A 112532-nucleotide genomic window follows, 5' to 3' on the forward strand; every position below is an offset into this window, starting at 1 on the left:
TTGAAGGGCGGCTTGGCCAGCGACGCGTACCATTCACCCGGCAGCGTCGTGTAGCCGATCAGCAGGCCTCCCCCCAACACCACGATGAGAAAGAGCAGAAGCGACAGATATCTTTGCAAGGATTTCCCCATTGATGGGCGGCCGACGCCGCGCATCTGCAACTGGGGCGCTGTCGTCGCCCGTCAACGGCCGCGTCAGTTTGCCCGGCGCAATGCACAGAAATAAAACCCGTCGGTGCCGCTCAGCGCCGGCGACAGCGAGATGTCGCCTTTGGCGCCGATGCGGGCGGCTGCCTCATGGCCGGGAAAACGGCTGTCCCAGAGCTGGCGGTGGTCGATGGGAACAAACCCGCTGTGACGGTCTCGGAAGGCCGCGATCTGCTCGCCATTCTCCTCATCGAACACCGAGCAGGTGATGTAGATCAGCAGGCCGCCCGGTTTGACATAGGCTTTGGCCGCATCGAGGATCGCCGACTGTTCGCCCTTGCGGGCATCGAGCTGTCTCTGCGTCAGCCGCCATTTGGCATCGGGACGGCGGCGCCAGGTGCCGCTGCCGGTGCAAGGCGCATCGACCAGCACGATGTCCATGTGGTTGCCGAGCGGCGCGAGTTCGACCGGCTTGGTGACGATCTGGACATTGCGGTTTTCCGAACGACGGACGCGGTCGAAGATCGGCGCCAGCCGTGCTTTTTCGGCATCGTGGGCAAAGATCTGGCCACGATTTTCCATCGCGGCCGACAGTGCCAGCGTCTTGCCGCCGGCGCCGGCGCAGAAATCCAGCACCTGCATGCCGGCTTGCGCCCCGGCAAGGGCGGCCGCGATCTGCGAGCCTTCGTCCTGGACCTCGAACCAGCCCTTCTGGAAAGCCGGCTCGGCCTGCACGTTCGGGTGCCGGCCGTCGCCGTCGATCGGCGGGATGCGGATGCCGTGTGGCGCGATTGCCGAGGGTTTCGCGCCGGTTCCCGTCAGTTCGGCCAGCACCTTGTCGCGGTTGGCCTGCAAGGTGTTGACCCTGAGGTCGAGCGGCGGGCGCGTTGCCAGCGCCGCGCCCTCGTCGGCCCAGGTCGGGCCGAAGGCGCGCTCGAAAAGCGGCGCGCACCAGTCCGGAACATCCGCCCGCACCGCGTCCGGCGCGTCGGCGAGCCGATGGTCGGCGATGGCCTGAAGCTCGGCGGCGGTCAGCAGCGGCGGTGCGAACTTGTCGCCATCAAGCGCGTCGTTGAGCGACTGGGCCGTCTGGCCCCATTCGAGCAGCAGCGCGCCGAAGCCGATGGCGCGCGGTGTGTCCTGCCCCAGCAGCCAGCCGGCGGAACGCTTGTGGCGCAAGGCGTCATAGACGATGTTGCCGATCGCCGCACGGTCGCCGCCGCCGGCGAAGCGATGCGACAGGCCCCAATCCTTCAGCGCGTCCGCCACCGGCCGGTGGCGTCGGCCGATGTCTTCCAGCACTTCGATGGCCGCAGCCAGCCGTCCGCCCAGTCGCATGGTCTTGTTCCGTCACGCAGAAAATTATTCCGGCCCTGCTCTAGAGCGCGCAACCGGCGCGCACAAGCAGGTCGGCTGGCACAACCGCTCTGCTTTCCAACTTTTCTGGTTGCGAATACTCTTCCGGTTGTGATTCGCGGCGCGCAAAAGGTGGACCGGCGGATCGACACGAGGAGAGGGCAATGAAGACTTATCTGGCGGAAGTTCTAGGCACATTTCTATTGGTGTTCATCGGTACGGCTTCTGTGGTGACGGGCGGCTTCGGCGGCGCGCTGCCGCTCGGCCAGGAAGGCATCGGTCTGGCGTTCGGCATCGGCCTCATCGCGGCGGCCTATGCGATCGGCCCGATTTCGGGCGCGCATCTCAATCCGGCGGTGACGCTCGGCGTCTTCCTTGCCGGCCGGCTGCCGGCCAAGGACGTCATCCCCTACTGGATTGCGCAGATCATCGGCGGCGTCCTTGCTTCGCTGGCGTTGTGGATCATCGTTTCCGGCCAGGTTGGCGGACACACCACCGGCTTCGGCGCCAATGGCTGGGATGTGACGAAATGGGGCGTCAGCTCGGCATTCCTGTGGGAAGTGATCGGCACCTTCACCTTCGTCACCGTGATTCTTGGCGTCACGGCTGAAAAGCACTCGACGGCGTTCGCCGGACTGGTCATCGGCCTGACGCTGGCAGGATTGCACTTCGCCATCATCCCGGTGACCGGCACGTCGCTCAACCCGGCCCGCTCGATCGGCCCGGCGCTGTTTTCGGGAACGGCCGCGATCGGCCAGCTCTGGCTGTTCATCGTGGCACCGCTGATCGGCGGCGCCATTGCCGGTGTTGTCGCCAAGGCGCGCATCTTCGAGAAGGACTGAGCTTCGAAGGCAACATAGAAAGGCGCGGGCCAGGTCCGCGCCTTTTTCTTTGGTGGATCTTCTTACCGTCAAAGCACAGCCGGGCCGGCCGTCGCCAACACCCGGACCTTCAAAGGACGCAGCAGAAAATAGAATGCGGCGACGTGCGTGATCATCAGCAGCGGCACGTAGATGATCGGGATCGCGTAGGCGGCACCCATCTGCTCCGCATGTTCGGGCAGGCCGACCTGGATGGCGTGGTAATAGTCGACGACGAGCTCGACCGTGCCGACGAGATTGAAGGCGACGACGAACGGCCAGAACAGCCGAGGTAGCCTCACCGTGAGCAGCGCCAGCATGGCCAGCAGCCCTGTTGCAAAGTCACCATAGGCGGCGAACACAGCGAAACCGGCTGGGAGATCGGGGCTTACGACGCCCGGCAGGATGAAGACGAGCCCGAAGAAGCGGAAGCCGTGCAGAGTGGCGATGGCACGTTGCGCCGCGACCCGGTCCATTGAGCTCAGCCACGGCAGACCGTATGCGCCGAAGCAAAGCAGCCACGCGACGTAGCCTAGAACGAGATGGGTTTGGAACACCATTTCCGTGGACATTTGGCCTCCTGCCAGAAGCTGGTTCACCCGCCTCAGCTTCAGTCGGTTACCTCTAAGCCAGCTTCCATAGTTCGACTAGGCGGTGTAATCACAACAACCTATGAAGCAGAACTACACAGTTCGACATGGTGCGCTGGAAGGCATCGAGACGTTCCTGGCAGTCGCCAGGCGCCGCAACTTCCGCCGTGCCGCCGCCGATCTCGGCGTGACGCCGTCCGCTGTGAGCCAGGCGGTGCGCGCGCTGGAAGCCCGCATGGGCGCGGCGCTGTTCGTGCGCACGACGCGGAGCGTCGGGTTGACCGAGGCTGGCCAGCGGTTCCTCGACCGTGCCGGCCCTGCCTTCGAGGAACTCGTCGCGGCAGGCGAGGCCGCGCGTGATGTCGGCCAACGGCCGACCGGGCTGCTGCGCCTGTCTGTACCCCGCGCCGTCGTGCCGTTGATCCTGGAGCCGATGATCGCGTCGTTCTGCCGAACCTATCCCGAGATCGAACTGGAGATCGCCGCGAGCGACGAGATGGTCGATCTCGCCACCGGCGGGTTCGATGCCGGCATCCGCCTTGGCCAATTCATCGCGCCCCACATGGTCGCGGTGCGGCTGACGCCGTCATTCCCGTTCGTGGTCGTCGGCAGTCCGGACTATCTCGAGGCCCACGGCAGCCCCGAGCATGTGGAGGATCTGCGCCACCACGCCTGCCTGCGCCTGCGCCGCTCGAACGGCGCCATCGCGCCCTGGTCCTTCGCCGACGGCAACGGGGCGATCGAAGCGATGGTCTCCGGCCCGCTCATCGCGCACGACTATCCGACGTTGCTCGGGGCCGCGATGCAGGGCATCGGGCTGGCGCAGACGCCTCGACCCGTCGCCGAAGGTCCGATCGCCCAGGGAAAACTCAAGCCGGTGCTGGAGGGCCTCGCCGCCACGACGCCGGGCGTCTTCCTCTACCATCCCGGCAAACGCCAAATCCTGCCGAAGCTGCGCGCCTTCATCGATCACCTCAAATCCGCGGTCTGAGGTAACGAAGGCCCTTTGGCGCTTCGCTTGCACCAAGCTCTCATGGTATAAATATCAGAAATACATACGTAAAAAATACTACAAGATGGACCATTCCGGTCAAGAACGTCGTTCTTTCAGTGCTGAAGCTCACATTGCATATGAAGAGCGCTAGAACCAAAAGCACTGTGTCCGTCGCTGGAAGCCCGAGGGTTAACCCTCTGCCTGTCAGCAGGCTGGCGGCTGCGACCGCCGGTATTGTCAAACCAATTGTGGCGCAAGCCGAACCCATCGCGACATTCAAACCGCGTTGCAGCTCATTGTTGAGTGAAGCGCGCACCGCCGAAATGGCCTCCGGCATCAACACCAGCCCGGCGATCATTGCCCCCACAATGCTGTCTGCCTGGGTCACCTGGTAGGCAACGAGCGTATCTTCGACGCTTGCCGCGACCTGCTCGGCGAGCATGACAATTCCGATCAGGCCGGCTATCAGCAACAGAGCGCTGGCAGAGATGTTCTCGTGAGGGGCAGTCCGCAGCGAAACGCCCTGGGCCTTCCCTTCGATAAAGTCTTCCCGGTGGCGCACAGTCTGCGCGAACACGAAGCTTGCATAAAGCAGCACCGAGAGGACGCTGACGAAACCAAGTTGGGCTGCCGAAAACGTGCCGGGATCCGTGGTCTGGGTGTAGGTCGGCAAAATAAGCGTCATGACGGTAAGCGCGATCAGAACCGCCAGATAGGCGCTGGTCCCCTGCCGCACGATGGCCTGCTTGCGATGGCGCCAGCCGCCAAGCGCGAGACACATGCCGACAACGCCGGTGGATGTGATCATCACCGTTGAAAAGACGGACTCACGTGCAAGCGTCGGGTTGTTCTCTCCATGCAGCATCATGGAAACGATGATCGACACCTCGATTGCCGTCACGGCAAAAGTCAGCACCAATGTGCCGTAGGGCTCTCCTACACGCCGAGCCACTGCCTCGGCGTGGTCGAGCACCACGAAAATGGTGACGAACATGATAGCACTCGAAAGCGCCCCGACGAGTATCCTGACGCTCAGCGAACCTTCGTCCGCCGACAGCCCGCCGGCCCTGACGGCGACAGCCATCACCAACGCGGCCAGCGGCATCGCATATGAAGTCATCGAACGTCCGAAACCGCTCATGCAAGCCCCTGCGCGCTGCTGCGAACCGTGGCTGCATTCGCGCGCCGACAGATCGAAGCGTTCACCCGTTCACGCCGTCTTCTGCGCCACCAACCCCAGCTCCTCCACCATCGCCTCGCGCATCAGGAACTTCTGCGGCTTGCCGGTCACCGTCATCGGCAGTTCGGTGCGGAAGCGTATATGGCGGGGGATCTTGTAATGGGCGATCTGGCCGGCGCAGAAGTTCCTGACCTCCTGCTCGGTGGCGATCTGGCCGGGCTTGAGCACGATCCAGGCGCACAGCTCCTCGCCATATTTGGCGTCGGGAATGCCGAACACCTGCACCTCCCTGACCTTTGGATGGCGGTAGAGGAATTCCTCCACCTCCCTGGGATAGACGTTCTCGCCGCCGCGGATGACCATGTCCTTGACCCGGCCGACGATGTTGCAATAGCCCTCGGCGTCGATGGTGGCGAGGTCGCCGGTGTGCATCCAGCCGTCGCTGTCGATCGCCTCGCGGGTCTTGTCGTCGTCGTCCCAGTAACCTTTCATCACCGAATAGCCGCGCGTGCAAAGCTCACCCGGTACGCCGACCGCAACGGTAGCGCCATCGGCATCGACCGCCTTGACCTCGACATGGGGGTGGATGCGCCCGACGGTCGAGACGCGCTTTTCCAAGGGGTCGTCGACGCCGCTCTGGAACGACACCGGGCTGGTCTCGGTCATGCCGTAGGCGATGGTCACCTGTTCCATATGCATCAGCGACACCACTTTCTTCATCACCTCGATCGGACATGGCGAGCCGGCCATGATGCCGGTGCGCAGGCTGGAGAGATCGAAGGCGGAAAAATCCGGATGATCGAGCAGTGCGACAAACATGGTCGGCACGCCGTAGAGCCCGGTGCAGCGTTCCTGAGCCACCGCCTTCAGCGTGGCGCCGGCGTCGAACCCTTCTCCCGGGAAAACCATGGTGGCGCCTTTCGAGACGCAACCCATCGTGCCCATCGACATGCCGAAGCAGTGGTAGAGCGGCACCGGTATGCACAGGCGGTCGTCGACGGTCAGCTTGATCGCCGAAGTGACGAAATTGCCGTTGTTGACGATGTTGCCGTGGGTCAGCGTCGCGCCCTTGGGGGCTCCCGTGGTGCCTGAGGTGAACTGGATGTTGATGGCCTCGCCCGGCTTCAGCTTCTCCGAAATGCGGTCGAGGCTGTCATGCTCGTCACGCCCGGCCATGGCCAGCACATCACCGAAATTGAACATGCCGGGCGAATTCTCCTCGCCCATGCGGATGACAATTTTCAGCGCCGGCAGTTTCTGTGCCTTGAGCTTGCCCGGCGTGGCCTTGGCGATCTCGGGTGCCAGCGTCTCGATCATGCCGAGATAGTCCGAGGTCTTGAATTTGGCCGCGGTGACCAACGCCTTGCAGCCGACCTTGTTCAGCGCATAGTCGAGCTCGGTCAACCGATAGGCGGGGTTGATGTTGACCAGGATCAGGCCGATGCGGGCGGTGGCGAACTGCGTCACCAGCCATTCCCAGCGGTTGGGCGACCAGATGCCGACGCGATCGCCCTTCGCCAAGCCCAGCGCCAGGAAGCCGGCAGCCAGCGCATCCACCGTGTCCGAAAGTTCGCTCCAGGTAAAACGCTTGTCCTGGTCGACGAAGACGGCGGCGTCGAGCGTGCCATATTTGCTGACGGTGTCGGAAAACAGCGCGGGGATGGTCTTGTCGAGCAGCGGCACGCTGCGTTCGCCAGAGACATGCGCCCTGTTGTCGACGGGTGCGACGAAGACACCGCCAGCACGCGCGCCGCGTCCGCGCAGATTGCTGGCATTCTTCAGCTCGTCGAGATTGACCGGCATCGCTCTCTCCTCCCGGGACCTAAAGCGCGTCGCGCTGAAACGGAATCTTGCGACGCGCTTTAGGTCCTTGTTTTTGTGCATGTCGTCTCTCCAAACCAAGGTCGGGGCGACATGTATTAGCCGAGCCTATCAGCCTGAAGAGGTGGTGAAAATCCCGCCGATAGTCGTGGCAGGGCGACGATCCGGTCAACGATGCTTCGGAGCTTCGCGTTGGCTGACAAAGCGTCAAAACGAAAAAACCCGCCTGGGCGGCGGGTCACTGGCGCAAATCAGCACCATGGGCAAAAATGTAGCATAGCTGCCCTCACCAGTCAAGGAAATAATTCCTATCACCATAAAGACCTCGGCGCAAATGCTACCGACACCGCTGAGCCGCCGTCAGGGTTTTTAGGCTGGGCTCGGGTCCCTAGGGCAGTGGCCCCCGCCGCTATCCGGCCGCAGCCGCCATCTTCGCGACAATGTCGCGCAAGAGCGCCTCATCCGCCGCCGCCCGTGTCTTCTTCGACGCCACCAGACAGGCCTGCGAGCGCAGGACGAGGCCATCGCCCAGCACCTTGAGATGATTGGCGCGCAGCGTCGAACCGGTGGTTGTGATGTCGACGATGACATCGGCCAAACCGGCCGCCGGTGCGCCTTCGGTGGCTCCTAAGCTTTCGACGATGCGATAGACCTGGATGCCATGCTTCTGCGAGAAGAATTGCTGGGTCAGCCGCCAGTATTTGGTGGCAATGCGCAGCCGCCGGCCATGGCGTTGGCGAAAATCGGCCGCGACGTCGTCGAGATCGGCCATGGTGTCGACATCGAGCCAGATGTCGGGCACGGCAACCACGACATCGGCATTGCCGAAGCCGAGACGGGCGACGATTTCGGCGCGGCTTTCCCAATCGGCGAGGTTTTCACGCACCAGATCCTCGCCGGTGACGCCGAGATCGACGGCACCTTGGCCGATCTCGCCTGATATTTCGGAAGCCGATAGGAACACCACTTCGACATCGTCCAGGCCCTCGACACGGGCGTGGTATTTGCGCTCGTCACCAGGCAGGCTGACGGCGAGGCCGGCTTTGGCCAGCACGTCCAGCGCCTGTTCTTTCAGGCGGCCTTTCGACGGGATCGCCAGCGTGATCATGGCGCCGTCTCCCGCAATGCCTCGATGCGATCGAGCCAGACGGAAAAGCCGACGCCGGGGATAGGCGTCTTCGCACCAAGCAGGGTCAGCAGCCGGTCATAGCGGCCGCCGCCGACCAGCGGCCGGTCGCCATTGTCGGCCGCGATTTCGAAAACCAGGCCGGTGTAGTAATCGAGCGGGCGGCCGAAGGCGGCGTCATAGCGGATTTTATCGGCCGGCAAGCCATGCGCTTCGATCGCCTTGGCGCGGGCAGCGAACTTTTCCAGCGCGACATCGAGCGACAGACCGGCCCCGGTGGCGAAGGTCTCCAGTGCCTGGGCCGCACGATCAAGCGGCACGTCGATCGCCAGAAAATCCTTCAGAGCGGAAAAGGCCTCGCTCGACAGCCGAACGCTGCGCAATTCGGCTTTCTCGATCAGCCGCCGGGCAATGTCTGTGGGCGAGCGCCCGCCGGACGCCGACAGGCCCGCCTCCTCCATGCCGCTGGCGATATGGGCGGAAAGACCGTCCAGATCACCGTCGAGGACGAGAGCGGCGACCGGCCCGGAGAGCTGGCCGTTGCGCGGCGGGTTGGCGAGATCGGCGAGTGCCGCCTCAAGCATCGGCGCCGAGCCGAACGCACGGGCAAGGCGCATGCGCCAGCCGCGCGGCAGGCCAAGGGCAGCCAGCACCGCCTCGAAAATAGTCTGGTCGCCGAGCGTGATCGCCAATGCCTGGCCGGGCAACACCAGCGACAGCAGCGCGTGCGCGTCGGCCACCGAGCGGGCATCGGCTCCAGCGGTATCGCGGTCACCGAGGTCCTCTATGCCGGCCTGGAAGAACTCGTTGCCGCCTTCGCGGCGTTGGCGAAACACCTCGCCCAGATAGGAATAACGGCGCGGCGTGCCGGCCTGCGAGCTTATGTGGTCGAGGCAGACCGGAATGGTGAATTCCGGCCGCAGGCAGAGCGTCTGCCCGGTTTCGCTTTCGGTGAGGAAGATGCGGCGGCGCAGATCCTCGCCGGCCATGTCGAGGAAGGGGTCCGCCGGCTGCAATATGGCGACCTCGACGGCGTGCGTGTTGCGGGTGGCGAAAAGGTTGGTGATGTCGGTGGAGATGGCGGGGGTGTGGGAGGTCATGAAGCGCCACCTTTCCTTCTCCCCTTGTGGGAGAAGGTGTCGCCGAAGGCGACGGATGAGGGGTGTTCCAGCGGAGTGAGGCGTTGGCGTTCCCTGGAACACCCCTCATCCGTCTCGGCGCTCCGCGCCGATCCACCTTCTCCCACAAGGGGAGAAGGGAAGAACAGCGCGGCGCTCATCATTTCGCTCGTTCCTCAGCCTGCGCCGCCAAAATCTTCTTCACCTCGGAGACCAGTTCGCCCTCCGCCACCGTCACCTGCGCCGGGCGCGCTGCGCGCCATTCGGCGTTGTCGGTGATTTCGGCCGACATGCGCGCGCCTTCGATCAAATCCTTGATCTGCAGCTCGCCCTTGGCGCGCTCGTCACCACCCTGGATTATGGCGACCGGGCAGCCGCGCCGGTCGGCATATTTGAGCTGCGCCTTCATGCCGGCGCCGCCGAGATACATTTCGGAACGGATGCCGGCGGCGCGCAGCTCCGCCACCATCTTCTGGTAGCGGCCGAGGCTGTCGGTGTCCTTGTCCATCACCAGCACGACGACCGGCGCGATCACGTCCGAGGCGTCGAGCTTGCCGAGGTTCTTCAGCGCGGTCATCAACCTGGAGACGCCGATGGAAAAGCCGGTCGCCGGCACAGGCTCGCCACGAAAGCGCGACACCAGGCCATCATAGCGGCCGCCGCCACCGACCGAACCGAAGCGCACGATCTGGCCGTCTTCATTGGGGATTTCGGCCAGAAGCTCGGCTTCGAAGACAGGGCCGGTGTAGTATTCGAGGCCGCGCACGACCGAGCGGTCCATGGCAATACGGTCCTCGCCGTATCCTGCCGCCCTGACCAGCGCTTCAATCGTGGCGAGTTCGCCGACGCCTTCCTGGTAGATGGCGTTCGAACTGACCATGGAATCCTGGCCGGCCTGTATGGTCCTCGCGGTCGCGAGAAGAACCGCCTCGGCTTGCCCGTTGTTCAACCCGGCGCCCTTGGCGAAGTCGCCCTCGCCCTCCTTGCCGCCGTCCCAGCGGCCCGGGCCAAGCAGAAGCTTCACGCCTTCCGGCCCGAGCTTGTCCAGCTTGTCGATCGCGCGCAGGACCGTCAGCCGGCGGCCGCCATTCTCCTCACCGCCGAGGCCGATCGCCTCCAGCACGCCGTCCAGAACCTTGCGGTTGTTGACGCGGATGACGTAGTCGCCGCGCTTGATGCCGAGCGCTTCCATGACGTCGGCCATCATCATCGCCATCTCGGCGTCGGCGGCCACGCCCGGCGTGCCGATCGTGTCGGCGTCGAACTGCATGAACTGGCGGAAGCGGCCCGGACCAGGCTTCTCGTTGCGGAACACCCAGCCGGAGCGGTAGCTGCGGTAGGGTTTGGGCAGCCGCTCGTAATTCTCGGCGACGAAACGGGCCGTCGGCGCGGTCAGATCGTAGCGCAGCGACAGCCACTGGTCGTCGTCATCCTGGAAGGAGAACACGCCTTCGTTCGGCCGGTCCTGGTCGGGCAGGAATTTTCCAAGCGCATCGGTGTATTCGATCAGCGGCTGATCGGCCGGTTCGAAACCATAAAGCTCATAGACCGAGCGGATCGTCGCCATCATCTTTTCGACGGCGCGGATGTCCTCGGCGCTGCGGTCGGCAAAACCGCGCGGCAGCCGCGCTTTCGTCTTTTCCGATTTGTCGGCCATGAGCTGGGTCTTTTTGCTAAGTAATCGATGACATGTCGCGAGTGGGCGTGTCCTAACCGAAGCGGCTTGGTGCGGCAAGGCCGCCGAGGCCTGCCGTCTCCGCCCTCGCCCCGAGATGGATGCCGGCGCCCACCTTCGTTCCAACGTCTTCTGAAACAAAAACGCGCCGAGAATGAAACAATCCCGCCACGAGTGCGGCATCGTGCCGACACAATCACAACCGATAAAGCGCTCCGAAATGAGGGGTTCGCGGCCATGACCAGCACAGCAAGGTACCACGCCATCGACAGCGATGCCGAATTGCCCGCACGCCTGCGCCCGGCCGACATCGACGCCCCGAAAATGGTCAGCCAGGCTGCCGGCCCGTTCGAAGTGCCCGCCGAAACCGGCAAGGGCCCATCCATGCGCGACGCGTTGATGACCGGCCTGCTGGTGATCTATCCGACCGTGGCCACGGTGGTGGCGATCGTCGCCGGCCTGGTGCTGGCCAGCGCCAACGGCACCTGAGCCTACTTCGGCCGCTTAAAAGCCTTCCGCTGCTTTTCGACCTCTTTGCGGCAGACGCAGCCCTCGAGATGGTCGTTGACCAAGCCCATGGCCTGCATGAAGGCGTAGACCGTGGTCGGGCCGACAAAGCTCCAGCCGCGCTTCTTCAGCTCCTTCGAAATCCGCACCGAGACGGCCGTTGTCGGGTTGGCGCGCAGATGGGCGAGGTCGACGATTTGCGGCCGCTCGTCCTTGCCGGGTTCGAACTTCCAGAACCAGGTGGCCAGTGAGCCGAATTCGTCGGCCATTTCGCGGGCGCGCTTGGCGTTGTTGATGGTCGAGACGATCTTGCCGCGATGGCGGATGATGCCGGCATTGCCGAGCAGGCGCTCGACATCCTTGTCAGTGAAGCTTGCTACCTTGTCGAATTCGAAATTGGCGAAGGCTTCGCGAAAATTCTCCCGCTTGCGCAGAATGGTCAGCCACGACAGGCCAGACTGAAAGCCTTCGAGGCAGATCTTTTCGAACAGCCTGCGGTCGTCGGCTACAGGCCGGCCCCATTCATGATCGTGGTAGTGCAGATAGTCGGGCAGATTGCCGTGCCAGAAGCAGCGCGCGACACCATCAGGACCGGCGAGCAGGCCGGTGTTTTCCTTGTCCATAAGCCAAAATCCGTTCGTTAAAGCGCTTTTGCGCGGCATTTACTGCGGCTTTACCAGATTCCTGAACCCGGCGGTAACCACACCGAAAGGTTTACCGACAGTTCCGCATTTTACGCATTCCGATTCATGTTTCGGTTGCTGCTTGCGCGCCAATGATCGCCGAACCGGGAGGACGTTTCCACCCGTTTTGTATCAGACGATCAAGGTGCGTTACGATGAAGACAGTGTTGTTTCCCGTGCTCGGCGCCGTGGCTGTGTTTGCCGCCGGCGTCACACCCTCAACCGCCGGCGACCGCTATGCCGACAGGCCGCCGGTGATGGTGAGCCCCGACCTTTCAGCACCCTGGGTGCTGCAGCTTGGGCAGGCGCCCGGCATCGTGCGCCAGAACCGCCAGGTGGTGCAGCAGCAGCAACAGAGGCGCCTCCTGCGCCCCGCGCAGCCCGACCGGGTGCAGACTGCGGCGGTGCAGCCGCCGGCCAAGCGCATGCTCGCGCGTCCTCAGATCAATCCGATCTACCTGCCGCAGGAAGTTGACTATGACGGAGGCCAGAAGCCGGGCACGATCGTCATCGACACCACCCAGAACTTCCTCTACCTCGTCGAGAAGAACGGCAAGGCAAGGCGCTATGGCGTCGGCACCGGCAAGCCGGGCTTCGAATGGTCGGGTACGCACAAGATCACCAACAAGCGCGAGTGGCCGGACTGGCGCCCGCCGGCGCAGATGATCAAGCGCGAAGCCGCCAAGGGCCGCTATTTGCCGACCTATCTTGCCGGCGGCGCGGAGAACCCGCTTGGCGCCCGCGCGCTCTACCTCGGCACGACCGAATACCGCATCCACGGCACCAATCAGCCGTGGACGATCGGCGGCGCGGTGTCGTCAGGCTGCATCCGCATGCGCAACGAGGACGTCGTCGACCTTTATGAGCGGGTCAATGTCGGAACCACGGTCGAGGTGATATAATAATCCTTGCGAATCACCTGGCCAGCAAAGCAGTCCGCTTTTCGGGCCGGTTTAGGGACAACGGGGGACGGGCCGTATGGGGATGCGGCCGGTCAGGAAGGGCAGCACGGGAAACCGCGCTGCCCTTTCCGTTTTTGAGCAGAAATCGAGGGCAGAAGGTCGCCGACGCGTCGCGCAACGGGCATAGCGGTTCGCTTTCGTGCTGCCCTTTACCGCATTCTTTTGCTATCCCGGTGGCTAGTTCCACAAAAGAGTTCACCCATGCCCCTGTCCGAAGACAGCCGTTATCTCAAGGGCGGCCCGGTAGCCCAGCGCATCATCGCCGCCGTTGCCGAGGACGCAGCGATCGCCAAAGCTGAGGGTTTTCCGCCCAAGCTGATCTCGATCACCGTCGGCGACACCGATGCGGTGGATGTTTATGTGCGCAACCAGCGCGCCAAGGCTGAGCTCGCCGGCATCGATTTCGAGGAGCGGCGCTTTCCCGCCACCATCACGGCAGGCGAACTGGAAGCTGCGATCCACGGCCTGAATGCCGATCCGCGCGTCACCGGCATTATCATCCAGCGGCCGGTGCCCGCGCACATCCCGATCAGGACACTGCAGGCGGCGGTGCATCCGCTGAAGGACGTCGAAGGCATGCATCCGGCCTCGATCGGCAACATCGTCTACAACCAGCTCGATCTCGCGCCTTGCACGGCGGCCGCCTCGGTCGAACTGCTCAAGGAAACCGGCCTCGACCTCAAGGGACTGGAAGTCGTCATCGTCGGCCATTCGGAAATCGTCGGCAAGCCGATCGCCTTCCTGCTGATGAGCGAAGGCGCGACGGTGACCGTGTGCCATCACATGACGCGGTCGGTCGCCGCCCATGCGCGACGTGCCGATGCGCTGTTCGTCGCCGTCGGCAAGCCGCGGCTGATCAAGGCCGACATGGTCAAGCCGGGCGCTGCCGTCATCGACATCGGCATCAATTCCGAAATCGGCCCCGACGGCTCCAGCCGCATCGTCGGCGACGTCGACACCGAAAGCGTGCGCGAGGTCGCCTCCTGGATCACCCCGGTGCCGGGCGGCGTCGGCCCGATCACGGTCGCCATCCTGCTGCGCAACACGATGGTGGCGCTCAGCCGCCAGCGTGCGCTTTATGAGGCGACCTACGGTACGGCGGACAGGCTCGCGGCAGAGTAGCGCTGGGGCTGGCGCCCTACTCCGCGGCGATCAGGCTCTCTTCCCGAACGCCTTCCGGCTTTGGTCCACCATAGGCCCAGTCGAGCAGTTTTATCGTGTGCACCACCGGCAGCTTCGCGGCGGAGGCGATCTGGGTGATGCAGCCGATGTTGCCGGTGGCGACGATCGAAGCCCCCGTCGCCTCGATATTTTTCACCTTGCGGTCGCGCAGTTTGGCCGAGATCTCGGACTGCAGGATGTTGTAGGTGCCGGCCGAACCGCAGCAGAGATGTCCTTCACGCGGCTCTCGCACGATGAAGCCGGCCTTGGCCAGCAGTTCCTTCGGCTGGCGGGTGATCTTCTGGCCGTGCTGCATCGAGCAGGCCGAGTGATAGGCGACAACCGTGCCCGGCTTGCGAACCGGCTCGGGCAGATCGAGGGTCGAGAGATATTCGGTGATGTCCTTGGCCAGCGCCGAAACGCGCGCGGCCTTGTCGGCATAGGCCGGCTCGAGACGCAGCATGAAGCCGTAATCCTTGATCGTCGTGCCGCATCCGGAGGCAGTGATGACGATGGCATCGAGCCCGCCCTGGTCGAGGGCGCGCGTCCAGGCGTCGACATTCTGCCTCGCCGAGGCAAGTGCGGCCTGCTCCCGCCCCATATGATGAACCAGCGCACCACAACAGCCTTCGCCCGGCGGCACCACGACCTCGACGCCGAGCCGAGTCAGCAGCGAAATCGTCGTCTCGTTGATGGCCGGATCGAGCACCGATTGCGCGCAGCCGGTGAGGATGGCGACGCGACCTCTTTTGGCCCCCTGCCCGGCATGGATGCCTGGCGAAGCCATCGGCGAAGCTGTCGGGATCGATGCCGGCGCGAGCTTGAGCATCGCACTGAGCGGCTTCAGCGCCGGAACCTTGTCGAACAAGCCCATGAACGGCTTGCCCAGCTTCGCCAGCTTGAGCGCGGCGCGAAAACGCTGGGGATAGGGTAGCACGAAGGCCAGCATGGCGCGGGTCAGGCGGTCGAGCAGCGGCCGCTTGTAGGTCTCCTGGATATGGGCGCGGGCATGGTCGACCAGATGCATGTAGTTGACGCCCGACGGGCAGGTGGTCATGCAGGCGAGGCACGACAGGCACCGATCGATATGGGTGACGATCTCCTTGTCGGCGGGACGGCCGTTTTCCAGCATGTCCTTGATCAGGTAGATGCGCCCGCGCGGTGAATCGAGCTCGTTGCCGAGCGTCACATAGGTCGGGCACGTCGCGGTGCAGAAGCCGCAATGCACGCATTTGCGCAGGATCTTTTCCGATTCCGCGACATACGGATCGGCAAGCTGGGCAAGCGAAAAATTGGTCTGCATCGCGTTGGATCCTAAGCCATTCGGCCGGGATTGAGGATGTTTTTGGGGTCGAATTCCTGCTTCAGGCGCTGGCTGAGTGCGGCAAGTGCGGGCGGCTGCGGCTCGAACACCGGCAGAGCGGCGCGATGCGAAGGTGCGGCACGCACCAGCGTCGCATGGCCGCCGCCATGTTTCCTCAACAGCCCGCGCAGCAGGGCGGCTTCCGGATCGCCTTGTTCCATGCGCAGCCACACCAGCCCGCCCTGCCAGTCATAGAAGGCGCTGACGGCGGCCTGCATGCGCAGCGTCAGGACCATCTGGTGGCACTGTCCCGGCGTCATCGAGACACGCCAGACCGGTTTCTCGCTGTCGTCGGCGAAGGGCCTGCAATCGCGCACATCGCGCCAGATCAGCGATGAAGCCTCGCCGGCAATCTCCTGCAGCGGCCCAGCCTTGCCGAGCAGCGTTTTCAACGCGGCAATGCGGTAGGCAACGGAAGGACCGAAGCCTTCGACACGCAGCAGCGTGGCGGCCTCACTGCCGAGACTGCCGCTGGCGACACGCGCGGCGATCCGCTCCGGCAGGTGTGCGGCACTCGACACTTCAGCACTCGAGCCAAGCGCCAGGGCCATGGCGGTTGCTGCCGCATCGTCGAGCAGACCACGGATGGCGAGCGTGATTTCGGTTTCGGCGGCCGGCAGCACCTTGAAGGTGACGTCGGTGAAGACGGCCAGCGTGCCCCAGCTGTTGGCCATCAGCTTGGACATGTCATAACCGGTGACGTTCTTGACCACGCGGCCGCCCGACTTGAAGGCTTCGCCACGGCCGGACACCACATTGATGCCCAGAATATGATCGCGCGCCGCACCCGCCTTCAGCCGGCGCGGACCGGAAAGGTTCGCGGCGAGCACACCGCCGATTGTGCCTTTGCCAGCTTCGCCGCCGAGCAACGGGCCGTAATCCATCGGTTCGAAGGCAAGCTGCTGGCCATTTTCCGTCAGCAGCTTTTCGATCTCGGCCAGCGGCGTGCCTGCCTTGGCCGACAGCACCAGTTCAGCCGGTTCATAGAGCGTGACGCCAGAGAGTTTCGACAGGTCGAGCGTGTGTTCGGTTTGCAGCGGCCGGCCGATGCCGCGCTTGGAACCGTGGCCGAGGATTTCGAGCGGCGAGCCTTCCGCCGCTGCCCAGGCGACGGTGGAGAGGACTTCGGATGGGGTGGTCGGGGTGAAGGTGGTCATCGGCGCGATGCACCCGCGAATGCAGAGACGCCGCGATCCTTTACACCCCCCTCTGTCCTGCCGGACATCTCCCCCGCAAGGGGGGAGATCGGCAACTTCAACGTCGCATCTGTCTTCCTACGCTGGTAGTTGGCGAAAGCCGCGATGATAGGCAATCTCCCCCCTTGCGGGGGAGATGTCCGGCAGGACAGAGGGGGGTGTTCAAGCACCGACATGTCCACTCAAAACCTCGGAATGTCCGGAAACGGCAGCTTGCCGCCGGAAATGTGCATGCGGCCGAGTTCGGCGCATCGCCGCAGCTGCGGGAACACTTTTCCCGGGTTGAGCAGATGGTTGGGATCGAAGGCGCATTTGACCCGCATCTGCTGGTCGAGATCGATCTGGGTGAACATCTCCGGCATCAAATCACGTTTCTCCACGCCCACACCGTGTTCGCCGGTCAAGACGCCGCCGACCTTGACGCAGAGCCGCAAGATGTCGGCGCCGAAGCTTTCGGCCTTGTCGAGTTCGCCCGGTACATTGGCATCGTAGAGGATCAGCGGATGCAGATTGCCGTCGCCGGCATGAAAGACATTGGCCACGCCGAGACCGTATTTTTCCGAGAGCTCGCGCATGCCGGCGAGCACGCGCGGCAGCTCCTTGCGCGGGATGGTGCCGTCCATGCAGTAGTAGTCGGGCGAGATGCGGCCGACGGCCGGAAACGCCGCCTTGCGGCCGGCCCAGAAGCTCAGCCGTTCCTGTTCGGACTGCGAAATGCGGCAGGTGGTCGAGCCGTTCTTGTAGGCGATGGCCTCGACCAGACCGATCAGATGATCGACCTCGACGCCGGGGCCGTCGAGCTCGACGATCAGCAGCGCCTCGACATCGAGGGGATAGCCGGCATGGACGAAATCTTCCGCCGCATGGATCGCCGGCCGGTCCATCATCTCCATGCCGCCCGGGATGATGCCGGCGCCGATGATGTCGGCAACGCACTGGCCGCCCTGCTCGCTGGTCGGGAAGCCGATCAGCAGTGCACGTGCCGTCTCCGGCTTCTTCAGGATGCGCACGGTGACCTCGGTGACGACGCCGAGCAGCCCTTCGGAGCCGGTCATGACGCCGAGCAGGTCGTAGCCTTCCGCATCGAGGTGACTGCCGCCCAGCCGCACCACCTCGCCATTCATCAGCACCATCTCGATGCCGAGCACATTGTTGGCGGTGAGGCCGTATTTCAGGCAGTGCACGCCGCCGGAATTCTCCGCGACATTGCCGCCGATCGAGCAGGCGATCTGGGAGGATGGATCGGGGGCGTAGTAAAAGCCCTCCTGCTCGACGGCGGTGGTGATGCCGAGATTGGTGACGCCCGGCTGGGCAACGACGACGCGATTGGGAAAATCGATCCCGAGGATACGGTTGAAGCGGCTCATCACCAAAAGCACCGCGTCCTCGAGCGGCAGCGCGCCACCCGACAGCGAGGTGCCGGAGCCGCGCGGCACGACGCGGATGTTGCGGTCGTTGCAGTATTTCAGCACGCGCGAAACCTGCGCCACCGTTTGCGGCAGCACGACAACCAGCGGCAGCTGCCGATAGGCGGTCAGGCCGTCGCTCTCGAAGGCGCGCATGGAATTGGCGGCGTCGACGACGCCCTCACCCGGCACGATGATGCGCATGTCGGCGACGATCTCGTCGCGCCGGCGCATCGTGGCGTCGTCTGGTTTCGGCATGGCCAAGCCGGACATCAGCAGCCTCATTTCGCTTGACTGGTCAAAATCTTTTACCAGTGAAGCGCGCTGGGTGCAAATCCTGTGATAGCGGCGAATCCACTTCAAAGCAGAGACAGGCTTACGCAGCGGCAATCTGCCGCTGCTATTCGCCGGGCAGCTTGCCGGGTTCGGAGTGCGTCCGGCGCACCCGGCGCACGCCCCACCAGACCAGCAGGATGGCGACAGGCACCGAAGCAGCGGTAATGATCTCCGGCGCGAAGGCATGGCCGAAGATCGAGGCGCCCTTGGCGATATAGCCGACAAGGCCGACCACATAATAGGAGACGGCGGCGACCGACAGCCCCTCGACGGTCTGCTGCAGGCGCAGTTGCAGGCGGGCGCGGTTGTTCATCGAGGCAAGCAGGTCGCGGTTCTGCTTCTCGACCTCGACATCGACCCAGGTGCGCAGCAGCGTCGTGGCGCGGGTCAGTTTTCGCGATAGATTTTCCTGCCGCTCCTCGACCGAGCGGCAGGTGCGCATTGCGGGTGCCACCCGGCGCTGCAGGAACCCGCGCCATGTGTCATAACCGGGCACAGCCTCTTCCTCGAGCGCCTCCAGCCGTTCGCCGACGATGCCGTCATAGGCGCGGCTGGCGCCGAAACGGTAAAGGCTCGACGCCGCGTCCGCCTCCAGCTCCGCCGCAAGTTCGGTCAGATCGGCCAGCAAGGTCTGGCTGTCCCGTGTCTCGGCGACCTTCATCTCCAGCGTGGTCTGCGCCAGCCGGTCCTCGATGCGGCGGGCGCGGCCGGACAAGGTCAACGCAAGCGGCAGGCCGAGCATGGCCAGCGTCCGATAGGTTTCGATGTCGATAAGCCGCTGCGATAACGCGCCGGTACGCGCCGGGGTCAAGCCGCGATCGAGCAGCAGCATGCGCGTCAGGCCATCGCCATCCTGGCGAAAATCGGTGACGATGGCGGCGTTTCCGCGCTCGACCAGCGAGTAACACAGGCTGGTCGGATCGAAACCGGCTATCAGTTGCTCGCTTGCTTGCGTCCATTTGCGGATTTCGAGCCTGATGCCGGAGATGCAGGTTCCCGGCGGCGAAAACCCGTTGCCGAAGGGTGAGTCCTCCTGCGCCCTGCCGTTCTCGGAAAGCGGCCCTTCCCACAAATAGGTCGAGAATTCGGTGTGCCGCTCCCAGCGCAGCGAGCCCTTGCCCCATTTCATGGCATGATGGCGGGCCTGGCGGTCGGGCGCGGCGATGCCGAGGCGCCGCGACAGTTCGGAAAGCACCGCATGGTCGACGCCGGAGCCACCCTCCGTCATGAAGGCGAGTTGCATCAGGACGCGTGGCTTTTCGATCAGCGGATGCGGCCGGGCATGAACCTCGCCGAGTGCGCCGGGCCGGCCCTCATGCGCGGGAAAGCCCATGACGCTGCCCTTGGCGCGCGGCTGGAATTCGAGATCGGACGGGTCGTCTGACACGGCTTGTTCCCCGGGTTTCTTGAGCCCTCTTGCACTCGCGTCCCTCTAGTGCCAATGGCCTGATCACGCAAACAGCAAAGTTAGCCGAAGATGATGGGCATCGGGCGGAAAATTGGCCCGCTTTTGTCAATTGGATAAATAATTTGACCAGTTGGCGAGGCAGGCTCTATTCTGCGGCACCGGTTCACCTTCCAGGCATTCTGTTGAGCGACATTTTTTCCAGGATCGAGCATTCGCGCACCGCCGACGAGGTGGTGCAGCAGATCGAGAGCCTCATCCTCGAAGGCGTGCTGCGCACCGGCGACCGGCTGCCGGGCGAGCGCGAGCTTGCACGCCAGTTCGACGTATCCCGGCCGATCCTGCGTGATGCGCTGAAATCACTGGAAGGACGCGGCCTTTTAACGACAAGACCCGGCGGCGGCACGCATGTCGCCGATGTCATCGGCCAGCTCTTCACCAAGCCGGTGACGGACCTGATCTCGATGCACCGCAAGGCAGTGACCGATTATCTGGAATACCGCCGCGAGATCGAAGGGGTCGCGGCTGAATATGCCGCACGTCGCGCCACTCCGGAAGACATGGCGCTGCTCGACAAGATCATGGCACGCATGGACGATGCGCACCGGACCGGCGACTTCGACGACGAGGCCGAGATCGATGTCGAGTTCCACCACGCGATCTGCGAATGCGCGCACAACATCATCCTTTTGCACACGCTGCGCTCCTGCTACCGGCTGTTGTCGGAGGGCGTGTTCCAGAACCGGCTGCTGGTGTTCACCGTGCCCGGCGCGCGCGACGCCCTGCTGGCGCAGCACCGGGCGATCCATGCGGCGGTGAAGGCCGGCGACCCTGCCACCGCCCGGCAAGCGGCGATGGACCACATCACCTATGTCGAACGATCGATGGCGGAGGCCGAGCGCAGCGGCGACTGGCAGCGCGTCTCGCGACTGAGGCTGAAACAGCGCGTTGACGCCACCGATACCGAACCTGCACGCAAACGCTCCTAGCTATTAGCTATCGAAACGGGAAGCCCATGAGCCAGATCCTGACCATCGCCGACCTCAAGGACCTCGCACGCCGGCGCGTGCCGAAGATGTTCTTCGACTATGCCGATTCCGGTTCGTGGACCGAAAGCACGTATCGGGCCAACGAAGAGGATTTCCAGAAGATCAAGTTCCGCCAGCGTGTCCTCGTCGACATGGACAACCGTTCGCTGGCATCGACGATGATCGGCGAAAAAGTGTCGATGCCGGTGGCATTGGCGCCAACCGGCATGACCGGCATGCAGCACGCCAATGGCGAGATGCTGGCGGCGCAGGCGGCGGAGGAATTCGGCGTGCCGTTTACCTTGTCGACGATGAGCATCTGCTCGATCGAGGATGTCGCCTCGGTAACCACGAAGCCGTTCTGGTTTCAGCTCTATGTGCTGCGTGACAAGGATTTCGTGCTCAACCTGATCGACAGGGCAAAGGCCGCGAAATGCTCGGCGCTCGTGCTGACGCTCGACCTGCAGATTCTCGGTCAGCGCCACAAGGACATCCGCAACGGGCTTTCGGCGCCACCCAAGCTGACGCTGACGAACATCGTCGACATGGCCATCCGCCCGCGCTGGTGCGCCGCCATGGCCGGCACGAAGCGGCGGACCTTCCGCAACATTGTCGGCCACGCCAAGGGCGTCGGCAACATGGCCTCGCTGGCATCGTGGACGACGGAGCAGTTCGACCTGCATCTGTCGTGGAAGGACGTCGCCTGGATCAAGGAGCGCTGGGGCGGCAAGCTGATCCTGAAGGGCATTCTCGACAAGGAGGACGCGCTGATGGCGGCCAAGACCGGCGCCGACGCTATCATCGTTTCCAACCATGGCGGGCGCCAGCTCGATGGTGCGTCGTCGTCGATCGGCGTGCTGGAAGAGATTGCCGACGCGGTCGGCGACACGATCGAAGTGCATATGGATGGCGGCATCCGCTCCGGCCAGGATGTGCTGAAGGCGCTTTGCCTCGGTGCCAAGGGAACCTATATCGGCCGGCCATTTCTTTACGGCCTGGGCGCGCTTGGCAAGGAAGGGGTTACCAAGGCGTTGGAAATCATCCGCAAGGAGATGGACATCACGCTGGCGCTGTGCGGAAAGCGTCTTGTCACCGACATGGGCAAGGACCAGCTCCGGCGCTAAGCCCGTGACCGCGTGACCACGGAGACACCGAAAAATTGGCAGAACCCGGCATCCATTTTCTCGACGCGCATGGGCCGGAAGGTGTGCGTCTTTATGCGATCGGCGACGTCCACGGCCGGCTCGACCTGTTGGCCGCCATGCATGGGCGCATCAGGGCCGAGATCGAGCAGGAGGCGCCTGCCGACTGGCGCGTCATCCATCTTGGCGACTATGTCGACCGCGGGCCGGACTCAAAGGGCGTCATCGATTTCCTGATCGAAGCGCGAGGGCGCGACCCGCGAAATTTGATGCTGGCCGGCAACCACGACATCGGTTTTCTCGATTTTCTCAAGACCCCTGACCCGGAAGGGCTTTTCATCCGGTTCGGCGGTATCCAGACGGCACAGTCGTACGGCGTGGCGATCAGTGAAGGCACAAGCGTGTGGTTCGGCAAGGCCGAATCGGCTGTGCGCAAAGGACATCAGGCCCTGGTCGAGGCCGTGCCGCAAAGCCACATCGACTTCCTGCGATCGCTGCCGTTCTCCGTGACTTTCGGGGACTTCTTCTTCTGCCATGCCGGCATCAGGCCGGGTAATCCTCTGGAGAAGCAAAACCCGCAGGACCTGATCTGGATCCGCGACGTCTTCCACAACCACCCCGACCTCTATCCGAAGATCGTGGTGCACGGCCACACGCCGGTGCCGGAGGCGGAAGTGATGGCCAACCGCGTCAATGTCGACACGCTTGCCTGGCAATCAGGCATGCTGAGCGCGCTCGTCGTCGACGGCGCGGACAAACGCATCCTGACAATGACGATCAAGGAAGCTTGAGCGTCGCGCGTCGGAGAACGCGAAAGACGCATCCTGCCTTTAGCGCAGCGAGGCGGTGACGCCGTAACCGTCGACGGCGTTGTGGTTGTTGGCGGCGTCGGCGGCATAGATGCCGAGACCGCACAGCACGATGGCGGACAACATGGCAAAGGACAGAAGCGCTGCTTTCACGGAGGTCATCTCTTGTTGAGCTTTCTGCATCTGTGCACCAGGCGGTTACCAATGCGTTGAAACGGAGAATTCGCTTCAAAGTTTCGACGATTTTGCGCTTCTAGGCATGTTCTGTATCAACGGTGTGTCGCGCGGGTCACACAAAAGGTTCATAGCCGTTGCACAGAAGATGCAGAGCGCGCGCCTTCTAGGATGGCGGGCGGACACAAGCCAAGAATGAAACGGTTTTCCCCAGGCGGTTTCACCGCCGCGTGCCAATTATGTCACGCTGGAGGGCAACCGAGGGACGGATGCTCAGAGACTGTTTCGAAATTTGCTCTGGCGAGTCATATGGTGGGGGTTTCGAGAACCGTAGCGCAGCGGACATTTGGTCCGTGAGCAACGGAAGCGCAGAAAACGCCATCAGATGGCCGCCAGAGTAGAATTTCCAAACAGGCTCTCAGATGGTCGCTACCCAGGCACGAGCTATGGCCAGGCCAGCGGCATCCGCATCGGGCCCGTTGCGGGCCATTTCGCCATCAAGCTTGCCGGCCCAGTCGGGATGGCGAGCGGCGATGGTCGGGGCAAAGGATGTGCTCCAGTCCTTGACCATCGGCCGGTCGGCCTCGAAATGGAACTGGAAGCCGTAGACGGCGCGGCCGACGCGAAATGCCTGGTTCTCGGCGACATCGTTGCCGGCAAGCCGCACGGCGGCCTCGGGCAGCACGAAGGTGTCGTCATGCCACTGGAAGATCGGGAATTTCTCCGGCAGCGCGCCCAGCACAGGATCGCCCTTGGCGTCCGCCGTCAGCGACACGCCGTGCCAGCCGAACTCATTGGCGCCACCGATGCGGTTTTCGCCGCCGAAGGCACGGGCAACGAGCTGGCTGCCGAGGCAAATGCCGAGCACGGCGCGATCCTTGTCGGCAAAGTCGCGGGTCAGTTCGAGCAGTGCCGGGAAATAGGGGTACTCATCGTCGGCCAGCGCGTTCTGGCCCCCGCCGAGCACCACCATGGCATCATGCCCGGCCGCGTCATCCGGCAGGGGATCGCCTTTGTAAGGGAGACGCAGGTCGAGATCGGCACCCGCTTCCGCAAGTGCTGCGCCTACCTGGCCGAGGCCGGTATTGTCGTAGTTCTGGACCACCAGCACCCGCATCACAAAATCCTGCTGACATGAAAAAGATGCGACGAGCGATATCATGCCGCTCGCATTGCAGCCAAGATGCGTGTCTGGAGAGAAAACTATGCCACTGCAGAACCGGGTCGATCCGTTCGGGACCATCCACGCCGTGCCCGATCGCGGCCTCTTCACCGGCAATCGCGGCATCATCCACGACCCCGAGACGAAGACGCTCAAGAAAAAGCGCTGGGCGCTTCAAGCCTGGATCATCTGCGTCTGCCAATTCCGAAATGTGCGGCGCGAACCGATGGGCCGCAACCGGAAGGGCGGCAAAGCGGGCTGGACCGAGCTGTTCTTCCTCGACGAGGTGACCGCATTGGCGGCCGGGCATCGCCCCTGCTTCTTTTGCCAGCGCGAACGGGCCAGGGATTTCGTCGGCCGCTTCGGCGAAGCGTTCGGCATTGCCGAGCCGCGCGCGCCGATGGTCGACAGGCGGCTGCACAAGGAGCGGCAGGCCTCGGGCGGCAAGCCGCCAGGGGTTGCGGTTGAAGACCTTGCCGGCCTGCCTGACGGCGCCATGGTCGCGGATGGCGCCACCCTTTATGCTCTGCGCCGGGGCGAGACACTGCGCTGGTCGTTTGCCGGATATGGGCATCCCGGCGATTTCGGCCTGCTCAAAGGCAAGACACTCTCGCTGCCGACGCCGGCCACAACGCTCTGCGTGCTGCGGCATGGCTTTCGGCCGGTGTGGCATCCGACCGCCGAGGCTTGACGCCGGCGGCAGGCTCGCTCATTCCTCGGCGATGCGCGCCAATTACAAGATGCAACGTCTGTTCGTGCCCGACGATCTCGCGCCGGATGTCGAGTTCGACGCCGGCCAACAGCAGAGCCACTATCTCCTGCATGTGCTGCGGCTTGCCGAAGGCGCCGAAATCCTGGTGTTCAATGGCCGCGACGGCGAGTGGTCGGCAGCCATATCAGCGAAGACGAAAAGGGCGGTGCGGCTGAAGGTGTCGGCGCTGCAGCGGCCGCAGCCGCCGCTGCCCGATCTCGTCTACTGCTTCGCGCCGCTGAAGCAGGGCAGGCTCGACTATCTCGTGCAGAAGGCGGTCGAGATGGGCGCCGGCATCCTGCAACCGGTCATCACCCAGCACACGCAAGTGGCCAAGCCGTCGATCGATCGCCTGCGCGCCAATGTCGTCGAAGCCGCCGAACAATGCGGCATCCTGGCCGTGCCTCAGGTGCACGAAGCCGAAAAATTCGACCGTTTGCTGACCGGCTGGGACACTCAGCGACGGCTGATCTTCTGCGATGAGGATGCTTCGACCAACAATCCGCTGGCCGCGCTGCAGGCGGTCAAGGAAAAGAAGCTTGCGCTGCTGGTCGGGCCGGAGGGCGGCTTTTCCGACGACGAGCGCAAGATGCTGCGCGCCCTGCCCTTCGTCACCGCCATTCCGCTCGGCCCGCGCATCCTGCGCGCCGACACGGCGGCGGTGGCCGCGCTCGCGGTGATGCAGGCAACTGTCGGAGACTGGTGAGACGTCATCCCTTGCAAGGGACGCAGAGTTCCAGCAACGTTCAATTCCTGTTGACCTGTGGCTCAGGATTTTTCGCTTGATCGTCTGCTGACATTTCGTCCATTTACCGCCGGCGGTCATCCGGCCGCCTCTGAGGGTACCATCATGGCGCGCGATACGACCGATTTCCGCCCGATCGAAGGTGTCGACGAACTCGTCGAGCACCTGGCCGAAGGCAACAAGCCGCGCGACAAATGGCGCATCGGCACCGAGCACGAGAAATTCCCCTTCTATGTCGACGGCAATGCACCGGTCCCCTATGGCGGCGAGCGTGGCATCCGCGCCATTCTCGAAGGCATGCAGTCAAAGCTCGGCTGGGATCCGATCGTCGATGACGGCCGCATCATCGGCCTGGTCGAACCGACCGGCCAAGGTGCGATTTCGCTGGAGCCCGGCGGCCAATTCGAGCTTTCCGGCGCACCGCTGGAGACGATCCACCAGACCTGCCGCGAGGGCAACGCCCATCTGGCGCAGGTGCGCGAGATCGCCGAGCCGATGGGCATCCGCTTCCTCGGCCTCGGCGGCAGCCCGAAATGGTCGCTGGCCGAGACGCCGAAAATGCCGAAATCGCGCTACGAGATCATGACGCGCTACATGCCCAAGGTCGGCACCAAGGGCCTCGACATGATGTACCGCACCTGCACGATCCAGGTGAATCTCGACTTCGAGAGCGAGGCCGACATGCGCCGCAAGATGCAGGTGTCGCTGAAGCTGCAGCCGCTGTCGACGGCATTGTTCGCCAATTCGCCTTTCACCGAGAGCCACCCGAACGGCTTGCAGAGCTGGCGCGGCGACATCTGGCGCGACACCGACAACCAGCGCTCGGGCCTGCTCGAATTCTGCTTCTCGCCCGATTTCGGTTTCGCCGACTATGTCGAATGGGCGCTCGACGTGCCTATGTACTTCGTCATCCGCGACGGCCGCTACCACGACATGACGCACATCACCTTCCGCCAGTTCATGGCCGGGGCCGCGCGCAATGAGGTGCCGGACGGGCTGCCGACAATGGGCGACTGGGCGAACCATCTGTCGACGCTGTTCCCGGACGTGCGGCTGAAGCGCTTCCTCGAGATGCGCGGTGCCGATGGCGGGCCATGGCGGCGCATCTGCGCGCTGCCGGCCTTTTGGGTCGGGCTGCTCTATGATGAAGCCGCGCTCGATGCCGCCGAGGCGCTGACCGCGAGCTGGACGTATGAAGAAACGCTGGCGATGCGCAACGCCGTGCCGGAACAAGGCATTTCCGCGCCGTTCCGCAACACCACGCTGCGCGAGATCGCGCGTGACGTGATGGTCATTTCGCGCATGGGGCTGAAGAACCGTGGCAAGAAGAACCGCGACGGCTACGACGAGACCTCGTTCCTCAACACGCTCGACGAAGTCGTTGCGCGCGGCACAACCAGCGCCGAGGAGATGCTGTCTGCCTATCACACGCGCTGGGGCGGTTCGATCGAGCCGGTGTTCATGGAATACGCCTATTAACCCTCGGATTTGGCAAAGCTGACCGGCCGGCAAAAGCCGCTTCAATCGGAAGTGGAAACAAACTAGGCTTCTTCGGCGAGGATTTCCGGAGGAGAGACCAATGCCTTCCTTGTTCGACATGCTGACACAGGCCCAGAACGGCAACGGCATGCAGGCGCTTGCCCAGCAATACGGGCTTTCGATGCAGCAGACGCAAGCCGCGGTCGCCGCATTGCTGCCCGCCTTTTCGCAGGGGCTGCAGCGTAACACCGCCGACCCTTACGGGCTCGGCGCCTTCATGACGGCGATGGCCAGCGGCCAGCACGCCAAGTATTTCGAGGACGCAACCCGGGCCTTCTCGCCGCAAGGCGTGGATGAGGGCAACGGCATTCTCGGGCACCTGTTCGGTTCGAAGGACCTGTCTCGCGCCGTGGCCAGCCAGGCGGCGCAAGCCAGCGGCGTCAATCAACAGATCCTGCAGCAGATGCTGCCGACGATCGCCTCGATGGTCATGGGCGGGCTGTTCAAGCAGACGACAAACCAGATGCAGGCCGCCGGCGGTTTTGGCGGCGTCGGCAACAATCCGCTCGGCGAGATCATCGAGCAGATGATGCGGCAAGGCGGCGGCATGCAGGCCCCGGCACCGCAACCGCGCCAAGCGCCGCCACCCCAGAACCCGATGGACAACCCGCTGGGCAAGGTGTTGCAGGACATGTTCGGCGGCGGCGCGGCTCAGCCACAGCCGCAAAGCCAACCGCAGCCGGCGCCCAGTCCCTACGGCGACAATCCGCTCGGCAAGGTGCTGCAGGACATGTTCGGCGGTGGCGCGCCGCAGCCGCAAGGGCGGGCGCAGCCGCAGCCTCAGCAGACACAGAGCCCCTACGGAGACAATCCGCTGGGGAAAATCTTCGAGGAGATGCTGCGGCAAGGTGGCGGTGGCTTAGGCGGCATCCCCGGCGGACAGCCGGCGCCGCAACAGCCTCAAGCGCCCCCACAGCAGCGTCAGGCACCGCAGCCACAGGCCAATCCGAGCGGCAGGCCGAAAAACCCGTTCGACGACCTGTTCGGCAAGATGTTCGAGACCGGCGCCCAACAGCGTGACGACTACCAGAAGGGCGTGGAGACGATCTTCGACCAGTTCAAGCGGGATATGGATCGACGGTAGGCGGTCTTCGCTGAGGTAGAAAGAGAAAAGCCCGGTCCTGGGAGGACCGGGCAGAGTGCAGGCGGGCCGGGGGGATCCGGCAGGGAGTGGGAGCCTGCATACTCGTCAGTCGCATCGAACCCCGAAAAGGTTCACGGCAACCTGAACAACAAGCAACAGATCAGGCCACCTTGCGGGCGATGTCCTCGATCGTTTCGACGCGATCGCTGGCGATTTCGCGCAGCATCGCCGTCGGGTCGCGGCCAAACGGCACGTCGATGGCGACGTGCAGGTCGCCGCGCGTCAGGCCGATATCGGCGAGTTCGGCGTCCGACATCTCGCCAAGACGGTAGAAGGCACGGCGGTTTTTCCAGGCGCGATAGAAATTGGAGACGGTGTTGGACACGCGAGTCGCAACGGCCGGACGCGAGGTGATGCGCGAGGTCTCGGTGGCGAAATCAAACGTGGTCATTGTCGGTCTCCTTCAGACTGCCGCATGACCCCGAACCGGAGGTTCGGAAAAGGATCATGCGCAAATCAAAGTTGCTACAGCGTCCTTTGCGCGTCCAAAGGACGCGCGGCGCTGTAGGGCGGGCGAGACCAAGCAATCGGCGCTGGCGACAGCGGCCGTTCCGATCCCAATTCACATGCCTTCATGTGGACAATGCCAATTTGCCATCGGCCGATTGATTAATCCAACGAATGTTTCTAATCTTTACCATCAACCCCAGTGATGGATCATATCGATGAAATCGCCGCTCGATCTCGATCAATTGCAGACCTTCATCTCGATTGCCGACACCGGCAGCTTCACCAGGGCGGCCGAAGAGGTGCACCGGACCCAGTCGGCGGTGTCGATGCAGATGCGCCGACTGGAGGAGCGGCTCGGCAAGCCGCTGTTCGAAAAGGATGGGCGCACCAACAGGCTGACCGAGGAGGGCGACAAGCTGCTCTCCTATGCGCGGCGGCTGCTCTACCTCAACCGCGAGACCCTGGCGGCCTTCGATGACCGGCGGCTCGAAGGCACGATCCGCATCGGCACGCCCGACGACTATGCCGACCGTTTCCTGCCCGAGATCATGGCGCGGTTCACGCGCTCCAATCCGCGCGTCGAACTGACCGTCATCTGCGAGCCGACGCCGGGGCTGGTCGAGCATATCAAGCGCGGCAATCTCGACCTCGCGCTGGTGACTCACAACGACGTACGCGGCCAGTCGGAGGTGGTGCGGCGCGAACCGCTGCTATGGGTCACCTCGGCCAACCATGCGACGCATGAGCAGGAAACGCTGCCGATGGCCTTTGGCCGGCCGAACTGCATCTGGCGGCGCGCCGCCGTCGATGTGCTCGACCAGCAGAACCGCGACTATCGTATCCTGTTCACCAGTTTCTCGGCCACCGTCATCACCGCCGCGGTGCTTTCGGGCCTGGCGATCTCGGTGCTGCCGGAATGCGCGCTCAGGCCTGGCATGCGGGTGCTGAGCGAAGCCGACGGCTTCGGCGCCCTGCCCGATTGCCGCATCGGCATCATGCGCGGCCAGACGTCGCGGCCGGAGATCGTCGATGCGCTCGCCCGCCATATTTCGGAAAGCCTGGACAATATCTCCGTGCCGGTCGGCGAAGACCCCGGGACATTCGATTTCGCGGCACTGGCCTTCACCAAGCTGCGGCGAACCAAGCCGAACCAGATCCTGCCCGGCTGGTAGGCAGGCTCAGGTATGCGGGTTATGAACGGCTGGCCCGACGCAACCGCCTTGACGCGGGCGCCCAACCGTTCCCCAATCGGCCGATGAGCGACGCAGCATCCGAATCACGCACCAACGCCGCCGAATATACGGTGAGCGAGATTTCCGGCGCGCTGAAGCGCACGGTCGAGGACGTTTTCGGCAATGTGCGGGTGCGTGGCGAAATATCAGGCTATCGCGGGCCGCATTCGTCCGGTCATGCCTATTTCGCACTGAAGGACGACCGTGCCCGCCTCGACGCCGTGGTGTGGAAAGGCACGATGAGCCGGCTGAAATTCCGCCCCGAGGAGGGGATGGAGGTGATCGCCACCGGCAAGCTCACCACCTATCCCGGCAAGTCCAACTACCAGATCGTCATCGACAATCTGGAGCCTGCCGGCGCCGGCGCCCTGATGGCGCTGCTGGAAGAGCGCAAGCGGCGGCTTCAGGCCGAGGGGCTGTTCGATACCGGTCGCAAGCGGTTGCTGCCGTTCATGCCGCGCGTCATCGGCGTCGTCACCTCGCCGACAGGGTCCGTCATCCGCGACATCATCCACCGCATCAAGGACCGCTTCCCGCTGCACATCCTGGTCTGGCCGGTGCGTGTTCAAGGCGAGACGTCAGGCGCGGAAGTGACTGCCGCGGTCAACGGCTTCAATGCGCTGGCCTGGGACGGCGCCATTCAGCGTCCCGATCTGCTGATCGTGGCGCGTGGCGGCGGCAGCCTCGAAGACCTCTGGGGCTTCAACGACGAGGCCCTCGCCCGCGCGGTTGCCGCTTCCGGCATTCCGGTGATCTCGGCCGTTGGCCACGAGACCGACTGGACGCTGATCGACCTCGTTGCCGATGTGCGGGCCCCGACGCCGACGGGTGCGGCCGAAATCGCCGTGCCGGTGAAGGCCGACCTCGAAGCGACGCTTGCCAGCCTCGGTGCGCGGCTGAAAGCGGCGGTCCTGCGCAATTTCGAACGCAAGCGGCAGGCCGCCCGTGCCGCCGCCCGGGCTCTGCCCTCGCCCGATCAATTGCTGGCGCTGCCGCGGCGACGCCTCGACGAGGCGACATCCAGGCTCGGCCGGGGCCTGTTGGTCTCCACCGAACGCAAGCGTGCAAGGTTTTTTGCCGTAAAACTGACACCGGCAATGCTGTCGCAGCGCATTGCCGAGGCGCGGCGCACCAACGAACGCAATCTTTTGCGAGCACAAGGAGCACTGCGCTCCCTGGCAAGAGCCCGGCGTGCGGAGCTTAACCGAGCGGCGGATCAATTGCCAAAATGTGCCAGGGCATCGCTGCAGCGGCACAAGCAGCAACTGGCCATGCTGCAGGGCCGCATCACGATCGAGCCGACGGCCCGGCGGCAACGCGTGCAGAGGGATTTGCTGACAGCTTTGACAAGACGCGGCACGCAAGCGGTGGTGCTCAGGCTGGAGCGCCTGCGTGGCCGCGTCGTCCAGGCCGACAGGTTGATGGCGTCGCTGTCGCACAAGGCCGTCCTGGCGCGCGGCTTTGCCTTGGTGAAGGACGCCGACGGGGTGGTGATCAAGCAGGCTGCCGAGGTGGCGTCGGGAATGGCGCTTTCGCTCGAGTTCGCCGATGGCACCGCCGATGCGGTGGCAATCAGCGGCACTGCAAAACCGAAAGCCGTGGCCAAGCCGGCGGCCAAGGCCAAAGAGCCTGGCAATCAGGGATCCCTATTCTGACGCCATGACCGACAATCCGCATCATCTGACAACGCCCTCAGGCAAACCGCGCGCGCGAAATTTCGGCATCAGCTTCGACGGGCGGCCCGGACCGTTTAACGCGATCACCGATGTGCCCGGCGTCGCGGTCGGCTATGCGACGCTGATCTCGGGCGATGGCGCGCTTGTCGTCGGCGAGGGACCGGTGCGCACCGGCGTGACCGCGATCCTGCCCAGGCCGCTTGCCGACCTCGCCACCCCGGTCTTCGCCGGCATTTTCAGCCAGAACGGAAACGGCGAACTGACCGGCTCGCACATCGTCGAGGAAACAGGCGCTTTCAACTTCCCGATCACCGTCACCAACACGCATTCCTGCGGTGTTTCCCGCGACGGCACGCTGCGCTGGATGCAAAGCGTGCTGCCGGCCGCACTCGACAGCGGCTGGGGGTTGCCGGTGGCGGCGGAGACCTATGACGGCTTCCTCAACGACATCAACGGCCACCATTTGACGTCGGAGCATGTTGCGCGGGCCCTCGACAGTGCCGCCGGCGGACCGATCGAGGAAGGCAGCGTCGGCGGCGGTACCGGCATGATCACCTTCGGCTTCAAGGCCGGCTCCTGCACGGCGTCGCGCATCGTCGAATGGCACGGCCGTGCCTATACGGTCGGCGCCTTCGTGCAGTCCAACTTTGGCAAACGGCGCAATATTGCCATTCGCGGCCTGCGCGCCGGGCCGGAACTCGTCGAACCGGCTGTCCGCGAAGGCACACCGCGTGCCGAAAAAGGCTCGATCATCGCCGTCATCGCCACCGACGCACCGTTCCTGCCGCACCAGATGAAGCGGCTGGCCCGACGGGTGCCGCTTGGCGTCGCCTTGACCGGCGGCTTCGGCTATCACAGTTCAGGCGACATTTTTATCGCCTTCTCGACCGCCAATGCGAGCGCGGCGCTGGCGCCCTCCGGCCGCATCGCCAGTGCCGATTTTATTCCCGACACCGACATCGATCCGTTTTTCGATGCGGTGATCCAGAGCGTGGAGGAAGCAATCCTCAACGCGCTGGTTGCCAATGACGATATGACCGGACGCGACGGGAATTTCGTGCCGGCGCTGCCGAAGGCGTGGCTGAAGGAGAAGTTTGGCTGAAGACAAAAAGGCGGGCCACAAGCCCGCGCTGAAACAACGTCGCCGCTATGCGATCATTCCGCGGCTTTGATCATTCCGCGGCTTTTTTGGGGGCCTGCTGGCTTTCCTCGGCCTCGGCGGCTTCCTCAAGCCGGGATGCGATAAGTTCCTGGATATCGCCGACTTCTTCCTGGATATCCTCCAGCGGAATGCCGACCTCGGCCGCCTCGGCGGCGCACTCCTTGGCCAAAGTTTCGGCCTGCTTGTCGATCCTTGCCTGGGAGGATTGGCAATGGACCTTTTCGCCGATCCATCCCCGCAAGAATTCGATGGCGTGTTCACTCATACTGCTGTTCCCTGGCGGCAAAGCCGGTTGGTAATCATAAACGTCGACATCCCGCAAAGGATGCATGTCCCCATTCCAGCCGAGTCGCGGTCAGCCGGCAAGCCAATGCCGTCCAAGGTCCACAGAGCCATAGGAAATCGAGGGGTCAAGAGCATTTTCTGATTCTGGAGGGGTCGGTACCGTTGGCTGGGTCACACCCAGCGCTGCGCGACTGTTTCTATTTGCTTTTTTCCGGTTTCCGAGCCGATTTCCGTCACAATAGATGGCGCAACACACTACACATTCACAGTTGCTTCGAGGTGCTGCCCTCGGGCGCGCAGGTCGAAGCCGCCGCTATATAGTGACATCCTCCTGCAATGTCGACTCCGCTCGCCATGCTGCTTCTTTCCGCCGCGCCGAAGGCTCCGCAACGGACCAAGAGCAAGTGACGATGGACCCGAACCGGGCGGAGCAAGCCTCGGCGGAACCGCTCAGACGTGCACAGCCACCACCGCCGCGCAGTCACCGGCCTTGACCAGCCCGGGGAAATGCCGCGCCGCCAGCATGCCCGACATTTTTGCCCGGATTTCCTGGGGGGCGATGCCGGTGCCGCCGGTGGAATGAATGCGCGCCAGCACCGCGTCCTTCTCGACCGGCTCGCCGAGATCGACCATGGTTTCGATCATGCCGTCATCTTCGGCGAACAAGAAACAATCGCCCGATGGCATGTCCAACCACCGGGTTTTGCTCTTTTCGACCGCTCCGGCAACGATGCCGGCATGACGCAGCACATTGAGGATACCACGCCGCGCGATCCGCACCGTTTGCGCCCGCGACGTGCCGCCGCCGCCAAGCTCGGTGCTGACGAAGACCTTGCCCATCTCCTCGGCTGCCGTGTCGTACATGCCTACGGCGTCGATCTCGATCATGCGCATCGAGAACGGAGCGGCAAAGGCCGCGACCGCGTCGAAGGCTTTCTGTTCCAGCGCCTTGTCGGGCAAAGTATGCGCGGCGCAGAACGGCACGAAGTCCAGCGTCTTGCCGCCAGAATGGAAGTCGAACACGATGTCGGCGCGCGGAAGCAGCTCACGCTGGAAATAGTCGGCGATCTTCTCGGTCACCGTTCCGTCCGGCCGGCCGGGAAAGCTGCGGTTCATGTTGCCCTTGTCGATCGGCGAGGTGCGCGTGCCAGCGCGGAAGGCCGGATAGTTCATTGCCGGCACGATGATCACCGTGCCGCTGACGTGCTTGGGATCGAGGGTCCTGGCGAGATCGTAGAGGGCCAGCGGTCCCTCATACTCGTCGCCATGGTTGCCGCCGGAAAGCAGAGCTGCCGGCCCGTTGCCGTTGCGGATGACGCAGATCGGGATCATCACCGAGCCCCACGCCGAATCGTCGCGGCTGTAGGGCAAGCGCAGGAAACCATGCTGCACGCCATCGCGGTCGAAATCGACGGTCGGCGCGATCGGCGATGGGCGTAGATTCGACATCGGGCTCAATCCTTCACCACCAGCTTGCGCGGCACATTGGCCAGGCACTCTACACCGGTTTCGGTGATCAGGATGGACTCGGTGATTTCCAGCCCCATCGTCTCCAGCCACAGGCCGGTCATGAAATGGAAGGTCATGCCGGGCCTGAGCTCGGTGCGGTCGCCGGGGCGCAGGCTCATCGTGCGTTCGCCCCAGTCCGGCGGATAGGACAGGCCGATCGAATAGCCGGTGCGGTTGTCCTTGACGATGCCGTATCGCTTGAGGACACCGAAGAAGGCGTTGGCGATGTCCTCGCAGGCGTTGCCCGGTTTTGCCGCGGCCAGCCCCGCTTCCATCCCTTCCAGCGTCGCCTTCTCGGCATCGAGGAATTCCTGCGTCGGCTTGCCGAGAAAGACGGTGCGCGACAGCGGGCAGTGATACCGGGCATAGCAGCCGGCGATCTCGAAGAAAGTGCCCTCGTCGCGCTTCATCGGCCTGTCGTCCCAGGTCAGATGCGGCGCCGAGGCGTCGGCGCCCGATGGCAGCAGCGGCACAATCGCCGGATAGTCGCCGCCAATGCCGTCGACGCCGCGCGTGCCGGCATCATAGATTTCAGCGACAAGATCGCATTTGCGCATACCGACCTCTATTTTGTCGACGATGCGCTGGTGCATCGCCTCGACGATGCGGGCCGCCTTGCGCATATAGTCGATCTCGGTCGGGCTCTTGATCGCGCGCTGCCAGTTGACGAGCGCGGTAGCATCGACAAAGCGGGCGTTGGGCAGATGTTTCTGCAGCGATGCGAAGGCGGCCGCCGAGAACCAGTAATTGTCCATTTCGACGCCGACTGTCAGCTTGCCCCAGCCGCGATCCGCAAGCACGCTGGCCAAAAAATCCATCGGGTGGCGCTCGGTCGACTGCACATAGTGATCGGCGTAGCCGACGATGTTGTCATGCGCGAGATAGGCAGTGCGCTTGGCGCCGTTGGCGTCCTGGCCGCGCCCGTACCAGACTGGTTCGCCCGATGGCGGCACGATGACAGCCTGATGCACATAGAACGACCAGCCGTCGTAGCCGGTCAGCCAGGCCATGTTGGAAGGATCGCTGATAACAAGAAGATCGACGCCCTTCACCTCCATGGCTTTGCGCGTCTTGGCGAGGCGATCCGCAAATTCGCCACGCGAGAATTTCAGATTCGGTTGCATTGTTCTTGGTCCTCGTTTGTTGGGCCTCTCGGCCGGTATCAGCTTTCGAAAATGGTCCCAGAATTGGCCGCCCGCGCCCGGTCGCGGGCGAGCGTGGCGATCGCCGTGTCCTGGACGCCGGTGCCGGTGAGATCGGCGATGGTGATGTCGCTGGCCGAGCGCCGGCCATGTTTTGCGCCGGCGATGATCTGGCCGAGTTCGGTCACCTCTGCATCTCCAGCCATCACACCGGCCGCAATGGCATGATGCAGCTCGCCCAGCCGCCTTGTCTGGCCGGCGCTGTCGGCGACGTAGAGATCGGCCATGCGCAGGATTGCCGGTGCGATCTCGTTCTTGTGCTCAGCGTCGGAGCCCATCGCGGTGATGTGCTGGCCGGCGGAAACGAACCCCGCCTTGATCAGCGGCTCGGTGGAGGGCGTGGTGGTGACGATGATGTCGGCGCCGGCAACCGCCTCTGCCGCGTCAGGCTCGGCGCGCACGGCAATGCCGAGCTTTTCGCGCAAGGCAGCGGCGGTCGCCTCGGCCTTTGCCGCATCGCGCGCCCAGATGCGCGCCTCGGCGATCGGCCGTACCAGCATTAGGGCTTCCAATTGCAACCCGGCCTGGACACCGGCGCCGAAGATCGCGGCAACGGACGAGTCCTGCCGCGACAGATGTTTGGCGGCGACGGCGCCGGCAGCAGCCGTGCGGACATCGGTGAGATAGCCATTGTCGAGCAGCAGCGCCTCGACCAGACCGGTCTTGGCTGACAGCAGCACCATCATGCCGTTGACACTGGGCAGGCCGAGCTTCGGGTTGTCGAAGAAGCCGGGGCTGATCTTGATGGCAAAACCGTCGATATCAGGCACATAGGCGGTCTTCACGTCGACCTCGCCGCGATGCTCGGGAATGTCGAGCCGCAGGATCGGTGGCATCGCCACCGGCAAGGTGGCGAGCGCGCGGAAGGCGTTCTCGACGCAGGCGACGGCATCGAGATCGAGCGTCACGATCGTGCGCAATTCGGCTTCCGTGAGGATCGTCATCCGGCTCATGCGGCGCGCTCCTTAAGCGACGGCGCCTCGCCGCAGACGATTGTGCGGTGCGCGTTCATATCGATGTTGCGGCCGGAGAGAAGCACGACCGCCGGCCCGTCCGCCCTGACCTTGCCGGCCAGCAGCGCGGCGATGCCGACCGCGCCGGCGCCCTCGACGATTTCGCGCTCCTGCGCATAGGCGTGGCGGATGCCGGCGGCGATCTCGTCTTCACTGAGCAGGATGACATCGTCGAGCAGGTCGCGGCACATGGCGAAGGTCAACCGATTGTCGAGGCCGACGCCGCCGCCGAGCGAATCCGCCAGCGTCGGCAATTCTTCCACCAGCACCGGGTGGCCTGCATCGAGGCTGGCCTTCATCGCCGCGCCACGCGCCATCGAGACACCGATGACTTTTATCCGGGGGCTGACGCCTTTGATCGCCGCGGCAACGCCTGAGGCGAGCCCGCCACCCGACAACTGCACCAGAACGAGGGCAGCATCCGGGACCTGTTCGATCATCTCAAGCCCGAGCGTGCCTTGCCCGGCGATAATGTCGGGATGGTCGAAGGGCGGCAGCATGACCAGCCCCTCTTGCGCCACCAGCCGATCTACCTCCTGCTGGGCATCGTCCTGGCTGTCGCCGACGATGCGGACTTCCGCGCCCAGCCGGCGGATCTCGTCGAGCTTGTTTTCAGGCACCAGCCGCGACATGCAGATCACCGCGCGCATGCCCTCAAGCTTCGCCGCATGCGCCAGCGCGCGGCCATGATTGCCGGTCGAGGCCGCGACCACGCCACGCGTCTTCTCTGCGGTGCTGAGCGAAGCGACGGCATTCGAGGCGCCGCGCAGCTTGAAGCTGCCGGTGGTCTGCCGGTGTTCGAGCTTGAGGTGAACCTGTACGCCCAGCTCTTCGGAAAGACTTTGGGATAGCACGGTCGGCGTGCGCTCGACTTTACCGGCAATGCGCTCACGCGCGGCGCGAATGTGCTCAAGAGTGACCTGTGTCATGATCATCAATCAGACGGCCAATGGCTGCGTCATCAGACGGCCGAATTCGGGATGCGGCGTGTCATCTCCGCAAAGCCGCAGACAATTCCAGGCGGTCGCCTGATTGCTGGTCACCACGGGACGTCCAATAGAATTTTCCATGCCGGTGACCGCGAGGGCGCTACGCAGCGCCGTGCAGGACACGAACAGCGCATCGGCGCTGGCGTCGGTCGCTTCCCGCGCCAGGTCGACAAGCGTTGCCGGTGCGATGCGTGCCATCTCGCGATCGTCCTCGAAGCCGAGGCAGGTGAAGCTGACGATCTCGAAGCCGCGCGCCGCGAAATAGGCGGCCATCGGCCTGGATGTCTCGACCGTGTAGGGAGTGAGGATGCTGATCTTGCTCGCGCCCAGCGCACGCAGCCCGCGCACGCCCGCCATGGGCGGTGTGACCACCGGCACGCCGGGCTTTGCGACCTGGATCGCCGCCTCGATCTCGGCATCGCCGATCACCACCGAGGCCGAAGTGCAGGAATAGCAGATGGCATCGAGCTTCTCGTCCGGCAGGATCAGGGCCGCGCCCGCCGTCAGCGCCGGCTGCATCTTGCGCAAATTTTCTGGCGTCGTCGGGTTGGCGTAGGGAATGCGCGCGACATAGACGCCGACCCGCTCGCTCGCCACCATGCGGCGGAAATCCGGTTCGCTGGTGTGGTCGGTGGCCAGGATGATCAGGCCGATGCGCATGTCGAGCGGGCGTGCATCCAGCGCCGGCCGTTTCGGGTAGACCTTGATCTCGGGCAAGGGTTTCATCGGCTACCTCTCGATCTTGCCGTAGCGGCGTTCCAGCCAGCGCAGCAGCACGACCGAAAACAGACTGATGACCAGGAAGAAAGCACCGACCAGGGTGATCGGCTCGATATAGCGATAGTAGGTGTTGGCGACGCTTTTGGCCTGATTCATCAGTTCCAGAACGGTGATCGCCGACAGCAGCGGCGTTTCCTTGAACATGGCGATAAAGTAATTGGCGAGCGCCGGAATCATCGGTGGGATGGCCTGCGGAATGATGATGTGGGTCCAGGTCTGCCTGGCGCTGAGATTGCAGGCCTTGGCGGCCTCCCATTGGCCGCGCGGCACATTGTCGATGCCGGCACGATAGACCTCGGCCGTGTAGGTGCCGTAATGCAGCCCGAGCCCGATGACACCGGCGACCAGCGGCGGCAGCAGGATGCCGATGTCGGGCAGCACGTAGAAGATGAAATAGAGCTGCACCAGCAGCGGCGTGCCACGGATGAATTCAGCCGCCCAGCCGACCGTGCGCGACAACCCCTTGTTGGGCGAGCGGCGCGCAAGCGCAATGCCAAGCCCGACGATCGCCGCCAGCACCGAGCCGAGCAGTGTCGCCAGGATGGTGATCTTCACCCCCTGGATCAGCGTCGGCATGATTTCCCAGACGAAATTCCAATCCCACTCCATCAGGCACGCACCCCATCAAGGCCGCGCGCCATGCGGCGTTCCAGCGAGCGCACGCCCCACGAGATGAGCAGGGCGAGGATGAAATAGATGATCAGGATGGTGGTGAACGGCACCAGGGTGTTGCCGGTCTGGGCGCGCACCACCTGCGCCTGGAAGGTCAGGTCGGTGAGCGAGATCAGCGACACCACGGCGGTGGCCTTGAGCAATTCGATGGCGTTGTTGCCGAAAGTCGGCAGCATCACCAGCAGCGCCTGCGGCAGGATGATGTGGCGCATGCCTTGCCAGCGGCCGAGATTGAGCGCGATGCAGGCCTCATACTGTTCGCGGCCGATCGACTGGATGGCGCCGCGCACGACTTCGGCGGCGTAGGCGCCGACATTGAGGCCGAGCGCCAGCACGCCGGCCTGCAACGGGGTCAGCGAAATGCCGATGAAGGGCAGCACGAAATAGGCCCAGAACAGTTGCACGAAGATCGAGGTGCCGCGGAAGAATTCGATGTAGGCGGTGGCCAACCAACGCAGCGCAAAGAAGCGCGACACGCGCCCCATTCCGGCGAGGAAGGCCATGATCAGCGCGAGCACCGACCCCATCAGCGTCAGCTCGATGGTGACAAGCGCTCCCTGCAATATCAGGCCGAAATAGCCGGACCACTGGGTCATTTAATGTACTGTTCCACCTGGACGTTTGGTCGAAGCCCCCTCACCCGGCCTCCGCTACGCTCGGCCGACCTCTCCCCGGCGGGGAGAGGAGACCACCAGCGTCGGCGCCAGCCTCTTCTCCCCAGCGGGGAGAAGGTGGCCCGAAGGGCCGGATGAGGGGGTCTTCCTTCCTTACTTCACTTGGCCGCGCAGAGCTTGTCGCGGCTGGTCGACATCGCGGCTGCGGCCGAGAAGCCGTAGGGCTCGATGATCTTGGCGAACTCACCCGATTTCTTCATCTTGGCCAGTTCGACGTCGAAGGCATCGCGCAATGCCTCGTCGCCCTTCTTGAAGGCGGCGCCGTCGCAATAGACCGGTGCGCCCTGCACCGGAGCGATGACTTCGAGGTTCGTATCGTTGGCCTTCTTGACCAGATCATTGATCGACAGGACGGGCAGCGAATAAGCGTCGATGCGGCCATCCTGAAGCATCTTCACGCCGCTCTGGCCATCCGGCACGACGATGACGCGATCGCGCGGCACGCCGGCATTGAGCGCGAGCTTCTCCTCGGTGCCGCCGCCCGGCGCACCGATGGTCGCAGTCGTATCCTTGGCGACATCCTCATAGCTCTTGAAGCCCTTCGGATTGCCCTTCTTCACCAACATCGCCTCGGCATCGCAAAGCACCGGCTCGGAATAGACGACGGCGGCGCAGCGTTCCGGCTTCATGAACAGGCCGGCGGTGACGACATCGAAGCGACCGGCCTGCAGGCCGGGGATCATGGCACCATATTCGGAGATCGAAGCGGCGACGTCGGCGACGCCGAGCCGCTTGAATATCTCGCGGGCCACATCGGGCGCGGCACCCGAAACCTTACCGTCGGCGGCGACCGCCGTATAGGGCGGCTCGTTGGCGATGGCGAGGCGGGCGAAACCTTGCGCCTTGAGCTGTTCGAGCTTGCTGTCGTCGGCCGAACCGGGGATCGAGGCGGCCAGCACCGCCGTCAGTGCAAGACCGGCAACGCCAGCCAGAATGCCAAGTTTCTTCTTCATTGTTCCCAACTCCTTGTTTCTTGTCTTGCTTTGTTACGAGGCGGCTCTCGTCACCTCGGGACGACTTCGTCGCCCTGGGCATTGCGGTCAGACGCGATGTCCGGCCGCGATGATCTTCTTCAGGAAGCCTTGCGTACGCTCCTGCTTGGGATTGCGGAAAATCTCGTCCGGCTTGCCCTCCTCGACGATCCTGCCACGATCGAAGAACAGTACCCGGTCGGCGAAATCGTGGGCGAAACCCATCTCGTGGGTGACAAGCAGCATGGTCATGTCGGTCTCGGCGGCGAGTTTGCGCATGACGTTCATCACCTCCTCGACCAGCTCCGGATCGAGCGCCGACGTCACCTCGTCGAAAAGCATGATCTTCGGCGACAGCGCGAGCGCCCGGGCGATTGCCACGCGTTGCTTCTGGCCACCGGACAGCTGCGCCGGCATGGACTTGGCCTTGTCGGCCATGCCGACCATTTCGAGCAGTTCCATCGCCCGCTTTTCGGCGGCGGCCCGTGGCGTGCCCTTGGTCAGCATCGGCGCCAGCGTGACATTGTCCATGACGCATTTGTGCGGAAACAGGTTGAACAGCTGGAAGACCATGCCGATCTTTTGGCGCATCCTTGTCAGATGCCGCTCATCGGCAGCCAGCAGCTGGCCATTGCGCTCCATGTGGTAGAGCTGCTCGCCGTCGATCTGGATATGACCGCCATCGATGCGCTCAAGCGTCATCAGGATGCGCAGGATCGTCGTCTTGCCCGAGCCCGACGGGCCGATCAGCGCCAGCTTCTCGCCGGGCATGACCTGCATCGACAGGCCGTCCAGCACCTTGAAGCTGCCGAAGCTCTTCGAGATGTCGTCGATCTTGATGATGGGCGCTGATGCGGACAAATAAATTCCCCGTGCTGGAGAAGCCTGTGCCCCTTAACGATGCGGAACGCGCCAAATCATGTCAATTGGGAAAATAATATCATGACAATTATTCTGATTCCGCACAATTTCCGAGCAAACCGGGCCTAGATGGCGAGCAGCAGATGCTCCGGATCGCCGAGCAAAAGCTTGGTGACAACGCCGAGGCCGGCGCGCAGTTCCCCCTCGGTGGTCGAACCCAGCGAGATACGTACCGCCGGATGCCAGGGCGCGCCCGAAATACGGAAGGATGTTCCGGGTGCGATCGCTACGCCCTGCAGGCGAGCCTGGGCGACAAAGCTTTCCTCGGCCCGGTCGGCCGGCAGTTGCAGCCAGACATGCAACCCGTCGCGCCGGGCGCGATAGTCGACCCCCGCCAGCACTTGCGCTGCAATATCCTGCCGGCGCCGCAAAGCCCCGCGCTGCCAGTGGACAAGCTCCATCGCCGTGCCGTCGGTTACCCACTTTGTGGCGATCTCGGCCACCAGCGGCGTCGCCATCCAGTTCGAAACCAGATGCCGGTTGGCGACGGCGGCGACGTAGCGGTCGGGCGCGGCGAGATAGCCGATGCGGAGGCCGGGCACGGTGATCTTGGTGAAGGAGGTGACGTAGAGCGTGCGCTCCGGCGCGAACGCGGCAACCGGCGGTGGCCGGTCTTCGACCAGCGGACCCAGCACATCGTTCTCGATGATGGCGATGTCGTGCTTGCGCGCGACCGCGGCGATTTCTTCGCGCCGCCGCGCATCCATCAGCGTCGCCGTCGGATTGATGACCGAGGGCTGCACGAAGACCGCGCGGATGTCGGAAAGCCGGCAGGCCTCGTCCAGCGCCTCCGGGATCAAGCCGTTGTCGTCGATCGGCAGCCCTTCCAGGTTGAAGCCGAGATAGCGCGCCAGCGGCACCAGCGTGTGATGGCCGATCGCCTCCGTGGCGACCGTCGAGCCCGGCGGCGCAACGCTCATCAGCGCCACCGTCATGCCGGCGGTGGCGCCGTTGGTCAGGCTGATGTTCTGCGCGGAGGTGTCGAGCCCGCACAGTCTCAACCATTCGACCGCCACCCCGCGGTGGCGGGGGAACACCATGTTGGGCCGGAACGAAAGTGCTGAACTCGATGGCAGGTTTTCCGCCAGCCAGCCCAGCGCCTGCTTCAGCCGCTCCAGATGCATCGGCTCGCAGACCGGCTTCAGAATAGACAGATCGATGACTTCGCCCAGTCGCTCCGGCAGATACGGCGGCTCCGGCTCGCGGCGCTGCGTCTGGACGAAGCTGCCGCGGCCGATCTCGCCCGAAATCAGGCCGCGCCGGATCAGTTCCTCATAGGCGCGGCTGACCGTCTGCACCGAAAGTTTCAGATCGTCGGCCAGCCGGCGATGGGTCGGCAGACGCGCGCCATTGGCAAGGCGCCCGTCATGGATGGCGCGCGCGAACTGGTCGGCCAGCGATTGATAGGCCGGGCGCCGGATGAGCGCGGGATCGGGTTGCCACAATGTCATGACTTATTAGAGATCGAAATCAGTGCAATTGACAATCGAAATAATGCGCCGTCATGGTACTCGGACGAAAAGTGAGCCCTGATGACATCAGCGAAACTCGACCCGATCGACCTGAAAATCCTCGACGCCATCCAGCGCGACGGACGCATCACCAAGCTGGCACTGGCCGAACAGGTCGGACTGTCGCCGACGCCGTGCTGGATGCGGCTGCGCAAGCTGGAGAAGGCCGGCATCGTCTCGGGCTACCACGCCAGGATCGCCATGCGCGTCGTGGCACCCGTTGCCACCGTGCTGATGGAGGTGACCCTGGCAAACCACCGCCAGGCCGATTTCGACCGTTTCGAGCGCGTTATCCGCGATGTTCCCGAGATCGTCGCCTGCTGGTCTGTCGGCGGCGGCGTCGACTATCTGTTGAAGGTAATGGCGCGCGATATCGACGCCTATCAGCGGCTGGTCGATGGCTTGCTGGAACGCGAGATCGGCATCGATCGCTACTTCACCTACATCGTCATCAAGACCGTAAAGGACGAGGTGGCGCTGCCCCTCGCAGAGCTTTTGCCGGCGTCTTCATAGGAGCAGAGAGATCCTCTCGCCGGGCAACCCGATAGAGAGAGTCTCTCTACGTCAGGACTTCCAAACAGCCTCTCTATCTGCATCGGGCGGATAGTCTTCCCACATCAGTCCGAACCGGGAGGCTTTGACCATGTCCGCGCATTTCGCCCGCTCGCATCGCCATGAAGCGCTCGATCGCCTCGCCGACCGCCGGCTGCTGCGTGAACTCGCCTATGTCGATGGCCACTGGACCGCAAGCGAGGCCGCCGAAAGCTTCGAGGTCAACGATCCGGCCACCGGCACCACAGTCGCTTTCGTCTCCGCGCTCGATGGCCGGCAGACGACAAAGGCGATTGATGCCGCCGCGCGTGCCTTCCCGGCCTGGCGGGCGCTATTGCCGCAGGAGCGTTCCAAAATTCTGCGAAAATGGTTCGAGCTGATCATCGCTGCAAAGCAAGACCTCGCTCTGCTGATGACGCTGGAACAGGGCAAGCCGCTGCAGGAGTCGCTGGGCGAAATCGACTATGCCGCTTCCTTCGTCGAATGGTATGCCGAAGAAGCAAAACGCCTCAACGCCGAGAGCGTTACCAGCCATCTGCCGGGCGCTGAAATGATGGTTCGGCGCGAGCCGCTCGGTGTCGTCGGCGTCGTCACGCCGTGGAATTTTCCGTCGGCGATGCTGACCCGCAAGGCTGCGGCAGCCCTTGCCGCCGGCTGCACCATCGTTGCGCATCCGTCCTCGGAAACGCCGCTGTCGGCGCTGGCGCTGGCCGAGCTCGGCGAACGAGCCGGCCTGCCCGCCGGCGTCTTCAACATCATCACCGGCAAGGCTTCGACCATCGTCGGGCGGATGTGCGAAGACCCGCGCGTCCGCGCCATGAGTTTCACCGGCTCGACCGAGATCGGCCGGCTGATCGCCGCGCAGAGTGCTGCGACCATGAAGCGGCTGGTGATGGAGCTTGGCGGCCATGCCCCACTGATCGTCTTTGCCGATGCCGATCTGGACAAAGCGGTGAGCATTGCCATCGACGCCAAATTCGCCACGTCGGGCCAGGACTGCCTCGCCGCCAACCGCATCTACGTCCAGCGTCCGATCTACGATCGCTTCTGCGCAGCTTTCACCGCTCGCATCGAGGCGCTGCGGACCGGCAATGGCCTTGCAGATGACACCGACATCGGCCCGCTGATGCACGAGCGCGCCGTCAAGAAGGTCGAGGAACAGGTCGCCGATGCCGTCGCTCACGGCGCGCGCTGCCTCACCGGCGGCAAGCGACATCAGGCTGGCCCCCTGTTCTACCAGCCGACACTGCTGGCCGATGTCACCGACGAAGCACTGATCATGCGCGAGGAGACCTTTGGCCCGGTTGCCGCCGTGACGCCTTTCGACAGCGAGGACGAAGTGATCACCCGCGCCAACGCCACCGAATATGGCCTCGTCGCCTATGTCGTGACCGAGAATGGCGGCCGGCAGCAGCGCATGGGCCGCGCGCTCGACTACGGCATGGTCGCCATCAACCGCGTCAAGATCACCGGCGCGCCGATCCCGTTCGGCGGCGTCAAGCAATCGGGCATCGGGCGCGAAGGCTCGCGCCACGGGCTCGAAGTCTTTACTGACATCAAGTATCTCTGCCTGGACGTGGCTTAGACCCACCCGGACCTTTCAAGGAGTCAAAGAATGCTCGACCAGTCCAACGAACTCGCCGCCTGGGATCGCGACCACTTCTTCCATCCCTCCACGCATATGGGCACGCATGCGCGGGGCGAGAGCCCGACGCGCATCATGGCCGGCGGCGAAGGCGTCACCGTCTGGGACAACAATGGCAGGAAGAGCCTCGATGCCTTCGCCGGCCTCTACTGCGTCAATGTCGGCTACGGCCGTCAGAAGATCGCCGACGCCATCGCCAACCAGGCGAAGAACCTCGCTTACTACCACGCCTATGTCGGCCACGGCACCGAGGCCTCGATCACGCTTTCCAAGATGATCATCGACCGCGCGCCGCAAGGCATGTCGCGGGTCTATTTCGGCCTCTCCGGTTCGGATGCCAACGAAACCAACATCAAGCTGATATGGTACTACAACAACGTGCTGGGCCGGCCGGAGAAAAAGAAGATCATCTCGCGCTGGCGCGGCTATCACGGCTCGGGCGTGATGACCGGTTCGCTGACCGGGCTCGACCTGTTCCACAACGCCTTCGACCTGCCGCGCGCGCCGATCCTGCACACCGAGGCGCCCTATTATTTCCGTCGCGCCGACCGCTCGATGAGCGAAGAGCAGTTTTCACAGCATTGCGCCGACAAGCTCGAGGAGATGATCCTGGCTGAGGGTCCGGAAACCGTCGCGGCCTTCATCGGCGAGCCTATTCTCGGCACTGGCGGCATCGTGCCGCCGCCGGCCTTCTACTGGGAGAAAATCCAGGCGGTGCTGAAGAAGTACGACGTGCTGCTGGTCGCCGACGAGGTGGTGACGGGCTTCGGCCGGCTGGGCACCATGTTCGGCTCCGACCATTACGGCATCAAGCCGGACCTGATCACCATCGCCAAGGGCCTGACCTCGGCCTATGCGCCGCTGTCGGGCGTCATCGTCGCCGACAAGATGTGGCAGGTGCTGGTAGAGGGTTCCGACAAGCTCGGTTCGCTCGGTCATGGCTGGACCTATGCGGCGCATCCGATCTGCGTTGCCGCGGGTGTCGCCAATCTCGAACTGATCGACGAGATGGATTTGGTGACGAATGCCAAGGAGACCGGCGCCTATTTCCGCGCCGAACTGGCCAAGGCTGTCGGCGGCCACCGGAATGTCGGTGACGTGCGCGGCGACGGCATGCTGGCGGCGGTCGAGTTCGTTGCCGACAGAGACGACCGGGTGTTCTTCGACGCTTCGCAAAAGATCGGCCCGCAGGTGGCGACGGCACTTGCCGCAAGCGGCGTCATCGGCCGCGCCATGCCGCAGGGCGACATTCTTGGATTTGCGCCGCCGCTGTGCCTGACCCGCGAGGAAGCCGACATCGTCGTTTCGAAGACCGCCGATGCGGTCAAGAGCGTGTTTGCCAATCTCTGAGATCGACTATGAATGCCGTGACCATAACTCTCCCCGCCACCATGGCCGCCGTGCTGCTCACCGGGCACGGCGGACCGGAAAAACTCATCTACCGCAGCGATGTGAAAGTGCCCGCGCCTGCGCCAGGTGAAGTGCTGGTCAAGGTCAGCGCTTGCGGCATGAACAACACCGATGTCTGGGTGCGCCAGGGCGCCTATGGCACGGAGGAGGATGCCGCGGCTGTGTCGACCTGGCGGCGCCAGGGCAACACATTGAGCTTCCCGCGCATCCAGGGCACCGACACTGTCGGTGTCATCGCCGCCGTCGGCGAAGGTGTGTCGCCCGACCGTATCGGCGAACGGGTGATGGTCGATTTCTCGATCTACAACCGCGACGACGATTCACTCGCCGACATCGACTATATGGGCCATGGCCGCGACGGCGGCTACGCCGAGTACCAGGCCGTGCCGGCCGAGAATGCGCATGTGGTCGACACCGACATGAGCGATATCGAACTCGCCACCTTCTGCTGCGCCTATCTGACGGGCGAGCAGATGCTGGAGCGCGCCGGCTTGAAGGCCGGCGAGCGCGTTCTGGTCACCGGCGCCTCGGGCGGCGTCGGTTCCGGCATCGTGCAGCTGGCGCGGGCGCGCGGTGCCATTCCCTATGCGGTCGTCGGCAAGGGCAAGGAACAGGCGGTGCGCGACATCGGTGCCGAGGCCGTCATCACCCGTGGCGTCGCCGACCTGCCGCAAGCCGTGAACGAGGCGACCGGCGGCCAGCCGATCGATGTGGTCGCCGACCTCGTCGGCGGCGCCATCTTCAACGACTTGCTTCGCATCCTGCGACCCGAGGGCCGTTACACTACCGCAGGCGCGATTGCCGGCCCGGTGGTGCAGCTCGATCTCAGGACCATGTACCTGAAGCAATTGCAGCTGCATGGCTCAAGCCAGGGCACCCGCGCGGATTTCCGTCGCATCGTTGGGTACATCGAGGCGAGAAAAATCCGACCGCTGGTCGGCGGCGTCTACAAGCTCTCCGATTTCCACCATGCGCAGGCGGATTTCATCGCCAAGGATTTCGTCGGCAAGCTGGTGGTGGTGCCGGATGCCATGTGGGGCCTGGCTGGCTGAACAACGCTCATCTCAACCATGCTGGGCCGCTCTCAGCAACATGCCGAACAGGTCGCGCGGCTCGTCGGGGTCGGCCAGCATGTCGAGTTCCTGGTAGAGGCCGGTCGAGCGCAGCTGATCCCTGACATAGCGCAGTGCCGAAAAATCCTCGATGGCGAAGCCGACCGAATCGAACAGCGTGATCTGGCCGGCATCGCGCCGACCTTGCACGGCGCCTGACATCACCTGCCACAGCTCGGTCACCTCATGATCCGGTGCAAGCTGCTGGATCTCGCCCTCGATGCGCGTCTGCGGCGGATATTCGACGAAGATGTCGGAGCGCAGCAGGATGTCGCGGTGCAGCTCGGTCTTGCCCGGACAGTCGCCGCCGACCGCGTTGATGTGCACGCCGGAGCCGACCATATTGTCGGTGAGGATGGTGGCGTACTGCTTGTCGGCGGTGACGGTGGTGATGATATCAGCCCCTTCGACCGCCTCCTGCGCGGTGCCGCAGGCGATCATGTCGAAGCCGAGACCGGCGAGATTACGGATGCATTTTTCGGTGGCAGTGCGGTCGATATCGTAAAGCCTCAGCCTGTCGACGCCGAGCAGCGCCTTGAAGGCCACCGCCTGGAATTCGGCCTGGGCGCCATTGCCGATCAGCGCCATGCAGCTGGAGCCGGCCGGCGCCAGGTATTTGGCGGCCAGAGCCGACATCGCCGCCGTGCGCAGTGCGGTCAGGATCGTCATTTCGGATAGCAAGACAGGATAGCCATTGTGGACATCGGCGAGCATGCCGAAAGCCGTCACCGTCTGGCGGCCCTCGCGCATGTTCTTGGGGTGGCCGTTGACATATTTGAAGCCGTAGACCTCGCCGTCGCTGGTCGGCATCAACTCGATGACGCCCTCGGCGCTGTGCGAGGCGACGCGCGGCGTCTTGTCGAACAGCTCCCAGCGGCGGAAATCATCCTCGATGTAGCCAGCGAGTTCGACGAGGAAGCGCTCGACGCCGATCTTCAGCACCAGCTTCATCATATGATCGACGCTGACGAAGGGAACGATGTTGAGATTGGGGATCATTTTTTCTTATCCTTGCCGCATGCAGGCGGTCAGTCCTGGCGATGCGCGTTGTGCGCCTTCATCATCGCCGCCAGCGCCGGATCGTTTTGTTCCAGCGCCCCGATAGCCCCGCCTGTGTCATAGAGGCGCTCATCCTGTCCCATCTTGAACTTGGCTTCGAGCCGCCCGATCGGCAGGTCGAACCCGATGATACCAGGTATGCGTCGTTCCATGCCGCCTGGTCCCAGCTCGCGCATGCGCCAGCGATCGTCGCGATCTTTTTCCAGCACGTCGACAAGCTGCAGGAGATGCCGGGCGGTGGCGTGATCGTCGAGCGGAACCGGATGCCCATGGCAATGCACCACGGCAAAGTTCCAGGTCGGCGCGCTGTCGCGCACCGGATTGCGCGGATACCAGGACGGCGAGATATAGCCGTGCGGGCCGTGGAAGATGGCGACGGTCTCCCTGCCTTCGCTGATCAAGGTGCTGTGCGGATTGGCCCTGGCGAGATGCGAGACCAGAGTTCCGTTTTCACCCCGCGCGCGATCGAGCACGAAGGGAAGATGCGAGACGGCAAGGCCCTGCGGTCCCGCTGTCACCGCCGTGGCGAAGGCCGCGGCCTCGATCAGGCCGAACACCTCGTCGCGCGACAGTGGCGCGAACTCGGGCTTGGTGTACATCAGGTCAGCTTCGCTGGGCGCGGACCGCCGGGATCAGGCCTTGCGGGCGAACCAGCAGCACGGCGATGACACCCGACAGCACGATGGCGTCGCGATAGGGCGCGATCGCTCCCGGCAATGTCGCCTGCAGCAACACCTCGATGATGCCGAGCAGGAAGCCGCCAGCGACCGCACCGGGCAAGCTGCCCAGCCCGCCGACGACGGCTGCGATGAACGCCTTCAGCACCGGCGTGAAGCCCATCAGGGGGTCGACCGAGGCACGCTGCGCCACCCACAGCATGGCCGCCAGCCCGGCCAGCAGGCCGGAGAGCAGGAAGGCGGTGGCGATGATGCGGCTGGCCGGAATGCCCATCAGGCGAACGACGTCGAAATCTTCCGCCGCGGCGCGCATCGCCGTGCCGGTCACCGAGCGGCGCAGGAAGACTTCGAGCGCAATCAGCGCCAGTGCGGAGACGACGATGGAGATGCTGGGACCGACGCCGATGGTGAAGTCGCCGAAGGAGAAGGCGCCGGTCATCCAGCCGGGCATGGCGACAGCCTGCGGCCGCGCCGAAATGCCGTTCTGGAAGACGACTTTCAACAGGCTGGAGACGGCAAAGCTGGTCAACAGCAGACTGGTGACGCTGGCGCCGCGCATCGGCCTGAACGCGATACGCTCCATGGCGACAGCGGCGAGCGCGCCGCAGGACACGGCGACAAGCACCGCCACCGGGAAGGGAAAGCCGAGCACCAGCGAGGCCAGAAGCGCATAGCCCGACAGGGTCATCAGCTCGCCATGGGCGAAGTTGATGAGGCCGACGATGGAAAAGACGATCGCCAGCCCGAGCGCTAGCAGCGCATAGACGCCGCCGAGGCTCACCGCATTGATGATCTGCTGCGCGATCATGCTTCTTAAGCTCCTAGATAGGCTTGGCGGACGAGGTCCGAGGAGGCGAGTTCTTTTGCCGTGCCCGACAGCACCACCTCGCCATTGGCGAGCACCACGGCGCGGTCGGCGATTTCGAGCGCCAGCGCCACATTCTGTTCGACCAGAAGGATGGTCAGGCCCTTGCGGCGCAGTTCGGCGATCAGGTCGAAGACGGTGTCGATCAGTTGCGGGGCAAGCCCGAGCGAGGGCTCGTCGAGCAGGATCATGCGCGGCTTGCCCATCAGCGCGCGGGCGATGGCCAGCATCTGCTGCTCGCCGCCCGACAGATTGCCGCCCTTGACGCGGTGGTAGCGGCGCAGGATCGGGAACAGCTCCAGCATCTCCTCTTCGCGCAACCGCGCCTCGGCCGCCGGCTGATGCACCGCGCCGCCGAGACGCAGATTGTCGGCCACCGTCAGGCTGGCGAAGATACGGCGGCCTTCCGGCACCAGCGCGACGCCCTTGCGGGCTATCGCCTCCGGCGCCAGGCCGGTGATGTCGACACCGTCGAAGACGACCTTGCCGGACGCCGCCGGCACCAGCCCGGCGACGGCGCCGAGCGTCGAGCTCTTGCCGGCGCCGTTGGCGCCGACCAGAGCGATGATCTCGCCGCTGCCGACGGTGAGGTCGACGCGGCGCACCGCCTCGACCTCGCCGTACCGGATTTTCAGGGCTTCGACGCTCAGCATGACATCACGGCGCCGGAACGTCGGCGGCGTCGGGGATCAGGGTCTCGACATGCTTGCCCTCGCCGCCCTCGTAGCGCATCAGCGCCACTGGCCGCAGCGGCATTCGGTCGGTGCCGGCATAGGTGATCTTGCCGGTAATGCCTTCGAAATCCTTGAGGCCGGCGATGGCGTCGCGGATCGCCCTCGGGTCGTCGGAGCCCGCCGTCTTGACCGCCTGGTCGAGGATCAGGCCTATCTCGTAGCCATTGACCTCATAGGTGGATTCCGGTGCGTGGCCGGCATATTTGGTGAAGGCGGTATTGAAGGCCTCGAGCTTGCTGCCCGGCTCGGCATAGCCGGCCGCGGTGTAGACGACGCCATCGACCAGTTTGCCGAGCGCCTTGATGGTCGGCGTGCCGATGGCATCGGCGCCATAGACCGGGATGGTGATGCCGGCGCCACGCAATTGCTGGATGAAGGCCGGGAAATCCGGCTCGTAGGCCGCCGTCATGATCAGGTCGGGTTTGTCGGCCAGGCCCTTGATGTTGGTGATCTCGGCGGAAAAGTCGGGCTGGCCCATGCTGAAGGTGCCGCGGCCGACAATGGCGCCGCCCTTCTTCTCGAACACCTTGCCGAAATATTCCGGCAGATTGGCGGTGTAGGTGGAGTCCGGCGAGGTCAGCAGGAACACCTTCTTCTTGCCTTCGGAGACGGCGAAGTCGGCGACCGCCGTCGCCTGCACATTGTCGGCCGGATAGGTGCCGAACATGACGTCGCCTACCGCGCCGGTGAGCACCGGGGCGGAGCCGCACAGCGTCAAGGTCGGAATGCCGAGCGGCTGGGTCAATTGGCCCGCGGAAATCGAGGGATCGGCATCGCACGGAGTGATCATGATCTTGGCGCCGGCGTCGATCAGTTCCTGGGCGACGGTGGCGGTCTGCGCGGTGTCGGAGCGGGTGTCCTTGATCAAAAGCTTGACGGTGTATTTGCCAGCGAGGCCACCCTTGGCGTTGAGCTCGTCGAGCGACATGCGCAGGCCGGCAAGTGCCGGCTGGTCGTAGGGAGCGAGGCCACCTGTCTGCGCGGTCGCGGCACCGATGATGATTTCCTCGGCGCTGGCCGTCGAAATGGCGGCGATGCCGAACACGGCCGCGCACAGGGCGGCGCGATGGAGGCGATAGAGGCTTGGCATGTCGGTTCTCCTTCTGGATTTTTATCGTTGGTCGTTGCGGTCTATGCGGTCTGGTTTTCAGGCTTTGCGGTCTTGGCCCGCGCCGTACGGCTGCCGAGATAGGCGGCGATAACGGCAGGGTTCTTCTGGACGTCGCCCGGCGTGCCGTCGGCGATGACGCGGCCATGATCGATGACGACGATGCGCTCGCACAGGTTCATCACCAGCCGCATGTCATGCTCGATCAGGACGACGCCGATGCGGCGCTCGGCGCGAACCGTCGACAGGATCGAGACCAGTTCAGCGGTCTCGACGGCGTTCATGCCGGCGGCCGGTTCGTCGAGCAGCAGGAAGCGCGGCTTCAACGCCAGGGCGCGCGCCACTTCGAGCCGGCGGCGCTGGCCGTAGGCGAGCCTGGCGGCCGGCTGATCGGCAAATTTCTCCAGCCCCATGCGCGCGAGCTCACTCATGGCCGCCGCCTCGGCATGGCCAAGATCCGGCTCCACCTGGCGTGCAGCGACGACGACATTTTCGAGCACGGTCATGTGCGGGAAGACGCGGATGTTCTGGAAGGTGCGGGCAACGCCGGAGCGGGCGAAGCGGAAGGCAGAAGCCTGCCGCACCGCGCCACCCACCGACACGGTACCGGCACTTGGCTTAACATCACCGGCAAGCATGTTGAGCAGCGTCGTCTTGCCAGCGCCATTGGGGCCGATGATGCCGGTGATGCTGTCCGTTTCGAAACTCAGGCTGACGTCGTCGACGGCAACGACGCCGGCATAGCGGCGCGACAGATGCTCAGCGGAGAGCCGGTCACTCTCGACATGCCGCGGTGGCGCCGTTGAAGCCGTCACGGCCTGGCGTCCGGGTCGGCGCAGCAGGTTCAGTTCACGCTCGCCGAACAGACCGGTCGGGCGCCGCCAGATGACCAGGATCATGGCAATGGCCAGCACGCCCTGGGTCAAGCCGAACAGGACAGGCAGATGCAGGCCGAGCACTTCGCCACCGCCTTCGAAGCGGCGCACTACTTCGACCAAAACGATGGTGACGATGACGCCGGCGAAAGCGCCGAGCGACGAGGTCATGCCGCCGACGATCAGCATGGCAAGCATGGTGAAGCCTAGGTCGAAATAGAAATCGCGCGGCGAGAACGCACCCAGAAACTGCGCCATCATGGCGCCGGCGGCCATGGCAGCGACGACACCAGCCACCCAAGCGGCCAGCCGCGCCGTGCGCTGGTCGACCCCGACCGCGGCGGCACCGCGCTCGTCATTGGCGGCGGCTCGGCTGGCAAGGCCGAAGGAGGTTTCGCGAAACAGCCTCGCCGCCACCAGCGCCACCGAAGCGATCGCGGCGGCGGTCCACAGCCCGACCTCGCGCGGCACGCCATAGAATGGCTGACTGCCGCGCGTGATCTCGCGCCCGGCCACCAGCAGCGTGTAAACGATGATCAGCATGGCAAGCGTTGCGATCGAAGCGCTCGATCCGGAAAGCCTGAGCAGCGGCGTGCCGGTCAACAGGCCGACGATGACCGCGAGAGCCAGGACGACGGCCAGCGCCGCGAAGAAGGAGAGTTGATGGCCGGCGAGGAATTGCGGCAGGTCGCGCAGCGCCGTTCGCTGCAGTGCAGTCGGCATGGTGAGAATGCCGGTGGCGTAGGCGCCGAGGCCGACAAAGGCCGCCTGGCCGAACGAGACGATGCCGCTGTTGCCGGAGAATATCTGCAGGCCAAGCACCGCCGTCAGCATGATCGCGGCATAGGTGACGACGCGTTGCATGGCGGCGCCGCCGAAGATGAAGGCGGCAAGCGCGACCAGCAGCAACACCGCCACCATGCACAGGGCATCGGCGGTGGCGTTGCGGAACGCGGCCGGCATGAAGCCGCTGGGCTTGCTCTCGCTCATCGTCACCGACGCCATCACGTGGCCCTGAAGCGGCTGGGCGAAAATGGCGCCAGGATCGGTTGCGCGCCCTCGGTGACCAGCCTGGCCACGGCCTCGCCGACAGCTGGACCGGTCTTGAAGCCGTGGCCGGAGGACCCCGCCGAAACGACCAGCCCTTCGACACCGGGCATGGCGCCGATGACCGGCAGATCGTCGGGGCTCATGTCGTAGAGGCCGGCATAGCCCGGCCGGATGCCGAGTTCGGCCATGGCCGGGACTCTGTCAGCGAAGGTCTCCAGGATCTCGACCGATTCCTGCTCCTCGACACCTTCCATGTAGTCATCGGGATTTTCGACGAAGCGCGGACGGCCCGCATGTTCGTGCCGCAGACCGGTGCCGCCGCCGGCCCAGGTGCCGGCCAGGATGACGCCGTCATTGTCGGGCCGCGCATAGTTGCAGGAAATGTCGTCGCACCAGGCGAAAGGCATGACCTGCCTTGCCTTGCCGGCAGCGTCGAGGACGGCCATCGGATGGCGCTCGACATGCAGCGGCAGATCGAGGCCGACCGTCGCCAGCAGGCGGCGCGTCCACGGCCCGGCAGCCAGGACGACAGTATCGGCTTCCAGCACGGTTCCATCGGTCAGTGTGACACCCGTGATGCGGTCGCCCTGCCGCTGAAGGCTCTCGACCAGCGTGTTCTGCATGACCTTGGCACCGTTGGCACGAGCGGCTCGGGCGATGGCGTTGGTGGCGCCGAAGGCATCGGCATACCCATATTCCGGCTCCCACAGCGCCATTGCGACATTGTCCAGGGCAAAGCCGGGTGCCGCGTCGGCGAAGGCCTGCGGCGACAATGTCTCGATGCGTGCGCCCTCGCCGCGGATGCGTTCGGCCGCCGACGTCCAACTCGCCTTGTTGTCGTTGCCGCAGACCCACATCATGCCGATTTCGGTGACGAAAGAGCCTTCGCCGGCGATTTCCGGCAGCGACACCAGGATCTCGCGGCCACGTATGGAAAGCTGCGACAATTCCGGCATCAGGTAGAAGGCGTGCAGCAGCGCCGACGATTTGCCCGACGGGCCGCCGGCGGGGTGGGTCTGCTCGACCAACGTGACCTTCACACCGGCTTTGGCCAGATGATAGGCGGCGCTCGATCCGACAATACCCGCACCTACGACAATGACGTCGCTTCCGTTTCGCATGGCTGTTCCCCACAGTCTCTTGGCTGCTTTCCGACAAGGTAGGGCCAGCGATTGCACAATGTCAACATCTCTTCATTGTTGACCGAGATTTAAATCTCTGTAATAAACTCGACAAAACAAGAGAACACGGATTTCGGGGAGGCCCATGGCGATACGCGATGTTCTGATGCGCGGGGATCTTGCGCTGACCCCGTCGGAAGAGAAGATCGTCCGGCTGCTGTTGACGGACTATCCGACCTCCGGCCTCGGCACCGCTTCATCGCTCGCCCGGCGCGCCGGTGTCAGCGACCCGACCGTGGTGCGGCTGGTGATGAAGCTCGGCTATGAGGGGTTTCCGGATTTCCAGGCAAAGCTTCTGGCCGAGGTCGAGGCAAGGCTGCATTCGCCGCTGCTGATGATGGAGGCCAAGCGGCAGAGCGGCTCCAACGACAGCGCCGTGCTGGCCTATCTCGACAGCGTCACCACGGCCTTGCAGAAAGCCACCGCCGCGACACCCGTCCAGACATACGAGCGGGCGGCCCGCCTGCTGATGGAGGCCAAGGGCGAGGTCGTGCTGGTCGGCGGCCGGTTCAGCCGTCACATCGCCGGCATGCTGGCCGGCTATCTCGTGCAGTTTCGCTCCGGGGTTCGCGATCTCGGCGTGCTTTCTCCGCAGACCTTCGACACGCTCGCCGACCTCGACCGGCGCGACGTGCTCGTCGTCTTCGACTACCGCCGCTACCAGCTCGATGTGATGGCCTATGCAAAACAGGCGGCGGCGCTCGATGTGCGCATCGTCCTGTTCACCGACCAATGGCTGTCGCCGATATCAGATCTCGCCGAAGTCACCATCGTCAGCCCGCTCGAAGTCGCCTCGCCCTACGACACTCTGGCGCCGGCGATCGCACAGATGGAGGCGCTGGTCGCCCATATCGTTTCGACGCTGGGCGACGACGCTCGCGCCCGCATCGAGCGACTCGAAAAGGTGCGGCATGCCAATGCCGTGACACTCGACAGCGACCCGCAAGAGAACGGCGCGCGCAAGATACCCGGACCTCGCAAGACGCCGGGACCCAAATCAGCAAAGCAGGACGACAAAGCATGACCCAGGCCCTACCCAAACGAGACGAAGCCTTCCGTGCCGGCGAAACGGCCCTGCTGCTCGTCGACATGCAGCGCATCTGGCTGGAGCCGGGCGCCGATCCGTCGCATCCGGAGCGTGGCCCCGATCATTATTTCTACCGGCAGACATCCTCGCAGACGATCCCCAATCAGGAGCGCCTGCTGGCCGCTGCGCGGGCCAATGGCGTCGAGGTGCTGCACACCATCATCCAGAGCCTGACCGAAGACGGCCGTGACCGCTCGCTCGACCACAAGCTGACACCGATCCATGTTGCGCCCAACCTCCCCGAAGGACTGCCGGTGGCATCGCTGGCACCGGTTGGCGACGAAATCATGCTGCCGAAGACGTCGTCGGGCATCTTCAATTCGACCAATGTCGACTATCTCCTCAAGAACCTCGGCATCCGCTACCTCGTCGTGGTCGGCGTGCTGACCGATCAATGCGTCGACATGGCGGTGCGCGACGGCGCCGACCGCGGCTATCTCGTCACTTGCGTATCGGATGCCTGCGCCACCATTACCCAGGAACGCCACGACATCGCGCTCAAGGCCTTCGGCGGCTACTGCTGGGTGGCCGACACCGACACGGTCGTCAGCCGCTTCAACGCTTTGGGAAAAACGGCATGACATCGACTGTCGAGCCTCTGGTTGCCGTCGTTACCACGGATCTCTCCGCCGTTACGCGGGGCCGCTTCGTTGCAGAAAGCAAGTTGCAGAAGACCGCCACGACCGGCGTCGGCTGGCTGCAGGCCAATCTGTCGCTGACGCCGTTCAACTCGATCGTTGACCCCAACCCCTGGGGCTCGTCGGGTGACCTGCGGCTGATCCCGGATCTCAAGGCGCGCTTTCGCACGACACGCACCGGATCGGCGACTCCGTTCGACATGGTCGCCGGCGACATCGTCGAGCTCGATGGCAGCCCATGGCTCGGCTGCACCCGCACGATGCTCAAAGACGCGTTGGCCGATTTGAAAGCCGCAACCGGCCTGTCGGTCATCGCCGCCTTCGAGCATGAATTCAATGTCGCCGACGGCGGCTTCGCGCCGGCGCATTCGATGTCTTTCGCCGCACTGCGCCGCGCCGACCCTTTCGCGCCCAACCTGATGGCGGCGCTCGAGGAAGCCAGCGTCGCGCCCGAAGTGGTCATCGCCGAATTCGGCGACGAGCAGTTCGAGGTGACGCACGAGCCGGCGGACGCGCTGACGGCGGCGGACCGCGCCGTCGCCATCCGCGAAATCACGCGCGAATTGGCGCGCAATGCCGGCTGGCGTGCGAGCTTCGCGCCCAAGGCAGCGCCAAACGCCGTTGGCAACGGCGTCCACATCCATTTCAGCTTCGTCGATGAAGCCGGCAAGCCGGTGACTTACGATTCGGCGCAGCCCGGAGGGCTTTCCGCAAAAGCCGGCGCCTTCTGTGCCGGCGTGCTGCGCCATCTGCCTGGCATCACCGCCATGACGGCGTCGAGCGTGTCGTCTTACTACCGGCTGAAGCCGCACAGCTGGAGCTCGTCCTACACCTGGCTTGCCGACCGCGACCGCGAGGCGTCGCTGCGCATCTGCCCGACTGTGACGATGGGCGGACGCGATCCGGCGCGGCAATACAACATCGAATACCGGGCGGCGGACGCCACCGGCAATCCCTATCTGTCGCTGGCGGCGATCATCCGCGCCGGGCTGGAAGGGCTGAAGGCGGGCCTGCCGTCGCCACCTTTGGTCACCGGCGACCCGACACTGATGAGCGAGGCGGAGCGGGCAAGTCTCGGTCTGGTGCGCCTGCCCGAAACCCTGCCCGCGGCACTGGACGCGTTGCTGGCCGACGGCACCGTGACGGGATGGTTCGCGCCTGTCTTCATCGAAACCTTCGTCGGCCTCAAGCGACATGAAGCCGAGCGTCTTGCCGGTCTCGATCCGGCCTCCATCTGCGATCTCTACCGGACGCTCTATTAATGACCGCACAGACCGGAAAAGATTGGCCCGAGGCCGTCGAGGTCCTCAACGAGCACGGCCGTTCCGATATCGTGCTGTTGTGCGAGCATGCGTCCAACCACATGCCGGCCGAGTATCGGCAGCTCGGCCTCGATGCCCACCATCTGCAGCGCCACATCGCCTGGGATATCGGCGCCGCCGAAGTGACCCGTCTGCTGTCGTCGAAGCTCGATGCTCCGGCCTTCCTCAGCGGCTATTCGCGGCTGCTGATCGACCTCAACCGGCCACTGGGCACGCCAGGCAGCATTCCGGTGCTGTCGGAAGACACCGACATTCCCGGCAATGTCGGCATCGATGCGACGGAGCGGAGCCGGCGCGCCGAGATCATCTTTTCGCCGTTCCATGACCGGGTGACCGCCCATCTCGATGGCCGGGCACAGGCAGGCCGGCAGACACGGATCGTGACGATCCATTCCTTCACGCCGGTCTTCCTCGGTGTCAGCAGGCCCTGGCATGCCGGCGTGCTGCATGACCATGCCAGCGGTCTCGCCGAAGCAATCCTTTCCGGCTTGCGCACCGACGCGGCGCTCAATGTCGCGGCCAACGTGCCCTATGTGATCAGCCGCGACGCCGACTACGCCGTGCCCATCCATGGCGACGATCGCGGCATCGCCGCCGTCCTCGTCGAGATCCGGCAGGACCTTTTGTCGACACGGCGCGGCATCGAGGAATGGGCGGACCGGCTGGCAGCGGCACTGCCGGCACTCGAGACGGAAACCGTGTCGTGAGCAATCTCAGCCTGCGCGAACGTGATGCCGCGGTCATCGCCCAGATCGGCAAGCTGCGTTTCTCGCCGCTCAGCGTCGTCGGCGGCCGGGGCAACCGGCTGATCGAGGAAGGCGGCCGCTCCCTGCTCGACCTGTCGGGATCGGCCGGTCCGGCGGTGCTCGGCTACGGCCATCCGGCCATCGTCGAAGCGGTCGAGACGTCGATCCGCGACATGGCCGGCGCCAGCCTGCTGCTTTACCCGAACGAGCCCGCCGTATCGCTGGCGGAGCGGCTGCTGGCAATCACGCCCGGAGAAGGCGAACGGCGTGTCTGGTTCGGCCATTCCGGGTCCGACGCCAACGACTGCGCGGTGCGCGTGCTGCAGGCGGCCACCGGCCGTTCGCGCTTCATCTCGTTCATCGGTTCCTATCACGGCAATCTCTCCGGCTCGATGGGCATCAGCGGCCATACCGCCATGACCCACACGCTGCCTCGGCCGGGCGTGCTTCTGCTGCCCTATCCCGATCCGTTCCGACCGAATTTCAGCAGCGAGGACGTGCTTGCGCTGCTCGACTACCAGTTCGAGACCACCTGCCCGCCGCATCAGGTCGCGGCGGTGTTCATCGAGCCGTTGATGTCGGATGGCGGACTGATCGTGCCGCCGCCCGGCTTTCTCAAGGCATTGCAGGAGCGTTGCCGCAAGCACGGAATCAAGATTGTCGTCGACGAGGTCAAGGTCGGGCTCGCCCGCAGCGGCATGATGCACTGCTTCCAGCATGAAGGACTGACGCCGGACCTCGTCGTCTTCGGCAAAGGCATCGGCGGCGGCTTGCCGTTGTCGGCCGTGATCGGCCCCAAGGAGATCATGGACCATGCGCCGGCCTTCGCTCTGCAGACGACCGCAGGCAACCCGGTGGCGACATCGGCCGGTAACGCGGTGCTGAAGACGATCGAGATGGAGGGCCTAGTCGAGCGCTCGGCGCGGATCGGCACGTTGTTCTCCAATGCGCTGCGAGCCCTTGCCGCCAGGCATGAGATCATCGGTGATGTGCGCGGGCGCGGCCTTGCCATCGGCGTCGACCTGGTCAAGGACCGCACGACACGTGAGCCGGTCGCGGCGGCGACCACGGCCAAGATCATCTATCGCGGCTATGAGCTGGGTGCGGCCTTCACCTATGTCGGGTTGAAGGCCAATGTGCTGGAGTTCATGCCACCGCTGACGCTGACGGAAGACGAGATGACCGAGGGCGTCGCGATCGTCGACCAGGCAATCGCTGACGTGAATGCCGGCAAGGTCTCGGATGCGGACGTCGCCTCCTTCATGATGTGGTGAACAAAAAAGGCGTCGCGCCGGGCTGCGACAGCGATTGTCTCGGCAGCCCCGACTGATCGTTGCGCAACAATTATTCCGCGATACGCACTATCAGCTTACCGAAATTCCTGCCTTCGAGAAGGCCGAGAAAGGCCTGAGGCGCATTTTCGATGCTATCCACGATATCTTCCCTGTAGCGGACGCGGCCGGACGATATCCAGTCGGCCATCTCACGATAGAAGGCCGGGCGCTGGTCGACAAATTCGCGCTGGATGAAACCCCTGATCGTCAGGCTGCGGTGCAGCACTTGCTGCATCAATGTCGGCAACCGGTCGGCGCCGGCATCCGCGATGACGTTGTACTGCGCGATCAGCCCGCAGACCGGCACACGCGCAAACTCGTTCAGCAGCGGAAACACCGCGTCCCAGACAGGACCGCCGACATTCTCGAAATAGATGTCGATGCCGCCGGGGCAAGCTGCCTTCAACTGCTCGGCAAAATCGTCGGCCCGGTGATCGACGACCGCGTCAAAGCCGAGTTCTTCTCGCACGAAAGCACATTTAGCGGCGCCGCCGGCGATGCCAACGGCACGCGCTCCCTTGATGCGCGCGATCTGGCCGACGGCCGACCCGACCGCGCCGCTGGCGGCCGCCACGACGACCGTTTCGCCAGGCTTCGGCTGTCCGATGGTGAGCAGACCGGCATAGGCCGTGAAGCCCGGCATGCCGAGCACACCCAGTGCGGTCGTGATGGGCGCCGCCGCGGGATCGAGCTTGCGCAGCCCGACACCGTCGGACAATGCAAAACTCTGCCATCCGGAGTGGGACAGGACGATGTCGCCTTCAGCAAATTCCGGATGGCGAGACATCATCACGCGCGCGACGGTGCCGCCTTCCATCACGCCGTCGACATCGACCGGCTTGGCATAGGATTTCGTGGCGTTCATACGACCGCGCATATAGGGATCGAGCGACAGATAAAGGATCTGCAACAGCAGTTCGCCCTCTCCCGGCTGGTCAAGGTCAACCGTCTCGATGCGGAAATCATCCGGCTTCGGCCGGCCTTGCGGTCGCGCCGCGAGCACGATGCGGGTGTTCGACTGGATTGACATGGAGACCTCTCCGCGAAGGGCGTTCTATTCGAAAAACTGGTTGGAGGGCCGCTTCAAGCCGAGATTCTCGCGCAGTGTCGACCCCTCATATTGCCGCCTGAAGATGCCTCGCCGTTGCAATTCCGGCACCACTTTCTCGGCAAAATCATCGAGCCCGGCGGGCAGGTAGGGAAACATGATGTTGAACCCGTCGGAGCCCTCGGCAACCAGCCATTCCTCCATCTCGTCGGCGATTGTTTCAGGCGTGCCGACAAAAGCAAGGCCGGAATAGCCGCCCAGCCTTTGCGCGAGTTGTCTGACCGTCAGGTTCTCCTCGCGCGCCAGTTCGATGACGCGCTCGCGGCCACTCTTCGAGGCATTGGTCTCGGGGATTTCGGGCAAGGGCGCGTCGGGATCAAAACCGGACGCATCATGTCCGATCGCGATCGACAGCGAGGCGATGCCGCTCTCGTAGTAGACGAGACTGTCAAGCTTCGCCCGTTTGGCCTTCGCATCCTCGACGCTGTCGCCGACAACGACAAAGGCGCCAGGCAGGATCTTGATGTCGTCACGCGAGCGGCCGAGTTTCTCCGCACGGGCTTTGACGTCGGCAAAGAAACGCTGTCCCGCCGCGAGATCGGCATGGGCGGCGAAAATGACCTCCGCTGTCTCCGCAGCCAGTTGGCGTCCTGCCTCCGACGCACCGGCCTGGACGACGACCGGCCAACCCTGGATTGGCCGGGCGATGTTGAGCGGCCCACGCACCGAGAGATGTTCGCCCTTGTGGTCGAGCACATGCAGCCTGGCCGGGTCGAAATAGAACCCGCTTTCAGCGTCGCGGATGAAGGCATCCTCGGCAAAGCTGTCCCACAGGCCGGTGACGACATCGTAGAATTCCCGCGCCCGCCGGTAACGCTCATCATGCTCGACATGCTCGTCGAGGCCGAAGTTCAGCGCCGCGTCAGGGTTGGACGTGGTGACAATGTTCCAGCCGGCGCGTCCACCGCTGATATGGTCCAGCGAGGCGAAGCGGCGGGCAACATGATAGGGCGCGTCGAACGTCGTCGATGCGGTGGCGACCAGCCCGATATGGTCAGTGACGGCGGCGAGCGCCGACAAAAGCGTGAACGGCTCGAACGAGGTGACCGTGTGGCTGCGCCGCAACGCCTCGATCGGCATGTTGAGAACGGCCAGATGGTCGGCCATGAAGAAGGCGTCGAACTTTGCCGCTTCCAGCGTCTGGGCGAAGCGTTTCAGATGCGCGAAATTGAAATTGGCGTCGGCATAGGCGACCGGATAGCGCCAGGCGCCGGTGTGCAGGCTGACGGGGCGCATGAAGGCGCCGAGGCGCAATTGTTTGCGTGTCATGAAAGATGTTCCGGCCGATCGATACAGTCGAGCACAGTGCTCGAATCCTGGCTCAGGATCGGACGGTCAGCCCAACTCGGGAAGGTATTCTGTTCCGCTGCGCCGGGCTTTTGCAGTATTTCAGTTTTGCGCCTGATACCCCAGGACAAAAAAATGGCCGGGCTCGAATACGGCCCGGCCAAAAAGAAGGTCAAAACCTTCAGAGGGGAACACCGTCCAGCGGAATGGGAGGAAACCGCTAAACGATTTTACCTTTTTGGGCCTATCTTGAAGCCTTGGCGACGAATGACATTCCAAAAAATAAATGAAACGGCAAAAATTCGTGCGCCGCTAACCTCACGAACCCGCCGTTCCGGCCTCGAGAAGATCGGCATAGTGGCGGCGTGCCACGTCGGGATGGGAACGCAGCCGGCTTTTGAGCACATTGGTGCCGACATCGCGGAACAAGGGGTTGTCGGGATCGCTTGCCGGTCCGCGCGCCTGCGCCGCCAGTTCCTCGGAAAGGCCGAGAAGCGGGATCGTCGCATCGAGCCGCGCGCTGAAGAAGAAGGGAACGGAAATCCGCTCGACGCCGGCAGGCGGCGTCACGACGCGGTGCACGGTGGCCCGCAGATATCCATTCGATGCGAGTTCGAGCAGTTCGCCGATGTTGACGACCAGCGTTCCAGGCAGCGGATCCACATTCACCCAGCTTCCGTCATATTCGACCTGCAGCCCCTTGTTGTCGTCCTGCAGCAGCAGGGTCAGGAAGCCGCCATCCTTGTGCGCGCCGACGCCCTGGTCGCCTTCGGCCGCGTCACGGCCGGGATAACGGACGATCTTCATGCGATGATTGGGCGAGGCCCGGTAGATCGCGTCGAAGGCGTCCTCGGGCTGATCGAGCGATAGCGCGAAGGCTTTCAACAGCCGAATCGCCACCGCGGTCGCCTTGGCCTGCCATGCAAGCAGTGCCGGCTTGAGCTCCGGCAATGCCGACGGCCATTGGTTGGGTCCTTGCAACCTTGTCCACGGTGCAATTCCAGGTCCCTGCGCTATGGGCTGGCGCTCGACGCCGATGTCGAGTTGCTCACGCCAATCGGCCGCGCCCTTGGTCAGTTCGCCACCGGCGCGGGTGTAGCCGCGGAACTGCTGGGATTTGACCATTTCGATCGCCAGCTTGTCGGCCTCCGACAGCGCGAAGAACCGGCGCGAGGCATCGAGCACGTCGTCGATCTCCGAGGCGGAAATTCCGTGGCCGCTGAGGTAGAGGAAGCCAACGTCCCGCGCCGCCGTGCGCAGGTCCAGGAGAAAGGTACGATGCTCGGACGCACCTTGTTCGAGACGGCTCAGATCGAGCACCGGCACAATTCTGGGCATGGTCAGGTTCCTTCTTTTCTCTGCCTTGGCTTAGGAGAAGTAGAAGCGACCACCGGCAAGAGCTTCGAGAATGAATGCATCTCAAAGTGACACGCAAGGCGTGCCGATCAAAGCAACAAGAAGTCCAATCTGGCCCGAATGGAAGAACGTCAGCGCTGCATATTGTGAACTGCCGGCAAATAATTTCCCGACACGTGCTTTACCCGCCATGCCTCTCGTGGGCCGCACTTTCCAGTGCGACATCGTATAAGTCACAGCGGAAGCGCAACCGCGCGTGATCGCCTGTAAATCCGCCAGCCGAACTGACGGTACCGCTCAAGCCAGCTCGAACCGCTCGATGGCGCGCATGATGCCACGCAGCTCGGCGAGGCCTTTCAGCCGGCCGATCAGCGAATAGCCGGGATTGATCCTGGTCTTGCCGATGTCGTCGGCGAGCAGATGGCCATGGTCGGGCCGCATCGGAATACGCCAATCGGCGCGGCCTTCCCGGCGGCGGCGTGCCTCTTCCTGCATCAGAGCGAGGATGACATGCGCCATGTCCGTGCCGCCCTCGAGATGCTCGGCCTCATAGAAGGAGCCGTCATCCTCGATGGTGATGTTGCGCAGATGGGCGAAATGGATGCGGTCCGCGAACTCCTTGACCATGGCGACGATGTCGTTGTCGGCGCGCGTGCCATAGGAGCCAGTGCAGAACGTCAGGCCGTTGGCGGGGCTGTCGACGGCGTCGAGGATGAAACGCGCATCCTCGGCGGTCGAAACGATGCGTGGCAGGCCATAGAGCGAGAAGGGCGGGTCGTCGGGATGGATGCACATGCGCACCCCCTCCTCTTCGGCCACCGGAATGATCTCGCGCAGGAACCAGGCAAGGTTGTCGCGCAGCTCCTTCGGTCCGATCGCATCATAGTCCGCCAGGGCCTCGCGAAAACTGTCCCTGTCATAGCTGCGCTCGGTCGCAGGCAGGCCGGCGATCAGGTTGCGCTCGATCCTGTCGATCGCTTCGCTGCTCAATTCCTTCAGCCGCGCTTCCGCCTCGGCAATGCGGGCGGGGGTATAGCCGGCCTCGGCATTGACGCGCTTCAGCACAAACAAATCGTAGGCCGCGAAATCGATGGCGTCGAAACGCAGCGCATAGCCCGTCGTCGAAAGCCTATAGGCGAGATCCGTACGGGTCCAGTCGACCACCGGCATGAAATTGTAGCAGACCGTCGCAATGCCGGCCTTGGCGAGCGCGCGAATTGAGTCGCGATAGTAGCCGGCATAGCGCTCGCGTTCCGGCGCGCCGATCTTGAAGGAGTTGTGGACCGGAATGCTCTCGACCACCGACCATGTCAGGCCGGCGGCCTCGATGACACGCTTGCGCTCCAGAATGCTCTCGAGCGGCCAGGCGCGACCGTCATAGATATCGTGCAAGGCGCTCACCACGCCGGTCGCACCGGCCTGCCTGACATGATCGAGCGTTACCGGGTCGTTCGGTCCATACCAGCGCCAGCACTGTTCCATTGCCGCTTCCTTCTGCGAGAGAACGGCAACCTATTGTTGGACCACAATGGGTGTCAAACTAGGAACCGGTTTCGGACAGCGAATGAAGGAGTTTTCCCAATGAAGGATTTCGACGGCAAGGTGGCTTTGGTGACGGGGACGACCGGGATTGGCCTCGCAACCGCCAGACGCCTCGCTGCGGGAGGTGCTGCGATCGTCGCCTGCGGCATCGACCGCACGGCCAACGCTGCGCTGCAAGCGGAACTGGGAAGCTCCGCAGCCGGGGCGCTGGTCATAGGCGCCGACGTCTCCGTGCCCGATCAGGTTCGCGACGCGGTCGCGGCCGGCGTGGAGCGGTTCGGCGGCCTTGATATCATCGTCAATTCGGCGGCGGTGCATCCGTACGGAACCGCTGTCAACACCGATTTCGAGACCTGGAACAAGGCGATGTCGGTCAATGTCGGGTCGATCTATCTGACAGCGCATTTCGGTATTCCGGAAATGGTCCGCAGGGGCGGCGGCGCCATCGTCAACGTCGCATCGGTGCAGGGCTTTTCCTGCCAGCAGAACGTCGCCGCCTATGCCACCACAAAGGGCGCCATCCACACGCTGACGCGTGCCCTGGCGCTCGACCATGCGCGCTCCGGCATCCGCGTCAATTCCGTCAGCCCCGGCTCGATCCGCACCCCGATCCTGGAGAAGGCCGCCCGCGGCGAGAACGGCACGGATGCCGATGTCGAGGCCGCCTACAAGCGCTTCGGCGAAGCGCACCCCATCGGGCGCATCGGCGAGCCGGAGGAAGTGGCTGAACTCATCGCTTTCCTGTGTTCGTCGAAGGCCGGCTTCTGCACTGGCGCGGACTACAAGATCGATGGCGGCCTGACCGCCGGCATCGGCGTGAAGTAGATCGCGAAGATTGGGGCTTGTCCGTTACCGGGACCAGCCGGCATCCGACAATCGGTTTGCCGATCTTCTTGCAGATCAATGCCCAGGCAAATCGAACACCGCACGGGCCACGCCGAACACGAAAGGGGGGCGGGGCGATCGATGAAATAATAGGCATTCTTGCCGATTGACAAAAACATCAACAGGCGACCAAGATCATATGACCATCAACGATATTGGTCCCGAGGTTGCCCCTCGGCATTGGCGTAAAGGAGAGCCAGATGCCCCTTCAGCAGAGAGTGACCCATCGTCCGAAACAACGTTCCGCCGCTCCCATCCTTGCCACCGCACTGCTAGGCCTCGGCCTGATCACAGTGCCCGGCATCGGCCACGCCGAAGGGATCACGCTCAAGATCTTCGGCGGCTCGGCGCTCGACGAACTCGCGCCGCGCCAACCGCCGGACGAGCAGAAGAAAATCCAGCAGCAGGTTATCGACGGCTTCCTCAAGGCCAACCCCGACGTCGCCGCGGTCGAGTGGGATGCCCAGGGGCCGCAAACCGATTCCATCCAGCGCGTGATGACCGCAAAACTTGCAAACCAGGAAATGGATCTGATCGCCTGCCCGGCCTTCTACACCAATGGCGCCTATGTCAGGCGAAAACTGGTGATGCCGATTACCAACAAGATCAAGCCGTTCCAGGACAGGATCGACGCCGCTGCACTTGGCGCCTTCACGGTCAACGGCCAAGTCTACGGCGTGCCGATCTCGACGCTGTCGACATCGACGATCTTCTACAATGTCGATCTCTTTCAGAAGCTCGCCATTCCTGTCCCGCCAACCTATGACGACCTGAAGGCAGCCGTGCCGAAGTTCAAGACCGCGGGCGTGATCCCTCTGCTGCATCAGGGCTCGAACACCGTGATGTGGCCGATGTGGTACTTCGAGACCTTTTCGCAGGCATCGGGCGACCCGGTCGGCAAGACGCAGAAGAACCTCGAGGGCACGGCGAAGTTCACCGACGCGCCCGATGTCGAGGGGTTCAAGCTGATCAAGCAATGGGTCGATGATGGCATCCTTTCCAAGGATTCGCTTTCCGTCGACCAGGACGGCATGCGTGCGGCGTTCGCCGCCGGCAAGAGCGCCATGTATTATGGCGGCACCTGGGAAATCCCGTCGCTGCAGTCGAGCGTCAAGGACTTCAAATGGGGCGTTTTCGCCTTTCCGAAAATGGCCGGAACGCCGGGCGCGCCTGGCCATGGCGGCGGTGCCGACAACGGCATGTGCGTCGCCTCCTCGATCCCGCCCGAGAAGCTCGATGCCGCGATCAAGTTCATCGAATATCTGACAAGGCCCGAGGTCGCGACGCTCTACCTCGCGCCGGAACAGCCGATCGCGGCCTCGATCAAGGGCGTGCCGCAGGTCGACGATGCCTATGCCGTCGAACTGCGCAAGCAAGCCTTCCCGAACACGATCAAGTTCCTCGACTGGATCTGGCCCTCGGAGGTCGCGAGCGCCACGTCTTCGGCAATCGCCGGCATCGTCGGCGGCACGACGACGCCCGAAGACGCCGCCGCATCGATCCAGACCATCTTCGACGACCTCAAGGCCCAGGGCAGCTGGCCGCCCAAATGAGGCCCTGAAGTAGCGACTGCAAGCGAGCGCCCATCCAGCCGGGCTGCGCCAGCCAAGAAAAACAGAGGCTGCCTGCTTCGGGCAGCCTCGCCATCGGAGAGAACACATGACGACACATCGCGCCGAACGGCAGCGCTTCTCGATCGGCTATCATCTCAACAGCTGGGACCTGACCGGCCTTCCGCTCAGGCCGGCCATCAAGTTTCTCGCCGACCAGGGCTTCGGATGGTTCGAGATCCTCGCCTTCACCAGCCTGTCGGACCAGTACGCCCGCAAATACATGCAGCTCGGCAACCAGGCGCCGATGGGAGTGACCACCGACACCGACATCTTGCGGCGCTATGCGCTGCTGTCGGAAGGCCAGAGCGAGTATGGCATCAAGCTCTCCTCCTTCTACGTCAATGCGATCTTCACCAACCCTGTCGCCTGGCCCTATGAACGCGACGTGCTCGTCGCGCTGACCAGGCTGCTGAAGGGATTCGGCTCACCTGTGCTGGTTCTCGGCGGCGGTCCCTCGGAGGCCGCTGCCGGTCCCCACACAGCCGACGACTACCGCGCCTTCTGCCGGGCGCTCGAAGATATCGGCAGGCGGACCAAGGACCTCGGCATCGAGACGGTCTATCACCCGCATCTCGACACCTTCATCGAGCGTCGCGACCAGCTCGACCGCATGATGGATGAGCTGGATACCAACCTGGCCGGCCTGTGCATCGACCCGGCGCACCTTGCCCACACCAATTCCGATCCGGTCGACGCGGTAAAGACCTACATTTCGGCCGTGCGCTACATGCATTTCAAGGACACCAGGGTCGATCCGGCGCTGAAGGGCTATGACCGCTATGGCGCCTTTTGCGAGCTCGGCGCCGGGGTCGTCGATCTCGCCGGCATCGTCGACGTCCTGCTGGATGCAAACTACGATGGGCTCGCCATCATCGAGCTGGATGCGTCCAAGAAAACGGCAGAGCAAAGCACGCTCGAGAGCATCGCCTATGTCAGGGACACACTCGGGCTGGTGCTGACCCCGCAAAGTGCGAAGGCCGCGTGAGCACGCGACCGCAAGAGGCGGCTCCTGTTTCGAGCCGATCCGGCACCTGGCGTTTCGATGCCGGGGACGGGGCTACGGCCTTCGTCATGATCCTGCCCGCCGCGATCCTCTTCGGTCTTTTCTACCTCTGGCCGTTCGTCAACGGCTTCTGGCTCAGCCTGCACAATTGGGACGGGTTTTCCGACCCGACCTGGGCAGGCTTTTCCAACTACATGCGCCTGGCGCACGATCGCATCTTCCTCGGCGCGCTGCGCAACAATCTGATTTTCGTCGTTGCCGTCGTCGTCCTGAAGAACGTGCTCGGCCTCGGGCTGGCGCTGCTTCTGAACCGGGCGCTGCTCGGCCGCGCCTTCTTTCGCGCCGCCGCCTTCATCCCGGTGACGATGTCCTTCGTCGCCGTCGGCCTGCTCTGGTCCTGGATCTACAATCCCGTCTTCGGCCTGCTCAACAGCGGGCTCGATCTCATTGGCCTCGCCGGGCTGAAACGATCATGGCTCGGCGACGCCGACATCGCGCTCTACTCGATCATCGTCGTCGATGTCTGGAAATGGCTCGGCTTCCATGCCGTCATCTATCTGGCCGGGCTGCAGACGATCCCCTCGGAGCTTTATGAATCGGCGAAGATGGACGGCGCCGGCCCCTTGCAGCGCTTCCGGCACGTCACCGTTCCGATGATGATGCCGATCATCTTCATCAACACCATCCTCGGCCTTTCCGGCGCCTTCGTGCGCAACTTCGACATCGTCTATGTCTTGACCAAGGGTGGTCCGAACCACGCCACCGAAGTGGTGCTCACCTACATGATGAGCAAGGCCTTCCAGGACGGCGCCATGAGCTACGCCGCGGCGATCGGCTATGTGCTGTTCATGATCGTCGGGCTGGCCAGCGTCGGCCTGCTGGCCTTGATGCGCAGGCAAAGGCTCGACGTCTGATGAGAGCAGTCGCCAACCTTTCGCTGAACGATGGCGCCGCCGGCTCTCGCCGTCGCGGGCTCATGCAGCGCCTCGGCATGCGCGGCATCCTCGAACTTGGCGGCATCTATGCCGCGCTCGTCCTCGTGCTCTTCGAGACCCTTTATCCGCTGCTTTGGGTGCTGTTCGGTTCGCTCAAGACCAAACAGGAAATGCTCAGCAATGTCTGGGGTCCGCCATCGAGCCTGGTGCTGCAGAACTATGCCGATGCCTGGCGGATCGCCGGCATGGGATCGCGCATCGTCAACAGCATCTTCGTCACCGGCTCGGCATTGATCATCCTGGTGGCCGTCGCGACGCCGTGCGCCTATGCGGTGGCGCGTCTTCGTTCCCCGGACGCGGTCTTGTGGTCGCAGTCGCGGTTGCGGCCATGCTGGTGCCGCCGCAGGTGATGGCCATTCCGCTGTTCCTGGTGGCGCGCGATCTCGGCCTGATAAACAGCCGGCTCGGCATTGCCTTCATCTATGCCGCGACGTCGCTGCCGCTTTCGGTCTTCATCCTGCGCAGCTTCTTCATCACATTGCCGGCCGACCTCGAAGATGCCGCTCGCATCGATGGCGCCAGCCGGCTCGAGATCCTGATCCACATCATGCTGCCCCTGGTGCGGCCGGGCGTGGCGCTGATCCTCATCTTCGGCTTCATCGAGATCTGGAACGATTTCTTCCTGGCCTTCCTGCTGTTGCGCGACCCTTTGGTGCAGACCATCCCGCTTGGGCTGGTCAGCTTCTTCCAGCAATACGACTCGCTCTGGACGCTCTATTTCGCCGCGTTGACGATCACGACACTGCCGGTGATCGTCGTCTTTGTCGCCATGCAACGGCAGTTCATCGCCGGCCTGACAGCCGGCGCCGTGAAGGGTTGACATGCAGGATCGCGTTATTGGCGTTGGCGTCATCGGCTGCGGCGAGATCGCCCAGCTGATGCACTTGCCTTATCTCATGGAATTGCCGGCGTTTCGCATCGCCGCCTTGTGCGACATCTCTCCCGGCACGGTCGACAAGGTCGCGGAACATTATGGCGTCACTGCCAGATATACCGACCATCGCGCGCTGCTTGCCGACCCGAATGTCGATGCGGTCGTGATCTGCACCTACGATCATGGCGAGATGGTCACCGATGCAATCCGAGCCGGCAAGCACCTGATCGTCGAGAAGCCGCTTGCCTTCACGCCCGAGGAGGCGCGCCCGCTGGTCGAGCAGGCAGAGCGGAGCGGTCTTGTCGCCCTTGTCGGCTACATGAAATTCTATGATCCCGGCTATGAGATCGGGCTGGAGCGCATCGCCGCGATCGGCCGTCCGAAGTCGATCCATATTCATGATTTCGCCGGCCGCTTCGACCGCTATGGCCAGCTCTACACCCAGACCCGCATCACCGACGTGCCGGCAGATATGCTCGCTGCGGGACGCGATGCCGTCGCCCGGCGCGTCGAAGCGGCCCTCGGTGCCGATCATGCCGGCTATCGCGACCTCTATCTTTTGCTGCTGGGCCTCAGCAGCCACGATCTTGCCGTCATGCGCGGCGCTTTCGGCACGCCGGACCGCGTCGTCCATGCACAGCAGACCGGTCCAAACCAGTTGCTGGCCGTGCTCGACTATGGCGGCGTCCCTTGCCTCTTCGACATGGCGCTTGCCCAGTATGAATGGTGGGACGAGTGGATCCACGTGCATGGCGAGCGCGACGAGGTGCGGATCGAATTCCAGAACCCCTATTTCCGCAATGCCTCGGCGACCGTCCGGCTGCGCGAAGCGGCAGGTCAAACCGCATCCGAACGTGTCATACCCGGCGTTCCGGATACGTCGTTCCGCCGCGAATGGCTGCATTTCGCCGATTGCATCCATGCCGGCGCGAAGCCGCGCACGCCGCTTTCGGGCGGTCTCGCCGATCTCGATCTTGCCGTCCGGATCATCCAGGCAATGCCGCCCAAGAAACTTTAGACCAGCGCAATCGAGACCTTAGCGAAACTTCGGAAACGCACCGCCATCAGGGGCGTTGGCCCAGCTCTGCAAGGTCTGGCCGCCGTCGATCAGCCAATCCACGCCCGTGACGTGCCTCGCCTCGTCGGAGGCCAGGAAAGCCACGGCGGCCGCGACATCGTCCGGCTGGCCGATGCGGCGCAACGGAATGCGGTCGGCGAAATGCTGGACGCTGCTCTTGAATTCGCCGTCGCCGGAAACCGGCACGCCAAGCGTCGTCTCGATCACGCCGGGGCAGATGGCGTTGACGCGTATGCCGTAGGGCGCGGCATCGAGCGCCGCGACCCGCGTCAGGCCGACCACGCCGTGTTTGGAAGCGACATAGCCAGCACCACCCGAAAGGACGTCCCAACCGGCCATGGACGAGCCCATGTTGACGATCGAGCCACCGGTCCCGGCCTCGATCATCGCCCTCAGCGAAGCCTGCAGCACGAGGAAGATGCCGCGCAGATTGATGCGGATGATCGTATCCCAGTCCTCGACCGGCAGGTCGTGAACGGGAGCGACGACGCCGGAAATGCCGGCATTGTTGAACACCACGTCGAGGCCGCCGAACGTCTCGACGGTCGTTGCAACGGCGCGCCGCACATCCGCTTCATCGGTGACGTCAGCCTCGATCGCCAGGGCGTCGTCGCCGAGGGAGCTGGCCAATTGCCGCGCCGCCGCGCCATTGCGGTCGACAATGGCGACCCGCGCGCCTTCGTCAAGGAAACGCCGCACCGCTGCGCTGCCGATCGCGCCGGCGCCGCCGGTGACGAGGACCTTTTTCTGGTCGAACCGTTTCATCCCTGGGTCTCCGGCTTTGGATAGGAACGCCATGAATACTGTGGTTCGAAGCCGATCGTTTCGCGCGCATGGATCGTGTCCAGCACGGCGCCGAAGCCGGCGATCGGCCGGGACAGAGCTACATCAGGATAGACCCGGCGCACGAGCGCTTCGGTCTCCTCTTCCATGAATGTGTCGGCGGCGCTCAGGAGGACGCGCAGATGGCCGTCGCCTTGCCATTCAAGCGCCCGCAGGAAGCCCTGCCCGGCGTCGCGCGCATCCAGATAGGCCCACAGGTCGCGGGCACTGTCGGCAGTGGCGCGGCGCGGCCCGACGCCCTCGAAAAAAGAACCCGGCGTCTGGATCCACGGCATGCGGATACTGACCGCCGAAAAGGCGCCGCGGCGCACCGCAGCGTCGACGACTTCCTCGCCCAGCCATTTCGACAGGCCGTACGGGTCCTGCGCGCAGATCGGGTGGTTCAGGTCGACCGGCAGATAGGGCGGTCGAACAGGTTTCTCGAAAAAGGGATAGCCGAAAACGCTGAAGGACGAGGCATAGACGAAGCGCCTGGCGCCGGCCATGGCAGCTGCCTCGACCACATTGTAGGCGGTCGCGATGTTGGTCTTGAACACCTCGCCGCCGGCCCGGCCGGTCGGCCGCGGAATGGCCGCGACATGCACAACGGCCTCGCAGTCGCGCACCAGCTGCAGCGTCGATCCCAGATCGGTCAAATCGGCGGTTGCGTGGCGCCATGCGACCTCACCCGGCACCACGGTATCGACACCAAGCACATCGTGGCCGGCCGCAACCAGAGCCTCGGCCACATGGCGGCCAAGCAGGCCACTGGCTCCGGTGACGATGGTTTTCATATCTCGGCCTCGGCTCCGCAATTAGCGGCTTGAATATTGTTGATGGTCATACAAATCGAGCACATGCCTGACAAGCGTTGTCAAGGCCATTTCGCGATGGACAAATAGCGCATACGCTTGTCGGAGCGCGGTGCGCAAGGCCGACCAGCACGCTTTGCGTCGAACGGGATTGACTTGGCATCCGCTAGGGTTTTTTGTATGAGCATCAACGATCGGTCAAAGGAGCTCGCCATGTCCGTGGACAGTTTTTCCTCACATCGGCACGATGATGCGGTGCGCCTCGATCCACGCCGTGCAGCCGTTATCGTCATCGATATGGTCAATGAGTTCTGCAAGCCCGGCGGGGCCATGGTCCTGCCTGGGTACGAGACGCTGGTCGCGCCGCAGCTGGCCGTGATCGAGGCCGCGCGCGCCGCCGGCGTGCCGGTGATCTGGGTCCATGACAGCCACCGGCCGGGCATGCGACGCGAGCGCGAATGGCTGAAGCGCACACCGCATTGCCTGGATGGAAGCTGGGGGCCGGAGATCATCGAGGATCTCGGCGCCCGCGACGATGAGATCCATGTGATCAAGCGGCGCTACTCGGCCTTCTTTCAAACCGACCTCGACCTGACGCTGAAAGACATGCAGACCGATCAGTTGATCATCTTCGGCGTGGTCACCAATATCTGTGTGCGCTCGACGGTCCATGATGCCTTTTTCGAGGGCTATGAGGTGGTGGTGCCAAGCGATTGCTGCGCGGCGACGGGACCACGCGAGCAGGAAAGCTCGCTCTACGACATAGCGACCCATTTCGGCGTGGTCAGCGATTCGGCTGATGTCGTCGCAGCCCTCCGCGACGGGACGTCGCTTCAACCAGCGGAGGTCGCGGCTTGAGCTTTTTCCGAACCGGCGACATCCAAGACAGCGGCGATAGGAGTCCGGTGTGACGACTGAATCCGAAAAAGACGCGACGCCGAAAACGCCGAGCGGCGATGCACCCCCGAGCCGCGAGCAGGTGCTGCAGCAATACGCCGAGACCGGCTATGAACTGGACCGCCACCCGGCGCACGTTATCCGCCGGGCGCATCAGCGCGCGACGTTGCGCTTCCAGCAGGTCATGGCCGGCGAAGACCTTTCGCCAACGCAATTCGCGGCGCTCGCCACGATCCTCAAGCATGGCGAAGTCTCGCAGAACCATCTCGGCCGGCTGACGGCGATGGACCCGTCGACCATCAGCATCGTCATGCGCAAACTGCTCAAACACGGGCTGATCACGCGCAGCGCCTCCGAAACCGACCAACGCCTGACGATGATCGCGCTGACCGGCAAAGGGACCGACTACACGCTGGAGCGGCTCGAACGCAGCGTCGAGGTCGGGCGGCGGTTCCTGTCGCCGCTCTCACCGGCCGAGCAGGCGACGCTGCTTCGCCTGCTCCAGCGCATCAACGACGACGACCCAACGAATGGCGACAGCGGCAAATAAGCCGCGTCCAGTCCTTTTTTCCATAACAGCAAAAGTGAGAACCGATGTCGTCCGACCTCCAGTCGTCTGCCAACACGCTCGTCGTCCGCAATATCGGTCTCATGCTGAGTGGCGATCTCGCACAACCGATCATCGACGCCGACACCATCGTCGTGAGCGACGGACGCATATCAGGCATTGGCAAGGCAGGCGACATTGATGGCGGCAGCGCGGCGACGATCATTGATGCGATGGGCTGCGCGGTCGCGCCGGGTCTTATCGACAACCACGCCCATCCGGTGGCCGGCGACTGGACGCCCCGGCAGAACCAGATCGGCTGGATGGATTCGACCGTGCATGGCGGCGTCACCACCATGATCTCGGCGGGGGAAGTCCACACGCCGGGCCGACCGCGCGACCTTGTCGGGCTGAAGGCGCTGGCGATTGCTGCCCAACGCACCTTCTCCAACTTCCGTCCGAACGGCATGAAGATCCTGGCCGGGGCACCGATCCTGGAACCCGGCCTCACCGAGGAAGACTTCCGCAGTCTCGCCGAGGCCGGCGTGACGCTTGTCGGCGAGGTCGGGCTTGGCGGCGTCAAGGACGGTCCGACCGGCCGGCAGATGATCGCTTGGGCGCGCAAATACGGCATGACCTCGATGACCCACACGGGCGGTCCATCCCTGCCCGGCTCCGGCCGCATCGGCGCGGATGTCGTGCTTGAGGTCGACGCCGACATCGTCGCCCACGTCAATGGCGGGCCAACCGCCCTGCCCGACGCGGAAATACGGCAGATCTGCGAGAAGGGCTCGAGGGCGCTTGAAATCGTCCATAACGGCAATTTGCGCACCGGACTGTTCGTGCTCGACCTGGCAAGGCAGCGCGGCGAACTTGCCCGCGTCATCCTTGGCACCGACAGCCCGGCCGGATCCGGCGTGCAGCCGCTCGGCATCCTGCGGATCCTGACCATGCTGGCTTCGCTGGGGGGTATCGCGCCGGAAGTGGCGTTCTGTCTTGCCAGCGGCAACACGGCGCGCGTGCGCGGACTGGACGATCGCGGCATCATCGAGGTCGGTCGCGCCGCCGACCTGATCTTCATGGATCAGGCGATCGGCGGCGCCGGCGACGGGCTGCTCGACAGCGTGGCGCTCGGCAATCTTCCAGGCATTGGAATGGTCGTCATCGACGGCGTGGTGCGGACCGGCCGGAGCCGCAACACCCCGCCGGCGATGCGGGTGCCGGAAGTCCTGGCGGCCTGACCGTCAGCCGACGCCGTCAATCCCGACAATCTTGTCCTTGGTCAGCCCGCCGACGCGCGGGTGCGGCCTGCCGGAATCGGTGACGGCGATAGCGACGACGATCTCGTCGGCACGCGGTGCGTCGGGAACGCGAACTTCCATGCCATCGAAATGGCTGCGCACCCGCGCCGCATCCTTGTGACCGAGCGGAATATCGAGCGGCACGCCAAGGCCGCCGCGCTTCTTCGATGAAGGAATGAGCGCGGCGCCCTTGCCGAGCACATCGCGGAACGGGGCGCCGAGCTTTGGATGAAGGATGGCGGCGGCATGTTCGAGTTCGCCATCGGCGCCGACGGCGGCGGCCTTGCCGAAGCTCTCGACCCGGTCGCCGGCAATGCCCAGAGCAGCGACGGCGCGCTTGGGCAGGATATCGCCCAAGGCTTCACCGATGGCGCTCAGTGCCGACAGGTCCTCGACGTAGGTACCCGCATAGGGGTTGCGGATCACCGCGATGGCTGCGGCACGCCGCGTCGGCGGATCGACGGGCCGCCCGCCTTCGATCCGGGTTTCCTCGACGATGGTGATGATACGGCGGATTTCCGGGTTCATCGCAAGCCGTCCTCGCCCTTGATGTCGGCGGCGGCAAGGCCGCCGACCCGTGCATGAACGCGTGCGCCGGTGGTCATCGCCAAGATGACGGCCATTTCGTCGCCGCGCGGCGCATCGGCAATGCCGATCTCGATCGCATCAAAATGGCTGCGCACATAGGAGGCGTTTATGTGCGTGATCGGGATGTCGATGCGCGTTCCGGGGCCACCGACCTTCTTGGTCGAAGGCACGATCGCCTTGGCGTTGCCGAGCAGTTCGCGCATCGCATAGCCGCCCGGATTGTGCCAGAGCGCGCCATGTTCAAGCTCGCCGGCGGCGCCGACTATGGCACCCTTGCCATAGCCTTCGATGGCCTGGCCGCCTTCACCAATGGCGTCGATCAGGCGCTGGGCCATATCGAGACCGAGCGGCTTCAGGTCTTCCATGAAGCCGGTGATCTCTTCGACATAACGTCCGGCAAAAGGGTTGGCGATGACCGCGACGACCGCGCCCCGCTTGAGCGGGCGTGCCGCGTGGGGTCCGCCCTCATGGAATATCTCTTCGACCTGAACCAGAAATTTCCTGACCACCACAGCCGGCATTGTTCGCTTCCTTCATCCCGTCGTTCATAAAAACTCGTTAGAGTATCAACAATTATGCCCATCGACATTTGTCAAGCGCAGACGTCGAGCAAGTGGGCGAAGGGCCGAGAAAACTGCATCGGATGACGATTGACAGCCTGTTAAGCCGCTCCTAAACTCATATGACCATCAACGAACTCGCCGTTGTCCCGGCGATATGTGGGGGATGGTCAAAGCGTGGCTTCAAAAGCTGAAAAAAGCTGAAGGGGAATGACATGAAAAGGGCGATCAAGAGTTTATTTCTGGCCGGCACGATGCTTGCCATTTCGTTCGGACCGGCCGCAGCACAGGCCAAGGTTTCCGTGGCCGCCATCTCGGGATATTTCGCACAGGGTTTTGGCGTTTCGATCGTCAACGGCCTCAACAAGGCCAAGACCGATTTCGGCATCGACCTCAAGCTGGTCGACACCGGCAATCGCGCGCTCGACTACCAGCAGCAGTTCGAGAATCTTGCCAAGGGCAAGCAGTACGACCTCATCTTCGTGATGGGCTGGGAGCTGGTGGACTCGCTGCAAAAGGTCAGCGCCGAATATCCTGACCAGCGCTTCGTGTTCATCGATGGCGTCCTCGACAACCCCAAGATGATCTACGCCAATTTCGCCGAGGAGCAGGGATCCTTCGTGGCCGGCGCGCTTGCCGGCATGATCGAAGCCAAGGGCACCGCCTTCGACAAGATCGGCGACGGCAAGGCGATCGGCTTTGTCGGCGGCCGCGATATTCCGGTGATCCGCAACTTCCTGGGCGGCTACGAGCAAGGCGCCAAATATGCCGCGCCCGACGTCAAGGTAAACTCCGTCTTCGCCGGAACCTTCGACGACCCGGCCAAGGGAAGCGAACTTGCCCAGGCGCTTTACGGCCAGGGCTCCGACATTGTCTACAACGTCGCCGGCCCGACGGGTGAAGGCGTGATGCAGGCAAGTGCCGCGGTCGACAAATATTCGATCGGCGTCGACATCGACATGTGCGGCTCGGCGCCGGGAAATGTGCTTGCCAGCATGCTGAAGCGCGGCGACATCGCCGTCTACACGCTGATCAAGGACGAGGTCGAGGGCCGCAAGATTACCGCCGGCACCCGCACTTTCGACCTCGCCTCGGGCGGTGTCGAGGTCAAGGTCTGCGATGATATTGCCCCAAAGATCCCCGCTGACGTGACCGCCAAGCTGGACGAGATCAAAAAGGGCATCATCGACGGCAAGATCGTGATCGCCAAGGCAAAGTAAGCCAACAACAGCGCCTCCCTCCCAAGAAAGCGCTACACTGATCCGCCGCGGCTTGCCGCGGCGGATCAGTGTCCAATCTGCGAGAGCCACGTTGTCGAACACGCCGGGGTCGCCGACCCTCCACAGCAATGCCGCGATGGCCGTCGAGTTGACTGGCATCACCAAGCGTTTTGGCGCATTCGTCGCCAATGACGGCATCGACCTTGCGGTCCGCCGCGGCGAGATCCACGCCATCATCGGCGAGAACGGTGCCGGCAAGACGACGCTGATGAACATCCTGTTCGGCCTCTTGCAGCCGGACGAAGGCTCGATCCGGCTGAACGGTGAAGCGATCGTGATCGCCGATCCGTCCGTGGCGATAAAGGCCGGCCTCGGCATGGTTCACCAGCATTTCAAGCTGGTTCCCTCGCTCTCGGTCGCCGACAACGTCTTTCTCGGTATGGAAATCCGTCGCCATGGGCTGATCGACCACGCCGCACAAATTGCGCGCACGCGCGACCTGTCGAAGCGCTTCGGCCTGCAGGTCGATCCGACCGAGCGCGTCGGGCTGCTCTCGGTCGGCATAGAACAGCGCATCGAAATCCTGAAGGTCCTGGTGCGCGGCGCGCGCACCATCATCCTCGATGAACCGACCGCCGTGCTGACGCCGCAGGAAAGCCGTGAATTGTTCCAGACACTGCGCAGCTTCGTGGCCGAGGGCATGACGGTGATCTTCATTTCGCACCACCTGGAAGAGGTGATGGAAGTGTCCGACACGGTGACGGTGCTGCGCAACGGCAGGAAGGTGGCGACCCGGCCGACGGCCGAGCTCAGCAAGGACGAGTTGGTGCATATGATGGTCGGCCGCGAGGTGAGCTTCGACCGCCGGCCGCGCGCTTCGCTGCACGGCGACGTGGTGCTCGAAGTCAAGGATCTGTGGGCGCGCGACGATCGCCTGCTGCCGGCTCTTCGCGATGCCAGTTTCACCGTCCGCTCCGGCGAGGTGGTGGGGATCGCGGGGGTGGCCGGCAATGGACAGACGGAGCTGGCGGAAGTGCTTTCGGGCTTGCGACCGGCAAGCCATGGCGGGGCGTGGCTGAAGGGCCGGAATCTCACCGCGCTCTCCCCCGCCGCGATCCGCCAGGCAGGCCTCGCCCATGTTCCAGGCGACCGCATGGTGCGTGGGGTCGATCGCAACGCTTCGATAGCTGCCAACACCCTGATGGGTCGCCAGCATCGCGCACCATGGAGCCGCGCCGGCATGCTCAACTGGAATGCCATAAATCAAAACGCCGAAACGCTGATCAAGAGCTTCGATATTCGCGCGCGCGGACCGGGCGATGCGGTCAAGCGGCTTTCGGGCGGAAACATCCAGAAGGTCGTCCTGGCACGCGAATTCACCAATGGCGCCAATTTCCTGCTGATCGACCAGCCGACGCGCGGCGTCGACATCGGCGCCCAGGAGGCCATTCATGACGAGATCATGCGCCAACGCGCCGCCGGCCGGGCGATCCTGCTGATTTCCGTGCAGCTCGACGAACTGGCCGCCCTTGCCGACCGCATCCTGGTGATGTTCAACGGGCGGATCATGGGTGAGGTCGCCGGCGATGATGCCGACGAGGAGCGCATCGGCATGATGATGGCAGGCGTGGCCGCGCCGGAATTCGCCGCGGAGACCGCATCATGAGAGACCATTTGCGTGCCGCTTCCGGCCAGGTCATTGCCATCGGCGTGGCGCTGCTGATGGGCGCGATCATCATCCTCATGGTTGGCGAAAGCCCGCTGCATGTGTTCATGACGCTGTTGCGCGGCGCCTTCGGTGACCAGGAGAAGATCGCCGGGACCTTGCTGCAGACGACGCCGATCCTGATCTGCGGTGTCGCCGCCTGCATCGGCTTGCGCGGCGGCATGTTCAACGTCGGCATCGAGGGCCAGCTGTTCCTCGGCGGTTTCGCCGCCGCGTGGGTCGGCTTTGCCATGCCCCTGCCCGCGGGCATTCACACGCTGGCAGCACTGGCGCTCGCGGTCGTGGCAGGCGCGGCCTGGGTCGCCATCCCCGCCTACTTCCGCGCCCGCTACAACACCAACGAAGTCGTCTCGACGATCCTGTCGAATTACGTGGCGGTGCTGCTCACGTCCTATTTCACCATCTTCCTGTTCAAGCGACCGGGTGGCTGGTCGGAGACGCCGCCGATCCTGGCGACATCCTATCTGCCGGAGATCTTCACCTTCTCGCGGTTGAACTGGGGCCTGGTCATTGGCCTGGTGCTGGCGGTCGGCGCAGCCCTTGTCTTCCGCTACACCAAATGGGGTTACGGCGTCACGATGGTCGGTTCGGCGCCGAAATTCGCCGAATATGGCGGCGTCAACGTGAAACGGCAGGGTTTCCTGGTCCTGCTGCTTTCGGGGGCCGTCGGTGGGCTGGCCGGCGGCGTCGAGACGCTCGGCGTCCATCACCGCTTCATGGAAGGATTTGCTCCCGGTTTCGGCTTCGACGGGCTGATCGCCGCCCTGCTCGCCAATGGCTCGCCGGTCGCCACCATCTTCACCGCACTGTTCTTCGGCGCGCTGCGCAACGGATCGCTGCTGCTCGAGGTCGATACCAGCGCGTCGCGCGAGATCATCACCGTGATCCAGGCGCTGATCATCCTCAGCGTGTCGGCCCAGGTGCTGGTGAGAAAGCGTGGCGACAGCCAGGCAGGGGAGCGGCGATGGAAATTCTAGACAAGCTCATCAACGTCGCGCTGATCGCAGCGACGCTTCGCACCACCGCGCCCATCCTTCTGGTCGCGCTTGGCGGCTCGTTCACCACCAAGGCCGGCATCTTCAACATCGGCCTCGAGGGGCAGATGCTGGTCGGCGCCTTCTTCGCCGTCCTTGGTTCGATCTGGACCGGTTCGGCGCTGGCGGGCGTCGCCTGCGGCGTCGCGGCGGCGCTCGTCTTCGCCCTGGTTTTTGCCGTCCTGGTGGTGAGCTTCAAGGCCAATGAAGTGGTCGTCGGGCTGGCGCTCAACATCCTGGCCGGCGGCATGACGATCTCGCTGATGAAAGCGATCTTCGGCACGCGTGGCTCGATCGTCGGTCACGGCATCGTCGGCCTGCCGAAAGTCCAGCTGCCCGGCGCACGCGACCTTCTCGGCTCGTGGGCGCCGCTGATCTCCGGCTTCACGCCACTCGTCTATGCCGCCTTCATCGCCGTGCCGCTGCTGGTCGTCTGCTACAACCGGACGCGGCTCGGCCTCTATATCCGCGTCGTCGGCGAGAAGCCGGAAGCCGCCGAGGCGCTCGGCATCTCGATCACCCGGGTCCGCTACATCGCATCGCTGCTGTGCGGATTGCTGGCGGGCCTCGCCGGCGCGCATCTGTCACTCGGCTACATCACCATGTTCACCGAAAACATGTCGTCGGGCCGTGGTTTCATGGCGGTGGCGATCCTGATCTTTTCCAACGGCGATCCGCTGAAGGTGCTGGCCGGCTGCCTGCTGTTCGGCTTCGCCGATGCTTTTTCGTTGCGCCTGCAGACGTTCGGCTATCCGTCCTACCTGGTTCTCACCGTCCCCTATGTCGTCGCGCTGATCGCATTGTTCGCGCTGTCCTACCGGGCGCGCCCGAGGATCATCGCGGAGACGCTGGAATCGATGCGCAAGCTGCTGTCAGTCGACAAGAACACTGAAGCCGGCGGCAAAAATCCCCAGTGAAGGAAGCCTTTATGGAACGCATAATCCTCGACGTGGATTCGGCCGGCGACGATATTCTCGCCGTGCTGTTTGCGGCGATCAATCCCAGGCTCCGGCTCGAGGGCGTGACCACCGTGACCGGTGCGGCCGGCCCGATCGAGCAGGTCACCAACGTCGTCCTCAACACGCTGACGCTCGCCGGGCGTGACGATATCCCGGTTCACGCCGGCGCGTGGCGGCCGATCGTCGGCAACGCCAAGGCCGACATGGAGGCGCCGGTGCATTTCGAAAAACGGCTCGTTGCCCGTTTCGGCGATCGCCTGAAGAAGTTCAACCCGCCGGCGCCGACGCCGGTGCGGCAAGCGACATCAGGACATGCGGTCGATTTCATCATCGGCACGGTCATGGCCAATCCGGGCGAGATCACGCTGGTGACGACCGGCCCGCTGACCAACGCGGCGATGGCGCTGTTGCAGGAGCCGGGATTGACCGGTGCACTCAAGCGGCTGATCGTGCTCGGCGGCAATTTCCAGACGCCGGGCAACATCACGCCTTTGTCGGAGTACAACATCTGGGCCGATCCGGAGGCTTCGCGCATCGTGCTCAACGCCGATGTCGAGAAGATCCTCGTGCCGCTCGACATCTGCGAAGACAACCGCGTCGCCGATTCGATGCTGACACGCGACGACATCGCCGACATGCAGGCCGTCGCCAGGGACAATCCCGTCCTTGAGATGATCGCCGACAGCTTCCCGATCTACATCGACATCTGGCGCGAATTCTTCGACCTCGTCGGGTTCCCGATGGATGACGTGATCACCGTGGCGCTGGCTTTCGATCCCGGCCTGGCGACGATGACCGAGCCGCTGTTCGCCGACGTCGTGCTCGACGGCAGGCTGGCGCGCGGCCAGACCGTCGCTTATCGCGGCCGGCAATTGCTGCCCGGCGGCGGGCCCAAGACCACCCGCATCTGCACCGGTCTGGACGGTCGGCGTTTCCTCGACGGCTTCAAGAAAACCATAGCGCGCTACGAGCGGGCGGCGTGAAAGACGAGATGATGACCAAGCCAACTCCTATCCTGTTCGACTGCGACCCCGGCCACGACGACGCCATTGCGCTGGTCATGGCGCATCGCTCGCCGGCCATCGAACTCATCGGCGTCACCACGACCTGCGGCAATGCGGAGGTCGAGAAGACGACCGCCAATGCCTTGCGCATCCTGGAGTATATCGGCGCCGGCGACGTGCCTGTCGCGCAGGGCTGCCACCGTCCGTTGGCGCGCCCGCTGGTGCTCGGCACCGCCGATGGCCCGAGCGGCCTCGAGGGCTCGCCCTACCTGCCGCAGGCGACGATCAAGCCGGTCGACCAGCATGCCGTCGATTTCCTGGCCGACAGACTGCGCGCCGCGCCCGAACCGATCCTGGTCGTGGCCACCGGCCCGCTCAGCAATATCGGCCTGATGATCCTCAAGCATCGCGACGTGCTGCCCAAGATCAAGGAACTGATCTGGATGGGCGGCGTGTTCTACCGCAAGAGCGAGATCATCACGCCGACCGAGTTCAACGCGTTCTGCGACCCCGAAGCGCTGAAGATCGTTCTGGACAGCGGCGTGCCGATCCTGATGGTCGGCCTCGACGTCACCATGCAGGTGCTGATCGAGGCGCCGCAATATGCCGAACTCGCCACCATCGACACACCGCTCGGACGGCTCGTCAACGACTGGCTGCTGTTCTACGAGAAGCTGCACCGCAACTCGATGGGCGTCGGCGGCGCCATGCACGATCCGCTGGCGCTGGCGCTGGCCATCGACCCGACCTTGGTGCGCACGCGCCCTGCCCATATCGGCGTCGACCTGTCCGGCACCTACGCCTTCGGCGCGACCATCGCCGATTACTGGGGCGAGCGCGGTGAGAAGGATAATGCCCGCATCGCTTATGAGGTCGACGCGGACCGCTTCTTCAAGCTGATGTTCGATCTGCTGCGGGACTGAACGGAACGCAAGCTGCGCTTGGCAGCGCTTCACGATAGGAATTTTTTCTTGACTCGCTGCACTCAGCTATGGTACATTTTTGCCTATGGTGCAGATTTGCGCCGTGACCCGCCGCACAGGCGGGTTTTTCGTTTGATGCGTCAGATCTCCCCCACAACAAATTCAGCCGCGCGAGATGTCAGGGTCAGTTGAGCTGGTTGAGGATTCCAGAGCTGCTCGCGACCGTCAAACTCCTGTAGATCAGGAACGCCAGCGTACAGATCGCGGCGAGTGAGATCGGCACGCCGAATGGCACCACGCCCTTGCGGTCCAGATGCTGGACGATGAGCCGAAAAGCGCCCGCGGGCAGCATGAAGGGTCTTTTCACGATCACCGCGGTTGCGAGGGCGAGAACCAGGAGCAGCACTGAAAACATTGCGAGGTCGCGGCCGCCGATCAGGAAGGGCACGACAGCCATCAGCTTGACGTCGCCGGCACCGATCTTGCGCAGAACCCAGAACGGAAGCAGCGCGATGAATAACACAAGTCCGGCCAGAGCGCTCAGTCCCATGTCCCACCACGATCCGGACTGGAGCGAAAGCAGCAACAAGCCCCCGGCGCCCAGGCAGAGCAGCAGCAGCACGTCGCGATTGGAAATCTTCTGGGTGGTGAAATCGACCCAGGCAATCCTTGCCAGCAGAGGGATGGCGAGCACCTTCAGCAGCAGGGCTTCGACGAGCAGCATACTAGCGCTCGACGTTCTGCACGCTTGACGACAAAAGCTTCAGATTGTTGGCGACGGTCGGGTCGTTGGGCGCCAGTTCGTAAGCCTTGAGGAAGTTCGAGCGTGCGTCCTGCAGCTTGCCGCGCAGCAGGTAGGAATAGCCGACATTGTTGTAATATTCGGGCGTCGCGCCGACCAGCTTGAAGGCCTTGGCATAGGCTTTGTCGGAGAGGTCGAAGCGGTGGATACGGTCGGTGCAGGCGGCCAGCCCCATCCAGGCGTTACCATCATTGGGCGCCAGTTGCGTCGCCTTGAAGAACAGCGCGCCGGCATTGCCGTAATTCTCGGCGCGGAACTGGTTCTTGGCTTCGGCAACGGCCTGGTCCGAGGCATAGTATTCGACGTCGCTGACCGTTTTCAGCCCGTCGAAAGCATCGCCAAAAGACGTTACGTCGCCTTTCGACGGCTCGTTGGTGCGAACGACACCGTCGGTGGCGTCCGTCTGGCAGCCGGCAAGCACCGCCATGAGCAGACAGGCCGCGGCCGCGATAACCCTCTTCATAAATGTGTCCCCTTGGGATCCCCGACTCACATTAGGACCGAATGATATACCAAACTAGAAGAAAATGCCCTTCATGCGAATAATGACCGGCAACATGATGACCATCAGCACGACCGGAAAGATGCACAGGCCCAGCGGGATCATCATTTTCACGGGCAGTGCGTTGGCTTTCTCTTCTGCTGTCAGAATTCTCTGTCCTCGCATTTCTTCGCTGTAGACGCGCAACGCATCCGTCAAGCTGGTGCCCAACTCTTCGGATTGGCGGAACAGTACGGCCAGGGAGCGCGCCTCTTCAAGCCCAATGCGGTCCGCAAGTTCACGCAGCCCCTCCCGCAACGGCTTGCCCGCGCGCAGTTGCAGGTTCATGATGGCAAGCTGAATGCCAAGCCATTTGTGCGTGGCGGCCAACTCGGAGCCGACCCGTTCGACCGCCGCCTCCAGGCTCATGCCGGCGTCAGCACAGGTGATCATCATGTCCATGAAGTCTGGAAACCCACGGCGATAGGTTTCCTTCTGGGAATTCTCGAAGCGATCGAGCAGAATGCTGGGAATCACTATGCATCCCAACCCTAGCAGGGCTGAGCCGGCAAAGGCGAAAAAACCGGGCAGATGCGGCGGCAACACGCGCGGCAGAAATGCGTAGGCAGCCAGAAATCCGATACACACCACGCCGAGGCGCGACAGCGTATAGATCAACGGAGCGCTCGCCTGATAGAAGCCGGCACGAAAGAGCTTGGCTTCCAGCGCGCTCGGCTCCTGCCGTTCCTTCTCCATAGTTCTGAAGTACGCGTCGACCGGCCGCTGCGCCGCGGTCTTGGCCAACTGTTCCTGACCCGCGAGCGAGCGAGGGTCGGCAGCGCCTTCGCCTATGAGGCTTTGCGCGACCAGCTTTCGCGTCTGAAAAGCCGGCAAGAAGACAAGCGCGCCAAACAGGAAAAGGGCCACCGCTGCCACGAACACGGCAGTGGAAACCAGGAAGCTTAGGTCGTTGGTAATAGAGAGCAGGTTGATGGCACGCTCCTCAAAAATCGAAAGTGACCATTCGGTACATGATGAAGTCACCCAGCAGGGCCCATATGCCGAAGCCCAAAAACACGGGCAAAATCAGCGGATCGTGCCATATCTTGCCATAGTATGACGGGGCAGCGAGTTGAAGGATCAGGAACATCACTATGGGAAACAGCGAGATAATCCAGGCTGAGATGCGCCCCTCGGACGAAAGCGCTCTGATCTTCAGCCGCAACTTCTGCCGCTCACGCAGAACCGAGGAAAGATTGGCCAGAATTTCGGTAAGATTGCCGCCGGTCTTGGACTGAATGGAGAGCGATATCGAAAGCAGATGAAGGCCTTCGAATCCCACTCGCTGAGACAGTTTTCGCACGGCTTGTTCAATGCTTAGGCCAAAGGTGATCTCGTCGGAGACGATGCCGAATTCCGTTCCCAGGGGATCGGGCATCTCGCGCGCTACAAGGCCAACCGCCACCGAGGCTGGATGTCCGGCGCGCAGCGAGCGCACGATCATGTCGAGTGCATTCGGGAGTTGCTTCGCGAATTTCTGGATTCGCTTGTTGCGGGCGCGGCGAAGCACGAGAAGGGGCAACGCGAACGCGACAACCAGAAAGACAATGAGCGCCGGCACAGCCGAGAAGCCCAGGACGAATGACAGCAGCAGCGCCAATGCCAGCCCGGCGCAGACAAAGATACCGGCGAATGTCAGGGGGTTTCCGGTGATGCCGGATTGGGTATAGAGCCTGTTCAGTCCGATCAGCCCAAAAAGAAAGTCCCCGGATTCCGTCAAACCCCGCTCGCGCAGCAGGTTTTGCAAAGTCCGTTCAGCCGGAACTTCATCGGACAGTCGCTTCAACCGACGATTGATGGCGCCGGTGGCCGCTCGGCGGCCGGCGAAGGAAAGATAGAGGGCCTCGCCGGCAAGGACGACCGACGCTGCCGCGAGTACATAGATAAAATATAGCAATGCCTGGGCGGACGGCATCAGAGCGCAACCTGCGGATTGAACGCATCTTTTGCGAAATGATGCCCAAGCGTTGCCGCTTCCGCCGCGAATCTGGGCCTGACACCGGTGGCGCGAAATTCGCCTACGATCTTGCCGTCGGCGGCGACATCACGCCGGACGAAATGATAGATCTCCTGCAGTTGCACCACATTGCCCTCCATGCCGGTGATTTCCGAGATCGATGTCACGCGCCTGCCGCCGTCGGACAGTCTTTGCGTCTGCACGATGATGTCGATGGCCGAGGCGATTTGCGCCCGAATGGATTCGTGCGTCATCGGCAGGCCGGCCATGCCCACCATCTGCTCCAGCCGCGAGATCGCATCGCGCGGCGTGTTGGCGTGGATGGTGGTCATCGAGCCCTCATGGCCGGTGTTCATCGCCTGCAGCATGTCGAAGGCTTCCTCGCCACGCACTTCGCCGACGATGATGCGGTCCGGCCGCATGCGCAGCGCGTTCTTGACCAACTCGCGCTGGCGAACCTCGCCTTTCCCTTCGACACTGGGCGGGCGCGTCTCCAGCCGGCCGACATGCGGTTGCTGCAGTTGCAGTTCCGCCGCATCCTCGATGGTAATCAGGCGTTCCCTGGACGGGATGTAACTCGACAGCGCATTGAGCAAGGTGGTCTTGCCGCTGCCGGTGCCGCCGGAAACCAGGATCGACTTGCGCGCCTGCACGGCTATGCGCAGCATGTCGATCATCGGCTGCTTGATCGAGTTGAACGCCATCAGACGCTCGAGCGAAAAGGGGTTCTTGGAGAACTTGCGGATCGACACCAGGGGACCATCCACCGAAATCGGGCGCACCGCTATGTTGACGCGCGAGCCATCTTCCAGCCGCGCATCGACCATGGGCGCCGATTCATCGACACGCCGGCCGATGGCCGAGACGATCTTGTTGATGATGCGCAGCAGATGCGCCTCGTCGCGAAAGCGGATTGCCGTTTCCTCGATCACACCACGGCGCTCGATGAAGACGCGCTTGTGCGTGTTGATCATGATATCAGCGATGGAATCGTCCTTGAGCAGCGGCTCTATCGGCCCGAGACCCAGCATCTCGTCGGCAGTGTCGCTGGTCAGTTGATCCAGCTCGCGTGCGTTCAGCGGCACGTTTCGATTGCGAACGAACTCTCGAACGATCGGACGGATCTCATTCAGGATCTCATCCTTGGAGGCGCTTTCAAGTGCGGTCAGATTGAATCGATCTATGAGGTGGCGATGAAGTTCGACCTTGAGCGTCAGAAAATCGTCGCCATGCGATTCAATATCAGCGGCCGGCGGCAGGGCTGGAGCAACAGGCAGCACCGCCAGTGGCTCGACCTTTGTCACTGCCTGATGTTCGCTTGGCCCCTTGATGAACCGCCCCAGCATAATTGCTTATACTCCCCTTGGACACGCATTAGCGGAAACTAAACGTTAACCAACGAGCGCACAAGCGCCTGGATGCCCGGCGCACAGCCATTACTTTCGACATAGTTAAGATTAAAGCCCACAAATCCCTTGTTTATTTGATGCAGAGGGCATCCAGGATTCTCCAAAGTTATCTGGGGATCTCGGACTCATCCGGCCGTGCCGCAAAAATGAGCAAAACTGCCGCTAAGCCCATAGATATAAAGGAATATGCACTATAGCTAATGCTTCCATGGTTTTGCCACATGCGCGGCCAAATTGTGAACGAATGGTTAAGGGGAGCGAAAAATGAAAAGAATCAATCCCTTGATAAGATTTGACTTTGCCATCTTCTTGCCGAATCACGTATATGAAAGTTAAGGAACCCTTAATCTCGTTTGACTCTGCGTTTTCTCGCGACCTAGGATCGAGATGACGGGGGATGCTTGGGTATGGATTTCATCCTTTGCTCTGTCTCGTCGGGTTCAAACCTCCAAAGGGAGAAATTGACATGAAGAAGCTCATGACGATGACCCGGCAGTTCCGCGACGATGAAAACGGCGCTGCCATGGTCGAATATTCCATCCTGGTCGGCATCATCGCTGCGGCATCGCTGGTAGCGGTGCTGGCGATCGGCGGCTGGGTCGGTGATCAGTTCACCGGTCTCTGCGCAAATCTTAACGGCAAGGGCGTTGATGAAACAGGGCTCGCCGCCGGAACTTGCTGATCATAACTTGAACTCCTGGATCGGGGTCGTTCGATCTCGATCCAGCTCTTTGCATTATGAAGTGACTAGCATTCGCCCTTGGGGGCGATTTGGGGTGGGAAGATGCGCGCCAATACTCTCATCATGATTGTCCTCGCCGGCGTGTTCGGGGTGATGGCGGTGGTGCTTGCCAACATCTGGCTCGCCGACCAGCGCAGTGCGATGGCGCAGTCGAATGGCGCCCAGCGCGACACGGTCGTGGTGGCGGCAATGCCGCTGAAGTTCGGCGATACGCTAAGCGCCGACAAACTGCGGGAAATTCCCTGGCCGGCGGGCGCGTTACCGGCAGGCGCTTTCAAGACGACAAAGGATGCCCTGGCCGGCGAAGGCACAAGGCAGGCGCTTCAGGCGATCAGTGTAAATGAACCGATCCTTACCGCCAAGATCACAGGCCCTGGCCAACGCGCCACGCTTTCGGCAGTGCTCGGCGACGGCATGAAAGCTGTTTCCATCCGGGTCAATGATGTTCTCGGCGTTGCCGGCTTCGTCTTCCCCGGCGACCGGGTCGACATACTTCTAACGCGTACCGCGCGCGGCGACGATGGGGCGGACAGGAGTTTTGTCGATGTGCTGCTGCAGAGCATGAAGGTGCTCGCCATCGACCAGGTGGCCGATGTGAGCAAGGACAGCCCCACTGTCGTCAAATCAGTGACGCTCGAAGCCAGCACCAAGGATGCGCAGAAGCTGACACTGGCGGCAGGCGCCGGGCAATTGTCGCTGGCGCTGCGCCAGGCCGCCGCCAGCAAGGGCGAGACGACCGAACGCGTGACACTTTCCGACCTGACCAGCGAAACGCCGGCCGATGTCGCCGCCAGGCAGGCGGAGCTCGACAAGAAGGCTGCGGCCGAAGCAGAGGCTGCCGCCGAGCGCAAGCGCGCCGAGGACAAGATTGCCGGGCTGACCCAGGCCGTGGAAAAAGTGGGAAGCCGCCTCGACGAGCTGGGCAAGGTAAAGCCCGCTCCCGCAGCGGTGACCGCACCGCAGCCGGTCGTCAAGGAAGAAGTCAAATACGTGCCCCCCACGCCACCGGCGCGGGCAACGATCGGCGTTTTTCGGGGTGTGAAGCTCGAGACATATGACGTGCCGCGACAACCATGATAAGGTGCGGCTAATAAAACGGGGCTGCCACCGGCAGTAACTGGGGAGACGGGGATGCAGGGGTCTTGGTTGAGGATGGCGGTGGCGGCCGCGTTGCCTTGTCTGGCAGCGCTGTTGCTATCGAGCCTGGCGGCCGGCGCGGCCGACCGTTTCATCGACGTGTCGACCCCCAGCGTCCATCGCGTTTTCCTGCCGATGTCGCAATCGGTGACAATCCAGGTGAGTGCAAATCTGGGCGATATCGTCGTCGGCGACGAGAAGATCGCCGATGCACAGCCAATGACCGACCGTACGCTCTATGTCATCGGCAAGGGCGCCGGCACCACCACTGTCAATCTGTTTTCCACGGACAAGCGTTCGCTTGGCGCCCTCCAGATCGAGGTCGGCGTCGATGTCAGCGACATGGCGCAGGCGATCCGCCAGGTGGCGCCGAAGTCGCGCATCGAAATCGGCTCGGTCAATGGCAAGGTCAGGCTTGGAGGCCATGTCAAGGACGGCGCCACACTGGCGGCTATCATGGCGGTTGCGCAGCAATATGGCCCCGACGCCGTCATCAACTCCGTCATCGTCGACGACAGCCAGCAGGTCAATCTGGAAGTCCGCGTGCTGGAAGCTAAGCGGAATGCCGGCCGCGATCTCGGCGTGTCGATCAGGAGCACCAACGGCAATGGCACAACCCGTACCGGTACCGGGGTTGCTGCCGCTGACGAGGACAATGTCGTGCTCGGACCGGGGGGGCTGCTTAGCGGCCTGCTGTCGAACACCAATCCTTTCGCAGCGCTGATCACTCGCGTCATCGACAGCAACATCAAGGTCGACCTGATCATCGAAGCGCTGGAAGCCAAGGGCGTTGTGCGCACCCTGGCGAACCCAAATCTCACGACCTTGTCCGGGGAGCCGGCCAGCTTCAACGCCGGCGGCGAAGTGCCCATCCGTGTCGTCGGCAATGATGGTCAGGTAACCGTCACGTACAAGCAATTCGGCGTCAATCTGCTGTTCACGCCGGTCGTGCTCGACGACGGGAAGATCCATATGAAGCTGGCGCCGGAGGTCAGCGACCTGACCGGCTTCACCACCGCGGGCGACCCGATCTTCACCAACCGCAAACTGGACACCGTGGTCGAGTTGCGCGACGGCCAGAGCTTCGCTGTCGGCGGGCTTCTGTCCAGCAAGACCACCAAGCTGCAGGAGCAGGTCCCGTGGCTCGGCCAGGTGCCGGTCATCGGCACGCTGTTCCGGAATTCGAGCAACCAGAAGGAAGAGACCGAGCTGGTCGTCATCGTCACGCCGCACATCGTGCGGCCGGTGAAGCCCGGCGAGCAGCTGGCGACGCCGTTCGACAAGACGCGGCCCGCCAACGATCCGGAATTCTTCGTGCTCGGCCAGCTTGAAGTGACCAAGGACATGGTCCGCAAATATGAACTGGGCGAAGGCGTCACCGGCCCCTATGGCCACATGCTCGACTTCAAATCGAAGGACAAGATGCTCTATGTCAAGAAATAGCGCCTTGATCCTCCTTCTGTGCGCCAGCGCGCTATCGGGCTGCGCCGCGGACTATCTGAACCATTACGATTCGGTGACCCTGGCCGCCGGCGACACGCAGAAATACAATTCGATGCTGCAGACGGTCGACCCGCTCAATCCGGCGTCCCGAAACACACATATCGAAGGCGACGGCGCACGCGCCGCTGCCGTTGCCCAGGCCTACAAATATCCACCACCACCACCACCACCACCGGCGATCACGGTCAATGTCGGCGGTGCAAAAACGCAGTGAACTGAACGGAAGGATGCGGAGGGCGCCGGGCATGCGAGGGGCCCTGGCGCAGGAAAGCAGAGAGTAAGGTCATGTTGGGGACCATTCGTGCCTTCTGGAACGATCAACGCGGCATAGCGATGATCCTCGTGGCTATCATGTTGCCCGTGCTTATCGGCTTCGCCGTGCTGGCAATCGATATGAGCCGGGCCAACGGACTGCATAACGATCTGCAGAAAGGTGTCGATGCGCTTGCGCTTGCGACCGCTGCGGAACTGGATGGTAGAGCAGATTCGATCACGCGAGCCAATCTGGCGAAGGCCACCCTACTCACCAACAAAACCAAGTTTTCGACATCTGACGATCCTACCTCTCACGACCACACGCTCGCCGTGGCTGATGTGACGGTCACATATCTGACCGGAATACCTGCCGACGACAGCATCACTTTGAGTGCCGCTGGTGTCGACGCCAATGGCGTCAACTGGGCAAGCACCGACCCCAAAGCGGTGACATTCTCCCTGGTGACAGTGAACGCTTCTGGCTTGGCGGACGGTGCCGGTGCTTTTGCGACAATCTTTCCGGCTAGCTTTATCGGCAGCAACGACACTATCGACATCCAGCCGCAGGCCGTGGCCGGCTTTGTCCAGTCGATCTGCGAAACGGTGCCAATCTTCATGTGCAATCCGTTCGAGACCAACGACCCGTTGACCAGCAAGACGATCCAGCAAGCGTTCGCTTCGGGCGACACCTATAGCCGAGAATTCCGTATCCTAAAGGTCGACAGCAACCCCGGTCCCGGCAACTTTGGCCTGCTGGAAAACGGTCTGACCTCGATACAGGAGGGAATGGCCAAGGGGACCGCCGGCACCTGCTACAGCCGCACTTCGCTGACCACGAAAACGGGTGTCACCTTGGGTCAGGTCAATACTGGTCTCAATGTCCGGTTCGATCTCTATCAGGGCAATCTGAAAAACAACAAAGACCTCGGCTACCGCCCGGCGAGCAATGTCCGCAAGGGGGCCAGCAAGAACAGCAATTGCAACAAGTTCGATGTCGCGACGGATGGTTCCGCGTTGCCTCTCCCGGATGGCACCGGCTATGACTCCGCTAAGGGCATGACGCTGCCGATCGCCGCGAATTCCTTCTGGACCGCCTACTGGGCCGCCAATCACAAGAACGCAGCGTATCCGAACCTCCCGGCGAAGACCGACCCTCTCAAGCGTAACGTCCCCGCCTCCAGGTATGACGTCTACAACTATGAAATCGCGGCCGGAATCGTGGGCGACAAATCGAAAGGGCCTTCGAACGAAGTTGGAACGCCTTCCTGCTACAAGGGGGACCTCACCAAGGCGGATCCGAGCCGCCGGCTGATGAACATGGCCATTATCGATTGCCAAGCAAACCAGGCGAAGCTGAACGGCCACACCGCAGTCCGGCCGGATGGCTATGCAAGCGTCTTCATAAACAACCCCATCCAGAAGGTGAATCCCAACGACGAGGACAATCCGGACGGTACAGGCGCCGAGAAGGCGATCAGCCTTGAGATCGTCGATGTCGATGGCGGATTTGCAAATAACACCCTTGTAGACAAAGCATTCCGCAACGAAGCCCAATTGTATCGGTAGAGTCGACATGACGAGATTGGGCAGAATCATCCAGCGGTTCCAGAGCGACCAAGGTGGCGCCGCCTTGGTAGAAGTCGCCATCACAGTTCCCTTGGTGCTGCTGCTGTCGGCGGGAGTCTTTGAGTTCTCAAACATCTTGAATACGCGGCTATTGCTGGCGGCGGGTGTGGAAGATGCGGCGCGCTATATGGCGCGCTGCAGCGACAGCACCTGGAACAATTGTGTCGCGTTGGGAAAGAACCTCGCAGTGAATGGCGCCGTCACCGGCGGCAGCGCCAGGGTCACCGGATGGACCACGGCAGAAATCACTGTGGGCAAGACCTCTACGGCGGCGGTCGACGGCAGTGGGACACAGCTTTACCTGAGCAGCACCGGCACGGTTGATGTCGTTCAAGTCAGCACTGCGCTGCCTTACAGCGGCGTCGTTTTTTGGGATTTCCTAGGTTTTGGAACGATCGACATCACCGCATCGCATCAGGAGCGTGTCGTCGGATGGTGATGGCAAGGAAATTCGGCTCGGACCTGTCTGGGACAACAATGGTCGAAATGGCCATTGCAATGCCACTGCTATTAACGCTTCTGCTCGGGTTCGTCGATTTCGGCTACGCCTTCTATCAGTGGAACGCTGGAAACAAGGCGGTGCAAGCCGGCGCAAGACTTGCGCAGATTTCTACTCCTGTCGCCATCGGGCTTCCCTCTGAGGCACTCACGCAGAGCGATTTAACTAAAGTGGGGACTGCGGTGCCGGCCGGCACGTATGATTATGTATGCACGGCAAGTGCAGCAGGCGTTGCTTGCTGCAGTATCGGTGGAGGCCTGTGCAAGCCCGAGAACGCGAACCAGGCCTCGTTCGATGCGATCTATGACGGCACCGCCAACCGTGCCGGAATGCATGACTTTCTGCCGATGCTTGAGAAATCGCAGGTGCAGATTGAATACGCCGCTTCCGGCCTCGGCTACTGGACGCGGCCCAGCGGGCCGGTGCCGACCATCACCGTCAGCATTGCCAATCATCCCTTCCAATTCTTCTTTCTGGCCGGGTTTCTCGGTTTCGGAACCATCACCATGCCCTCCATGCTGAGCACGGTCACGGGCGAAGATTTAAAGAGCACCTTCCCATGAATGCCATCAACACCAAGGTTACGCCGACCAAGCGCAAGCAGGTGGCGCTGTTTTCGTCGGATCCGAATTTCAAGCGCGATGTGGCGACGCGGCTCGATGCGCTGGCGATCTATGACGTCAGGGTTTCCGAGACGAGCGATTTTCTCAAGGGGCCGCCGGCCGACACGCGGCCGGGCATCGTCATCCTCGATCTCGGCAATGGCGAGCTGCTCGGCAGGCCCGGCATCGTCGAGGCGCGCGCGCTTTGGGCCAGCGTGCCGCTGATCGCGGTTTCCGACGAGCTGAGCTCGGAGCAGACGCGCGTTTTGGTGCGCATGAACGCCTCGGACTGGCTGCACAAGCCGCTCGACGGCAAGGAGCTGCTCAATGCGGTGACCTTCCACGACACCGGCAACCAGGGAACGAAGAGCCGGATCATCACCTTCATCAGTGCCAGCGGCGGCGCCGGCGCCACGACGCTGGCGCTGTCGGCGGCCGAATTCCTGGCGTCGAAATCAGCCGAGCGCGCGGCATCCACCTGTCTCGTCGACCTGGATTTCCAGAGCGCCAATTGCGGCGCCTATCTCAATCTGTTCAACCAGTTCGACCTTGCCGGCATCATCGGCCAGCCGGAGCGGCTCGATGTCGAGCTGATGGACGTCATCAAGCTGTCGCGCCCGTCCGGCCTCACCCTTTACGCGTTCGAGCGGCCGCAACTGCCGTTCGAGCCACATGGCAGCGATTTCGTCTTCCGGCTGCTCGATCTCGTCGCCTACCGCTTCGACGACATCGTCATCGACCTGCCCAATCTGGAAACGCCCTGGCACAATTCCGTGCTGTCGACGAGCGACGAGATCTTCATCGTCTTCGAACTCAATGTCGCTTCGCTGCGGCAAGGCAAGCGGCTCTACAAGAAGATCCGCGAGCTGCGTGGCAATGCGGTCAGCATCACGCTGGTCGCCAACAAGCACAAGCGCAAATGGTTCGGGAACCATTTTTCGCGCAGCGAGCTCGAAAAGATCTTCAAGGCGCCGCACATCAAGTCGGTGGCGCTGGACAACGCGCTCCTGACCGATGCGCTGAACAGGGCCATCCCGCCTTCCGAAGTGGATGGGCGGGCGCGCTTCAACAAGGATCTGAAGCGGATGTTCAAAGAGCGGCTCGATGATGCTGCCCGATAGATATCGGATCGCCCCGAAGCTCGCCGGCGCCTGCGTGCTCGGCGTGGCGCTGGCGCTGTCCGTCCACGACTTCGCCGAGGCGCGATCAGCGCTTTCGGAGCGGCCGCCGCTGCCGGCGATGGGACCCAGCCTGCGCAAGGCCGTTGCCTTCGCAACCGCCGAGCAGCCGGGAACGATCATCATCCGCAAGGACGAGAAGGCGCTTTACCTGGTGACCCGCCAGGGCCAGGCGCTGCGCTACCAGATCAGCGTCGGGCGCGACGGGTTCGGCTGGACCGGCACCGTCAAGGTCGGGGCGAAGACCGAATGGCCGGAGTGGCGCCCGCCGCAGGAAATGCGCGCCCGCCAGCCGGAGCTGCCGAAAATGGTGCCCGCCGGCCCCTACAATCCGCTCGGCGCAAGGGCGCTCTACCTGTCGCGGGACGGGCGCGACACGCTCTACCGCATACACGGCACCAACGACCCGTCGGGTGTCGGCTTCGATGGGACATCGGGCTGTTTTCGTCTCACCAACACGGATGTGATCGATCTTTTCAAACGCGTCGCGGTCGGCGCAAAGGTGGTGGTCCAATGACGATGATCAGCGAACCGGACATGCCGGCGATCGATATCGGAAACCAGGAACAGCGCGAACCGGTTGCCACCGAGAAATTCAGCAAGGCAAAGACGATCGGCGTCATCGTCGCCGGTGGCGCGCTTCTGATCACCGCAATCAACATGGCGGCCGCGGTCTATCTCTATCGGGGCATGAGCGACCTGCGTTTCGTCGAGGCGCGGCTGGAGCAGCTCGGCGCGTTCGAGCAGCGGATCGCGGCACGGCTCGACACGGTCAACAATGGTTTTCAGAGCCGGTTCGAGAAACTGGACAGCCAGTTGCAAGGCAGCTTCAACGAGATCGATGCCGGCATTGCCCGGCTGGGGCAGACTATGCCGGTCGCCGGCGGCGAGGCCATGCCGGGTGCGCAAGAACCGTCCGAGATCGCCACCAGCACGCTGGCGCAAGCGCCCGAAGCCCTCGACGGCGAGAGCGCGAGCGAGCCCAGCGTCATCGAGGCGCCCGCACCCAGGAGGAGAATCGCATCGGCGTCGCCCCCTGCCCCAAGCTCCAACTACCAGCGCATCCAGCAGCCCGACGGCAAGGTCTATTACCGCCGGATCAACTAGACGCGATATATGCTCTAGAGATCGCGCTGCAGCGCCAGGATGCGGATGGCCCGGACGGACCGCTCCCGCGCCTCGGTGAGGAAGGCGATGTGGCAGTAGGCACAGGCCACGATGCCAAAAAGCAGCACCAAGCTGTTCTTCAAGGTGAAATCGACCGCAAGCGAAAACTGAAGGCCGCGGGGCGAGGTGAATGCGGCAATCGTGCTCGCCGTTTCCGAATGGCTGCCGACGGCGATCATCAGCCCGGCGAAAATCAGGGCGACATGGTTGGCGAGAAAGACGAAAGCTGACCGCTTGGCGTGGCACGCTATCCAGCAGACGATCGATGCGGCGGCGAGGATGGCGGCGTCGAGAGCCATGGAGCTGCCCAGATAGACATCCACCTGCTGCCAGAACATAGCCGACAAAGGGCGCAGTTCAAGCCATAGCCACCATGCGGTGGGGCTGGCTGGATAGGCGCCCAGCAACAAGGTCGCCATGCGCTCCCCTGCCAGGACAGCCAGAATGAGAAACGGAAAGGCGAAAAGCAGAAGCGGCTGGCGTTTCATGTTCCCTCGACAATCTGCAAGCCAGGATAGGCCGTATAGATTGCTCAAGGCTTAACAACCCTACTTCCGGCCCTCACCCGATTGCGAGCGTTCGAGAACGGCGAAGAAGATCACGGTGAGCAGAAGGACGATCAGCAGCAGCACGAACGCGGCCGCCGCGCCTTCGTTGAGCGAAAGGCCGAGAAAGGCGCGGCGGTAGGCAAAGAAGCTCAGCACTTCGGTCGCATTGCCCGGCCCGCCCTTGGTCAGGACATAGGGCAGATCGTAGGTTCGGAACTCGTTGATCAGCTGGATGATGATGGTGATCGCCGCGACCGGCCGAAGCATCGGCAGGGTGATGTAGACGAATTGCTGCCAGCCGCGCGCGCCGTCCACTTCAGCCGCCTCATAGGGATCGCGCGGCAAAGCGGCGAGCCCTGCGGCGAGGATCAGCACAACGAAGGACATTTGCTGCCAGATGTCGATCGCCGCCATCGTCCAGAGCGCCATGCCTGGCGTGCCTAGCCAGTCGAGGCGCGGCAGGCCGAATGTTTCCATAAGATGATTGGCGATGCCGAGATTGGGCTGGAGCAGCATGCGCCAGATCAGGGCGACGCTGATCGGCGACATCGCCATGGGAATGGTCAGAACCGCGAAATAGACCGGCTTCATCCGGACCGTCCGGTTGAGCATCAGGGCGATGCCGAGCCCAATCACGAATTCGCCGACCACCGTCACCGCCGAATAGCGCACGGTGAGCCAGAGTGCGTTCCAGAACAGCTCATCGCCGATCATCGAGGCGAAATTCTTGAACCCGACAAGCGGCAGAAGCTGCGGCTTGATCAAGGTCATCGAGGAGATCGAGAGGATGCAGGCATAGGCCAGCGGAAAGCCCATCACGATCGCCAGCAGCAGCAGGCCGGGCAAGGCAAAGGCCCAGCCGGTCCGCCACTCGCGGCCACGGGCAGCCCATCCTTTTTTGATCGCATTGTGCATCGTAGCCGAGCCTTGGTCGGGGTGGCGTTGCTGGGTCTGGTCAAGATCCGGCGCGGCGGCTGACACCGCCGCGCCGGATCTCCTTGCCGAGCCGGACCGCTATTTGTCGAGGAGCCCCTGCAGGCCGTCGGAAGCCGCCTTCAGCGCCGCCTCCGAAGTCGCCTGGCCGCCAGCCGCCAGCGAGAGCTGGGTACCGAGCAGATCCTCATATTGCGCCGAATAGGTGAAGATCGGGAACGACTTGCCGGTCGCCACCACATCCTCGGCGGTCTTGTAGAAGGGATATTTCGCCAGCACCGCCGCATCGGCATAGACATCGCTGCGCACGGGCGCGTGGCCCTCGAGCGCACGCTTCACCGAAACCTCCTTGCTCTGCACCCACTGGATGAAGGTCCAGGCGGCTTCCTGCTCTTCCGGCGACGTGTTCTTGGGAATGCCCCAACCCCAGCCGCCGCTTTCGCCATGGCCCCCCGGCATCACCGACAGGCCAACCTTGCCGGCGACCGTCGGACACTTCACGGCATCGTCCATCTGCGGCAGCATCCACCAATAGGTGACCATGCTGAAGGCCGAACCGCTGCACATCAGGCGCATGGTGTCGTCGAGCGTCGCCGACACGGCACCCTGCTGGGCGCCATGCTGGATGTTGTCGACATAGAGATCGAGCGCCTTCTTGGCCTCTGCCGTGTCGAGGCTCGCCTTGCCGTCGGCATTGAGATAGCTGCCGCCGGCGGAGAACAGGTAATTGGAGAATTCCATGCTGTTGGGATCGCCGCGCTGGCCCTGCATCGCGGCCCCGGCGACGCCGGCATTGGCTTTCATGAATTTGGAAATCGCCACATAGTCTTCGAGCGTCGTCGGCAAAGCGAGTTCCTTGCCGGTTGCCGTCTTGTAGGCGGCCTTGAGCTTCTCGTCGCCGATCAGGTCCGTGCGGTAGAGGAGGCCCATCGAGTAGTTGTACATGGGCACCAGAAACAGCTGGTCCTTGGTTCGGCCGAGCAGGTCAAGCGTCGAGGGAATGAAGGGGCTCAGATCGTATTTGGATTTCTCGACGAAGGGTTTCAGGTCGGCCAGCCAGCCGGCCGCCGGAAATTCGCCGGCCCACAGGAAGTCGACCTCGAGCACATTGTAGTAGCTCTGCGACGCGGTCAGCTGCGACACCAGCTTGTCGTGCATGTCGGGATAGCCGATCTTCTCGAACTCGACCTTGATGCCGGTCTGCTTCTCGAATTCGGGCAACAGCGCTTCAATGATCTTGGTTTCCGGCACGTCCTCCATCAAGGCGTGCAAGGTGATGGGCTCAGCCGCCCTGGCCGGAAGCGATGCGCCGACAACAGCTGCCCCGCTCACGGCCGTCATCAGCATTTTGATCAAGGTCTGCTTGTTCCAAGTCATAACTCTCTACTCCTCTTTCCCTCTGGACGCGGCGGTGATCCCGCCACGATTTCATAACCGGCTAGCGAGCCATGTCGGCTCTCGGAGCGGCCGGCCTATTTCACGCTGCCGAACGTCAAGCCCTGGACGATGAAACGCTGGATGAAGCGGGAAGCCACGACCAGCGGCAGGATGGCAAGGACGACGCCGGCAGAAACCTTGGCGATCTGGACGCCGTTCGAGGTCTGCAACGCGGCGAGCGCAACCGGTATGGTCGCCGTCTTCGGCCCGCTCAAAACCAGGGCAAACAAAAACTCGTTCCACGCCAGGATGAAGCCGAGGACGCCGGCGGCCGCGATACCGGGCATCGACACCGGCAGCACAATGCGCCAGAAGGCGCCCCAGGCGGTCGCGCCGTCGGTCATGGCCGCCCACTCCAGATCGACTGGAATGCCTTCGAAGAAGCCCATCAGGATCCAGGTCAGGAAAGGCAGGTTGAGCGCGGCATAGACGATGATCAGCCCGGTCAGCGAATTGCTGAGCTCCAGGCTTCTGAACAGCGTGAAGGTCGGCAGCACCAGCGCCACGGGCGGCAGCATTTGCGTCGCCAGAACGGCAAAACGCGCCCACCGACCGCCCGTACGGAAGCGGGCGAAGGCATAACCGGTGGTGGCGGCAAAAGGCAATGCGAGCAGAACCGAGCCGAGCGCGACGATCAGGCTGTTGAGGTAGGACTGACCGAAGCGGCTCGACAGCAGCGCCGAATAATTGTCCGTCGTAAAGGCCGGCATCAGCTCGTTGCTGTAGGATAGCTGCTCGGGGACGAAGCTTGTCCGCAGCACCCAGAGCGGTGGCAGCAGCACGATGGCGCAAACGACAATCAGCCCGAAATGCAAGCCGAAGCGGCGACGAAAGGCCGGCCGTTCGTTTCTGTCCATGCTGGTCATCGCGTGGCCCGCATGAGGCTCGGCCGCGCGATGACCAGTTCGGTTTCGGGATCAAAGAGGTGCATCGGCAGCGGGTCGATGTAGAGTTCGACGATCGAGCCGACGGGCGCCGTGAAATAACGGCTGAGGCGGGCGGCGATCTCCAACGGCTTGTCGCCTCCGGCGGGGTGGGCATCATCCCTGCCGGTGGCCTGACCGGCAATCTGGCCGATCAGGACGTTCTCGGCGCCGAGAGCCTCGACGGTCACGACCCGTACGGCAATCTTCTGCCAGTCCGGCTTGTCGGGGCTTTCGTGGAAATCCTCGGCCCGCACGCCCAGAATGACGCGGCGCCCGACACATTCGCCATAGGCGTTGTGGTGGCGGACGGGGACGGCAAGCACGGCACCACTGTCGGTCAGGACGGAGAGCCCTTCGCCAGGTGCGGGCTGAAGCGTGGCCGGAATGAGGTTCATAGGCGGCGTCGCCAGGAAGCGCGCGACGAAGGTGTTGACCGGGTCGGCATAGACTTCGAGCGGCCGGCCTGCCTGGACCAGACGACCATCGCGCATGATGCATATGCGGTCACCCATGGTCATGGCCTCGACCTGGTCGTGCGTGACATGGACGATGGTGCGGCCGAGGCGCCGGTGCAGCTTGACGAGTTCGAGCCGCATTTCGGCACGCAGCTGCGCGTCGAGGTTGGACAGCGGCTCGTCAAGCAGGAAGGCCGCCGGTTCGCGAACGATCGCCCGACCGAGCGCGACGCGCTGCCGCTGGCCGCCCGAAAGCGCCGCCGGCTTGCGGCCGAGAAGGTTCTGCAGCCCGAGCAGGTTAGCGGCGTCCGCAATCTTGGCATCGATGACCGCTGCGTCGACGCCGCGCATCGTCAGCCCGAAGGCCATGTTCTGCCGCACCGACATATGCGGATAGAGCGCGTAGCTCTGGAACACCACGGCGACGTTGCGGTCGCGCGGCGCGACATTGGCGACGCTCTTGCCACCGATGCGGAGATCGCCGGAAGAGATACTCTCCAGGCCGGCAATCATCCGCAGCGTCGTGGACTTGCCGCATCCCGACGGGCCGAGAAAGATCACGAATTCACCGTCAGGAATGGTGAGATCGACCTCATGCACCCCGTAATTGCCATTGCCGTAGAGCTTGGAAACGCGATCGAGCTCGATAGACGCCATAGACTTTCCTCATGAACCCGTCTCGCCCGGCTGAACGCCGAAGGCCGAAGTCGAGCGAACGGTCATCTTAGAGAACAAAATATAACATTAAAAGCCTGCCTTCTGATCATATGTGTTCACTTTTTTGGATGGCGCGTGCCAGCATCAGGATCCGGCTGCAGCGGCCAAAAGCCGTCAGGTCATGTAGACGCCGCCGGTCACGTTGACCCCCTGGCCGGTCATGAAGCGGGCTTGATCCGAACAGAGGAACACGACGACGTCGGCGACATCCTCCGGCAGCTCGAGCCGGCCGAGCGGCGTCTGCGCTATATAGTCGGCGACCACCCGTTCGGGCGTGACTTGCCGCAGATGCGCCTCCCACTCGACTTCTCGCGATTGCATGCCGGTCTTGACGAACCCCGGGCAGACGGCATTGACGCGTATCCCTTTGGGCGCGAGCTCGCGAGCAAAGGCTTGCGTCCAGCCGAGCACGGCGAACTTGGATGCCGAATAGTGCGCCAGGAGCGGCGCACCGACCTTCGCCGCAAGCGAGGCGGTGTTGACGATGCAGCCCCTGCCCTGCTTGACAAAATGCCGTCCAGCGATCTGATTTGCCAGGAACACCCCGCGCGCATTGACCGAGAAGTTGAAGTCCCACTCCTCGTCGGTCAAATCCAGCGCATGCTGCATAGTGGACACGCCGGCATTGGCGATCAGGATGTCACAGCCGCCTAGCGCTTCCAGCACAGTTGCAAAGGCCGCCTCGACGGAATCGCGACGGCGAACATCGACCGTGACGGCGGCGGCACCGCCGCCAATCTCCTCGGCCGCCTTGCGCGCCGCGTCGGGATCCAGATCGCCGATCGCCACGGCGACACCCTGCCGCGTCAGGGCGGTCGCGATCGCGCGACCGATCCCCGCGCCGCCACCCGTCACAAAGGCACGCTTGCCCGCGAGTTCGGCAAGCACTGGAGGAATGACGGAGGCAGCCGGCATGGTCGTATTCTCTCTGCTTGGTGGCGGAATGCGTTCTGTTGATATGGAGATGCATACCAATAAATTCGAACACTGCAAACATATTTTTGTTTAAAAATGTTCGATCATACGGTAGAGTCGAAGTTGCAGACCGCTTCGTCAGCGGCTTACCCACCGGATACATCGATGGCCGACGACACCACCTCTCCCCTATCGTCCACGCATGGCGCACCGCGTGATGCCGACCGTCAGCGCCTTCTCGCGCACGATCGACAGGCACGCATCCTGGCTTTCCTGCGCCGCACGGGGTCGCTCACCGTCGCTGCGGCAGCGGCCGAACTCGCCGTTTCCGACATGACGATCCGCCGCGATCTCGTCGAACTGGAACGCGAGGGCAGGCTGGTGCGAATCCATGGCGGCGCGATCGAGGCCGAGAACCCGCCGCTGGTCGCCATGGACAGTGAGGAGCCGAGTTTCGATTCGCGCTTGCGCCAGCGCCGTGACCCGAAGGCCGCGATTGCCGCGGCCGCGGCCGCCTTGGTTTCGGGATACCGCACCATCGCGATGGATGTCGGCACCACCACCTATCTGATGGCCGAGCACCTCAGGGACCTTCCGCACGCCAAGGTGTTCACCAACAGCCTCAGGATCGCGGCGCTGCTGAACGGCGGCGCGCCCGAGGTCTATGTTGCCGGCGGCCGCGTACGGGCCGACGAGATGTCGACCGGCGGGCCTTCGGCCATCGCCCAGTTCGAGGCGCTGTGGTTCGACGTCGCCGTGATCGGCGTCTCCGGCATCACGGCGGACGGCCTCTTCGACTATTCCTTCGATGATACCGATATGAAGCGCGCCTATCTGAGACGGTCGGGCACCAAGATCGTGCTGTGCGATTCCGCCAAATTCCTGCGCATGTCGCTGGTGCGGATAGCGCCACTGTCGGACATCGATATCCTCATCACCGATGCCGAGCCGCCGGCCAAGATCGCCGCGGCGCTCGCCGCGGCCAAGGTCGACCTGCGCATCGCGCCGCCACTGACGCGCGACTGAGGCGCAACATTTTCACTTTATCCCCAAGGAGACGACTCGATGGTTTTTGAATTTTTCGGCGACAAGAAGAAGGCTGTCATCTCGATGGCACATATCGGTGCCCTGCCGGGAACGCCCCTCTATGATGCCGATGGCGGCCTCGACAAGCTGATCGATGGCGTGCTCTCCGACATCCGCAAGCTGCAGAGCGGCGGCGTCGATGCCATCATGTTCGGCAACGAGAACGATCGCCCCTATGTCTTCAAGGCGCCGCCGGAAGGCATCGCCGCCATGACCGCGATCGTCCAGGCGGTGAAGCCCGAGCTGAAAGTGCCGTTTGGCGTCAATTATCTCTGGGACCCGACCGCCAGCGTCGCGATCGGGGCGGCCACCGGAGCCCGTTTCGTGCGCGAGATCTTCACCGGCCTGTTCGCTTCCGACATGGGCTTGTGGGAGCCCGATTGCGCCGCCGCCTCGCGCCTGCGGCACAATCTTGGTCGCGACGACATGAAGCTTCTCTTCAACATCAATGCCGAGTTCGCACACTCGCTCGACCAGCGCCCGATTGAATTGCGCGCCAAGAGCGCGGTGTTCTCGTCGATGGCAGACGCGATCCTCGTTTCCGGTCCGATCACCGGCCAGCCGGCCGACCAGTCCCACCTGCGCAGCGTCTGCGAGACGATCAAGGACGTGCCGGTCTTCGCCAACACCGGCGTGAACATCGACAATGTCCGCGATGTCCTTTCGCTGGCGAGCGGCGTCGTGATCGGGACCCATTTCAAGATCGATGGCAACACCTGGAACGCCGTCGACGGCGATCGGGTCAAGCGCTTCATGGACGTTGTCGCCACCTTGCGCTGAGGACGGCTTCCACGGCGATGCCGGCCACCGCCGGCTCGCGGTGATCATATCGATCGTTGCGGGCCGGCGTCCGGAATGATCGACTGGTATCGAGCAGTGGAACACAACGAGGCAGACAGGTTCGCCCGCCTGCCCTTCCCGGCATTTCAATGGATTCGACATGGCGTTCGTTCTCGGTCTCGATATCGGCACCACCTCGACGATCGGCATCCTGATCCGGCTTCCCGATCAGGTGAGGGGCCTCGCCTCGCGCCCCGTCACGCTGCATTCCGAGCATGCGGGCTGGGCCGAGGAAGATCCAGCGCAATGGTGGGCCAATGTCCGCGACATCGTGCAGGAGTTGCTCAGGACCAGCGGCATCAAGGCCGAAGAGATCGTGGCGGTCGGCACCACCGGCATGCTGCCGGCGGTCGTTCTTGTGGACGACCAGGGCGAGGTGCTGCGGCCGAGCATCCAGCAGAGCGACGGCCGCTGTGGCGCCGAAGTGGCCGAACTGCGGACCGAATGCAATGAGGCGGCTTTCATCGCCAAGGCCGGCAACGGCATCAACCAACAGCTCGTCACCGCAAAGCTGCGCTGGATAGAGCGTCACGAGCCGGAGGTGTTCAGCCGCATCGCCACCGTTTTCGGCTCCTATGACTATATCAACTGGCGCCTCACCGGCGAACGTGCGGTCGAGCAGAACTGGGCGCTGGAGGCCGGCTTCGTCGATGTTTCGACGCACCGGATCGACGACGATCTGGTGGCGCTCGCTCACATACCGCGCTCGGCCGTGCCCCGAAAGATCGCCTCGCATGAGATCCTCGGTTCCGTCTCGGCGAAGGCCGCGGATGAGACCGGCCTGATGGCGGGAACACCTGTCGTCGGTGGTGCGGCCGACATGATCGCCTCCGCGCTCGGTGCCGGAGTTGCCAAAGCAGGCGATGTCCTCCTGAAATTCGGCGGCTCGGTCGATATCCTGATCGCCACCGATCAGATCAAGCCCGATCCGCGCATGTATCTCGATTACCACCTGGTGCCGGGCCTGTTCATGCCCAATGGCTGCATGTCGACCGGCGGCTCGGGCCTCAACTGGTTCGTACGCAATTTCGCCGGCGGCGAGATGGTCGCGGCACAGGCCGAGGGTATTTCGGTACACCAGCGGCTCGATGCGCTGGCGGCAGAGCGTCCCGCCGGTGCCGATGGCCTCATCATCCTGCCCTATTTCCTCGGCGAGAAGACGCCGATCCATGATCCAGCGGCCCGTGGCGTGATCGATGGGCTGACGCTGTCGCACGATATCGGCCATGTCTGGCGCGCTTTGCTCGAGGCCTATGCCTTTGCCATCGCGCATCATGTAGAGGTGCTCAACGACATGGGCCACCGGACCGAGCGCTATCTCGCCTCCGACGGCGGCTCAAGCAGCAAGGTCTGGATGCAGATTGTCGCGGATGTCCTGCAAAAGCCGGTCCAACGCCTGACCGGGCACCCCGGCTCTTGCATCGGCGCTGCCTGGACGGCGGCGATCGGCGTCGGCCTGACCGACGACTGGTCGGGCGTTTCCGGTTTCGTCAGCTTCGCCGACCGGCTGGATCCCGACCCGCGCAAGGCCGACATCTACCGCGACGGCTATCGCCGCTATCGCGATCTCTATGCACGCCTGTCGGCTCCTGGCGCGACCAAAGCGGGATCGTCATCGTGATGTATCGCGCCGTCGCCTGGGACATCGACGGAACGCTGATCGACAGCGAGCCGTTGCATCATCAATCTCTCCTCGCCGGCTGCCGCAACTGGAACGTCGATCTTGACGACCTGCCCGACCAAGCCTTTCGCGGCATCCATATGGGCGACGTCTGGACAATGCTGCGCCCCCGTCTCCCAGCCGGGCTCGACCAGGCGGAGTGGCTCGCCGCCATCAATGCCCACTACGTCGCGAACCGGGCCGACGCCGTCCCGATCCCCGAGGCGGTCGAGACGATCCGGACCCTGGCTGACCGCGGCGTCCCGCAGGTCTGCGTGTCGAATTCCGGCCGGCAAGTCGTCAATGCCAATCTCGCTGCGCTCGGCGTGCTCGACCATATGAGCCTCACAATCAGCCTCGACGACGTTTCGGCCGGCAAACCCGACCCAACGCCCTATCGCGAGGCCTGCCGGCAGCTCGCCATGGCTCCAGGGTCCGTCGTGGCCGTGGAAGACAGCCGCACCGGCACTGAGGCCGCACGAGCCGCCGGTCTGTTCGTGGTTGGCTATCTCCCCAGCGGCGGCCAGCTCGGCGACGTCGATCTCAGTACCAACCGTCTGTCGTCGATCCTGGACCTGTTTCCCGGCTGAGGGTTTGCGCGCTGTTCCAAGTGTGCGCTTGACCATGCATGCAGGTTTGTAGCGTGATGGCAGCTGATCGATTCACATCGATCCGGTAGGAATCCTCTTGCGCCTCGGCGTCGTGAAACCGCAAACGACACCATACCCAGGATCGGACGCTTGATGAACGACCTCCCCCAAACACTTGCACCGGACTCGCTCGGGCCAACCGTGACGATGGGAGAAATCCTGGTAGAGATCGTCGCGAGGCAGACGGGCACCGGCTTCCGGGAACCGATCGACCTCATTGGCCCCTTTCCGAGCGGCGCGCCCGCCATCTTCATCGATCAATGCGCGCGTATGGGCGGAGCGGCGGCAATGGTGGGCGTGGTCGGCGACGACGATTTCGGCTTCGTCAACATGGAGCGCCTGAAGCGAGACGGCGTAGACATCTCCGCCATCGCAGTTTCCTCGGATTATCCGACGGGCAGCGCCTTTGTTCGCTACCGCACGGACGGAAGTCGAGATTTCGTCTACAACATCGCCAAATCCGCCGCCGCCCGGCTGGAATGGACCCCGCAGGTCGAGGCGCTGATCGCGCGTTGCGGGCATATCCACGTCATGGGAACGGTGTTCGCAAGCCCCGCCGCCTGGGCGATCACCGAACGCGCGATCCCCTTGATCAAGGCGCGCGGCGGCACGATGTCGCTCGATCCGAACCTGCGCAAGGAATTGCTGGCGCACGGGCAGACCGAGGAGAAATTCGCCGGCCTGGTGGACGAAGCGGACTTGCTGCTGCCGTCGGGCAACGAATTGTTCCTGGCCGCCGGCATGGACGGCGAGGAACGCGCAATCGAGGCGCTGTTCAAACGAGGGGTCAAGGAGATCGCCGTGAAGCGCGGCGAACGTGGCGCGTCAGCCCGTCAAAGCACCGGAGCCCGCGCCGATTGCCCCGGCCTGATCGTCGAGGAAACGGACCCCACCGGGGCCGGCGACTGTTTCGGCGGAGCCTATGTCGCATGCCGGCGGCTGGGCATGGCGCTGCAGACGGCGCTCGAATTCGCCAACGCGGCAGGCGCGCGCAACGTCACACGCCTCGGCCCCATGGAGGGAGCCGGCACGCGGGCCGAGCTGGAAGATTTCATGGCAAGAACGGCGAGAAGAAGCTGATGCGTGTGGCGATCGAAGATGTGCCGGCCCTGCACAGGGAAGGCAAGAAAATCGGGGTGACCTCGGTGTGTTCGGCACACCCCCTGGTGCTGAAAGCCGCACTGCGCCGCGGCCGGGAAACCGGCACCACCGTCCTGATCGAGGCGACGTGCAATCAGGTCAATCATCTGGGCGGTTATACGGGCATGACGCCGGCCGATTTCGCGGCGATGGTGGAAGCGCTCGCGGCAGCCGAGCAGTGCCCGGAAGAGCTGATCGTGCTTGGCGGGGATCATCTCGGCCCTAATCCCTGGAAAGACCGGCCCGCCGAGGAGGCGATGGCGCAGGCCGGGACGATGGTCGATGCCTATGTCCGCGCCGGCTTCCGCAAGATCCACCTCGATGCGTCGATGGGCTGCGCGGGTGAACCGGCGGCGCTAGACGACCACACGGTGGCCGGGCGCGCGGCCAGGCTGGCAGGCGTCGCGGAGCAGGCGGCAGCGCAGAGCGGCGGGGCAAGCCCGGTCTACATCATCGGGACGGAAGTGCCGCCGGCCGGCGGCGCCGATCACGCTTTGGATGCGATCACCCCGACCAGTCCGGAGGCCGCTCGCCGGACACATGCCATTCACGCCCAGGCATTCCAAACCGCCGGGCTTGAAAGCGCATTTTCCCGCGTCATCGGGCTTGTCGTGCAGCCGGGCGTGGAGTTCGGCAACCAGAATGTGATTTTCTACGATCGGGCAAAGGCCAGCGATCTGGCGGCAACTCTGAGCACATTGCCGTCGCTCATTTTCGAAGCCCATTCGACGGACTATCAGGGCGAGAGGCCGCTGCGTGAACTCGTCGAGGACGGCTTCGCCATCCTCAAGGTCGGCCCCGAGCTGACCTTCAAACTGCGCGAGGCGCTGTACGCGCTCGACCTGATCGCTTCCGACCTGGTGCCTGGCTATGGCGAGCGGCCGCTTTACCACGCCATGGAAGAGTTGATGCAAGCCGCGCCCAAGAACTGGGCAAGCCACTATCATGGCAGCGATGCCGACAAACGGACGCTGCGCCACTACTCCTATTCCGATCGCATCCGATATTATTGGGCGACCCCGCAAGCCCGTGCCGCCTGCGACCGGCTCTTCGATACGCTGAACGGCCGCAAGGTGCCGGTGACGCTGTTTCTCCAGCACCTGCCTTCGGCAGCCACCTGGGCCGACCGAGCCTGCGACGGCGAAGAGATCGCGATCCATCACGTCCAGCGAAGCATCGAGGTCTACGCCAAGGCATGCGGCACCTGAACCCCTCGTCCGGTTCTTCAAGGCCAGAGCGCATGGGCTGGCTGGCGGCAGAAATACTTACAGCGATGGTCCCAATCGGATCGGGCTGCCGTCGCTGAAACGGGATTGACGGAACCTGTGGAGATTGTGCCCGGTCTCGTTGCCCTGGATCAAATCGGACAGGATGCGGCCCATTCCGGGTCCTATGCCGAAGCCGTGGCCACTCATCCCGGTCGCGACAACGAGGCCCGGGATCGCAGCGGCGCGATCGACGATGGGCACGACATCGGGCATCGCATCGATCATGCCCGCCCAGCTCGCCTTGAGCGGTACAGTCGTGAACTGAGGGAAAAGCTCCCTGAACCCGCGGTCGATGGCGCGGAGGGCCGACGTCTCGGGAGCCGGATTGAGGACGCGCATCCGTTCGAAAGGGCTTTCTTGATCCGCGTTCCATCTGCGCGGCGTCGACCAGCCGTCCGGGTATCCTCGCGGGGCCGCCGGCAGGTAGCGTGTGCCGAAGGGATTGGCCATCAGGGCGCTGATATATTTGCCCGCATGGCGAAATGCGTCCGGGCCTATGTAGAGTTGGCTACTGCCTCCCGATGCGAGCGTATACCCGCCATCCTGCCTGCGCCGGAAAGCGATGCGTTCGTCCGCCGCGGCACCGGCGTGGATTTCCGCCATCGGTGCTGTCGCGGCGACGGTCGCCCTGACGCTGAGCTGCGGAATCGAGATGCCGTGGGCGCGCAGGAAGAGCGACGTCCACGCGCCGCTGGCGACGAGGACGCTCGAGGTCGCGATGAGCCCTTTCTCGGTCCAGACGCCACTGATGCGACCCCCGGAGATGTCGAGCATACGTGCCGCGCAATTCTCGATGATCGTCACGCCTTCGCGGGCCGCCAGGCGCGCAAGCGCGGGCACGGCGACCCAAGGTTCGGCGCGCATGTCCGATGGAGTGATCATTGCGCCTTTGAACGGTAGCGCCATGGCCGGGATCAGGCTTGCCAACTCACCTTGGCCGAGGAGACGCGTGTCGACGCCATGAGCCTGGGCGATCGTCAGGAATTTCGCGAAACCGGCCATCTCCTTGTCCGTCCGCGCAAGATAGGTGACGCCCGTCTGCTTCAGCCCTATGTCCTCGCCACACTCCTGCGCCAGTTGCCGCCAGAGGCGCTGCGCTTCGATGACGATCGGCAGTTCGTCGGCATCGCGGCCCTGCTGCCGGATCCAGCCCCAATTGCGCGAGGATTGCTCGGCGGCGATGCGGCCCTTTTCCAGCAGCGTCACCGAGACGTTCCGTCGCGCCAGGAAAAGTGCCGTGGTCACGCCAATGACCCCGCCGCCGATGATCACCACATCCGAGCCCTTCGGCAGGGGCTGCTGGAACTGGATCGGGGTGGCTTCGGTGAAGGGGAAGATTGTCAAAGAGCACTATCCTTCCTGGTATTCCGCGGCGGCGTCCGGTCTACGCACTTGGCAGCGATATCGGGGCAGCGATATCGGGGCAGCAATATCCGGCCGCCGTGAAATGTCGATACCACGCGAGGAGATTGATCGTCAGCTACTGCTTGCCGAGAACGACGGCGACAGATCGCGGTTCGGAAGCCCCTCTGGACAATGAGTTCTGAAATCGCCGGCCAAAGGCTGGCGACTGTGCAAGCCGTG

The 112532-nt window shown here is 63.6% G+C and carries 110 protein-coding genes (1 of these 110 cut by a window edge); 56 read left to right on the forward strand and 54 right to left on the reverse strand.

The features are described 5' to 3' along the window. A protein-coding gene (locus tag MESCI2_RS0104730) for a TspO/MBR family protein (protein WP_027035555.1) crosses the window boundary here: on the reverse strand, window positions 1–119 show its 5' portion. The gene continues 334 nt to the left of window position 1, outside the view; 119 of the gene's 453 nt are visible here — the first part of the coding sequence; its start codon is at window positions 117–119; the stop codon falls past the left edge of the window. A 75-nt stretch (window positions 120–194) separates the two neighbouring features. Further along, window positions 195–1484, reverse strand: coding sequence for an RsmB/NOP family class I SAM-dependent RNA methyltransferase (locus MESCI2_RS0104735; protein WP_027035556.1), 1290 nt, complete (start codon window positions 1482–1484; stop codon window positions 195–197). Window positions 1485–1666: 182 nt separating this feature from the next. On the opposite strand from MESCI2_RS0104735, the gene MESCI2_RS0104740 reads away from it, so the two are divergent. After that, window positions 1667–2344, forward strand: coding sequence for an MIP/aquaporin family protein (locus MESCI2_RS0104740; protein ID WP_027035557.1), 678 nt, complete (start codon window positions 1667–1669; stop codon window positions 2342–2344). Window positions 2345–2412: 68 nt separating this feature from the next. On the opposite strand, the gene MESCI2_RS01000000134285 is transcribed toward MESCI2_RS0104740, so the two are convergent. Next, window positions 2413–2934: a hypothetical protein gene (locus MESCI2_RS01000000134285; RefSeq protein ID WP_032900322.1), complete on the reverse strand. Its 522-nt coding sequence runs from the start codon at window positions 2932–2934 to the stop codon at window positions 2413–2415. Window positions 2935–3034: 100 nt separating this feature from the next. Here MESCI2_RS01000000134285 and MESCI2_RS0104750 point away from each other — a divergent pair, with 100 nt between their 5' ends. Continuing rightward, window positions 3035–3943 (forward strand): LysR substrate-binding domain-containing protein, encoded by a 909-nt coding sequence (locus MESCI2_RS0104750; RefSeq protein ID WP_027035558.1) that lies wholly within the window; start codon window positions 3035–3037, stop codon window positions 3941–3943. 40 nt (window positions 3944–3983) lie between these two features. On the opposite strand, the gene MESCI2_RS0104755 is transcribed toward MESCI2_RS0104750, so the two are convergent. The 5 genes from MESCI2_RS0104755 to hisS all read right to left on the reverse strand — a co-directional run bounded on the left by MESCI2_RS0104755 (window position 3984) and on the right by hisS (window position 10848). Further along, window positions 3984–5087 carry a calcium:proton antiporter gene (locus tag MESCI2_RS0104755; protein ID WP_027035559.1) on the reverse strand — a complete coding sequence of 368 codons (1104 nt, stop codon included), beginning with the start codon at window positions 5085–5087 and terminating at the stop codon, window positions 3984–3986. A 69-nt stretch (window positions 5088–5156) separates the two neighbouring features. Further along, window positions 5157–6929 carry an AMP-binding protein gene (locus MESCI2_RS0104760; protein ID WP_027035560.1) on the reverse strand — a complete coding sequence of 591 codons (1773 nt, stop codon included), beginning with the start codon at window positions 6927–6929 and terminating at the stop codon, window positions 5157–5159. Window positions 6930–7356: 427 nt separating this feature from the next. Further along, the gene (hisG, locus tag MESCI2_RS0104765) at window positions 7357–8055 is read right to left on the reverse strand and encodes an ATP phosphoribosyltransferase (protein WP_027035561.1); all 699 of its coding nucleotides are present in this window, start codon (window positions 8053–8055) and stop codon (window positions 7357–7359) included. Next, on the reverse strand, window positions 8052–9173 hold the full coding sequence (locus tag MESCI2_RS0104770; protein ID WP_027035562.1) for an ATP phosphoribosyltransferase regulatory subunit: 1122 nt from the start codon (window positions 9171–9173) through the stop codon (window positions 8052–8054). The genes hisG and MESCI2_RS0104770 overlap by 4 nt, the downstream gene beginning before the upstream one ends. A gap of 178 nt (window positions 9174–9351) precedes the next feature. After that, complete coding sequence (hisS, locus tag MESCI2_RS0104775; protein WP_027035563.1) at window positions 9352–10848, reverse strand: histidine--tRNA ligase; 1497 nt, start codon at window positions 10846–10848, stop codon at window positions 9352–9354. 255 nt (window positions 10849–11103) lie between these two features. On the opposite strand from hisS, the gene MESCI2_RS0104780 reads away from it, so the two are divergent. Then, window positions 11104–11355 (forward strand): hypothetical protein, encoded by a 252-nt coding sequence (locus MESCI2_RS0104780; protein WP_027035564.1) that lies wholly within the window; start codon window positions 11104–11106, stop codon window positions 11353–11355. Between the two features lie 2 nt (window positions 11356–11357). Here MESCI2_RS0104780 and MESCI2_RS0104785 read toward each other — a convergent pair whose 3' ends face one another. Next, window positions 11358–11996 carry a DNA-3-methyladenine glycosylase I gene (locus MESCI2_RS0104785; protein WP_027035565.1) on the reverse strand — a complete coding sequence of 213 codons (639 nt, stop codon included), beginning with the start codon at window positions 11994–11996 and terminating at the stop codon, window positions 11358–11360. Between the two features lie 215 nt (window positions 11997–12211). Between MESCI2_RS0104785 and MESCI2_RS0104790 the strand changes: the two genes are divergently transcribed. Together MESCI2_RS0104790 and MESCI2_RS0104795 are read left to right on the forward strand one after the other, a co-directional pair. Continuing rightward, entirely contained in the window at window positions 12212–12958 is a 747-nt protein-coding gene (locus MESCI2_RS0104790) for a L,D-transpeptidase (RefSeq protein ID WP_027035566.1), read from the forward strand. A gap of 261 nt (window positions 12959–13219) precedes the next feature. Continuing rightward, a complete protein-coding gene (locus tag MESCI2_RS0104795; RefSeq protein ID WP_027035567.1) occupies window positions 13220–14140 on the forward strand; it encodes a bifunctional 5,10-methylenetetrahydrofolate dehydrogenase/5,10-methenyltetrahydrofolate cyclohydrolase in 921 nt (306 codons plus the stop codon). Window positions 14141–14156: 16 nt separating this feature from the next. On the opposite strand, the gene glcF is transcribed toward MESCI2_RS0104795, so the two are convergent. The 4 genes from glcF to MESCI2_RS0104815 all read right to left on the reverse strand — a co-directional run bounded on the left by glcF (window position 14157) and on the right by MESCI2_RS0104815 (window position 19867). Next, the gene (gene glcF, locus MESCI2_RS0104800) at window positions 14157–15482 is read right to left on the reverse strand and encodes a glycolate oxidase subunit GlcF (protein WP_027035568.1); all 1326 of its coding nucleotides are present in this window, start codon (window positions 15480–15482) and stop codon (window positions 14157–14159) included. 11 nt (window positions 15483–15493) lie between these two features. Then, the gene (gene glcE, locus MESCI2_RS0104805; RefSeq protein ID WP_027035569.1) at window positions 15494–16699 is read right to left on the reverse strand and encodes a glycolate oxidase subunit GlcE; all 1206 of its coding nucleotides are present in this window, start codon (window positions 16697–16699) and stop codon (window positions 15494–15496) included. 221 nt (window positions 16700–16920) lie between these two features. Next, window positions 16921–18417, reverse strand: coding sequence for an FAD-linked oxidase C-terminal domain-containing protein (locus MESCI2_RS0104810; protein WP_023809027.1), 1497 nt, complete (start codon window positions 18415–18417; stop codon window positions 16921–16923). 127 nt (window positions 18418–18544) lie between these two features. Next, window positions 18545–19867: a DUF3422 family protein gene (locus MESCI2_RS0104815; protein ID WP_027035570.1), complete on the reverse strand. Its 1323-nt coding sequence runs from the start codon at window positions 19865–19867 to the stop codon at window positions 18545–18547. A gap of 203 nt (window positions 19868–20070) precedes the next feature. On the opposite strand from MESCI2_RS0104815, the gene MESCI2_RS0104820 reads away from it, so the two are divergent. The 3 genes from MESCI2_RS0104820 to MESCI2_RS0104830 are packed head-to-tail and all read left to right on the forward strand — an operon-like array spanning window position 20071 to window position 22846. Further along, entirely contained in the window at window positions 20071–20874 is an 804-nt protein-coding gene (locus MESCI2_RS0104820) for an FCD domain-containing protein (RefSeq protein ID WP_027035571.1), read from the forward strand. Between the two features lie 26 nt (window positions 20875–20900). Next, a complete protein-coding gene (locus tag MESCI2_RS0104825) occupies window positions 20901–22037 on the forward strand; it encodes an alpha-hydroxy acid oxidase (RefSeq protein ID WP_027035572.1) in 1137 nt (378 codons plus the stop codon). Between the two features lie 35 nt (window positions 22038–22072). Further along, window positions 22073–22846: a metallophosphoesterase gene (locus MESCI2_RS0104830; protein WP_027035573.1), complete on the forward strand. Its 774-nt coding sequence runs from the start codon at window positions 22073–22075 to the stop codon at window positions 22844–22846. A gap of 39 nt (window positions 22847–22885) precedes the next feature. Here MESCI2_RS0104830 and MESCI2_RS1000000139140 read toward each other — a convergent pair whose 3' ends face one another. After that, window positions 22886–23017, reverse strand: coding sequence for a hypothetical protein (locus MESCI2_RS1000000139140; RefSeq protein WP_013893872.1), 132 nt, complete (start codon window positions 23015–23017; stop codon window positions 22886–22888). 439 nt (window positions 23018–23456) lie between these two features. Beyond that, window positions 23457–24155, reverse strand: coding sequence for a type 1 glutamine amidotransferase (locus tag MESCI2_RS0104840; RefSeq protein WP_027035574.1), 699 nt, complete (start codon window positions 24153–24155; stop codon window positions 23457–23459). An 88-nt stretch (window positions 24156–24243) separates the two neighbouring features. Here MESCI2_RS0104840 and MESCI2_RS0104845 point away from each other — a divergent pair, with 88 nt between their 5' ends. From MESCI2_RS0104845 to MESCI2_RS0104860, 4 genes are all read left to right on the forward strand, one after another. Then, entirely contained in the window at window positions 24244–24891 is a 648-nt protein-coding gene (locus MESCI2_RS0104845) for a hypothetical protein (protein ID WP_027035575.1), read from the forward strand. A 31-nt stretch (window positions 24892–24922) separates the two neighbouring features. After that, window positions 24923–25657 carry a 16S rRNA (uracil(1498)-N(3))-methyltransferase gene (locus MESCI2_RS0104850; protein WP_027035576.1) on the forward strand — a complete coding sequence of 245 codons (735 nt, stop codon included), beginning with the start codon at window positions 24923–24925 and terminating at the stop codon, window positions 25655–25657. Window positions 25658–25801: 144 nt separating this feature from the next. Further along, window positions 25802–27175, forward strand: coding sequence for a glutamate--cysteine ligase (locus MESCI2_RS0104855; protein WP_027035577.1), 1374 nt, complete (start codon window positions 25802–25804; stop codon window positions 27173–27175). Window positions 27176–27275: 100 nt separating this feature from the next. After that, entirely contained in the window at window positions 27276–28319 is a 1044-nt protein-coding gene (locus tag MESCI2_RS0104860) for a DUF937 domain-containing protein (protein WP_027035578.1), read from the forward strand. Between the two features lie 160 nt (window positions 28320–28479). Here the strand turns inward: MESCI2_RS0104860 and MESCI2_RS0104865 are convergent, their stop codons facing one another. Beyond that, window positions 28480–28770: a DUF1127 domain-containing protein gene (locus MESCI2_RS0104865; RefSeq protein ID WP_027035579.1), complete on the reverse strand. Its 291-nt coding sequence runs from the start codon at window positions 28768–28770 to the stop codon at window positions 28480–28482. A gap of 274 nt (window positions 28771–29044) precedes the next feature. Here MESCI2_RS0104865 and MESCI2_RS0104870 point away from each other — a divergent pair, with 274 nt between their 5' ends. The 3 genes from MESCI2_RS0104870 (at window position 29045) to MESCI2_RS0104880 (ending at window position 32839) form a co-directional block, all read left to right on the forward strand. Then, entirely contained in the window at window positions 29045–30001 is a 957-nt protein-coding gene (locus MESCI2_RS0104870; RefSeq protein WP_027035580.1) for a LysR substrate-binding domain-containing protein, read from the forward strand. Window positions 30002–30084: 83 nt separating this feature from the next. After that, window positions 30085–31716 (forward strand): exodeoxyribonuclease VII large subunit, encoded by a 1632-nt coding sequence (xseA, locus tag MESCI2_RS0104875; protein WP_027035581.1) that lies wholly within the window; start codon window positions 30085–30087, stop codon window positions 31714–31716. Window positions 31717–31720: 4 nt separating this feature from the next. Further along, a complete protein-coding gene (locus MESCI2_RS0104880; RefSeq protein ID WP_027035582.1) occupies window positions 31721–32839 on the forward strand; it encodes a P1 family peptidase in 1119 nt (372 codons plus the stop codon). A gap of 70 nt (window positions 32840–32909) precedes the next feature. Here MESCI2_RS0104880 and MESCI2_RS0104885 read toward each other — a convergent pair whose 3' ends face one another. The 11 genes from MESCI2_RS0104885 to MESCI2_RS0104935 all read right to left on the reverse strand — a co-directional run bounded on the left by MESCI2_RS0104885 (window position 32910) and on the right by MESCI2_RS0104935 (window position 43366). Then, window positions 32910–33230 (reverse strand): hypothetical protein, encoded by a 321-nt coding sequence (locus tag MESCI2_RS0104885; protein ID WP_245270217.1) that lies wholly within the window; start codon window positions 33228–33230, stop codon window positions 32910–32912. A 404-nt stretch (window positions 33231–33634) separates the two neighbouring features. Continuing rightward, entirely contained in the window at window positions 33635–34633 is a 999-nt protein-coding gene (gene doeB / locus MESCI2_RS0104890) for a N(2)-acetyl-L-2,4-diaminobutanoate deacetylase DoeB (protein WP_027035584.1), read from the reverse strand. A 5-nt stretch (window positions 34634–34638) separates the two neighbouring features. After that, window positions 34639–35817 carry an ectoine hydrolase DoeA gene (doeA, locus tag MESCI2_RS0104895; RefSeq protein WP_027035585.1) on the reverse strand — a complete coding sequence of 393 codons (1179 nt, stop codon included), beginning with the start codon at window positions 35815–35817 and terminating at the stop codon, window positions 34639–34641. Between the two features lie 38 nt (window positions 35818–35855). After that, on the reverse strand, window positions 35856–36848 hold the full coding sequence (gene eutC, locus MESCI2_RS0104900) for an ectoine utilization protein EutC (RefSeq protein WP_027035586.1): 993 nt from the start codon (window positions 36846–36848) through the stop codon (window positions 35856–35858). Beyond that, on the reverse strand, window positions 36845–37837 hold the full coding sequence (gene eutB / locus MESCI2_RS0104905) for a hydroxyectoine utilization dehydratase EutB (RefSeq protein ID WP_032900415.1): 993 nt from the start codon (window positions 37835–37837) through the stop codon (window positions 36845–36847). The genes eutC and eutB overlap by 4 nt, the downstream gene beginning before the upstream one ends. Before the next feature lie 9 nt (window positions 37838–37846). Then, window positions 37847–38623, reverse strand: a complete 777-nt coding sequence (gene eutA, locus MESCI2_RS0104910) for an ectoine utilization protein EutA (protein ID WP_027035588.1) — start codon at window positions 38621–38623, stop codon at window positions 37847–37849. A 3-nt stretch (window positions 38624–38626) separates the two neighbouring features. Further along, window positions 38627–39286 carry an ectoine/hydroxyectoine ABC transporter permease subunit EhuD gene (gene ehuD / locus MESCI2_RS0104915; protein ID WP_027035589.1) on the reverse strand — a complete coding sequence of 220 codons (660 nt, stop codon included), beginning with the start codon at window positions 39284–39286 and terminating at the stop codon, window positions 38627–38629. Continuing rightward, window positions 39286–39945, reverse strand: coding sequence for an ectoine/hydroxyectoine ABC transporter permease subunit EhuC (gene ehuC / locus MESCI2_RS0104920; RefSeq protein WP_027035590.1), 660 nt, complete (start codon window positions 39943–39945; stop codon window positions 39286–39288). The genes ehuD and ehuC overlap by 1 nt, the downstream gene beginning before the upstream one ends. A gap of 176 nt (window positions 39946–40121) precedes the next feature. Next, window positions 40122–40976: an ectoine/hydroxyectoine ABC transporter substrate-binding protein EhuB gene (ehuB, locus tag MESCI2_RS0104925; RefSeq protein ID WP_027035591.1), complete on the reverse strand. Its 855-nt coding sequence runs from the start codon at window positions 40974–40976 to the stop codon at window positions 40122–40124. Between the two features lie 87 nt (window positions 40977–41063). Further along, a complete protein-coding gene (ehuA, locus tag MESCI2_RS0104930; RefSeq protein ID WP_027035592.1) occupies window positions 41064–41855 on the reverse strand; it encodes an ectoine/hydroxyectoine ABC transporter ATP-binding protein EhuA in 792 nt (263 codons plus the stop codon). A 125-nt stretch (window positions 41856–41980) separates the two neighbouring features. Beyond that, a complete protein-coding gene (locus MESCI2_RS0104935; RefSeq protein ID WP_027035593.1) occupies window positions 41981–43366 on the reverse strand; it encodes a PLP-dependent aminotransferase family protein in 1386 nt (461 codons plus the stop codon). Between the two features lie 81 nt (window positions 43367–43447). Here MESCI2_RS0104935 and MESCI2_RS0104940 point away from each other — a divergent pair, with 81 nt between their 5' ends. The 4 genes from MESCI2_RS0104940 to MESCI2_RS0104955 all read left to right on the forward strand — a co-directional run bounded on the left by MESCI2_RS0104940 (window position 43448) and on the right by MESCI2_RS0104955 (window position 48085). Beyond that, window positions 43448–43939 (forward strand): Lrp/AsnC family transcriptional regulator, encoded by a 492-nt coding sequence (locus MESCI2_RS0104940; protein WP_027035594.1) that lies wholly within the window; start codon window positions 43448–43450, stop codon window positions 43937–43939. A gap of 130 nt (window positions 43940–44069) precedes the next feature. Next, entirely contained in the window at window positions 44070–45563 is a 1494-nt protein-coding gene (locus MESCI2_RS0104945; RefSeq protein ID WP_027035595.1) for an NAD-dependent succinate-semialdehyde dehydrogenase, read from the forward strand. Window positions 45564–45593: 30 nt separating this feature from the next. Beyond that, entirely contained in the window at window positions 45594–46973 is a 1380-nt protein-coding gene (locus MESCI2_RS0104950; protein ID WP_027035596.1) for an aspartate aminotransferase family protein, read from the forward strand. Window positions 46974–46981: 8 nt separating this feature from the next. Beyond that, the gene (locus MESCI2_RS0104955; protein ID WP_027035597.1) at window positions 46982–48085 is read left to right on the forward strand and encodes an alcohol dehydrogenase family protein; all 1104 of its coding nucleotides are present in this window, start codon (window positions 46982–46984) and stop codon (window positions 48083–48085) included. A 12-nt stretch (window positions 48086–48097) separates the two neighbouring features. Here the strand turns inward: MESCI2_RS0104955 and MESCI2_RS0104960 are convergent, their stop codons facing one another. From MESCI2_RS0104960 to MESCI2_RS0104990, 7 genes are read right to left on the reverse strand one after another with little or no spacing between them, the layout of a single operon-like run. Beyond that, window positions 48098–49144, reverse strand: coding sequence for an ornithine cyclodeaminase (locus MESCI2_RS0104960; RefSeq protein WP_027035598.1), 1047 nt, complete (start codon window positions 49142–49144; stop codon window positions 48098–48100). A 29-nt stretch (window positions 49145–49173) separates the two neighbouring features. Beyond that, window positions 49174–49803: an FMN-binding negative transcriptional regulator gene (locus MESCI2_RS0104965; protein ID WP_027035599.1), complete on the reverse strand. Its 630-nt coding sequence runs from the start codon at window positions 49801–49803 to the stop codon at window positions 49174–49176. A gap of 4 nt (window positions 49804–49807) precedes the next feature. After that, entirely contained in the window at window positions 49808–50689 is an 882-nt protein-coding gene (locus tag MESCI2_RS0104970) for a branched-chain amino acid ABC transporter permease (RefSeq protein ID WP_027035600.1), read from the reverse strand. Window positions 50690–50694: 5 nt separating this feature from the next. Next, a complete protein-coding gene (locus MESCI2_RS0104975) occupies window positions 50695–51399 on the reverse strand; it encodes an ABC transporter ATP-binding protein (RefSeq protein ID WP_027035601.1) in 705 nt (234 codons plus the stop codon). Window positions 51400–51403: 4 nt separating this feature from the next. Then, window positions 51404–52570 (reverse strand): ABC transporter substrate-binding protein, encoded by a 1167-nt coding sequence (locus tag MESCI2_RS0104980; protein WP_027035602.1) that lies wholly within the window; start codon window positions 52568–52570, stop codon window positions 51404–51406. A gap of 41 nt (window positions 52571–52611) precedes the next feature. Further along, window positions 52612–54453 (reverse strand): branched-chain amino acid ABC transporter ATP-binding protein/permease, encoded by a 1842-nt coding sequence (locus MESCI2_RS0104985; protein WP_245270219.1) that lies wholly within the window; start codon window positions 54451–54453, stop codon window positions 52612–52614. A 14-nt stretch (window positions 54454–54467) separates the two neighbouring features. Then, window positions 54468–55634: an NAD(P)/FAD-dependent oxidoreductase gene (locus MESCI2_RS0104990; RefSeq protein ID WP_027035604.1), complete on the reverse strand. Its 1167-nt coding sequence runs from the start codon at window positions 55632–55634 to the stop codon at window positions 54468–54470. Between the two features lie 145 nt (window positions 55635–55779). On the opposite strand from MESCI2_RS0104990, the gene MESCI2_RS0104995 reads away from it, so the two are divergent. The 5 genes from MESCI2_RS0104995 to MESCI2_RS0105015 are packed head-to-tail and all read left to right on the forward strand — an operon-like array spanning window position 55780 to window position 60761. Continuing rightward, entirely contained in the window at window positions 55780–56718 is a 939-nt protein-coding gene (locus MESCI2_RS0104995) for a MurR/RpiR family transcriptional regulator (protein ID WP_027035605.1), read from the forward strand. Continuing rightward, window positions 56715–57362 carry a cysteine hydrolase family protein gene (locus tag MESCI2_RS0105000; RefSeq protein WP_027035606.1) on the forward strand — a complete coding sequence of 216 codons (648 nt, stop codon included), beginning with the start codon at window positions 56715–56717 and terminating at the stop codon, window positions 57360–57362. The genes MESCI2_RS0104995 and MESCI2_RS0105000 overlap by 4 nt, the downstream gene beginning before the upstream one ends. Then, window positions 57359–58681, forward strand: a complete 1323-nt coding sequence (locus MESCI2_RS0105005) for a glutamine synthetase (protein ID WP_027035607.1) — start codon at window positions 57359–57361, stop codon at window positions 58679–58681. Before MESCI2_RS0105000 ends, MESCI2_RS0105005 begins: the two co-directional genes overlap by 4 nt. Continuing rightward, window positions 58681–59448 (forward strand): N-formylglutamate amidohydrolase, encoded by a 768-nt coding sequence (locus MESCI2_RS0105010; RefSeq protein WP_027035608.1) that lies wholly within the window; start codon window positions 58681–58683, stop codon window positions 59446–59448. Before MESCI2_RS0105005 ends, MESCI2_RS0105010 begins: the two co-directional genes overlap by 1 nt. Next, window positions 59445–60761, forward strand: coding sequence for an aspartate aminotransferase family protein (locus MESCI2_RS0105015; protein WP_027035609.1), 1317 nt, complete (start codon window positions 59445–59447; stop codon window positions 60759–60761). The genes MESCI2_RS0105010 and MESCI2_RS0105015 overlap by 4 nt, the downstream gene beginning before the upstream one ends. Window positions 60762–60831: 70 nt before the next feature. On the opposite strand, the gene MESCI2_RS0105020 is transcribed toward MESCI2_RS0105015, so the two are convergent. The 4 genes from MESCI2_RS0105020 to uxuA form a co-directional block, all read right to left on the reverse strand. Continuing rightward, on the reverse strand, window positions 60832–61851 hold the full coding sequence (locus MESCI2_RS0105020; protein WP_027035610.1) for an NADP-dependent oxidoreductase: 1020 nt from the start codon (window positions 61849–61851) through the stop codon (window positions 60832–60834). Between the two features lie 24 nt (window positions 61852–61875). Continuing rightward, entirely contained in the window at window positions 61876–63198 is a 1323-nt protein-coding gene (locus MESCI2_RS0105025; RefSeq protein WP_027035611.1) for an LLM class flavin-dependent oxidoreductase, read from the reverse strand. A gap of 336 nt (window positions 63199–63534) precedes the next feature. Then, window positions 63535–64554 carry an isopenicillin N synthase family dioxygenase gene (locus MESCI2_RS0105030; RefSeq protein ID WP_027035612.1) on the reverse strand — a complete coding sequence of 340 codons (1020 nt, stop codon included), beginning with the start codon at window positions 64552–64554 and terminating at the stop codon, window positions 63535–63537. Between the two features lie 315 nt (window positions 64555–64869). Further along, on the reverse strand, window positions 64870–66054 hold the full coding sequence (gene uxuA, locus MESCI2_RS0105035) for a mannonate dehydratase (protein ID WP_027035613.1): 1185 nt from the start codon (window positions 66052–66054) through the stop codon (window positions 64870–64872). A gap of 99 nt (window positions 66055–66153) precedes the next feature. Here uxuA and MESCI2_RS0105040 point away from each other — a divergent pair, with 99 nt between their 5' ends. From MESCI2_RS0105040 to MESCI2_RS0105065, 7 genes are all read left to right on the forward strand, one after another. After that, complete coding sequence (locus tag MESCI2_RS0105040; RefSeq protein ID WP_027035614.1) at window positions 66154–66939, forward strand: SDR family NAD(P)-dependent oxidoreductase; 786 nt, start codon at window positions 66154–66156, stop codon at window positions 66937–66939. 260 nt (window positions 66940–67199) lie between these two features. Then, the gene (locus MESCI2_RS0105045) at window positions 67200–68552 is read left to right on the forward strand and encodes an extracellular solute-binding protein (protein WP_027035615.1); all 1353 of its coding nucleotides are present in this window, start codon (window positions 67200–67202) and stop codon (window positions 68550–68552) included. Window positions 68553–68658: 106 nt separating this feature from the next. Further along, window positions 68659–69597 (forward strand): sugar phosphate isomerase/epimerase family protein, encoded by a 939-nt coding sequence (locus tag MESCI2_RS0105050; protein ID WP_027035616.1) that lies wholly within the window; start codon window positions 68659–68661, stop codon window positions 69595–69597. Beyond that, the gene (locus MESCI2_RS0105055; RefSeq protein ID WP_027035617.1) at window positions 69594–70529 is read left to right on the forward strand and encodes a carbohydrate ABC transporter permease; all 936 of its coding nucleotides are present in this window, start codon (window positions 69594–69596) and stop codon (window positions 70527–70529) included. The genes MESCI2_RS0105050 and MESCI2_RS0105055 overlap by 4 nt, the downstream gene beginning before the upstream one ends. Further along, window positions 70529–70960, forward strand: coding sequence for a hypothetical protein (locus tag MESCI2_RS1000000138745; protein WP_245270221.1), 432 nt, complete (start codon window positions 70529–70531; stop codon window positions 70958–70960). Before MESCI2_RS0105055 ends, MESCI2_RS1000000138745 begins: the two co-directional genes overlap by 1 nt. Further along, window positions 70915–71430, forward strand: a complete 516-nt coding sequence (locus MESCI2_RS1000000138750; protein WP_245270222.1) for a carbohydrate ABC transporter permease — start codon at window positions 70915–70917, stop codon at window positions 71428–71430. Before MESCI2_RS1000000138745 ends, MESCI2_RS1000000138750 begins: the two co-directional genes overlap by 46 nt. A gap of 1 nt (window position 71431) precedes the next feature. Beyond that, the gene (locus MESCI2_RS0105065) at window positions 71432–72502 is read left to right on the forward strand and encodes a Gfo/Idh/MocA family protein (RefSeq protein ID WP_027035618.1); all 1071 of its coding nucleotides are present in this window, start codon (window positions 71432–71434) and stop codon (window positions 72500–72502) included. Between the two features lie 18 nt (window positions 72503–72520). Here the strand turns inward: MESCI2_RS0105065 and MESCI2_RS0105070 are convergent, their stop codons facing one another. Continuing rightward, window positions 72521–73327: an SDR family NAD(P)-dependent oxidoreductase gene (locus MESCI2_RS0105070; protein ID WP_027035619.1), complete on the reverse strand. Its 807-nt coding sequence runs from the start codon at window positions 73325–73327 to the stop codon at window positions 72521–72523. Beyond that, window positions 73324–74178, reverse strand: a complete 855-nt coding sequence (locus MESCI2_RS0105075) for an NAD-dependent epimerase/dehydratase family protein (protein ID WP_027035620.1) — start codon at window positions 74176–74178, stop codon at window positions 73324–73326. The genes MESCI2_RS0105070 and MESCI2_RS0105075 overlap by 4 nt, the downstream gene beginning before the upstream one ends. A 231-nt stretch (window positions 74179–74409) precedes the next feature. Here MESCI2_RS0105075 and MESCI2_RS0105080 point away from each other — a divergent pair, with 231 nt between their 5' ends. From MESCI2_RS0105080 to MESCI2_RS0105090, 3 genes are read left to right on the forward strand one after another with little or no spacing between them, the layout of a single operon-like run. Then, window positions 74410–75054: a cysteine hydrolase family protein gene (locus tag MESCI2_RS0105080; RefSeq protein WP_027035621.1), complete on the forward strand. Its 645-nt coding sequence runs from the start codon at window positions 74410–74412 to the stop codon at window positions 75052–75054. Between the two features lie 49 nt (window positions 75055–75103). Beyond that, the gene (locus MESCI2_RS0105085; RefSeq protein ID WP_027035622.1) at window positions 75104–75643 is read left to right on the forward strand and encodes a MarR family winged helix-turn-helix transcriptional regulator; all 540 of its coding nucleotides are present in this window, start codon (window positions 75104–75106) and stop codon (window positions 75641–75643) included. 44 nt (window positions 75644–75687) lie between these two features. Further along, window positions 75688–76881, forward strand: coding sequence for an amidohydrolase family protein (locus MESCI2_RS0105090; protein ID WP_027035623.1), 1194 nt, complete (start codon window positions 75688–75690; stop codon window positions 76879–76881). 3 nt (window positions 76882–76884) lie between these two features. Here MESCI2_RS0105090 and MESCI2_RS0105095 read toward each other — a convergent pair whose 3' ends face one another. Continuing rightward, window positions 76885–77469, reverse strand: coding sequence for an amino acid synthesis family protein (locus MESCI2_RS0105095; protein WP_023809102.1), 585 nt, complete (start codon window positions 77467–77469; stop codon window positions 76885–76887). Continuing rightward, window positions 77466–78050: an amino acid synthesis family protein gene (locus tag MESCI2_RS0105100; protein ID WP_027035624.1), complete on the reverse strand. Its 585-nt coding sequence runs from the start codon at window positions 78048–78050 to the stop codon at window positions 77466–77468. Before MESCI2_RS0105100 ends, MESCI2_RS0105095 begins: the two co-directional genes overlap by 4 nt. A 254-nt stretch (window positions 78051–78304) precedes the next feature. Here MESCI2_RS0105100 and MESCI2_RS0105105 point away from each other — a divergent pair, with 254 nt between their 5' ends. The 6 genes from MESCI2_RS0105105 (at window position 78305) to MESCI2_RS0105130 (ending at window position 84955) form a co-directional block, all read left to right on the forward strand. Next, window positions 78305–79309 (forward strand): BMP family lipoprotein, encoded by a 1005-nt coding sequence (locus MESCI2_RS0105105; protein ID WP_027035625.1) that lies wholly within the window; start codon window positions 78305–78307, stop codon window positions 79307–79309. 136 nt (window positions 79310–79445) lie between these two features. Further along, a complete protein-coding gene (locus MESCI2_RS0105110) occupies window positions 79446–80975 on the forward strand; it encodes an ABC transporter ATP-binding protein (protein WP_081738594.1) in 1530 nt (509 codons plus the stop codon). After that, on the forward strand, window positions 80972–82012 hold the full coding sequence (locus MESCI2_RS0105115) for an ABC transporter permease (RefSeq protein ID WP_027035627.1): 1041 nt from the start codon (window positions 80972–80974) through the stop codon (window positions 82010–82012). The genes MESCI2_RS0105110 and MESCI2_RS0105115 overlap by 4 nt, the downstream gene beginning before the upstream one ends. Continuing rightward, window positions 82000–82986: an ABC transporter permease gene (locus tag MESCI2_RS0105120; protein WP_027035628.1), complete on the forward strand. Its 987-nt coding sequence runs from the start codon at window positions 82000–82002 to the stop codon at window positions 82984–82986. Before MESCI2_RS0105115 ends, MESCI2_RS0105120 begins: the two co-directional genes overlap by 13 nt. Before the next feature lie 11 nt (window positions 82987–82997). Continuing rightward, window positions 82998–84011, forward strand: a complete 1014-nt coding sequence (locus MESCI2_RS0105125; protein WP_027035629.1) for a nucleoside hydrolase — start codon at window positions 82998–83000, stop codon at window positions 84009–84011. An 8-nt stretch (window positions 84012–84019) separates the two neighbouring features. Next, window positions 84020–84955, forward strand: coding sequence for a nucleoside hydrolase (locus tag MESCI2_RS0105130; RefSeq protein WP_081738619.1), 936 nt, complete (start codon window positions 84020–84022; stop codon window positions 84953–84955). Window positions 84956–85139: 184 nt separating this feature from the next. On the opposite strand, the gene MESCI2_RS0105135 is transcribed toward MESCI2_RS0105130, so the two are convergent. From MESCI2_RS0105135 to MESCI2_RS0105155, 5 genes are read right to left on the reverse strand one after another with little or no spacing between them, the layout of a single operon-like run. Next, window positions 85140–85679, reverse strand: a complete 540-nt coding sequence (locus MESCI2_RS0105135) for a prepilin peptidase (RefSeq protein ID WP_027035631.1) — start codon at window positions 85677–85679, stop codon at window positions 85140–85142. Window position 85680: 1 nt separating this feature from the next. Then, the gene (locus MESCI2_RS0105140) at window positions 85681–86220 is read right to left on the reverse strand and encodes a tetratricopeptide repeat protein (RefSeq protein WP_027035632.1); all 540 of its coding nucleotides are present in this window, start codon (window positions 86218–86220) and stop codon (window positions 85681–85683) included. A gap of 54 nt (window positions 86221–86274) precedes the next feature. Continuing rightward, window positions 86275–87225: a type II secretion system F family protein gene (locus MESCI2_RS0105145; protein ID WP_027035633.1), complete on the reverse strand. Its 951-nt coding sequence runs from the start codon at window positions 87223–87225 to the stop codon at window positions 86275–86277. 16 nt (window positions 87226–87241) lie between these two features. Continuing rightward, entirely contained in the window at window positions 87242–88213 is a 972-nt protein-coding gene (locus MESCI2_RS0105150) for a type II secretion system F family protein (RefSeq protein ID WP_027035634.1), read from the reverse strand. Continuing rightward, window positions 88213–89601, reverse strand: coding sequence for a CpaF family protein (locus MESCI2_RS0105155; RefSeq protein ID WP_027035635.1), 1389 nt, complete (start codon window positions 89599–89601; stop codon window positions 88213–88215). The genes MESCI2_RS0105150 and MESCI2_RS0105155 overlap by 1 nt, the downstream gene beginning before the upstream one ends. 529 nt (window positions 89602–90130) lie before the next feature. Between MESCI2_RS0105155 and MESCI2_RS01000000134295 the strand changes: the two genes are divergently transcribed. The 10 genes from MESCI2_RS01000000134295 (at window position 90131) to MESCI2_RS0105205 (ending at window position 98313) form a co-directional block, all read left to right on the forward strand. Further along, window positions 90131–90346, forward strand: coding sequence for a Flp family type IVb pilin (locus MESCI2_RS01000000134295; RefSeq protein ID WP_050596462.1), 216 nt, complete (start codon window positions 90131–90133; stop codon window positions 90344–90346). 102 nt (window positions 90347–90448) lie between these two features. After that, complete coding sequence (gene cpaB, locus MESCI2_RS0105165) at window positions 90449–91483, forward strand: Flp pilus assembly protein CpaB (protein ID WP_027035636.1); 1035 nt, start codon at window positions 90449–90451, stop codon at window positions 91481–91483. A 54-nt stretch (window positions 91484–91537) separates the two neighbouring features. Next, window positions 91538–92986 carry a type II and III secretion system protein family protein gene (locus MESCI2_RS0105170; protein ID WP_027035637.1) on the forward strand — a complete coding sequence of 483 codons (1449 nt, stop codon included), beginning with the start codon at window positions 91538–91540 and terminating at the stop codon, window positions 92984–92986. A 4-nt stretch (window positions 92987–92990) separates the two neighbouring features. Then, window positions 92991–93260 (forward strand): hypothetical protein, encoded by a 270-nt coding sequence (locus MESCI2_RS0105175; protein ID WP_245270223.1) that lies wholly within the window; start codon window positions 92991–92993, stop codon window positions 93258–93260. Between the two features lie 71 nt (window positions 93261–93331). Beyond that, window positions 93332–94867 (forward strand): TadE/TadG family type IV pilus assembly protein, encoded by a 1536-nt coding sequence (locus MESCI2_RS0105180; RefSeq protein WP_081738595.1) that lies wholly within the window; start codon window positions 93332–93334, stop codon window positions 94865–94867. A gap of 7 nt (window positions 94868–94874) precedes the next feature. After that, entirely contained in the window at window positions 94875–95366 is a 492-nt protein-coding gene (locus tag MESCI2_RS0105185) for a TadE/TadG family type IV pilus assembly protein (protein ID WP_027035640.1), read from the forward strand. Continuing rightward, a complete protein-coding gene (locus MESCI2_RS0105190; RefSeq protein ID WP_155936578.1) occupies window positions 95360–95989 on the forward strand; it encodes a TadE/TadG family type IV pilus assembly protein in 630 nt (209 codons plus the stop codon). Before MESCI2_RS0105185 ends, MESCI2_RS0105190 begins: the two co-directional genes overlap by 7 nt. Beyond that, on the forward strand, window positions 95986–97149 hold the full coding sequence (locus MESCI2_RS0105195; RefSeq protein ID WP_024502270.1) for an AAA family ATPase: 1164 nt from the start codon (window positions 95986–95988) through the stop codon (window positions 97147–97149). Before MESCI2_RS0105190 ends, MESCI2_RS0105195 begins: the two co-directional genes overlap by 4 nt. Then, window positions 97133–97723, forward strand: a complete 591-nt coding sequence (locus MESCI2_RS0105200) for a L,D-transpeptidase (protein ID WP_027035642.1) — start codon at window positions 97133–97135, stop codon at window positions 97721–97723. The genes MESCI2_RS0105195 and MESCI2_RS0105200 overlap by 17 nt, the downstream gene beginning before the upstream one ends. Continuing rightward, the gene (locus tag MESCI2_RS0105205) at window positions 97720–98313 is read left to right on the forward strand and encodes a hypothetical protein (RefSeq protein ID WP_027035643.1); all 594 of its coding nucleotides are present in this window, start codon (window positions 97720–97722) and stop codon (window positions 98311–98313) included. Before MESCI2_RS0105200 ends, MESCI2_RS0105205 begins: the two co-directional genes overlap by 4 nt. A gap of 14 nt (window positions 98314–98327) precedes the next feature. On the opposite strand, the gene MESCI2_RS0105210 is transcribed toward MESCI2_RS0105205, so the two are convergent. From MESCI2_RS0105210 to MESCI2_RS0105235, 6 genes are all read right to left on the reverse strand, one after another. Continuing rightward, window positions 98328–98861: a hypothetical protein gene (locus MESCI2_RS0105210; protein ID WP_027035644.1), complete on the reverse strand. Its 534-nt coding sequence runs from the start codon at window positions 98859–98861 to the stop codon at window positions 98328–98330. 60 nt (window positions 98862–98921) lie between these two features. Further along, complete coding sequence (locus MESCI2_RS0105215; protein ID WP_245270224.1) at window positions 98922–99902, reverse strand: carbohydrate ABC transporter permease; 981 nt, start codon at window positions 99900–99902, stop codon at window positions 98922–98924. Window positions 99903–99935: 33 nt separating this feature from the next. Continuing rightward, complete coding sequence (locus MESCI2_RS0105220) at window positions 99936–101231, reverse strand: extracellular solute-binding protein (protein ID WP_081738596.1); 1296 nt, start codon at window positions 101229–101231, stop codon at window positions 99936–99938. A 95-nt stretch (window positions 101232–101326) separates the two neighbouring features. Further along, window positions 101327–102148 carry a carbohydrate ABC transporter permease gene (locus tag MESCI2_RS0105225; protein ID WP_032808731.1) on the reverse strand — a complete coding sequence of 274 codons (822 nt, stop codon included), beginning with the start codon at window positions 102146–102148 and terminating at the stop codon, window positions 101327–101329. 5 nt (window positions 102149–102153) lie between these two features. Next, entirely contained in the window at window positions 102154–103329 is a 1176-nt protein-coding gene (locus MESCI2_RS0105230; protein WP_027035648.1) for an ABC transporter ATP-binding protein, read from the reverse strand. Between the two features lie 174 nt (window positions 103330–103503). Further along, complete coding sequence (locus MESCI2_RS0105235) at window positions 103504–104304, reverse strand: SDR family NAD(P)-dependent oxidoreductase (protein WP_050596463.1); 801 nt, start codon at window positions 104302–104304, stop codon at window positions 103504–103506. A gap of 165 nt (window positions 104305–104469) precedes the next feature. Between MESCI2_RS0105235 and MESCI2_RS0105240 the strand changes: the two genes are divergently transcribed. The 6 genes from MESCI2_RS0105240 (at window position 104470) to MESCI2_RS0105265 (ending at window position 110888) form a co-directional block, all read left to right on the forward strand. Further along, on the forward strand, window positions 104470–105330 hold the full coding sequence (locus MESCI2_RS0105240) for a DeoR/GlpR family DNA-binding transcription regulator (protein ID WP_027035650.1): 861 nt from the start codon (window positions 104470–104472) through the stop codon (window positions 105328–105330). Window positions 105331–105369: 39 nt separating this feature from the next. Beyond that, on the forward strand, window positions 105370–106170 hold the full coding sequence (locus MESCI2_RS0105245; RefSeq protein ID WP_023809131.1) for a BtpA/SgcQ family protein: 801 nt from the start codon (window positions 105370–105372) through the stop codon (window positions 106168–106170). 160 nt (window positions 106171–106330) lie between these two features. Further along, entirely contained in the window at window positions 106331–107851 is a 1521-nt protein-coding gene (locus MESCI2_RS0105250; RefSeq protein WP_027035651.1) for an FGGY-family carbohydrate kinase, read from the forward strand. Continuing rightward, window positions 107851–108480 carry an HAD family hydrolase gene (locus MESCI2_RS0105255; RefSeq protein ID WP_027035652.1) on the forward strand — a complete coding sequence of 210 codons (630 nt, stop codon included), beginning with the start codon at window positions 107851–107853 and terminating at the stop codon, window positions 108478–108480. Before MESCI2_RS0105250 ends, MESCI2_RS0105255 begins: the two co-directional genes overlap by 1 nt. A 153-nt stretch (window positions 108481–108633) precedes the next feature. Then, on the forward strand, window positions 108634–109620 hold the full coding sequence (locus MESCI2_RS0105260; RefSeq protein ID WP_027035653.1) for a tagatose kinase: 987 nt from the start codon (window positions 108634–108636) through the stop codon (window positions 109618–109620). Further along, window positions 109620–110888, forward strand: coding sequence for a D-tagatose-bisphosphate aldolase, class II, non-catalytic subunit (locus MESCI2_RS0105265; RefSeq protein WP_032900326.1), 1269 nt, complete (start codon window positions 109620–109622; stop codon window positions 110886–110888). Before MESCI2_RS0105260 ends, MESCI2_RS0105265 begins: the two co-directional genes overlap by 1 nt. Before the next feature lie 57 nt (window positions 110889–110945). Here MESCI2_RS0105265 and MESCI2_RS0105270 read toward each other — a convergent pair whose 3' ends face one another. Beyond that, entirely contained in the window at window positions 110946–112292 is a 1347-nt protein-coding gene (locus MESCI2_RS0105270; protein WP_027035655.1) for an NAD(P)/FAD-dependent oxidoreductase, read from the reverse strand. Between the last annotated feature and the right edge of the window lie 240 nt (window positions 112293–112532).

The organism is Mesorhizobium ciceri WSM4083 (assembly GCF_000519305.1).
GTDB classification, from domain to species: Bacteria; Pseudomonadota; Alphaproteobacteria; order Rhizobiales; family Rhizobiaceae; genus Mesorhizobium; species Mesorhizobium ciceri_B.

Coding starts and splice junctions, on each gene's coding strand:
- MESCI2_RS0104735 (WP_027035556.1), bottom strand. CDS start 1,484: ATGCGACTGGGCGGACGGCTGGCTGCGGCCATCGAAGTGCTGGAAGAC.
- MESCI2_RS0104740 (WP_027035557.1), top strand. CDS start 1,667: ATGAAGACTTATCTGGCGGAAGTTCTAGGCACATTTCTATTGGTGTTC.
- MESCI2_RS01000000134285 (WP_032900322.1), bottom strand. CDS start 2,934: ATGTCCACGGAAATGGTGTTCCAAACCCATCTCGTTCTAGGCTACGTC.
- MESCI2_RS0104750 (WP_027035558.1), top strand. CDS start 3,035: ATGAAGCAGAACTACACAGTTCGACATGGTGCGCTGGAAGGCATCGAG.
- MESCI2_RS0104755 (WP_027035559.1), bottom strand. CDS start 5,087: ATGAGCGGTTTCGGACGTTCGATGACTTCATATGCGATGCCGCTGGCC.
- MESCI2_RS0104760 (WP_027035560.1), bottom strand. CDS start 6,929: ATGCCGGTCAATCTCGACGAGCTGAAGAATGCCAGCAATCTGCGCGGA.
- hisG (WP_027035561.1), bottom strand. CDS start 8,055: ATGATCACGCTGGCGATCCCGTCGAAAGGCCGCCTGAAAGAACAGGCG.
- MESCI2_RS0104770 (WP_027035562.1), bottom strand. CDS start 9,173: ATGACCTCCCACACCCCCGCCATCTCCACCGACATCACCAACCTTTTC.
- hisS (WP_027035563.1), bottom strand. CDS start 10,848: ATGGCCGACAAATCGGAAAAGACGAAAGCGCGGCTGCCGCGCGGTTTT.
- MESCI2_RS0104780 (WP_027035564.1), top strand. CDS start 11,104: ATGACCAGCACAGCAAGGTACCACGCCATCGACAGCGATGCCGAATTG.
- MESCI2_RS0104785 (WP_027035565.1), bottom strand. CDS start 11,996: ATGGACAAGGAAAACACCGGCCTGCTCGCCGGTCCTGATGGTGTCGCG.
- MESCI2_RS0104790 (WP_027035566.1), top strand. CDS start 12,212: ATGAAGACAGTGTTGTTTCCCGTGCTCGGCGCCGTGGCTGTGTTTGCC.
- MESCI2_RS0104795 (WP_027035567.1), top strand. CDS start 13,220: ATGCCCCTGTCCGAAGACAGCCGTTATCTCAAGGGCGGCCCGGTAGCC.
- glcF (WP_027035568.1), bottom strand. CDS start 15,482: ATGCAGACCAATTTTTCGCTTGCCCAGCTTGCCGATCCGTATGTCGCG.
- glcE (WP_027035569.1), bottom strand. CDS start 16,699: ATGACCACCTTCACCCCGACCACCCCATCCGAAGTCCTCTCCACCGTC.
- MESCI2_RS0104810 (WP_023809027.1), bottom strand. CDS start 18,417: ATGTCCGGCTTGGCCATGCCGAAACCAGACGACGCCACGATGCGCCGG.
- MESCI2_RS0104825 (WP_027035572.1), top strand. CDS start 20,901: ATGAGCCAGATCCTGACCATCGCCGACCTCAAGGACCTCGCACGCCGG.
- MESCI2_RS0104840 (WP_027035574.1), bottom strand. CDS start 24,155: ATGCGGGTGCTGGTGGTCCAGAACTACGACAATACCGGCCTCGGCCAG.
- MESCI2_RS0104845 (WP_027035575.1), top strand. CDS start 24,244: ATGCCACTGCAGAACCGGGTCGATCCGTTCGGGACCATCCACGCCGTG.
- MESCI2_RS0104850 (WP_027035576.1), top strand. CDS start 24,923: ATGCGCGCCAATTACAAGATGCAACGTCTGTTCGTGCCCGACGATCTC.
- MESCI2_RS0104855 (WP_027035577.1), top strand. CDS start 25,802: ATGGCGCGCGATACGACCGATTTCCGCCCGATCGAAGGTGTCGACGAA.
- MESCI2_RS0104860 (WP_027035578.1), top strand. CDS start 27,276: ATGCCTTCCTTGTTCGACATGCTGACACAGGCCCAGAACGGCAACGGC.
- MESCI2_RS0104865 (WP_027035579.1), bottom strand. CDS start 28,770: ATGACCACGTTTGATTTCGCCACCGAGACCTCGCGCATCACCTCGCGT.
- MESCI2_RS0104870 (WP_027035580.1), top strand. CDS start 29,045: ATGAAATCGCCGCTCGATCTCGATCAATTGCAGACCTTCATCTCGATT.
- xseA (WP_027035581.1), top strand. CDS start 30,085: ATGAGCGACGCAGCATCCGAATCACGCACCAACGCCGCCGAATATACG.
- MESCI2_RS0104880 (WP_027035582.1), top strand. CDS start 31,721: ATGACCGACAATCCGCATCATCTGACAACGCCCTCAGGCAAACCGCGC.
- MESCI2_RS0104885 (WP_245270217.1), bottom strand. CDS start 33,230: ATGCATCCTTTGCGGGATGTCGACGTTTATGATTACCAACCGGCTTTG.
- doeB (WP_027035584.1), bottom strand. CDS start 34,633: ATGTCGAATCTACGCCCATCGCCGATCGCGCCGACCGTCGATTTCGAC.
- doeA (WP_027035585.1), bottom strand. CDS start 35,817: ATGCAACCGAATCTGAAATTCTCGCGTGGCGAATTTGCGGATCGCCTC.
- eutC (WP_027035586.1), bottom strand. CDS start 36,848: ATGAGCCGGATGACGATCCTCACGGAAGCCGAATTGCGCACGATCGTG.
- eutB (WP_032900415.1), bottom strand. CDS start 37,837: ATGACACAGGTCACTCTTGAGCACATTCGCGCCGCGCGTGAGCGCATT.
- eutA (WP_027035588.1), bottom strand. CDS start 38,623: ATGAAACCCTTGCCCGAGATCAAGGTCTACCCGAAACGGCCGGCGCTG.
- ehuD (WP_027035589.1), bottom strand. CDS start 39,286: ATGGAGTGGGATTGGAATTTCGTCTGGGAAATCATGCCGACGCTGATC.
- ehuC (WP_027035590.1), bottom strand. CDS start 39,945: ATGACCCAGTGGTCCGGCTATTTCGGCCTGATATTGCAGGGAGCGCTT.
- ehuB (WP_027035591.1), bottom strand. CDS start 40,976: ATGAAGAAGAAACTTGGCATTCTGGCTGGCGTTGCCGGTCTTGCACTG.
- MESCI2_RS0104935 (WP_027035593.1), bottom strand. CDS start 43,366: ATGACATTGTGGCAACCCGATCCCGCGCTCATCCGGCGCCCGGCCTAT.
- MESCI2_RS0104940 (WP_027035594.1), top strand. CDS start 43,448: ATGACATCAGCGAAACTCGACCCGATCGACCTGAAAATCCTCGACGCC.
- MESCI2_RS0104945 (WP_027035595.1), top strand. CDS start 44,070: ATGTCCGCGCATTTCGCCCGCTCGCATCGCCATGAAGCGCTCGATCGC.
- MESCI2_RS0104950 (WP_027035596.1), top strand. CDS start 45,594: ATGCTCGACCAGTCCAACGAACTCGCCGCCTGGGATCGCGACCACTTC.
- MESCI2_RS0104955 (WP_027035597.1), top strand. CDS start 46,982: ATGAATGCCGTGACCATAACTCTCCCCGCCACCATGGCCGCCGTGCTG.
- MESCI2_RS0104960 (WP_027035598.1), bottom strand. CDS start 49,144: ATGATCCCCAATCTCAACATCGTTCCCTTCGTCAGCGTCGATCATATG.
- MESCI2_RS0104965 (WP_027035599.1), bottom strand. CDS start 49,803: ATGTACACCAAGCCCGAGTTCGCGCCACTGTCGCGCGACGAGGTGTTC.
- MESCI2_RS0104970 (WP_027035600.1), bottom strand. CDS start 50,689: ATGATCGCGCAGCAGATCATCAATGCGGTGAGCCTCGGCGGCGTCTAT.
- MESCI2_RS0104975 (WP_027035601.1), bottom strand. CDS start 51,399: ATGCTGAGCGTCGAAGCCCTGAAAATCCGGTACGGCGAGGTCGAGGCG.
- MESCI2_RS0104980 (WP_027035602.1), bottom strand. CDS start 52,570: ATGCCAAGCCTCTATCGCCTCCATCGCGCCGCCCTGTGCGCGGCCGTG.
- MESCI2_RS0104985 (WP_245270219.1), bottom strand. CDS start 54,453: ATGAGCGAGAGCAAGCCCAGCGGCTTCATGCCGGCCGCGTTCCGCAAC.
- MESCI2_RS0104990 (WP_027035604.1), bottom strand. CDS start 55,634: ATGCGAAACGGAAGCGACGTCATTGTCGTAGGTGCGGGTATTGTCGGA.
- MESCI2_RS0104995 (WP_027035605.1), top strand. CDS start 55,780: ATGGCGATACGCGATGTTCTGATGCGCGGGGATCTTGCGCTGACCCCG.
- MESCI2_RS0105000 (WP_027035606.1), top strand. CDS start 56,715: ATGACCCAGGCCCTACCCAAACGAGACGAAGCCTTCCGTGCCGGCGAA.
- MESCI2_RS0105005 (WP_027035607.1), top strand. CDS start 57,359: ATGACATCGACTGTCGAGCCTCTGGTTGCCGTCGTTACCACGGATCTC.
- MESCI2_RS0105010 (WP_027035608.1), top strand. CDS start 58,681: ATGACCGCACAGACCGGAAAAGATTGGCCCGAGGCCGTCGAGGTCCTC.
- MESCI2_RS0105020 (WP_027035610.1), bottom strand. CDS start 61,851: ATGTCAATCCAGTCGAACACCCGCATCGTGCTCGCGGCGCGACCGCAA.
- MESCI2_RS0105025 (WP_027035611.1), bottom strand. CDS start 63,198: ATGACACGCAAACAATTGCGCCTCGGCGCCTTCATGCGCCCCGTCAGC.
- MESCI2_RS0105030 (WP_027035612.1), bottom strand. CDS start 64,554: ATGCCCAGAATTGTGCCGGTGCTCGATCTGAGCCGTCTCGAACAAGGT.
- uxuA (WP_027035613.1), bottom strand. CDS start 66,054: ATGGAACAGTGCTGGCGCTGGTATGGACCGAACGACCCGGTAACGCTC.
- MESCI2_RS0105040 (WP_027035614.1), top strand. CDS start 66,154: ATGAAGGATTTCGACGGCAAGGTGGCTTTGGTGACGGGGACGACCGGG.
- MESCI2_RS0105045 (WP_027035615.1), top strand. CDS start 67,200: ATGCCCCTTCAGCAGAGAGTGACCCATCGTCCGAAACAACGTTCCGCC.
- MESCI2_RS0105050 (WP_027035616.1), top strand. CDS start 68,659: ATGACGACACATCGCGCCGAACGGCAGCGCTTCTCGATCGGCTATCAT.
- MESCI2_RS1000000138745 (WP_245270221.1), top strand. CDS start 70,529: ATGAGAGCAGTCGCCAACCTTTCGCTGAACGATGGCGCCGCCGGCTCT.
- MESCI2_RS0105065 (WP_027035618.1), top strand. CDS start 71,432: ATGCAGGATCGCGTTATTGGCGTTGGCGTCATCGGCTGCGGCGAGATC.
- MESCI2_RS0105070 (WP_027035619.1), bottom strand. CDS start 73,327: ATGAAACGGTTCGACCAGAAAAAGGTCCTCGTCACCGGCGGCGCCGGC.
- MESCI2_RS0105075 (WP_027035620.1), bottom strand. CDS start 74,178: ATGAAAACCATCGTCACCGGAGCCAGTGGCCTGCTTGGCCGCCATGTG.
- MESCI2_RS0105080 (WP_027035621.1), top strand. CDS start 74,410: ATGTCCGTGGACAGTTTTTCCTCACATCGGCACGATGATGCGGTGCGC.
- MESCI2_RS0105090 (WP_027035623.1), top strand. CDS start 75,688: ATGTCGTCCGACCTCCAGTCGTCTGCCAACACGCTCGTCGTCCGCAAT.
- MESCI2_RS0105095 (WP_023809102.1), bottom strand. CDS start 77,469: ATGAACCCGGAAATCCGCCGTATCATCACCATCGTCGAGGAAACCCGG.
- MESCI2_RS0105100 (WP_027035624.1), bottom strand. CDS start 78,050: ATGCCGGCTGTGGTGGTCAGGAAATTTCTGGTTCAGGTCGAAGAGATA.
- MESCI2_RS0105105 (WP_027035625.1), top strand. CDS start 78,305: ATGAAAAGGGCGATCAAGAGTTTATTTCTGGCCGGCACGATGCTTGCC.
- MESCI2_RS0105110 (WP_081738594.1), top strand. CDS start 79,446: ATGGCCGTCGAGTTGACTGGCATCACCAAGCGTTTTGGCGCATTCGTC.
- MESCI2_RS0105115 (WP_027035627.1), top strand. CDS start 80,972: ATGAGAGACCATTTGCGTGCCGCTTCCGGCCAGGTCATTGCCATCGGC.
- MESCI2_RS0105120 (WP_027035628.1), top strand. CDS start 82,000: ATGGAAATTCTAGACAAGCTCATCAACGTCGCGCTGATCGCAGCGACG.
- MESCI2_RS0105125 (WP_027035629.1), top strand. CDS start 82,998: ATGGAACGCATAATCCTCGACGTGGATTCGGCCGGCGACGATATTCTC.
- MESCI2_RS0105130 (WP_081738619.1), top strand. CDS start 84,020: ATGATGACCAAGCCAACTCCTATCCTGTTCGACTGCGACCCCGGCCAC.
- MESCI2_RS0105135 (WP_027035631.1), bottom strand. CDS start 85,679: ATGCTGCTCGTCGAAGCCCTGCTGCTGAAGGTGCTCGCCATCCCTCTG.
- MESCI2_RS0105140 (WP_027035632.1), bottom strand. CDS start 86,220: ATGAAGAGGGTTATCGCGGCCGCGGCCTGTCTGCTCATGGCGGTGCTT.
- MESCI2_RS0105150 (WP_027035634.1), bottom strand. CDS start 88,213: ATGCCGTCCGCCCAGGCATTGCTATATTTTATCTATGTACTCGCGGCA.
- MESCI2_RS0105155 (WP_027035635.1), bottom strand. CDS start 89,601: ATGCTGGGGCGGTTCATCAAGGGGCCAAGCGAACATCAGGCAGTGACA.
- MESCI2_RS01000000134295 (WP_050596462.1), top strand. CDS start 90,131: ATGAAGAAGCTCATGACGATGACCCGGCAGTTCCGCGACGATGAAAAC.
- cpaB (WP_027035636.1), top strand. CDS start 90,449: ATGCGCGCCAATACTCTCATCATGATTGTCCTCGCCGGCGTGTTCGGG.
- MESCI2_RS0105170 (WP_027035637.1), top strand. CDS start 91,538: ATGCAGGGGTCTTGGTTGAGGATGGCGGTGGCGGCCGCGTTGCCTTGT.
- MESCI2_RS0105180 (WP_081738595.1), top strand. CDS start 93,332: ATGTTGGGGACCATTCGTGCCTTCTGGAACGATCAACGCGGCATAGCG.
- MESCI2_RS0105185 (WP_027035640.1), top strand. CDS start 94,875: ATGACGAGATTGGGCAGAATCATCCAGCGGTTCCAGAGCGACCAAGGT.
- MESCI2_RS0105190 (WP_155936578.1), top strand. CDS start 95,360: ATGGTGATGGCAAGGAAATTCGGCTCGGACCTGTCTGGGACAACAATG.
- MESCI2_RS0105195 (WP_024502270.1), top strand. CDS start 95,986: ATGAATGCCATCAACACCAAGGTTACGCCGACCAAGCGCAAGCAGGTG.
- MESCI2_RS0105200 (WP_027035642.1), top strand. CDS start 97,133: ATGATGCTGCCCGATAGATATCGGATCGCCCCGAAGCTCGCCGGCGCC.
- MESCI2_RS0105205 (WP_027035643.1), top strand. CDS start 97,720: ATGACGATGATCAGCGAACCGGACATGCCGGCGATCGATATCGGAAAC.
- MESCI2_RS0105210 (WP_027035644.1), bottom strand. CDS start 98,861: ATGAAACGCCAGCCGCTTCTGCTTTTCGCCTTTCCGTTTCTCATTCTG.
- MESCI2_RS0105220 (WP_081738596.1), bottom strand. CDS start 101,231: ATGACTTGGAACAAGCAGACCTTGATCAAAATGCTGATGACGGCCGTG.
- MESCI2_RS0105225 (WP_032808731.1), bottom strand. CDS start 102,148: ATGGACAGAAACGAACGGCCGGCCTTTCGTCGCCGCTTCGGCTTGCAT.
- MESCI2_RS0105230 (WP_027035648.1), bottom strand. CDS start 103,329: ATGGCGTCTATCGAGCTCGATCGCGTTTCCAAGCTCTACGGCAATGGC.
- MESCI2_RS0105235 (WP_050596463.1), bottom strand. CDS start 104,304: ATGCCGGCTGCCTCCGTCATTCCTCCAGTGCTTGCCGAACTCGCGGGC.
- MESCI2_RS0105240 (WP_027035650.1), top strand. CDS start 104,470: ATGGCCGACGACACCACCTCTCCCCTATCGTCCACGCATGGCGCACCG.
- MESCI2_RS0105245 (WP_023809131.1), top strand. CDS start 105,370: ATGGTTTTTGAATTTTTCGGCGACAAGAAGAAGGCTGTCATCTCGATG.
- MESCI2_RS0105250 (WP_027035651.1), top strand. CDS start 106,331: ATGGCGTTCGTTCTCGGTCTCGATATCGGCACCACCTCGACGATCGGC.
- MESCI2_RS0105255 (WP_027035652.1), top strand. CDS start 107,851: ATGTATCGCGCCGTCGCCTGGGACATCGACGGAACGCTGATCGACAGC.
- MESCI2_RS0105260 (WP_027035653.1), top strand. CDS start 108,634: ATGAACGACCTCCCCCAAACACTTGCACCGGACTCGCTCGGGCCAACC.
- MESCI2_RS0105265 (WP_032900326.1), top strand. CDS start 109,620: ATGCGTGTGGCGATCGAAGATGTGCCGGCCCTGCACAGGGAAGGCAAG.